The organism is Rhodococcus sp. AC861, from assembly GCF_979256035.1.
The window spans coordinates 171,033-253,618 of sequence record NZ_CEEDMW010000007.1 but is presented as its reverse complement, the minus strand read 5'-3'; the positions used below and the strand labels follow the sequence as shown (position 1 = coordinate 253,618).

Annotated in this window: 83 protein-coding genes, 1 tRNA gene and 1 riboswitch (1 of these 85 only partly in view); of the genes, 31 read left to right on the top strand and 53 right to left on the bottom strand. The window is 67.3% G+C overall.

From position 1 onward, the window contains the following. Positions 1 to 183 precede the first annotated feature (183 nt). Entirely contained in the window at positions 184 to 885 is a 702-nt protein-coding gene (locus AC0IX4_RS21465; RefSeq protein WP_471830987.1) for a pyridoxamine 5'-phosphate oxidase family protein, read from the bottom strand. Positions 886 to 977: 92 nt separating this feature from the next. On the opposite strand from AC0IX4_RS21465, the gene pdxR reads away from it, so the two are divergent. Further along, a complete protein-coding gene (gene pdxR, locus AC0IX4_RS21460) occupies positions 978 to 2,393 on the top strand; it encodes a MocR-like pyridoxine biosynthesis transcription factor PdxR (RefSeq protein ID WP_471830986.1) in 1,416 nt (471 codons plus the stop codon). 25 nt (positions 2,394 to 2,418) lie between these two features. Here pdxR and murA read toward each other — a convergent pair whose 3' ends face one another. After that, positions 2,419 to 3,672, bottom strand: coding sequence for a UDP-N-acetylglucosamine 1-carboxyvinyltransferase (gene murA, locus AC0IX4_RS21455; protein WP_042575501.1), 1,254 nt, complete (start codon positions 3,670 to 3,672; stop codon positions 2,419 to 2,421). Between the two features lie 65 nt (positions 3,673 to 3,737). Between murA and AC0IX4_RS21450 the strand changes: the two genes are divergently transcribed. Further along, complete coding sequence (locus AC0IX4_RS21450; RefSeq protein ID WP_042575502.1) at positions 3,738 to 4,322, top strand: cob(I)yrinic acid a,c-diamide adenosyltransferase; 585 nt, start codon at positions 3,738 to 3,740, stop codon at positions 4,320 to 4,322. Positions 4,323 to 4,331: 9 nt separating this feature from the next. On the opposite strand, the gene AC0IX4_RS21445 is transcribed toward AC0IX4_RS21450, so the two are convergent. From AC0IX4_RS21445 to argS, 20 genes are all read right to left on the bottom strand, one after another. After that, entirely contained in the window at positions 4,332 to 4,769 is a 438-nt protein-coding gene (locus AC0IX4_RS21445) for a DUF2550 domain-containing protein (RefSeq protein WP_235579553.1), read from the bottom strand. Between the two features lie 45 nt (positions 4,770 to 4,814). Continuing rightward, positions 4,815 to 5,183 (bottom strand): F0F1 ATP synthase subunit epsilon, encoded by a 369-nt coding sequence (locus AC0IX4_RS21440; protein ID WP_471830984.1) that lies wholly within the window; start codon positions 5,181 to 5,183, stop codon positions 4,815 to 4,817. Positions 5,184 to 5,189: 6 nt separating this feature from the next. Continuing rightward, on the bottom strand, positions 5,190 to 6,641 hold the full coding sequence (gene atpD / locus AC0IX4_RS21435; protein ID WP_042575505.1) for a F0F1 ATP synthase subunit beta: 1,452 nt from the start codon (positions 6,639 to 6,641) through the stop codon (positions 5,190 to 5,192). 2 nt (positions 6,642 to 6,643) lie between these two features. Then, a complete protein-coding gene (locus AC0IX4_RS21430) occupies positions 6,644 to 7,618 on the bottom strand; it encodes a F0F1 ATP synthase subunit gamma (RefSeq protein ID WP_042575506.1) in 975 nt (324 codons plus the stop codon). A 35-nt stretch (positions 7,619 to 7,653) separates the two neighbouring features. Continuing rightward, a complete protein-coding gene (gene atpA / locus AC0IX4_RS21425; RefSeq protein ID WP_042575507.1) occupies positions 7,654 to 9,297 on the bottom strand; it encodes a F0F1 ATP synthase subunit alpha in 1,644 nt (547 codons plus the stop codon). A 112-nt stretch (positions 9,298 to 9,409) separates the two neighbouring features. Next, entirely contained in the window at positions 9,410 to 10,240 is an 831-nt protein-coding gene (locus tag AC0IX4_RS21420) for a F0F1 ATP synthase subunit delta (RefSeq protein ID WP_197074790.1), read from the bottom strand. Then, positions 10,237 to 10,800 carry a F0F1 ATP synthase subunit B gene (locus tag AC0IX4_RS21415; protein ID WP_042575508.1) on the bottom strand — a complete coding sequence of 188 codons (564 nt, stop codon included), beginning with the start codon at positions 10,798 to 10,800 and terminating at the stop codon, positions 10,237 to 10,239. Before AC0IX4_RS21415 ends, AC0IX4_RS21420 begins: the two co-directional genes overlap by 4 nt. Positions 10,801 to 10,805: 5 nt before the next feature. After that, positions 10,806 to 11,048, bottom strand: a complete 243-nt coding sequence (locus tag AC0IX4_RS21410; protein ID WP_042575509.1) for an ATP synthase F0 subunit C — start codon at positions 11,046 to 11,048, stop codon at positions 10,806 to 10,808. Between the two features lie 71 nt (positions 11,049 to 11,119). Then, the gene (gene atpB, locus AC0IX4_RS21405; RefSeq protein WP_442970542.1) at positions 11,120 to 11,806 is read right to left on the bottom strand and encodes a F0F1 ATP synthase subunit A; all 687 of its coding nucleotides are present in this window, start codon (positions 11,804 to 11,806) and stop codon (positions 11,120 to 11,122) included. 515 nt (positions 11,807 to 12,321) lie between these two features. Beyond that, positions 12,322 to 12,774 carry a hypothetical protein gene (locus AC0IX4_RS21400; RefSeq protein ID WP_042575510.1) on the bottom strand — a complete coding sequence of 151 codons (453 nt, stop codon included), beginning with the start codon at positions 12,772 to 12,774 and terminating at the stop codon, positions 12,322 to 12,324. Positions 12,775 to 12,784: 10 nt separating this feature from the next. After that, a complete protein-coding gene (locus AC0IX4_RS21395) occupies positions 12,785 to 13,960 on the bottom strand; it encodes a glycosyltransferase family 4 protein (protein WP_042575618.1) in 1,176 nt (391 codons plus the stop codon). 32 nt (positions 13,961 to 13,992) lie between these two features. Then, positions 13,993 to 14,655, bottom strand: a complete 663-nt coding sequence (locus AC0IX4_RS21390; RefSeq protein ID WP_042575619.1) for an L-threonylcarbamoyladenylate synthase — start codon at positions 14,653 to 14,655, stop codon at positions 13,993 to 13,995. Positions 14,656 to 14,726: 71 nt separating this feature from the next. Next, positions 14,727 to 15,608 (bottom strand): peptide chain release factor N(5)-glutamine methyltransferase, encoded by an 882-nt coding sequence (gene prmC, locus AC0IX4_RS21385; protein ID WP_471830982.1) that lies wholly within the window; start codon positions 15,606 to 15,608, stop codon positions 14,727 to 14,729. A 22-nt stretch (positions 15,609 to 15,630) separates the two neighbouring features. Beyond that, positions 15,631 to 16,710 (bottom strand): peptide chain release factor 1, encoded by a 1,080-nt coding sequence (gene prfA / locus AC0IX4_RS21380; protein ID WP_042575511.1) that lies wholly within the window; start codon positions 16,708 to 16,710, stop codon positions 15,631 to 15,633. A gap of 105 nt (positions 16,711 to 16,815) precedes the next feature. Continuing rightward, positions 16,816 to 17,049 carry a 50S ribosomal protein L31 gene (gene rpmE / locus AC0IX4_RS21375; RefSeq protein ID WP_042575512.1) on the bottom strand — a complete coding sequence of 78 codons (234 nt, stop codon included), beginning with the start codon at positions 17,047 to 17,049 and terminating at the stop codon, positions 16,816 to 16,818. Positions 17,050 to 17,209: 160 nt separating this feature from the next. Continuing rightward, positions 17,210 to 19,429, bottom strand: a complete 2,220-nt coding sequence (gene rho, locus AC0IX4_RS21370) for a transcription termination factor Rho (protein ID WP_471830979.1) — start codon at positions 19,427 to 19,429, stop codon at positions 17,210 to 17,212. A gap of 291 nt (positions 19,430 to 19,720) precedes the next feature. Next, the gene (thrB, locus tag AC0IX4_RS21365) at positions 19,721 to 20,653 is read right to left on the bottom strand and encodes a homoserine kinase (protein WP_471830978.1); all 933 of its coding nucleotides are present in this window, start codon (positions 20,651 to 20,653) and stop codon (positions 19,721 to 19,723) included. A 61-nt stretch (positions 20,654 to 20,714) separates the two neighbouring features. Further along, positions 20,715 to 22,022, bottom strand: coding sequence for a homoserine dehydrogenase (locus AC0IX4_RS21360; RefSeq protein ID WP_082043178.1), 1,308 nt, complete (start codon positions 22,020 to 22,022; stop codon positions 20,715 to 20,717). Positions 22,023 to 22,081: 59 nt separating this feature from the next. Beyond that, positions 22,082 to 23,503, bottom strand: coding sequence for a diaminopimelate decarboxylase (lysA, locus tag AC0IX4_RS21355; RefSeq protein ID WP_471830977.1), 1,422 nt, complete (start codon positions 23,501 to 23,503; stop codon positions 22,082 to 22,084). Then, positions 23,500 to 25,152, bottom strand: a complete 1,653-nt coding sequence (gene argS / locus AC0IX4_RS21350) for an arginine--tRNA ligase (RefSeq protein ID WP_471830975.1) — start codon at positions 25,150 to 25,152, stop codon at positions 23,500 to 23,502. The genes lysA and argS overlap by 4 nt, the downstream gene beginning before the upstream one ends. A gap of 156 nt (positions 25,153 to 25,308) precedes the next feature. On the opposite strand from argS, the gene AC0IX4_RS21345 reads away from it, so the two are divergent. From AC0IX4_RS21345 to AC0IX4_RS21335, 3 genes are all read left to right on the top strand, one after another. After that, positions 25,309 to 26,199, top strand: a complete 891-nt coding sequence (locus tag AC0IX4_RS21345; RefSeq protein WP_471830973.1) for a DUF3105 domain-containing protein — start codon at positions 25,309 to 25,311, stop codon at positions 26,197 to 26,199. Further along, positions 26,196 to 26,888, top strand: a complete 693-nt coding sequence (locus AC0IX4_RS21340) for a DUF305 domain-containing protein (protein ID WP_056073078.1) — start codon at positions 26,196 to 26,198, stop codon at positions 26,886 to 26,888. The genes AC0IX4_RS21345 and AC0IX4_RS21340 overlap by 4 nt, the downstream gene beginning before the upstream one ends. Positions 26,889 to 26,946: 58 nt before the next feature. Continuing rightward, positions 26,947 to 27,022, top strand: a tRNA-Arg gene (locus tag AC0IX4_RS21335). On the opposite strand, the gene AC0IX4_RS21330 is transcribed toward AC0IX4_RS21335, so the two are convergent. Together AC0IX4_RS21330 and AC0IX4_RS21325 are read right to left on the bottom strand one after the other, a co-directional pair. Next, a complete protein-coding gene (locus AC0IX4_RS21330) occupies positions 27,023 to 27,658 on the bottom strand; it encodes an alpha/beta hydrolase family protein (RefSeq protein ID WP_471830971.1) in 636 nt (211 codons plus the stop codon). It abuts the tRNA gene before it with no gap. A 69-nt stretch (positions 27,659 to 27,727) separates the two neighbouring features. After that, the gene (locus tag AC0IX4_RS21325) at positions 27,728 to 28,537 is read right to left on the bottom strand and encodes a hypothetical protein (RefSeq protein ID WP_471830969.1); all 810 of its coding nucleotides are present in this window, start codon (positions 28,535 to 28,537) and stop codon (positions 27,728 to 27,730) included. Between the two features lie 198 nt (positions 28,538 to 28,735). Between AC0IX4_RS21325 and AC0IX4_RS21320 the strand changes: the two genes are divergently transcribed. Continuing rightward, the gene (locus AC0IX4_RS21320; protein ID WP_042575519.1) at positions 28,736 to 29,266 is read left to right on the top strand and encodes a MarR family winged helix-turn-helix transcriptional regulator; all 531 of its coding nucleotides are present in this window, start codon (positions 28,736 to 28,738) and stop codon (positions 29,264 to 29,266) included. 70 nt (positions 29,267 to 29,336) lie between these two features. On the opposite strand, the gene AC0IX4_RS21315 is transcribed toward AC0IX4_RS21320, so the two are convergent. From AC0IX4_RS21315 to AC0IX4_RS21285, 7 genes are all read right to left on the bottom strand, one after another. Continuing rightward, positions 29,337 to 30,122, bottom strand: a complete 786-nt coding sequence (locus AC0IX4_RS21315) for an enoyl-CoA hydratase (RefSeq protein ID WP_056073086.1) — start codon at positions 30,120 to 30,122, stop codon at positions 29,337 to 29,339. Then, a complete protein-coding gene (gene mmsB / locus AC0IX4_RS21310) occupies positions 30,119 to 31,015 on the bottom strand; it encodes a 3-hydroxyisobutyrate dehydrogenase (RefSeq protein ID WP_471830995.1) in 897 nt (298 codons plus the stop codon). The genes AC0IX4_RS21315 and mmsB overlap by 4 nt, the downstream gene beginning before the upstream one ends. Continuing rightward, on the bottom strand, positions 31,009 to 32,094 hold the full coding sequence (locus AC0IX4_RS21305; protein ID WP_471830967.1) for an enoyl-CoA hydratase/isomerase family protein: 1,086 nt from the start codon (positions 32,092 to 32,094) through the stop codon (positions 31,009 to 31,011). Before AC0IX4_RS21305 ends, mmsB begins: the two co-directional genes overlap by 7 nt. Beyond that, positions 32,091 to 33,230: an acyl-CoA dehydrogenase family protein gene (locus AC0IX4_RS21300; RefSeq protein WP_042575625.1), complete on the bottom strand. Its 1,140-nt coding sequence runs from the start codon at positions 33,228 to 33,230 to the stop codon at positions 32,091 to 32,093. Before AC0IX4_RS21300 ends, AC0IX4_RS21305 begins: the two co-directional genes overlap by 4 nt. Before the next feature lie 11 nt (positions 33,231 to 33,241). Continuing rightward, complete coding sequence (locus tag AC0IX4_RS21295) at positions 33,242 to 34,750, bottom strand: CoA-acylating methylmalonate-semialdehyde dehydrogenase (protein WP_471830966.1); 1,509 nt, start codon at positions 34,748 to 34,750, stop codon at positions 33,242 to 33,244. Between the two features lie 69 nt (positions 34,751 to 34,819). Next, a complete protein-coding gene (locus AC0IX4_RS21290; RefSeq protein WP_042575523.1) occupies positions 34,820 to 35,581 on the bottom strand; it encodes an SWIM zinc finger family protein in 762 nt (253 codons plus the stop codon). Continuing rightward, on the bottom strand, positions 35,582 to 38,428 hold the full coding sequence (locus tag AC0IX4_RS21285; RefSeq protein ID WP_042575524.1) for a DEAD/DEAH box helicase: 2,847 nt from the start codon (positions 38,426 to 38,428) through the stop codon (positions 35,582 to 35,584). A gap of 76 nt (positions 38,429 to 38,504) precedes the next feature. Between AC0IX4_RS21285 and AC0IX4_RS21280 the strand changes: the two genes are divergently transcribed. Both AC0IX4_RS21280 and AC0IX4_RS21275 read left to right on the top strand, forming a co-directional pair. Then, positions 38,505 to 39,227, top strand: a complete 723-nt coding sequence (locus AC0IX4_RS21280; protein ID WP_442970539.1) for an HNH endonuclease family protein — start codon at positions 38,505 to 38,507, stop codon at positions 39,225 to 39,227. Between the two features lie 18 nt (positions 39,228 to 39,245). Beyond that, positions 39,246 to 40,064, top strand: a complete 819-nt coding sequence (locus AC0IX4_RS21275) for a shikimate 5-dehydrogenase (RefSeq protein WP_042575525.1) — start codon at positions 39,246 to 39,248, stop codon at positions 40,062 to 40,064. A 3-nt stretch (positions 40,065 to 40,067) separates the two neighbouring features. Here the strand turns inward: AC0IX4_RS21275 and AC0IX4_RS21270 are convergent, their stop codons facing one another. From AC0IX4_RS21270 to AC0IX4_RS21255, 4 genes are read right to left on the bottom strand one after another with little or no spacing between them, the layout of a single operon-like run. Then, the gene (locus tag AC0IX4_RS21270) at positions 40,068 to 40,871 is read right to left on the bottom strand and encodes an SDR family NAD(P)-dependent oxidoreductase (RefSeq protein ID WP_042575526.1); all 804 of its coding nucleotides are present in this window, start codon (positions 40,869 to 40,871) and stop codon (positions 40,068 to 40,070) included. A 32-nt stretch (positions 40,872 to 40,903) separates the two neighbouring features. After that, positions 40,904 to 41,683 carry a glucosamine-6-phosphate deaminase gene (nagB, locus tag AC0IX4_RS21265; RefSeq protein ID WP_471830964.1) on the bottom strand — a complete coding sequence of 260 codons (780 nt, stop codon included), beginning with the start codon at positions 41,681 to 41,683 and terminating at the stop codon, positions 40,904 to 40,906. Then, a complete protein-coding gene (locus tag AC0IX4_RS21260; protein WP_471830963.1) occupies positions 41,664 to 42,836 on the bottom strand; it encodes an N-acetylglucosamine-6-phosphate deacetylase in 1,173 nt (390 codons plus the stop codon). Before AC0IX4_RS21260 ends, nagB begins: the two co-directional genes overlap by 20 nt. After that, positions 42,833 to 44,059, bottom strand: coding sequence for a PTS transporter subunit EIIC (locus AC0IX4_RS21255; protein ID WP_471830993.1), 1,227 nt, complete (start codon positions 44,057 to 44,059; stop codon positions 42,833 to 42,835). Before AC0IX4_RS21255 ends, AC0IX4_RS21260 begins: the two co-directional genes overlap by 4 nt. A 245-nt stretch (positions 44,060 to 44,304) precedes the next feature. Between AC0IX4_RS21255 and AC0IX4_RS21250 the strand changes: the two genes are divergently transcribed. Together AC0IX4_RS21250 and AC0IX4_RS21245 are read left to right on the top strand one after the other, a co-directional pair. After that, positions 44,305 to 44,535 carry a PTS sugar transporter subunit IIB gene (locus tag AC0IX4_RS21250; RefSeq protein ID WP_042575529.1) on the top strand — a complete coding sequence of 77 codons (231 nt, stop codon included), beginning with the start codon at positions 44,305 to 44,307 and terminating at the stop codon, positions 44,533 to 44,535. Beyond that, positions 44,532 to 44,990 (top strand): PTS sugar transporter subunit IIA, encoded by a 459-nt coding sequence (locus tag AC0IX4_RS21245; RefSeq protein WP_056073107.1) that lies wholly within the window; start codon positions 44,532 to 44,534, stop codon positions 44,988 to 44,990. The genes AC0IX4_RS21250 and AC0IX4_RS21245 overlap by 4 nt, the downstream gene beginning before the upstream one ends. A 23-nt stretch (positions 44,991 to 45,013) precedes the next feature. Here the strand turns inward: AC0IX4_RS21245 and AC0IX4_RS21240 are convergent, their stop codons facing one another. Then, positions 45,014 to 45,859 carry an SDR family NAD(P)-dependent oxidoreductase gene (locus AC0IX4_RS21240; protein WP_231568736.1) on the bottom strand — a complete coding sequence of 282 codons (846 nt, stop codon included), beginning with the start codon at positions 45,857 to 45,859 and terminating at the stop codon, positions 45,014 to 45,016. A gap of 55 nt (positions 45,860 to 45,914) precedes the next feature. Then, a complete protein-coding gene (locus AC0IX4_RS21235) occupies positions 45,915 to 46,658 on the bottom strand; it encodes a GntR family transcriptional regulator (RefSeq protein ID WP_042575629.1) in 744 nt (247 codons plus the stop codon). 137 nt (positions 46,659 to 46,795) lie between these two features. Between AC0IX4_RS21235 and AC0IX4_RS21230 the strand changes: the two genes are divergently transcribed. Together AC0IX4_RS21230 and AC0IX4_RS21225 are read left to right on the top strand one after the other, a co-directional pair. Then, positions 46,796 to 47,236 (top strand): acyl-CoA thioesterase, encoded by a 441-nt coding sequence (locus AC0IX4_RS21230; protein ID WP_471830961.1) that lies wholly within the window; start codon positions 46,796 to 46,798, stop codon positions 47,234 to 47,236. Beyond that, on the top strand, positions 47,233 to 48,459 hold the full coding sequence (locus AC0IX4_RS21225) for a benzoate/H(+) symporter BenE family transporter (RefSeq protein ID WP_056073113.1): 1,227 nt from the start codon (positions 47,233 to 47,235) through the stop codon (positions 48,457 to 48,459). The genes AC0IX4_RS21230 and AC0IX4_RS21225 overlap by 4 nt, the downstream gene beginning before the upstream one ends. Here AC0IX4_RS21225 and AC0IX4_RS21220 read toward each other — a convergent pair. The 4 genes from AC0IX4_RS21220 to AC0IX4_RS21205 form a co-directional block, all read right to left on the bottom strand. Beyond that, the gene (locus tag AC0IX4_RS21220; RefSeq protein WP_056074280.1) at positions 48,413 to 49,414 is read right to left on the bottom strand and encodes a phosphotransferase family protein; all 1,002 of its coding nucleotides are present in this window, start codon (positions 49,412 to 49,414) and stop codon (positions 48,413 to 48,415) included. The genes AC0IX4_RS21225 and AC0IX4_RS21220 overlap by 47 nt on opposite strands. Before the next feature lie 47 nt (positions 49,415 to 49,461). Next, complete coding sequence (locus AC0IX4_RS21215; RefSeq protein WP_027507258.1) at positions 49,462 to 50,679, bottom strand: acyl-CoA dehydrogenase family protein; 1,218 nt, start codon at positions 50,677 to 50,679, stop codon at positions 49,462 to 49,464. Between the two features lies 1 nt (position 50,680). Continuing rightward, positions 50,681 to 51,508 (bottom strand): SDR family oxidoreductase, encoded by an 828-nt coding sequence (locus AC0IX4_RS21210; RefSeq protein ID WP_056074281.1) that lies wholly within the window; start codon positions 51,506 to 51,508, stop codon positions 50,681 to 50,683. A gap of 71 nt (positions 51,509 to 51,579) precedes the next feature. Further along, a complete protein-coding gene (locus tag AC0IX4_RS21205; RefSeq protein ID WP_056073116.1) occupies positions 51,580 to 53,064 on the bottom strand; it encodes a cryptochrome/photolyase family protein in 1,485 nt (494 codons plus the stop codon). A gap of 260 nt (positions 53,065 to 53,324) precedes the next feature. On the opposite strand from AC0IX4_RS21205, the gene pdhA reads away from it, so the two are divergent. The 3 genes from pdhA to AC0IX4_RS21190 all read left to right on the top strand — a co-directional run bounded on the left by pdhA (position 53,325) and on the right by AC0IX4_RS21190 (position 56,149). Next, the gene (gene pdhA, locus AC0IX4_RS21200; protein ID WP_042575535.1) at positions 53,325 to 54,404 is read left to right on the top strand and encodes a pyruvate dehydrogenase (acetyl-transferring) E1 component subunit alpha; all 1,080 of its coding nucleotides are present in this window, start codon (positions 53,325 to 53,327) and stop codon (positions 54,402 to 54,404) included. Beyond that, positions 54,401 to 55,429 (top strand): alpha-ketoacid dehydrogenase subunit beta, encoded by a 1,029-nt coding sequence (locus AC0IX4_RS21195; RefSeq protein ID WP_082518371.1) that lies wholly within the window; start codon positions 54,401 to 54,403, stop codon positions 55,427 to 55,429. The genes pdhA and AC0IX4_RS21195 overlap by 4 nt, the downstream gene beginning before the upstream one ends. Before the next feature lie 69 nt (positions 55,430 to 55,498). After that, the gene (locus AC0IX4_RS21190) at positions 55,499 to 56,149 is read left to right on the top strand and encodes a hypothetical protein (protein WP_156388339.1); all 651 of its coding nucleotides are present in this window, start codon (positions 55,499 to 55,501) and stop codon (positions 56,147 to 56,149) included. 39 nt (positions 56,150 to 56,188) lie between these two features. Here the strand turns inward: AC0IX4_RS21190 and AC0IX4_RS21185 are convergent, their stop codons facing one another. From AC0IX4_RS21185 to AC0IX4_RS21175, 3 genes are read right to left on the bottom strand one after another with little or no spacing between them, the layout of a single operon-like run. Next, the gene (locus tag AC0IX4_RS21185; RefSeq protein ID WP_056073117.1) at positions 56,189 to 57,631 is read right to left on the bottom strand and encodes an NAD(P)(+) transhydrogenase (Re/Si-specific) subunit beta; all 1,443 of its coding nucleotides are present in this window, start codon (positions 57,629 to 57,631) and stop codon (positions 56,189 to 56,191) included. Beyond that, positions 57,631 to 57,957, bottom strand: coding sequence for an NAD(P) transhydrogenase subunit alpha part 2 (locus tag AC0IX4_RS21180; protein ID WP_042575538.1), 327 nt, complete (start codon positions 57,955 to 57,957; stop codon positions 57,631 to 57,633). The genes AC0IX4_RS21185 and AC0IX4_RS21180 overlap by 1 nt, the downstream gene beginning before the upstream one ends. After that, entirely contained in the window at positions 57,957 to 59,081 is a 1,125-nt protein-coding gene (locus AC0IX4_RS21175) for an NAD(P) transhydrogenase subunit alpha (protein WP_042575633.1), read from the bottom strand. Before AC0IX4_RS21175 ends, AC0IX4_RS21180 begins: the two co-directional genes overlap by 1 nt. 13 nt (positions 59,082 to 59,094) lie before the next feature. Between AC0IX4_RS21175 and AC0IX4_RS21170 the strand changes: the two genes are divergently transcribed. The 3 genes from AC0IX4_RS21170 (at position 59,095) to AC0IX4_RS21160 (ending at position 60,533) form a co-directional block, all read left to right on the top strand. Then, on the top strand, positions 59,095 to 59,226 hold the full coding sequence (locus AC0IX4_RS21170; RefSeq protein ID WP_268793336.1) for a hypothetical protein: 132 nt from the start codon (positions 59,095 to 59,097) through the stop codon (positions 59,224 to 59,226). Between the two features lie 93 nt (positions 59,227 to 59,319). Beyond that, positions 59,320 to 60,111 (top strand): SIR2 family NAD-dependent protein deacylase, encoded by a 792-nt coding sequence (locus AC0IX4_RS21165; protein WP_471830957.1) that lies wholly within the window; start codon positions 59,320 to 59,322, stop codon positions 60,109 to 60,111. Next, the gene (locus AC0IX4_RS21160) at positions 60,108 to 60,533 is read left to right on the top strand and encodes an HIT family protein (RefSeq protein WP_042575540.1); all 426 of its coding nucleotides are present in this window, start codon (positions 60,108 to 60,110) and stop codon (positions 60,531 to 60,533) included. Before AC0IX4_RS21165 ends, AC0IX4_RS21160 begins: the two co-directional genes overlap by 4 nt. A gap of 11 nt (positions 60,534 to 60,544) precedes the next feature. On the opposite strand, the gene AC0IX4_RS21155 is transcribed toward AC0IX4_RS21160, so the two are convergent. After that, on the bottom strand, positions 60,545 to 62,218 hold the full coding sequence (locus AC0IX4_RS21155; protein WP_471830956.1) for a dihydroxyacetone kinase family protein: 1,674 nt from the start codon (positions 62,216 to 62,218) through the stop codon (positions 60,545 to 60,547). A gap of 48 nt (positions 62,219 to 62,266) precedes the next feature. On the opposite strand from AC0IX4_RS21155, the gene AC0IX4_RS21150 reads away from it, so the two are divergent. After that, positions 62,267 to 62,902 (top strand): Type 1 glutamine amidotransferase-like domain-containing protein, encoded by a 636-nt coding sequence (locus AC0IX4_RS21150; protein ID WP_471830954.1) that lies wholly within the window; start codon positions 62,267 to 62,269, stop codon positions 62,900 to 62,902. On the opposite strand, the gene AC0IX4_RS21145 is transcribed toward AC0IX4_RS21150, so the two are convergent. Continuing rightward, the gene (locus tag AC0IX4_RS21145; protein ID WP_471830953.1) at positions 62,903 to 63,298 is read right to left on the bottom strand and encodes a hypothetical protein; all 396 of its coding nucleotides are present in this window, start codon (positions 63,296 to 63,298) and stop codon (positions 62,903 to 62,905) included. 354 nt (positions 63,299 to 63,652) lie between these two features. On the opposite strand from AC0IX4_RS21145, the gene AC0IX4_RS21140 reads away from it, so the two are divergent. Next, on the top strand, positions 63,653 to 64,948 hold the full coding sequence (locus AC0IX4_RS21140; RefSeq protein ID WP_471830991.1) for an FAD-binding oxidoreductase: 1,296 nt from the start codon (positions 63,653 to 63,655) through the stop codon (positions 64,946 to 64,948). Here the strand turns inward: AC0IX4_RS21140 and AC0IX4_RS21135 are convergent. The 5 genes from AC0IX4_RS21135 to AC0IX4_RS21115 form a co-directional block, all read right to left on the bottom strand. After that, positions 64,945 to 66,255, bottom strand: a complete 1,311-nt coding sequence (locus AC0IX4_RS21135; RefSeq protein WP_042575542.1) for an aspartate aminotransferase family protein — start codon at positions 66,253 to 66,255, stop codon at positions 64,945 to 64,947. The genes AC0IX4_RS21140 and AC0IX4_RS21135 overlap by 4 nt on opposite strands. 12 nt (positions 66,256 to 66,267) lie before the next feature. Next, on the bottom strand, positions 66,268 to 67,311 hold the full coding sequence (locus AC0IX4_RS21130; protein ID WP_471830951.1) for a TIGR03842 family LLM class F420-dependent oxidoreductase: 1,044 nt from the start codon (positions 67,309 to 67,311) through the stop codon (positions 66,268 to 66,270). A 3-nt stretch (positions 67,312 to 67,314) separates the two neighbouring features. After that, positions 67,315 to 68,733: a dihydropyrimidinase gene (hydA, locus tag AC0IX4_RS21125; RefSeq protein WP_042575544.1), complete on the bottom strand. Its 1,419-nt coding sequence runs from the start codon at positions 68,731 to 68,733 to the stop codon at positions 67,315 to 67,317. Then, positions 68,730 to 69,566, bottom strand: coding sequence for a nitrilase-related carbon-nitrogen hydrolase (locus AC0IX4_RS21120; RefSeq protein ID WP_042575637.1), 837 nt, complete (start codon positions 69,564 to 69,566; stop codon positions 68,730 to 68,732). Before AC0IX4_RS21120 ends, hydA begins: the two co-directional genes overlap by 4 nt. A 73-nt stretch (positions 69,567 to 69,639) precedes the next feature. Next, positions 69,640 to 70,614: an LppP/LprE family lipoprotein gene (locus AC0IX4_RS21115; protein ID WP_471830949.1), complete on the bottom strand. Its 975-nt coding sequence runs from the start codon at positions 70,612 to 70,614 to the stop codon at positions 69,640 to 69,642. 167 nt (positions 70,615 to 70,781) lie between these two features. On the opposite strand from AC0IX4_RS21115, the gene AC0IX4_RS21110 reads away from it, so the two are divergent. After that, entirely contained in the window at positions 70,782 to 71,081 is a 300-nt protein-coding gene (locus AC0IX4_RS21110; protein ID WP_042575545.1) for a DUF1540 domain-containing protein, read from the top strand. Between the two features lie 6 nt (positions 71,082 to 71,087). Here AC0IX4_RS21110 and AC0IX4_RS21105 read toward each other — a convergent pair whose 3' ends face one another. Continuing rightward, positions 71,088 to 72,635, bottom strand: a complete 1,548-nt coding sequence (locus AC0IX4_RS21105; protein WP_471830947.1) for a carboxylesterase/lipase family protein — start codon at positions 72,633 to 72,635, stop codon at positions 71,088 to 71,090. A gap of 24 nt (positions 72,636 to 72,659) precedes the next feature. Beyond that, positions 72,660 to 73,082 carry an SRPBCC family protein gene (locus tag AC0IX4_RS21100; protein WP_471830946.1) on the bottom strand — a complete coding sequence of 141 codons (423 nt, stop codon included), beginning with the start codon at positions 73,080 to 73,082 and terminating at the stop codon, positions 72,660 to 72,662. Positions 73,083 to 73,211: 129 nt separating this feature from the next. Between AC0IX4_RS21100 and AC0IX4_RS21095 the strand changes: the two genes are divergently transcribed. The 10 genes from AC0IX4_RS21095 to AC0IX4_RS21050 all read left to right on the top strand — a co-directional run. Beyond that, the gene (locus tag AC0IX4_RS21095; RefSeq protein ID WP_042575547.1) at positions 73,212 to 74,609 is read left to right on the top strand and encodes a sugar porter family MFS transporter; all 1,398 of its coding nucleotides are present in this window, start codon (positions 73,212 to 73,214) and stop codon (positions 74,607 to 74,609) included. A gap of 67 nt (positions 74,610 to 74,676) precedes the next feature. Beyond that, positions 74,677 to 74,772, top strand: a riboswitch (TPP riboswitch). Next, positions 74,766 to 75,506: a TenA family protein gene (locus AC0IX4_RS21090; protein ID WP_471830944.1), complete on the top strand. Its 741-nt coding sequence runs from the start codon at positions 74,766 to 74,768 to the stop codon at positions 75,504 to 75,506. It overlaps the preceding riboswitch by 7 nt. Next, entirely contained in the window at positions 75,503 to 76,513 is a 1,011-nt protein-coding gene (locus AC0IX4_RS21085; RefSeq protein ID WP_471830942.1) for an ABC transporter substrate-binding protein, read from the top strand. Before AC0IX4_RS21090 ends, AC0IX4_RS21085 begins: the two co-directional genes overlap by 4 nt. Positions 76,514 to 76,523: 10 nt before the next feature. After that, positions 76,524 to 77,297 (top strand): ABC transporter permease, encoded by a 774-nt coding sequence (locus tag AC0IX4_RS21080; protein ID WP_471830941.1) that lies wholly within the window; start codon positions 76,524 to 76,526, stop codon positions 77,295 to 77,297. Further along, a complete protein-coding gene (locus AC0IX4_RS21075; protein ID WP_471830940.1) occupies positions 77,294 to 78,049 on the top strand; it encodes an ABC transporter ATP-binding protein in 756 nt (251 codons plus the stop codon). Before AC0IX4_RS21080 ends, AC0IX4_RS21075 begins: the two co-directional genes overlap by 4 nt. 10 nt (positions 78,050 to 78,059) lie before the next feature. After that, on the top strand, positions 78,060 to 78,356 hold the full coding sequence (locus tag AC0IX4_RS21070; RefSeq protein ID WP_471830939.1) for a GNAT family N-acetyltransferase: 297 nt from the start codon (positions 78,060 to 78,062) through the stop codon (positions 78,354 to 78,356). A 41-nt stretch (positions 78,357 to 78,397) separates the two neighbouring features. Further along, on the top strand, positions 78,398 to 79,717 hold the full coding sequence (locus AC0IX4_RS21065) for a T3SS (YopN, CesT) and YbjN peptide-binding chaperone 1 (RefSeq protein ID WP_471830937.1): 1,320 nt from the start codon (positions 78,398 to 78,400) through the stop codon (positions 79,715 to 79,717). 22 nt (positions 79,718 to 79,739) lie between these two features. Continuing rightward, a complete protein-coding gene (locus AC0IX4_RS21060; protein ID WP_471830935.1) occupies positions 79,740 to 80,885 on the top strand; it encodes an alkaline phosphatase family protein in 1,146 nt (381 codons plus the stop codon). Between the two features lie 62 nt (positions 80,886 to 80,947). After that, entirely contained in the window at positions 80,948 to 82,168 is a 1,221-nt protein-coding gene (locus tag AC0IX4_RS21055; protein ID WP_471830933.1) for an LLM class flavin-dependent oxidoreductase, read from the top strand. Then, on the top strand, positions 82,165 to 82,586 hold the start of the coding sequence (locus AC0IX4_RS21050) for an SfnB family sulfur acquisition oxidoreductase (protein ID WP_471830930.1). It continues 781 nt past the right edge of the window; only the first 422 of its 1,203 coding nucleotides appear in the window; the start codon lies at positions 82,165 to 82,167; its stop codon lies off the right edge, out of view. Before AC0IX4_RS21055 ends, AC0IX4_RS21050 begins: the two co-directional genes overlap by 4 nt.

The window sequence follows — 82,586 nt, the reverse complement described above, 5'->3', positions numbered from 1 at the left end:
CCGTCCCACCTCGTTCGCCCAGCCCCTGAAGGCCTTCGGTCGGTGTCCGTGTCGCTCTGACTCGAAGAAAGTTACGCCAGCAGTCGACGTCATGCAAATCGGCAGGTCGGCTGAGCCCGGGACTGCGTTTCTGCAGGTGGCAGCACCCGAGCTCCACCAGGTCGACCAGCAGTGCCGCAGGAATCAAACTATGACGCCGCTCACAGCGCGCTCGGCGTCGGCCCCCGCTAAGTCCAGGTCGGCCGCCGGTACGGGCGCACCCAGGTGTTCCGAGATGGGGAGGACGCCTGCCCACACTCCCCCTGCCACCACGTCGACGTCGTCGTCGACGGGACCACCTGTCCGCGCCTTGACCGACGCCTCGTACAGCGGCACTGCCACCACACGGGTCGCCGCCAACTCCTTGCGCGTGTTCGCCCGGACCACCTCCGTGCGACCGGGGACCAGCTTGTTCACGATCAGGTCCAGTGCGACGGCGCGCTCCTCCTCGTCCTCGACCACCCTCGGCGTTCCCCGCACGACAGCACTTCGGTAGTTCATCGAGTGGTGGAACGCGGACCGGGCGAGGACGAGGCCGTCGAGCACGGTCACCGTCACGCATACCTCCCCCACCACATCCAGGGTCGTGGCCGCCACCGACCCGTGCAGATAGAGAGTCCCTTCTCGATCGGGGCCGTCGAGGTCGTAGGCGAATGCGGTGGGGACCACCAGTGGGGCGCCGTCCACGATCACCCCGAGATGGCACAGCCGCGCTGCCGTCAGAACGTCGACGAGCTCGGACCGATCGAGCTGCGCCCGAACCCTGTTGCGTCGCAGCGTCGTTCGCGCCGTCGGCGAGAGGGGTTCGGTGTCGATGGTGTCGGGCAGAGTCGCGTTCTCGGTCATGAGCATCAGTCTGTTCGACGATGTGGTCCCCCGTCACGGTCCACTTACGTACTATTTCTCTGAGCCACTTCACGGACGAGAGCAGGAGGCCCATGGCGCCGCAGGCACTACCCCTCAGCATCGACCGATCCTCGGCGCGGCCACTCCCCCTGCAGATCGCCGACGCCCTGCGGGACGCCATGTCGGGCGGCGTCCTTGCTCCCGGCTCCCGACTCCCCTCTACCCGCGCACTTGCATCCGACCTGGGGGTTTCCCGCGGCGTCGTCGATCAGGCCTTCGACCAGTTGGCCGCGGAGGGCTGGACCGAAGGACGTGCGGGCTCCGGGACGTTCGTCGGTTCCGATATACCGGCGCCGACAGCGCCGAGGACTGTCACGACCACGCCCTCGCCCGACACCGGCACGCCGCAGATTCCGTCCATTGCGCTGCGGCCCGGTATCCCCTGGACGCCCCCCTCGGCGACCGCGGCCTGGCGCCGAGCGTGGCGGACTGCCGGGGCGGACACCAGTCCGCACGCGTATCCGGATCCCGCCGGCCCCCTGGCACTGCGGCGCAGCGTCAGTTCTCTGCTCGCACGAGCGCGGGGCTTGACCGTCGAACCCGATCGGGTGGTGATCACGACCGGCGCAACTCATGGACTGACGCTGGCATTGGCCGCGGTCCGCGCCGACGTCTCTGCGGGCAACGGCTTGGAACCCGTTCTGGCGATGGAGGATCCGGGATATCGAACGGCGGCATCGGCAGCGATCGCAATGGGATGGACCCTGCACGACGTTCCCGTCGACGCCGGGGGCATGACAGTCGCCGCACTCGCCTCGGCGCCCCGCGACACACGAGCCGTCTACGTCACCCCCTCTCACCAATACCCCACGGGAGGGACGCTCGACGTAGGACGACGCGCCGCTCTCATCGACTTCGCCCGCCGACAAGACACCGTGGTCGTGGAGGACGACTACGACTCCGAATACCGATACGACGTCGCCCCACTACCCGCCCTGGCCCACCTGGATCCCGATCGCGTCGTCTACCTCGGCACCATCGCGAAGACCCTCGGTGCCGGCGTACGCCTGGGATGGATGGTCGTGCCGGCGGCTCTGGTCCGACCGGTTCTGGACCATCGCGTCGCTGTCGGGGACTTCCCGTCGACACCGCTCTGCACCGCTATGACGTCGCTTCTCGACGACGGCGAATGGGACCGGACAGTACGCGCGGCGCGGCGCCGATATCGCGAACGCGATGCGGCAGTGCGTGATTCGCTGTCCGAGTTCGGTGAGTTGCGAGGATTGGGGGCCGGTATGCACACCACCCTGATCCTGACCCCCGACCGCGCCGAGGCCGTTGCACGCGGCGCCGCGCGGCAGGGTGTGGACATCCCGACTGTTGCGCCGTCCGCTCGAACGAACGCGGGCGTGGGCGGGTTGGTGATCGGTTACGGCCGAGTCGACGAGGTAGAGCTACGCCGGGCACTCGCCGTTCTCTCCGACGAACTACGCCGGCACCGCGACTGACACAGGCCGTCGACCGGACGACGCGTCACTGCACTCGTTCGATATCTCCGCCGAGGCTCTGGAGCTGCTCGACGAATCGGGGATAGCCCCGATCGATGTGGTAGACGTCGTGCACCTCGGTCGTGCCGTCGGCCACGAGACCGGCCAGGACCAGTCCCGCTCCGGCGCGGATGTCGGACGACCAGACCGGGGCACTGGACAGGCGCGGCACTCCCCGCACCACGGCATGATGCCCGTCGGTCCGAGCGTCGGCACCCAGCCGGATCATCTCCTCGACGAAGCGGAAGCGTGCCTCGAAGACGTTCTCGGTGATCATCGACGTACCGTTCGCCACCGCGGCAAGCCCGATAGCCATCGGTTGAAGGTCGGTGGGAAAGCCCGGGAACGGCAGAGTTGCGAAGTTGACGGCGACGGGACGTTCGTCCTGGACCACCCGGAACCCGTCCGGCAGCAACGTGACGGTGGATCCCGCCGACTTCAACTTCTGCAGGACCAACGACAGGTGCTTGGGGTTGACTCCCGTGACGGTCACGTCGCCACAGGTCATCGCCGCCGCGATTCCCCAGGTCGCGGCAACGATACGGTCGCCTATGACACGATGTTCCGTGGGCTTCAGACTCGGGACGCCGATGATGGTGAGCGTGGGACTGCCCGCACCCTCGACGCGAGCACCCATCTTGTTCAGCATCGCGCACAGGTCGGCGATGTCCGGCTCCCGCGCGGCGTTGTCGATCACCGTCTCCCCGTCGGCGAGCACAGCAGCCATCAGGATGTTCTCGGTAGCCCCCACCGACGGAAATGCCAGCCGGATCGTCGCGCCGTGCAATTTCTCGGCTGTCGCGACGACACATCCGTGCTCGATCTCGCTGTGCGCACCGAGCAGGCGAAGTCCCGACTGGTGCATGTCCAGGGGACGCGAACCGATGGCGTCACCACCGGGCAGTGCGACGACCGCCTTCCGACAGCGTGCAACCAGCGGCCCGAGCACGCAGACGGACGCGCGGAACTGACGGACCGCGGCGAAATCCGCGTGGTACTTGGGCTCCGCCGGAGTGGTGATCCGCACAGTGTCCCCGTCGATCTCGACATCGCACCCGAGACCCCGCAACACCTCCGCCATCAACGGAACGTCCAGGATGTCCGGGCAGTTGGTGAGTGTCGTCGTTCCCTCGGCCAGCAACGCCGCGGCCATCAGCTTGAGCACGCTGTTCTTAGCCCCGCCGACGGACACATCGCCGGAAAGACGACTGCCGCCGGTCACCAGGAAACGTTCACTCACGGGGACAAGACTAGAGGCACGGCCGGTCGACGAGTGCATCGGCCGACTGCCGGTACGGTTGCCTGATGGCTGTTCACCTGACGTCGATCTATACCCGGACGGGCGATGACGGGACCACGGGTCTCAGCGACTTCTCCCGAGTGTCGAAGAACGACCCGCGGGTCATCGCCTATGCGGAATGCGACGAGGCCAACGCGGCCATCGGCATGGTTCTCTCCCTGGGATCGCCGCCCGTCGAGGTCGCGGACGTGCTGCGGTCGATCCAGAACGATCTCTTCGACGCCGGCGCCGACCTGTCGACCCCGATTCAGGAGAATCCGCAGTATCCCCCGCTGCGGATCACCGCCGAGTACGTGACGCGGCTCGAGGAGTGGTGCGACGACTTCAACGGACGGCTCACACCGCTGACGTCGTTCGTTCTTCCCGGCGGTACTGCCGCGTCGGCACTGATGCACAACGCACGCACCATCACTCGTCGGGCGGAGCGAGCGGCATGGGCGGCTGTCGACGCACACCCGGACACCACGGGAACCCTGCCCGCCACGTATCTGAACAGGTTGTCCGATCTGCTGTTCATCCTCGGGCGCATCACGAATCCCGATGGGGACGTGTTGTGGAAGCCCGGGGCCAACAGACCGACCGAAGAGTGACGCGACCGATCAGGACGTGCCGGTGCCTCCGGGGAACTGGCGCTGCGAACGGCCGGACGGCCGCGATTCCAGCCAGGACGTGAATGCCGTGAACGCGCCGCGTTCGAACGCGATCTCGTAACGCCGCTCGCCGGCTTCGAGAGATACGACGGCGATCTCGTCGCTCATGATGTCGAGCTCGGATCGCTCCGGACGACGACGATCGCCCAACACCAAGGTCTGGCGGGGCATCCGGCGATCGGGTCCCGGTCGCAGACTCGACAATTTGTAGAACAGCAGCACGTCGTCCCCGTATCGGACGATGCCGTGCCGCCACCCGCTGCCCTCGGACGCCGGAATCGACCGCAGAATCACAGCGGTACCACCTCGCCGCAGAATGACGAGACGGTACAGAAAAGCCGCGGCGAGCCCTCCGAGCAGCACGACCAGAACGACAAGCACTGTCATCCAGGACGCCATCTCTTCGGAACCCGCCGCGGCTGTCTGTGGAACCTAGGCCCGCTCGACCGCGCGGACACGTCCGCGAGCGATCGCGAGCGCCTCCTCGTCGTCGGAACCCTCGGACAACAATGACCGTGCTGCCTCGACATCGATGTCCTCGGCGAACTCCGCCGACTCCGCGAGGATCGTGACGGTCTTACCCGTCACCGACAGGAATCCACCGTGCACAGCCGCCACACGACGCTCACCGTCGGTCGTGGTGATGGCGACGGTGCCGCCCTCGATCAGCTGACCGAGAACCGGCTCGTGACCGGCCATGATGCCGATCTCGCCCTCGGTGGTCTGCGCGCTGACCAGCGTGGCCGTTCCCGACCACAACCGCTCTTCGACGGCCACCAGTTCGACATCCATCTCAGCCATTGCCGACTACTTTCCGGAGATCTTCTTGGCTGCGGCCTCGACGTCGTCGAGTCCACCGCAGCTGTTGAAGGCCTGCTCGGGAAGGTGGTCGTATTCGCCCTTGGTGACCTTGTCGAATGCCTCGATGGTGTCCGAGAGCGAGACGACGGAACCCTCTTCACCGGTGAACTTCTCGGCGACGATGAAGTTCTGGCCGAGGAACTTCTCCAGACGACGGGCACGGGACACCGTGACCTTGTCCTCTTCGGAGAGCTCGTCCATACCGAGGATGGCGATGATGTCCTGCAGTTCCTTGTACTTCTGCAGGATGCGCTTGACCTCGTTGGCGACGCGGAAGTGCTCGTCACCGACGATCGACGCCTCCAGGATGCGCGAGGTGGACGTCAGCGGATCGACAGCCGGGTAGATACCCTTCTGCGAAATCGGACGCGACAGCTCGGTGGTGGCATCGAGGTGGGCGAAGGTCGTCGCCGGAGCGGGGTCGGTGTAGTCGTCGGCGGGCACGTAGATGGCCTGCAGAGACGTGATGGAACGACCACGCGTCGAGGTGATGCGCTCCTGGAGCTCACCCATCTCGTCGGCGAGTGTGGGCTGGTAGCCCACGGCGGACGGCATACGACCGAGAAGCGTCGAGACCTCGGAGCCGGCCTGCGTGAACCGGAAGATGTTGTCGATGAAGAGCAACACGTCCTGGTTCTGCACATCGCGGAAGTACTCGGCCATGGTGAGGGCCGAGAGCGCGACGCGCATACGCGTGCCGGGCGGCTCGTCCATCTGACCGAACACCAGGGCGGTGTCCTGCAGAACGCCCATCTCCTCCATCTCGAGGTGGAGGTCGGTGCCCTCACGGGTGCGCTCACCGACGCCGGCGAACACCGACGTGCCGGAGAACTCACGAGCGATACGGGTGATCATCTCCTGGATGAGCACGGTCTTGCCGACGCCTGCGCCGCCGAACAGACCGATCTTTCCGCCCTTGACGTACGGGGTGAGGAGGTCGATGACCTTGATGCCGGTCTCGAGGATCTCGGTCTTGCCCTCGAGCTGGTCGAAGGCTGGGGGCTTGCGGTGGATGCCCCACTGCTCGCCGTCGCGGCCGAGGCCGGGGCTGTCGAGGCAGTCACCGAGGGCGTTGAACACGTGGCCCTTGACGACGTCTCCGACAGGAACGGAGATCGGCTTGCCGGAGTCGCGCACGGGGGTACCGCGCACCAGTCCGTCGGTGGGCTGCATCGACACGGTGCGCACCAGGTTGTCGCCGAGGTGCTGCGCGACCTCGAGCGTCAGCGTCTTGGCGACGGCCTTCAGCTCGATCTCGGCGTGCAACGCATTGAACAGTGCGGGGATGGACCCGCGCGGGAATTCGATGTCGACGACGGGACCGATGACGCGCACGACGCGCCCGTTCTCGGACGACTTGGCGCCGGAACCCGTGCTATCGGTTACTGCTGCGGTCATGTTCAGTCTCTTCCTGAGCTCGCGGCAAGCGCGTCGACGCCGCCGACGATCTCGCTGATTTCCTGGGTGATCTGAGCCTGGCGTGCCTGGTTGGCCTGGCGTGACAGGGCATTGACCAGATCGTTGGCATTGTCCGTCGCGGCCTTCATCGCCGTACGACGGGCAGCCGATTCGGATGCAGCCGCGTCGAGCAGTGCGGCGTAGATGCGGGTGCTGATGTACTTCGGCAGCAACGCGGACAGGAGAGTGTCCGCCTCCGGCTCGAAGTCGTACTGCGCCGTGACCTCGGTGGAGGACTTGGAGTCGCTGAGCATGTCTGCACCCAGTTCGATCTCCTCGTCGTTGAAGTCGATCTCCAACGGAGCCATCCGTCGGACGGTGGGCTTGAGCGACAGCATCGACACGAACGTGGTGTAGACGATGTGCAACTCGTCGACGCCCTCGACGGTGCCTTCACCGTTGGGAGCCTCGATCTCGTCGCCCGAGCCGGCCATGAACAACTGCACGAGGTGCTTCGCGGCCTTGGCGGCATCGCCGTAGGTCGGCTGCTGCGAGAACCCGGTCCACGCACCCTTGACGTCGCGGTCGCGGAATGTGTAATACGTCAAGCCCTTACGGCCCAGGACGTAGATGACCGGTTCCTTGCCCTCGGACTTGAGCAGCTGCTGGAGCTCCTCCGCCTCGCGCAGGATGTTCGAGTTGTATCCACCGCACTGACCCGAGTCACTGGTGACGACGAGTACCGCGGCACGCTTCGGCTCCGACCGCTCGGTGAGCAGCGGATGGTCGAGCGAACCCGACGCACTGGCCAGGGCGGAGAGCACCTTCGTGATCTCGGTGGCGTACGGCTTGGACGCCGCGACACGTGCCTGCGCCTTGGTGATGCGCGACGTGGCGATCAGTTCCTGCGCCTTGGTGATCTTCTTGATCGAGTTCGTCGATCTGATCCGGGAGCGCAACTCACGAATGCTGGGCATCTGTCACCTCACTCCCTGCTCGAAGGTAACCCGCATCACTTGCTGACAGTCTTGCGGTTGACGGTGACCTTCTCCTGGTCGACCTCGCCCTTGTCCAATGCCTCGGCCTCGGCCTCGTTGACGATGCGCTCGCCCGACGAGGTGAGGAAGCCCTGCTTGAACTCGTCCGTCGCCTTGGTCACGGCGTCGGCAGCCTCGTCCTTGAGCACCTTGCCGCCGGAGATGGCGTCGAAGGCGCTCGAGGCGTTGCGGTGCAGATCCTCGAGGAGCTCGCGGTTGAAGCGGCGAACGTCCTCGACGGGGACGGTGTCGTAGTAGCCGGCGTCGACGAGGTAGATCGAGACGATCTGGTCCTCGACGGAGACGGGGCTGTACTGGTCCTGCTTGAGCAGCTCGACCCAGCGCGCACCGCGCTCGAGCTGAGCCTTGGACGCAGCGTCGAGGTCGGATGCGAAGGCGGAGAACGCCTCCAGCTCACGGAACTGAGCCATTTCCAGACGCAGCGAACCGGCGACCTTCTTCAGACCCTTGGTCTGCGCCGCGCCACCGACGCGGGACACCGAGGTGCCGACGTTGATCGCGGGACGGACACCCTTGTTGAACAGGTCCGACTCGAGGAAGACCTGGCCGTCGGTGATGGAGATGACGTTGGTCGGGATGAAGGCCGAGATGTCGTTGGCCTTGGTCTCGATGAGCGGCAGACCGGTCATCGAACCGCCACCGAGCTCGTCGGACAGCTTCGCGCAACGCTCCAGCAGGCGGGAGTGCAGGTAGAACACGTCACCCGGGTATGCCTCGCGGCCCGGCGGGCGACGCAGCAGCAGGGAGATGGTGCGGTAGGCCTCGGCCTGCTTCGTCAGATCGTCGAACACGATCAGAACGTGCTTGCCCTGGTACATCCAGTGCTGGCCGAGGGCCGAACCGGTGTACGGGGCGAGCCACTTGAAGCCGGCGGAGTCGGATGCGGGAGCCGCGACGATGGTCGTGTACTCCATGGCGCCGTGCTCGTCCAGGGCGGACTTGACGCCCGCGATGGTGGAACCCTTCTGGCCGATGGCGACGTAGATGCAGCGCACCTGCTTGTCGGCGTCGCCGGACTCCCAGTTGGCCTTCTGGTTGATGATGGCGTCGACGCAGACGGCGGTCTTGCCCGTCTTGCGGTCGCCGATGATCAGCTGACGCTGGCCACGACCGATCGCGGTGAGGGCGTCGATGGCGGTGATGCCGGTGGCGAGGGGCTCCTCGACGGGCTGACGCTCGAGGACCGATGCTGCCTGGAGCTCGAGGACACGCTGCTCGTTGGACTCGATGTCACCGAGGCCGTCGATGGGCTTGCCCAGCGGATCGATGACGCGACCGAGGAAGTTGTCACCGACGGGGACCGAGAGGACCTCGCCCGTGCGCTTGACTTCCTGGCCTTCTTCGATGTCCTGGTAATCACCGAGGATGACGGCGCCGATCTCGCGATCGTCCAGGTTCAGGGCCACGCCGAGAATGCCGCCGGGGAACTCCAGCAGCTCGTTCGACATAGCCGACGGAAGACCCGTGACGTGAGCGATGCCATCGCTCGTGTCGGACACCAGACCGACCTCTTCACGAGAGGACTCCGGTGCGTAGTTCGCCGTGTAGCTCTCGATTGCGCTACGGATCTCGTCGGAGGAGATCGTCAACTCCGCCATGTTTTCCTGCTCTCACTGTTCTGGTTGTTCCGTGTCCGGGCCGGATGAGCGGCCGCGTCGCGGAACGTGGGTGGGACGTGCGTACCGAACTAGGTGGTGCGGTGTTCTCTGATCACCTGAGCGATTTTCTCAAGGATGCGAGACGGCCCGCACCGCTGCCGTCGATGACTTCGTCGCCGACACGGACGACCAATCCGCTCAGGAGTTCCGGATCGACCTCGACGTGGACGGTCACGGACTTGCCGTAGATACCTTCCAGCGTGGACGTGAGCCGGGCGACCTGGTCGGCGCTCAACTCGGTGCTGCTGCGGACGTGAGCGACCTCTTTGTCACGGCGGGTAGCCGCGAGCGCGGACAGTTCGCCGAACACCGTCGCCGGTGCCACACCGCGCAACCGGCCGACCGCCTGGACGGCGAGCGCCTCGGTGATCGCGGTGACCTTGCCGTAGAGCAACGTCGACAGGAGTGAGCCCGACGCCTCGGCCGGCTTGGAGCGATCCGACAGCGCCTGCTCGAGAGCAGGATCGCCGGCGATGATGCGGCCGAGCCGGAACAGCTCGTCCTCCACGGTGCCCACCTGGTCCTGATCCTGCGCGGCACGCAGGAGGGATTCACGGCCCAGGAGTACGAGCGAGTCGGTGAGGTCACGTGCCGACGACCAGTTCTGAGCGACTGCTGCCTGGAGGGCAGCGGTAGCGGCCGAGCCGATCTTGCCGTCGAACAACTTCCCCGCCAGCGCACGTCGTGCGTCGGGTGCCGCCGACGCGTCGGCCAGCGCTGCGCGCAACGGACGCTGTCCGTCGAGCACTGTCACGACACCGAACAGATCGGAGCCGGCGCCCGCCGCGGCGGACGTCGGATCCGAGGCCGAATCGAGCTCGGACGCGAGGACCGTCCGGGCCTCGGCGAGAGCTTCACGACTCGCTGCGTACATGGTGCTCACTTCCCGCTTGCGGAATCTGCGCCGACAGAATCGAGTTCGTCGAGGAACCGATCGATCGTCCCGGCGCGCTTGACGTCGTCGGACAGCTGCTCGCCGATGACCTTCTCGGCCAGTTCGACAGCCGTACGGCCGAGGTCGGAGCGCAGTTCGGTGACGATCTGCTGACGCTGAGCCGCGAGCTGCTGGTGGCCGGAAGCCACGATGCGGTCGCTCTCGGCCTGTGCACTGGTCTTCATTTCCGCGAGGATCTGCTGGCCCTGCGTGCGTGCGTCTTCACGGATCTTCGCGGCTTCCTGGCGTGCATCGGCCAGCTGGGCGCGGTACTGCTCGAGCGCCTCCTTGGCTTCTGCCTGCGCCTCTTCTGCGCGCTTGATCCCGCCTTCGATCTTCTCCGACCGCTCCGAGAGCACCGTCTGGAAACGTGGGAGCACGTACTTCCAGAAGAAGAACCCGATGACGGCGATGCAGACCGCAGACCAGACGATGTCGTAGATCTCGGGGATCAGAGGATTGATGTCCTCTTCCCCCTCTGTCGCTGCGAGGACTGCGAATGTCGACATGGCGATCAGAAAATGAAGCCGGCGACGAGGCCGATCAGCGCGAGGGCCTCGGTGAACGCGATACCGAGGAACATGTTGGTACGGATCTGGCCGCTGAGCTCGGGCTGACGGGCGATGCCCTCGATGGCCTTACCGACCACGATGCCCACGCCGATGCCGGGGCCGATCGCTGCGAGGCCGTAACCGATGGCTCCGTAGCCTCCGCCGGTGATTTCCTGTGCTTCCTGCGCGAGGTAGCTGAGGCTCATTGTGTTTCGTTCCCTTTCTGTTGCCCACGACCGGACGGCAGCGGGTCAGGTTCTGTCGAGTGGTAGGTGGGTCAGTGAGAGTCGGCGTGCAGAGCGAGGTCGATGTAGACCGCGGTCAGCAGTGCGAAGACGTAGGCCTGCAGGAAGATGACCAGCAGCTCGAACAGCGTGAAGCCGAACCCTGCGACCAACGAGAACAGTCCGAAGACCTTCATGCCGGTCGCCGCTTCGAAGAAGAAGAACTGCGTCGCGCTGAAGAACAGCACCAGCATGATGTGGCCGGCGAGCATGTTGGCCATGAGTCGCACCGTCAAGGTGAACGGGCGAAGAATGAAGGTCGAGATGAACTCGATCGGAATCAGCAGCAGGTGGAGCGCGATCGGGACGTTGGGGACCACGATGCTGCTCTTCACGTACTTGAAGAAGCCGTACTTCTTGATGCCGACGTAGTTGAAGACCACGTACGCCAGCGCCGCGAGCACGATGGGCATACCCACTCGTGCGTTCGAGGAGATGTTGATGAAGGGAATGACGCCCGAGAAGTTGAGGAAGAGCACCGCGAAGAAGATGGTCGCGATGACGGGCAGGAATCGCTTGCCCTGTTCCTTGCCCAGCACCTCGTCGGCGATCTGATCCTTGACGAAGCCCAGGGCCATCTCACCGACGTTCTGGATGCCGCGAGGCACGATCTTCGGGCTGCGCATCGCGAGGCTGAAGAAGGCGAGAAGCACGACCGTCATCAGGATGCGGACCAACATCAACCGATCGAGTTCGAACGGGGTGCCCTCGAACAGGACGGCCGGTGGGAAAAAGTCGGTCAATGACGGCGGATGGAACTCCGCGGCCAGGTTGGTGACGCTCAGCGGTCTCTCCCGTGTTCGGCCGCAGGCGAAGGACACCCACGGTTCGATCGGACATATGGCGGTCGGGCACGATCGGGCTCGGACGAACTAGCAAGTCGACTCGGGTCGGCTCGAGTAGTCGTCAGCCGCGAAGGGCCATGATGGCCCCGCGTCTGTCGGGTGTCGGCGACTTCGTCGACTCGGTGACGTAACGCCGTCCGGGCGCTCCATCGTCGTGTCCACACTCTCACATGGGCTGCACAACAGGAAACGGCTCCGGTGACGTCGATCACCTGCAAGAACCGTCCCGCACGCAACAATTGTGTCCGTTACGCCCGGTAAGCCCTTGCTCGAAGTGGAACTTTATCAACACAATGCCGTGCGCTGCGTCGGGGGTGGTTCCGACGGAGACTCTACTACAAAAGGTCGTACTACTCGACGTCCGAGTCGGGGTCTCCCGCGGGCGAATCGACGTACGGAACACGCTGACGGAAGATGCCGTACATCTCCGCGCCGAGCACGATCACCAGGGCCGCGAGCACCACGATGCCCAGCGTCGGCCGGTTGTAGAAGTCCATTCCCCGGAGCAGTCCGAGCACGATGACGGCGATCAGCATCTTGACGATCCAACCGCCGAGAAGCACCGCGCCCACAGCGGTGGGCTGCAATTTCGCCGACAGCAGTACCGACACCGCGGTCGCCAGGATGAACAGACCGCCCACGGCGGAACCGAGTAGCGCGCCCCACAGACCCTCCAGGCCTGCAGCCAGGACGGCGACGACCGACGCGACGACGGCGAGCGCGATCAACGCGATCACCCCGTAGCGGACGGCGGCGCGCAACGGTGCGGTCGAGGACGGAATCGGCGAGGGCGAGAAAGTCACGGCGTGAAGGCTACCGGCGCCGCGGGTCGCGGATGGACGGCACGGCCGTGACGACCAAGGCGAAGACCAGCCCTCCGGCCAGCAGGAGAACCACGATGCGCCGGTCGATCAACGACGCGCCGACCGCTCCGAAGGCCAGCACCCCGACCCACAAGTAGATGAGCAGGACGACTCGACGGTGCGAGTGGCCGATCTGCAGCAGACGGTGGTGCAGGTGCATCTTGTCCGGGCTGAAGGGGCTGCGACCTGCGCGTGTGCGTCGGACGATGGCCAGGAGGAGGTCGAGGATCGGGATGAACGTGATGGCGCCGACCAGGAGCAACGGCGTCAGCAGACCGAGAAGATCGCGCGTTCCGTACGCGCTGAGACTGATCCGGCCCGACGCGCTGGTCGCGACGGTGGCCAGCATGAGTCCGATGACCATGGAACCCGAATCGCCCATGAAGATCCGTGCCGGCTGGAAGTTGTGTGGCAGAAATCCCAGGCAGGCACCGGCCAGTGCGGCGGCGATCATGGCCGGTGGGTACGCGCTCACGTCGCCGCCCTGCTCGTGCAGAAGACCGACGGAGAAGATGCAGATGGCCACGGCGGCGATCAGACCGACACCCGCGGCAAGGCCGTCGAGGCCGTCGATGAAGTTCATCGCGTTGATCATCACCACGGCGATGAGCACCGTGACCAGACCTGCCTGGAGTTGGTCGAGGATCAGCGTCGACCCCTCGCCCCATGGCAGGTAGAGCAGGTACCAACTGACACCCATCAACACCAGCACACCCGCTGCGGTGACCTGGCCGGCGAACTTGGTCAGCGCGTCCAGTCCCCACCGATCGTCGACGATGCCGACGGCGACGATGATCGCGCCGGAGACCAGTGCCGCCTGCACGTCGGTGGTGAACTCGAAACCACGCGTCAGCGCCGGCAGCTTCTGCGCGAAGAGCAGCGCGACCAGCAGACCGAGGTAGATGCCGATTCCACCGAGCCGCGGCGTCGGCGTCACGTGGACATCGCGTTCGCGTGGGATGGCGACGGCACCGAACTTCAGCGCGACGATGCGGACCGCGCCGGTGACAAGGAACGTGACGACGGCCGCCGTCAGCATCACCAGCAGCAGCTCACGGATGGGAACGCCGGCACCGCCGTCCGACTGCGCCAGCAGCGCACTCGTGTGCGCGGGCGCCGCCGTCAGCACGGACGGACCGCGGTCGACGCCGTCATGCGTCAGGCGCTTCCGGCGACGAGCGACTCCGCGGGAACGCCGAGAACCTCGGCGATCTCGGAGGTCGACACGGCGCCGACCCGGAGGATGCGAGGAGTGTCCCCGGTGAGGTCGACGATGGTCGACGCGAGAGCGTGTTCGGCGGGGCCACCGTCGAGGTAGACCGCTGCCGATCCGCCCAACTGCGCCTGAGCGTCCGCTGCCGTGACCGCGGGGGGTCGACCGGAGATGTTCGCGCTCGACACTGCGAGGGGGCCGACGGTGCGCAGCAACTCCAGCGCGACCGGATGCAGGGGCATGCGCAACATGACGGTTCCGCGGGCGTCACCGAGGTCCCATGCCAGCGACGGCGCCTGATGCACGACGAGGCTCAATGCCCCGGGCCAGAACGCGCGGATGAGGTCGCGCGCGGCCTGCCGCACGCCCAGGACCAGCCCGTCGATGGTGTGCCACGACCCGACCAGAACCGGAACGGGCATGTCCCGACCTCGTCCCTTCGCCCGGAGCAGGTCGGTGACAGCACTGCTGTCGAAAGCGTCCGCAGCGAGGCCGTAGACGGTGTCGGTCGGCATCACGACCAGTCGGCCGGACGACAACGCGCGGTGCGCGGCATCGAGACCTGCCGCGCGAGAGGCGGAATCGGAGCAGTCGTAGACGGTGGACACCCGGCCCATCTTGCCACTGAGCCTCTCCGACCACGGCGGGCCGGTGAGCGGTGTCGAAACGTTCCGGTCGGTCAGGTTGCCCGGCGACGTCGACGAGCGACGACGAAGCGAGGACGATCCGCCAGATCACGGTGCTGCGAGACGTCGCCGAAGACCGCGCGGCGCTCCATGAGATCGACGACCCGATCGCCGTGCGAGTCGTCGTGCTCGATGCCCACTCCCCCGTCGATCGAGAGCCATCGGGCGATGTTCGCGATCATCGGCTCGATGACCGAGAGGCCGTCGGCTCCTCCGAACAGGGCGATGTGGGGATCGTGGTCGACGACCTCCGGATCCAGGGTCGCCCCGTCCGGTATGTAGGGCGGATTGGCGACGATCAGATCGACGGTGCCGTCGAGTTCCGTCAGCAGGGTCCGGTCCGTCACGTCGCCGTGGTGCAACGTGATCGGTGTGTCCCCGTCGGAGGCACGGAGATCGGCATTGCGCCGGGCCCATGCCAAGGCGTGCGGATCCTTCTCGACGGCGTGGACGACGGCGTCGGGGCGGGCATGCGCGATCGCCAGCGCCAACGCCCCGCTCCCCGTGCACAGATCCATCACGACCGGCGGGTGCCGTCCGGCGGACTCGAGGAAGGCCAGCGCCCATGCGAGAAGCAGCTCCGTCTCCGGCCGCGGCACGAACACGCCGGGACCGACCTCGACGTCGATCTCACCGAGCGGAGAGGTACCGATGATGTGCTGCAACGGGATTCGCTTCGCCCGTTGCGCGACGGTGGCGCGATAGGCCTCCGCGATCTCCGGCTCGACCAACGGCGTCAGACCGAGTCGACCGCGAGGAACCGACAGGAGATGGGACGCGAGAAGTTCCGCGTCCACTCGTGGACTGGGGACACCTGCCTCGGTCAGCACACGGGTTGCCTCGAGAATGGCCAGACGTAACGGAACGCGACTCACGTCCGTCAGCATCGCACCCGGGTCACTCGGCCTGGAGACGCGCCTGCCTGTCCGCGGCCGCGAGCGCGTCCAGCAGAGCGTCCATATCGCCGTCCAGTACCGCGTCGAGGTTGTGCGACTTGAACCCGATGCGATGGTCCGTGATGCGGTTCTCGGGGAAGTTGTAGGTCCGGATGCGCTCGGAACGGTCCACCGTACGGACCTGACTCGCACGCCCGGCCGCGGCTTCCTTGTCCGCCGCTTCCTCTGCAGCGGCCTGCAGCCGTGACGCGAGCACCTGCATCGCGCGTGCCTTGTTCTGCAGCTGCGAACGCTCGTTCTGGCAGGTGACGACGATGCCCGTCGGCAGATGGGTGATGCGGACGGCCGAGTCCGTCGTGTTGACGCCCTGGCCACCCTTGCCCGAGGACCGGTAGACGTCGATGCGCAGATCCGTCTCGTCGATCTGGACGGCCTCGACCTCGTCCTGCTCGGGGTAGATCAGGACACCCGCCGCAGACGTATGCACGCGGCCCTGCGACTCGGTGACGGGAACGCGCTGCACGCGGTGGACACCGCCCTCGAACTTGAATCGCGACCACACCCCGTCGGCGGTGTCGGTGCGGGCCTTGATCGACAACGTCGCTTCCTTGTAGCCGCCCAGATCGGAGATGTTCGCGTCGAGGATCTCCACGCGCCACCCGTGTCGCTCGGCGTAGCGCACGTACATGCGCGCGAGGTCCGCGGCGAACAGCGCGGACTCTTCGCCGCCCTCCCCGGACTTGACCTCGAGCACGACGTCGTCGGCGTCATGGGGGTCGCGGGGAGCCAACAGATCGGTGAGCGCAGTGTCCAGCTGCAGCACGGTCGCCTCGAGGGCGGGGATCTCGGCGGCGAAACTCGCGTCGTCGGCGGCCAACTCACGCGCGGCCTCGAGATCGTCCCTGGCGGCGGCGAGTTTGGCGTGCACGCTCATGATCGGGGCGAGTTGCGCGAACCGCTTACCGGCGCGGCGGGCGGCAGCGGGGTCGTCGTGCAGGGAGGGGTCGGACAGGTCGCGCTCGAGTCCGGCGTGCTCCGCCAGGATGTCGTCGATCGCGGACGGTGTCGCGGAGGCGGCCACGGTGTTCTCCCTGTCGAACCCTGAATGAAGACTGTGCAAGAAATGGTGCGGAAACGACCGACGCCCGCTCCGAGAAGAATCTCGGAACGGGCGTCGGCGTGAGAGCTAGCTGTCTGCGTCAGCCTTCTTGCCGGCGCGCTTGCCGTAGCGAGCCTCGAAGCGTGCAACGCGGCCGCCCGTGTCGAGGATCTTCTGCTTGCCCGTGTAGAACGGGTGGCACTGCGAGCAGACCTCGACGTTGATGCGATCCGCCGAGTTGGTGCTGTGCGTCTCGAAAGTATGTCCGCAGCCACAGACGACGGTTGTCGCCGTGTACTCGGGGTGGATTCCTGCCTTCATGGGTGTCCCTTTCATGGTCGCCGGGTCGCCTCGACTGTCGAGTGCGTGAACCGGAACCGGACTCGGCCGTTCAGTATGCCAGAGCCACTCTCTGCCCTGGTAATCGTCTCAACGTCGGTGAGGAGGCTGCGTATTCCTCACCGACGTCGAGTGCTGTCCGTCAGTCGTTCGACGAACCGGGAGCGGTCTTCGAGACTTCCATCAGGAATTCGAGATTGTTCTTGCTCTTCTTGAGCCGGTCGACCAGAAGGTCGATCGCCTGGTGCGAATCCAGACCCGACAGCACGCGACGCAGCTTGTGCACCACGGCGGCCTCGTCGGGCGCCAGCAGCAACTCGTCGTGACGTGTGCTCGACGGGTTGATGTCGACGGCCGGGAACACGCGACGCTCGGCGATCTTGCGATCGAGCTTGAGCTCCGCGTTACCGGTGCCCTTGAACTCCTCGAAGATGACCGTGTCGCCGGTGGAGCCGGTCTCGACCATGGCGGTCGCGATGATCGTGAGCGATCCGCCGTGCTCGATGTTGCGGGCTGCACCCAGGAAACGCTTCGGCGGGTAGAGCGCGGTCGAGTCGACACCACCGGACAGGATGCGGCCCGATGCCGGCGAGCTGTTGTTGTATGCGCGACCCAGACGGGTGATCGAGTCCAGCAGCACGACGACATCGCGGCCGTCCTCGACCAGTCGCTTCGCCCGCTCGATGGCGAGCTCCGCCACCGAGGTGTGATCGCCCGGCGGGCGGTCGAACGTCGAGGCGATGACTTCGCCCTTGACGCTGCGCTGCATGTCCGTGACTTCCTCGGGACGCTCGTCCACGAGGATGACCATCAGGTAGCACTCCGGGTTGTTGATCGCGATCGCGTTGGCGATGCTCTGCAACACGCTGGTCTTACCGGCCTTGGGCGGGCTCACGATCAACGCGCGCTGGCCCTTGCCGATGGGCATGACCAGGTCGATGATGCGCGTGGTCAGGATGTTCTGTTCCGTCTCGAGGCGCAGTCGCTGGTTCGGGTAGAGCGGTGTCAGCTTGTTGAACTCGGCGCGCTTACGCGTGCCGTCCGGCGCCGCACCGTTGACCGTGTCCAGCCGCACCAGCGGATTGAACTTCTGACGCGCACCGTTCTGCTCACCCTCGCGAGCGACCCGCACCGCACCGGTCAGCGCGTCACCGCGACGCAAACCGTTGCGACGCACCATGTTCATCGACACGTACACGTCGTTCGGTCCCGCGAGGTATCCCGAGGTCCGGACGAAGGCGTAGTTGTCCAGGACGTCGAGAATTCCGGCGACGGGCTGCAACACGTCGTCGTCACGAAGTTCGGGCTCGCGCTCGCGGTCGCGCTGGTTGCCGCCGCCGTCGGGGGCACCGTCACGATCGCGTCCACGGCGACGCTCACGGAAGCGACGACCTCTGCGGCCGCGGCCCTCGCCGTCCTCGTCTCCCCGATTGTCGTCACGAGGTCCGTTGTCGCGCGGACCCTGGTTGCGGTCACCCTGGTTGCGATCGCGGTCGTTGCGATCGTTGCCCTGGTTGCGATCACCCTGGTTCCGGTCGTTGCGATCGTTGCCCTGGTTCCGGTCGTTGCGATCGTTGCCCTGGTTCCGGTCGCCCTGATTGCGGTCGTTCTGGTTGCGATCGCCCTGGTTGTTCTGGTTGCGGTCACCCTGGTTGTTCTGGTTACGACCCTGACGCTCGCGACGGGGACGCTCACCGTTCTGACGGTCACCCTGGGCACCGTCGTTCTGGCCGTTGTCGGCCTGGTTGCGATCACCCTGGTTGCGATCACCCTGGTTGCGATCACCCTGGTCACGATCGGCCTGCTGGCGGTCGTTCCGGTTGTCCGTCTCCGACGGCGCGTCGGCGACGGGAGCGGTAGCCGGCGCGTCGGAGGCGGCGGGTGCCGAGGCACCGTTCTCGGACGTGTCGGACGTCGACTCGGCGGCACCCGCGCGGCGGGTCGCTCCTCGGCGGCTACGCGTGCGGCGCGGCCCCTCGGAGTCGTCGGTGCCCTGGCGCGAATCCGTCGACTCGGGCGACGAGGTCGGTGTCGACTCGACGGGCGCCTTCTCGGCGGGCGGGGCGGACTCGACGGCAGGTGTGCCGGAGTCGGTTCGTTCGGGGGCGGCAGATCGGCTCACCCGCGGCGCGCGCGACGGCGCCTCGGTGGCGGCAGCCGAGGCAGGGACCTGCTTCGACTGGATTGCGGCGACCAGGTCGCCCTTGCGCATACCGGAGACTCCCTTGATCCCGAGTTCGGAGGCGAGGCCCCTGAGTTCGGTCAACACCATCCCGGACAGTCCGGCGCCGCGACGCGCGGACGTGCGCGAACGGGTCTCGGATTGCGGTGCAGGCGCAGTAGTCAAATCCGTATCGGTCACGGAGGTCCTTTCCTTCCCTCGCGCGCCAGGTGCGCAGATCGAGGGTTCGTCCCGCAGTTCGACTCGCATGTCGAACTCGGATGCCGCGTACGTTCGCGTCGCACAGAAGAGCGAAGGCTGATCCAGGATGTGACATCACTGGTGACCGTGACACCGATCCGAGAGGAGTGCGGCGCCGTCGGAGCAGGAGGCCGGAAAGAAATGCCCTGGAGAAATCGGCGCTGACTGCGCACGATGTACGGACGCGAACCACAATAGCCGTGATCACGGGTACGGGCAAGAATCCGCGTGTCAGCGCGTCGCGACCCCGTCGGCGATGTCGAGTTCCATCACGGTCATGCCGTCGTCCTCCGCGCGGGAGACGAGGTCCCGGCCGATCGACGACGTTCCGAGCACCAGGACCGTCGGGCCGGCTCCGGACACCGTGGCGGCGTGGCCCTGTGCGCGCAGTGTCTCCATCCATCGCGTCGTCAGCGGCAGTGCCGAGGCGCGGTAGGGCTGATGGAGTCGATCCTCCGTCGAGAGCATCAGCAGATCCGGCCGGGACGTCAACGCGATCACCGCGAGCGCGGACCTACTGGCATTGAAGGCGGCATCGCGGTGCGGCACCAGGTCCGGCAGCAACCCACGAGTCTGTGCGGTGGACGACCGTTCGGTCGGGATGAACACGGTCGCACCGATGTCGGGGTGCACGGACAGCCGTTCGGCCGAATACGAGCGGGGGCCTTCCGGCGGACCGGATTCGTGACTCCACGACACGACGGCCCCGCCGAGGACACTGGCCGACGCGTTGTCGGGGTGCCCCTCGAACTCCGACGCGAGTTGCACCATCTGAGCCGGGGACAGTGCCAGCGAGGGATCGACGGACGCTGCGAGGCAGTTGACCGCGGCCAGCCCTCCGACGACGGCCGAGGCGGACGAGCCGAGGCCCCGTGAATGCGGAATCCGGTTGTGGCAGCGTACTTTCAAGCCGTCGGCCCACACTCCTGCGGACTCGAGACCGCGCTCGATGGCCCGCACGACCAGGTGGGACGGACCCCAGGGAACCTCGCGCGCGCCCTCACCGTCGACCTCGATGTCCAGCCCGGATTCTGCGACGGTGACCGTGACGTCGTCGTGCAGACCCAGCGCCAGCCCCAGAGTGTCGAAACCCGGGCCGAGATTCGCACTCGACGCGGGTACCCGGGCATGGGCGACCGTTCCGGTGGCCAACGTCCTCGTCACGGTGTGCGGCCCGTTCACTACGCCGGCTCGGGGAGCGCGGCGCGTCCGCCGATTCGCCGGGTCATTCGGACGTGCCCTCCAGGCGCAGGACACTGGTCACGGACGTCACGATCTCGAGCTCGGTCAAGGCGGCGACCGTCGCGGCCAGCGCCGATTCCTTCGCGCGGTGTGTCACGACGACGAGACGTGCGTGCTCGCTCGCGCCCTCCTGACGCACCGTGGAGATACTGACGTCGTTCTTCGCGAACTCTGCTGCGACGGCGGAGAGAACGCCCGCCCGATCGGCTACCTGCATGTTCACGTGGTACCGAGTGGGCGTGTCCCCCATCGGTGCGACGGGCAGCTTCGCGTAGGTGGATTCTCCGGGTCCGCGGCCGCCGTAGAACTTGTTGCGCGCCGCCATCACCAGGTCGCCCATCACGGCCGACGCCGTCGGTGCTCCGCCTGCGCCCTGACCGTAGAACATCAGTCGCCCGGCAGCTTCGGCCTCGACCACCACGGCGTTGAACGCGCCGGACACCGAGGCGAGCGGATGCGACAGCGGCACCAGGGACGGGTAGACGCGGACGGAGATGCGGTCGTTGCCCTCGTCGTCGGTCACTCTCTCGCACAGGGCGAGCAGCTTCACGGTGCAGTCGAAGGCACGAGCCGTCGCGATGTCGGATGCGGTGATCGAGGAGATGCCCTCGCGGTACACGTCGGCCGACGTGACGCGGGTGTGGAACGCCAGCGAGGCCAGGATCGCTGCCTTGGCCGCGGCGTCGTAGCCCTCGACGTCGGCGGTGGGATCGGCCTCGGCGTAGCCCAGGCGGCCGGCTTCGGCGAGGGTGTCGGCGTAGTCCGCACCCGTCTCGTCCATCGCCGACAGGATGAAGTTCGTCGTGCCGTTGACGATGCCGACGACGCGGTTCACGCGGTCCCCCGCCAGCGACTGCATCAGCGGGCGCACCACCGGAATGGCCCCGGCCACAGCAGCTTCGAAGTACAGATCGGCGCGGTGCTTCTCCGCCGCATCGGCGAGCTCACCGGTGTACTCGGCGAGTAGCGCCTTGTTCGCCGTGACGACGGACTTCCCCGCGTTGAGCGCGGCGAGGATGAGTTCGCGTGCCGGTTCGATGCCGCCGAGCACCTCGACGACCAGGTCGACGTCGTCGCGGGCGACCAGTGCGTCGACGTCCGTCGTCAACAGCTCGGGATCGATGCCGCGATCCTTGTCGAGGTCACGGACCGCCACGCCGCGGAGAATCAGCGGGGCACCGACGCGGGCGGTGAGGTCGGTGGCGTGCTCGAGCAGAATCCGCACGACCTCGCTGCCGACGTTTCCCATGCCGAGTACGGCGACGCCGATGGGCTTGTCGACGGGGCTCACGAACGCCGCGGCCCCCGTGGCCTGTGTCGAATCCGTGGACTGTGTCGCTTCTGGTGCGGTCACCGGTCTACCTCCAAGCTGAGCAGGTCGTCGAACGTTTCGCGGCGGAGCACGAGGCGTGCTTCGCCATCCCGCACGGCGACGACGGCCGGACGAGGCAAGAGGTTGTACCGCGAGGACATCGAGTAGCAGTACGCGCCGGTGGCACCGACAGCGAACAGGTCGCCGGGACCGAGGTCCTCGGGCTGCCACGTGTCGCGGATGACGATATCGCCGCTCTCGCAGTGCTTTCCGACGATTCGAGCCAGAACTGGGGAGGCTTCGGACGTACGCGAGGCAAGCAGTCCGACGTACTCGGCCTGGTACAGCGAGGTACGGATGTTGTCGCTCATACCGCCGTCGACGCTGATGTAGCGACGGGTGCGGTTCGAGTCGACCGTGACGTCCTTGACGGTGCCGACCTCGTACAGCGTGACCGTTCCGGGGCCGGCGATGGCGCGGCCGGGCTCGACAGCCAGTGTCGGAGTGGCGATACCGGCAGCAGCGGATTCGGTCTCGACGATGTGGGTGAGCTTCGCGGCGAGCTGATCCACCGGCGGCGGATTGTCCCCCGGCACGTAGTGGATTCCCATGCCGCCACCGAGGTCGACCACCGTGATCTGCGACGTCTTCTCAGGTCCGAACTCCGCCTTGATGTCTCGGAGGAGACCGATCACGCGATGCGCCGCCAGCTCGAAACCGTCGACCTCGAAGATCTGGGAACCGATGTGCGAGTGCAGTCCGACCAGTCGCAGATTGTCCGTCTCGAACACCCGTGCCACGGCGCGCAGTGCACTGCCGTCGGAGAGCGAGAAGCCGAACTTCTGGTCCTCGTGAGCGGTGGCGATGAACTCGTGCGTGTGCGCCTCGACGCCGACGGTGATGCGGATCAACACGTCCTGCACGGTGCCTGCGGCGCCCGCGATCTCGTCGAGCCGGTCGATCTCGATCATGGAGTCGAGCACCACGTGCTCAACCCCGGCGCGAACTCCGGCGTCGAGCTCGGCACGGGACTTGTTGTTGCCGTGCATGGCAATTCGATCGGCCGGGAAACCTGCGTTCAGAGCGATCGCGAGCTCACCACCGGAACACACGTCGAGCGAGAGACCCTCGTCGGCGACCCACCGGGCGATCTCCCCGCACAGGAACGCTTTCGACGCGTAGTGCACGCGCTCGGGCGCACCGAAGGCCTCGGCCATCTCGCGGCACCGCGACCGGAAGTCGTCCTCGTCGATGACGAACAACGGGGTGCCGTACGTCTCGGCCAGCTCCGTCACCGACACTCCCGCGAGCGTCACCACACCGTCGTCACCACGAACAGCATTGCGAGGGAACACCTTCGGATGCAGGTCGGTCATACCGGCTGCGTTCGCGGGACGTTCGGGAGTTCCGGATCCGGTGGCCGGCTCCGCGTGACGCGGGCCGGCGGGATGCGCGCTCACATCTTCTCCGGTGCGCTGACGCCGAGCATCGCGAGGCCGTTGGCCAGGACCTGGCGGGTGGCGTCGCCGACGGCGAGGCGGGCGGTGTGGACGGGCATCGGTTCCTCGTCTCCTCGGGGCAGGACACGGCATGCGCCGTAGAAGCGGTGGTACGCGCCCGCCAGTTCCTCGGCGTACCGCGCGATGCGGTGCGGTTCCCGCAGAGCTGCGGCGCTGGCGACGACGCGGGGGAACTCGCCGATGGTGCGGATGAGATCACCTTCGGCGGCATGGGTCAGCAGCGAGAAGTCCGGGTTCTCGGCGGAGACACCGAGTTCCTCGGCGCCGCGTGCGAGAGAACACAACCGGGCGTGCGCGTACTGCACGTAGTAGACCGGGTTGTCGTTGCTCCTGCTCGCCCACAGGGCGAGGTCGATGTCGATGGACGAATCCACCGACGAGCGGACCATGACGTACCGCGCGGCGTCGATACCGATGGCGTCGATGAGATCGTCGAGCGTGATCACCGTGCCGGCGCGCTTGCTCATCTTGACGGCGACACCGTCGCGCACGAGGTTGACCATCTGACCGATGAGAACCTCGACCGTGGCCGGGTCGTCGCCGAAGGCGGCAGCGGCGGCCTTCAGTCGACCGATGTAGCCGTGGTGGTCGGCGCCGAGCATGTAGATGCAGAGGTCGAACCCGCGCGAACGCTTGTCCTGGAAGTACGCGATGTCACCGGCGATGTACGCCGCGTTCCCGTCGCTCTTGACGACGACGCGGTCCTTGTCGTCCCCGTACTCGGTACTGCGGAGCCACCAGGCTCCGTCCTTCTCGTACAGATTGCCGGAACTCTCGAGCGTCTCCACGGCGCGGTCGACGGCACCGGACTCGAAGAGCGAGTTCTCGTGGAAGTACACGTCGAAATCGGTACCGAAGTCGTGCAGATCCGACTTGATCTTGGTGAACATCGCGTCGACACCGATGGCGCGGAACGCTTCCTGCCGCTCGTCGTCGGGCAGATCCATGACGTCCGGACGCTGCGCGAGGACGGTTGCAGCGATCTCGGCGATGTACTCCCCCGCGTACCCGTCCTCCGGCGCGGGCTGTCCCGACGCGGAGGCGACGAGAGAGCGTGCGAACCGGTCGATCTGCGCGCCGTGATCGTTGAAGTAGTACTCCCGCGTGACGGCTGCGCCGCGCGAGGTGAGGATGCGGCCGAGCGCATCGCCGACGGCCGCCCACCGGGTACCGCCCAGGTGCACGGGACCGGTGGGGTTGGCCGAGACGAACTCGAGGTTGATCGAGGTGCCCGTGAGCTCGTCGGACCAGCCGTAGTGCACACCTTCGCGCTGGACGCGCTCGACGATGGCGCCCTGCGCGGACTTCGCGAGTCGGATGTTGAGGAAGCCGGGGCCCGCGACGTCGACCTCGTCGACCGCGTCGGCAGCAGCGAGGGCCTCGGCGAGCCAGCCGGCCAGATCGCGGGGGCTCACACCGGCTTTCTTGGCCACCTGCATCGCCACGTTGCTGGCGTAGTCACCGTGTTCCGGGTTGCGCGGACGGTCGAGCGTGACGGTCTCGGGCAGCACGGCAGGATCGAGTCCGTGCTCGGTGAGCACGGTCGCCGCGGTAGCACGCAGCAGTTCGGCGAGATCGGCGGGAGTCACGGGGCCTTATCCTATGGTCTCGCCACACCGCGGCCCGACCGCGGTCACCACTGGTCGTCCGCGGTGCGCATCAGCACACGCTCAGACTCGCTCCGTACAGTGGTGCTGCCTCGAGTACGTGGCCACTCATTCCTCGATCGAAAGAGCGCTCCGACCATGCCAAGCGGTTCCGACAAGAAATCTGGGAAGTCAGCCAAGGCCATCAAGGCTGCCAGCAAGACCGGCACCCGGAACAAGGGTGGCGTTCCCTCCAGTGTGGGGTCGGGCAAGCGTCGTCAGATTCCGTGGCTCACGATCGCGGCGACCGTCGTGGTCGTCGCGCTGATCGGCGCCCTGGCCTGGAACCTGGTGCCCAAGTACCAGGACCGCGCCGAGGCGCAGAAGTTCGCGCCGACGGAGCAGAACCAGGATCCCTCGACCGGCATCGACGGCGTCGTCAAGCAGGACTACCCCGCTGCTCTGCACGTCACGGGTGCGCAGCGCGTCGCGTACGACCAGTCACCGCCCTTCGGTGGACCGCACGACCAGGTCTGGGCCAATTGCATGGGCACCGTGTACCCGGACGGGCTGCGCACCGAGAACGCCGTGCACTCGCTCGAGCACGGCGCCGTGTGGATCGCCTACAACCCGGACGAGCTCAGCGAGGATCAGATCGCGACGCTGTCGGCGAAGGTCGAGAACCAGCAGTACATGCTGATGTCCGCGTACCCCGGCCTCGACTCCCCCATCTCCCTGCAGTCGTGGGGCCACCAGCTGAAGCTCGACAGTGTCGACGACCCGCGCATCGACCAGTTCATCGCAGCCCTGCGCCTGAACCGGTACGCGTACCCCGAGGTCGGCGCAAGCTGCTCGACGACGCCCGAGACGTTCGATCCCGACAACCCGCCGCCCTTCGACCCGTCGGCTCCCGGCGCGGACGCAGTCCCGATGAGCGGTGAGGGCATCGCGCCCGACACGTCCGAGATCACCGGCACGGATCAGCTGCCCAGCGGCCTGCAGCTGCCCAGTGACGTGCAGCTGCCCAGCGGGACGGTCCCCACACCGTGACCACGACGGCGACGCAGGACGCACCACCCGGGCAGCGGAGCCAGCGCTCCGCCCTCCTGGTACTCGGGGCGGTCGCGCTCCTGGTGGTGGGATTCGCCATCGGCTTCCTCGCGCAGACACCCCTTCGTGACGACGCCGCGCCGAACCCGGGTGCGGACTCCGTCGACGTCGGCTTCTCGCAGGACATGACCGTGCACCACAACCAGGCCATCGAGATGGCCACCCTCGCGCTCAGCGGGGCATCCGACCCCCTGGTGAAGAACCTGGCGTACGATATCCTGACCACGCAGCAGAACCAGGCCGGGCAGATGCAGGGATGGCTGGCGCTCTGGGACGCCGCTCCGCTTCCGACCGGTGGCTACATGGGCTGGATGACGGACGACGGCGGGCACTCGATGTCCGGCATGGGCGGATCGTCGATGACCGGGCCGGTGCAGACGATGCCGGGAATGGCCTCCACTCAGGACATGACGGACCTCCGCGCCGCGTCGGGACCTGCGCTCGACGTCCTGTTCCTGCAGTTGATGCTTCGTCATCACCAGGGCGGGCTGACGATGATGCAGTACGGCGAGGTCCATGCCGAGACACCCGCCGTGCGGAACCTGGCTCGGACGATGGTGAACACCCAGACGTCCGAGGCGCAGTTGATGACGCAGATGCTCACGGAGAAGGGCGCTGCGCCGCTCTGACTCGAGCATGCGCTACTCTTGGGTCCGCCCGAACGGCACGCCGGAATTCTTCCGGTGCGCCCCCGTAGCTCAGGGGATAGAGCGTCCGCCTCCGGAGCGGAAGGCCGCAGGTTCGAATCCTGCCGGGGGCACCATCACTCGCGATCCGCGAGCATCTGCATCACCGCATCCGCCGCACGGCGGGCCGTCGGCTTCCTGGTCGGAGCCAGATCGTGTCCGGCCTCCTCGATCGTCACGACGGTAACGGGTGCGCCGATGAGCGCAGTGTGCTCCGCCATTTCCTCGCCGGTCGCGAAGGTGTCCCGCGAGCCGTGCACCACGACCGTCGGCACCCGAATGTCCGGGAAGTGCTCCGTGCGCAGAGTCTCCGGCTTCTTCGGTGGATGCAGCGGATAGGACAGCGCCAGAAGCCCGTCGGCGATCCGAGGTTCCTCGGCGACGAGCATCGAGGCCTGCCGTCCCCCGTACGAGTGCCCTCCCACGATCATCGGGACATCGGATCGCATCGCGGTCACCGCGGCAGCGATTCCGGCGCGGTCGGCCGCCGCGCCCGCCCGGTTCGGAGGCCCCTTGGGCCGGGCCTGCCGGAACGGGAGATCGATGCGGGCGACTCGAATGCCCCGCTCGGCCAACTCGGTGGCCACGTGCACGAGAATCGCTGCGTGACAATTGCTTCCGGCCCCGTGCGCCAGCACTGCCGTCGCGACGACAGGCCCCACCGGATCGTGGATCACCCCGGAGATGCCGTCCGCCGTCCAGTCGCGAGTCATCCACGGGACGGTAATGCAGAACGGGCACCGACCGCAGTGGTCGATGCCCGTCCGCTCGCGCGTCGGATGTCAGGGAACCTGCGTCAGCCCCACGGTGGGGAAGAAGGCGCAGGTCTTGCCGTCGTGGGACACCTGCCCGAAGACCGCGGAGAGCACGGTGCCGGAACCCGTCGCGACGGGCGCGAGGCGCACGCCGGCGTTGGGGAACTTGGAGAGGTTGTTGTTCAGCAGGTCACGGCCGATGGTCTTGAACGGTTCGCCGAGCGGCTCGATGATCTCGGAGAGGATCACGTCGGTGAGCCCGCCCATGTCCGCGAAACCGCCCTTCAGGGAGTTCACGTTGAACCACGCCACCTGCATGCCGGACTTGTCGGCGCCGTCGTTGACGATGCCGCCCGGTGCGGGGACGAAGGCGTACAGCGTCTCGCCGGGATCGGCGATCGTGGTGTCGATGCCGGGAAGGGACGGGATGCTGACACCCGGAACCTTCGGGGTGTACGGCCCGGGAGCCGCGCCGGCCACAGCGGGAACGATGCCCAGCGGTGCGCCCGGCAGCGCCGAGCAGTTGATGGCCGCCGTCGGGTAGAAGAACGGGGTCAGGCCGAATCCGCTGAGAAGACCGTTCGCGGCGTTCAGCAGGGCCAGGGGGTCGGTACCGGCCGGTTCGGCGACATCGACGCTGTGCGCAGCTCCGGCGACGGCCCTGGCGGCAGCGAGCGCGGCATCACCCGGAGCGGCGGAGCCTTCGAGCGTGGACAGGGCCTGCTGCAGCGGATCCGCTGCCGGGACGACAGGTTCAGCGGATGCAACGGCCGGGAACACGAGGGCTCCGGCACAGGCGATGGCCATGACGGCGATCGACCGACGTGATGAACGCATGGGGTACTCCTCGAACTGGGGGGCAGATGCGGGGTTGGGGGAACCGCCTGGTCCGATTCGACCACGAGAATCGTCAGGTCACGGTCGTCGAGACTGCATTGATACCAAAGTGTCGCATGATGCTGATGTGACGGACGTGGTTCGACGGCACCCGCACGCTGTCGGCGCTCGAGGCCCCCGACGTGGGAAGATCACGTCATGTCGTCAGCACCCAAGCTCCCGCTGGACCCGATCGCGGAGGCTCACCGTCAGTGGCTCCGACACGGATGGGCGGACGCAGCGGACGGGATGGCTGCGGTCACCTCGATCATGCGGGTGCAGCAGATCATGATGGCGCGCGTCGAGGAAGTGCTCAAGCCCACCGGTCTCACCTTCGCGCGCTACGAACTGCTGACGCTCCTCACGTTCACCAAGACGGGCGCGTTGCCGATGGCGAAAGCCAGTGCCCGCCTGCAGGTTCACCCCACCTCGGTGACCAATGCCGTGGACCGACTCGAAAAGGCAGGCTTGGTCCGGCGCGTGCCTCACCCCACCGACCGTCGCACCACGCTGGTCGAGATCACCGACACCGGAAGAACTCTCGCGGTGGCCGCCACCGAGGACCTCAACGACCGTGTGTTCGGACTGCCCGGTGCGGACGGCGCGGACCTGGACAAGCTCGTCTCCATCCTCGCCGGGATCCGGCGGCGGGCAGGCGACTTCGACGACGAGGGCGCATCCGGCTGGTGACGCACAACGATCCGGTGCGGAAACCGTCGCTGAGCGAGGGATTCTGCACCGGATCGTCGGCTGATGACACTCAGCGGTGCCGGAACTCCGGTTGACGCTTCTCGGTGAACGCGGTCATGCCTTCGGTCTGATCCTCCGTGGCGAACGTGGAGTGGAACAGGCGGCGCTCGAACCGCACTCCCTCCGCCAGGGTCGATTCGAAGGCACGGTTCACCGCTTCCTTCGCCATCATCGCGATGGGAAGCGACTTCGCCGCGATGGTCTCGGCCGTGGCCAGAGCATCGTCGAGCAGGTCGGCGGCCGGCACGATGCGCGACACCAGCCCGGCACGTTCGGCTTCCTCGGCTCCCATCTTGCGACCGGTCAGGCACATCTCCATGGCCTTCGCCTTGCCCACGGCCCGCGTCAGGCGTTGCGATCCACCGATTCCCGGGATGACACCGAGCGCGATCTCCGGCTGACCGAACTGCGCAGTGTCGGCGGCGATCAGGATGTCGCACATCATGGCCAGTTCACATCCACCGCCCAGGGCGTACCCGGCGACGGCCGCGATGGTGGGTGTGCGGACCGCTGCGAAGTCGTCCCACTGCGCGAAGAAGTCCGTCGTGTACACCTCCATGTACGTCTTGGACTGCATCTCCTTGATGTCGGCTCCGGCCGCGAAGGCCTTCTCCGATCCCGTCAGCACGATGGCCCCGATACCGGTGTCGTGATCGAATGCCGTCGCGGCAGCCACCACCTCGGTCATCAGCCGAGAGTTCAACGCGTTCAGCGCTTTCGGGCGGTTCAGCGTGATGATGCCGACGCGCCCCTGCGTGCGGACCTCGATGGTCTCGTAGCCGGGTGTCCCGCTCATGCCGTGCCTCCGGACCGCTCGCGGATCTCCTGCACGATGCCCGAGAAGTCCTTGTCACCGTGCTCGGCGGCATAGTCGTCGTACATCTTCGCCGCAAGCATCCCCAACTCCGCCTCGACACCGTTCGCGCGCACGGCATCCGAGACCAGCCCGAGATCCTTGCGCATGAGAGCGGCGGCGAACCCCGGCGTGTAGTCGTTGTTCGCGGGACTCGTGGGGACGGGTCCCGGTACCGGGCAGTTGGTGGTCAGCGCCCAGCACTGCCCGGACGCGGTGGAGGCGACATCGAAGAGCGCCTGATTGGTCAGGCCCAACTTCTCGCCGAGGACGAACGCCTCGCTCACCGCGATCATCGACACACCGAGGATCATGTTGTTGCACAACTTGGCGGCTTGGCCGTTACCGCTCTGTCCACAGTGCACGATCTTGCGACCCATGATCTCGAGCAGGGCGTTCGCGTCGGCGACGTCGGTGTCCTCGCCCCCGACCATGAAGGTCAGGGTTCCGGCCGTGGCGCCGCCGACACCGCCGGAGACCGGAGCGTCCACGGCCCGGTGTCCGCCCGCACGGGCAGCGTCCGCCGCCGACCGGGCGTCCGCGACGTCGATGGTCGAGGAGTCGATGAACAACGTGCCGACCTGCGCGGCCGGAACGACCTCCGCGTAGCAGTCGAGCACATGCTTGCCGCTGGGAAGCATCGTGACGACCACCGCGGCGCCTTGGACGGCGTCCACAGCAGACGACGCGACGGTGATGCCGTTGGCGCGAGCCTGCTCCAACGACGCCGGGACGAGGTCGAACCCGCGGACGTCGTGCCCGGCGGCCGCGAGATTGGCGGCCATGGGCCCGCCCATGTGACCGAGTCCGAGGAATGCGATGACCGAGCTCACGATGATGGTCCTTTCGATGCGAGACCCAACTCGGTGTCACCGAGGGGTGCGAAGAAGCGGTCGACGTCAGCCGGGGACACGTCCTGCAGGCGGGTCGGTGACCACGTCGGCTGCCGGTCCTTGTCCACCACCTGCGCCCTGATGCCCTCGACGAGGTCCGGGCTGTCGAGGCACGCGATGGACACGCGGTACTCGTCGTCGAGAACCTCGTCGAGCGACGACGCGGCAGCAGCCCGGCGCAGCGAGCGCAGGGTGACGGCGACGGAGGTGGGCGACTTCGACTCGATCGCGTCGGCCGCCGCCACCGCGTCGTCGTGACCCAGCGCGCGAAGACGCTCCACGATCGCCGACGCGTCCTCCCCCGAGTAGGCCTCGTCGATCCAGGAGCGTTGCCCGATCAGCGCGGACTCCGGGGCCGGAGAGGCGAGTGAGAGAGCCGTGTCGACGGTGCCCGTGTGGAGCGCCTCGATGAAATCGGCGAGAGACTCCGTCGGGATGTACGTGTCGGCGAAACCGGCGGCGATGGCGTCACCGGCCGTCATGCGCGCCGTGGTCAGAGCCAGGTGTGTGCCGATCTCTCCCGGAGTACGGGCGAGCAGATACGTCCCACCGACGTCGGGCACGAAGCCGATGCCGACTTCGGGCATCGCGATCTTCGACTTCTCGGTGACGATGCGCTCGGATGCGTGTGCCGAGATCCCGACACCGCCTCCCATGACGGCACCGTCCATGATGGCCACGATCGGCTTGGTGTACCGGCTGATGCGGGAGTTCATGATGTATTCGTCCCGCCAGAACCGTGCGGTGGCGGAGCCCGTCGGCCAGTTCTCCCCCGCCTTCGCCTTCGCGTCGTCGTGGATGGCGACGATGTCGCCGCCGGCGCACAGACCGCGCTCACCGTTTCCCGTGATGAGAACGGCGCGGACCTTCGCGTCCTTCTCCCACTCGACGAGTGCCGCATCGATACTGCGCACCATCTCGTGAGTGAGAGCGTTGATGGCGCGGGGACGGTTCAGCGTGACCGTGGCGATACCTCGGTCGACGGTGAGGAGAACGTCGGACTCGGATGCGGTGTCGCTCACGCGGCACCCACCACCGATCGAGCGATGACGATACGCATGACCTCGTTGGTTCCTTCCAGGATCTGATGAACTCGGAGATCGCGGACGATCTTCTCCAGACCGTACTCACTGAGATAGCCGTATCCACCGAGCAATTGGAGCGCGTCGTTGGCGACGGTGAACCCGACGTCGGTGGTGAACTTCTTCGCCATGGCGCACAGCTGCACCTTGTCGGGAGCATCGGCGTCGAGCGCACTGGCCGCACGCAGCAGGAGAACACGTGCGGCTTCGAGGTCCGTGCGCATGTCGGCGAGCCTGAACTGCAACGCCTGTGCGTCGAGAAGCCTCGATCCGAATGCTCGCCGATCGGCGAGGTAGCGGACCGCGATGTCGAACGCGGCCGTCGCGCCGCCCAGCGAGCAGGCCGCGATGTTGATGCGGCCGCCGTTGAGCCCGTTCATCGCGATGCGGAACCCGTTGCCCTCGCCGCCGAGCAGATTCTCGGCCGGCACCGTGACGTCCTCCAGGATCACCTGGCGGGTGGGCTGCGCGTTCCAGCCCATCTTGGCCTCGTTGGCGCCGAACGACAGTCCCGGCGTGTCCTTCTCGACGACGAACGCCGAGATCCCGGAGGGGCCCGCGCCACCGGTTCGCGCCATGACGACGTAGACGCCGGACTCGCCGGCACCGGAGATGAACTGCTTGACGCCGTTCAGGACATAGGTGTCGCCGTCGCGCACCGCCTTGGTGGACAGGGCGGCGGCATCCGACCCGGCACCGGGCTCGGTCAGGCAGTAACTGCCCAGCGTGTCCATCGTGCACAGGGCCGGAAGCCACTGTCGCCGTTGATCGTCGGAGCCGTACGTGTCGATCATCCAGGCGACCATGTTGTGGATCGACAGGTACGCGGCGATCGACGGATCACCGGCGGCGAGTTTCTCGAAGATCCGCACGGCGTCGACCCGGCGCAGACCGGAGCCGCCGACGTCCTCGGCGATGTAGATCCCGCCCATGCCCAGTGCCGCCGCCTTGCGCAGGACGTCCACCGGGAAGTGCTTGGTCCGGTCCCACTCGACAGCGTTCGGAGCGAGGAACTCCGCGGCGAAATCGGCTGCCGTCTCGCTGATCGCGCGCTCGTCCTCGTCGAGCGCGAAGATGTCCGCCACCGTCAGTCCATCGTCGGGATGACGAAGTGGTTCTGCGCCACAGCTTCCTTGCGGCCGCTGGGCCACCGCTGGGTGACCGTCTTGGTCTTGGTGTAGAACCGCACCGAATCCGGACCGTGCTGGTTGAGGTCGCCGAATCCGGACCGCTTCCAGCCGCCGAAGGTGTGGTACGCGATCGGCACCGGGATGGGAACGTTGACGCCGACCATGCCGACGTTGACCCGCGCGGTGAAGTCGCGCGCCGTGTCACCGTCACGGGTGAAGATCGCCACGCCGTTGCCGTACTCGTGAGCCGACGGCAGGCGCAGAGCCTCCTCGTAGTCGTCGGCACGCACGATCTGCAGCACCGGCCCGAAGATCTCCTCCTTGTAGATGCGCATGTCCGTCGTCACCTTGTCGAACAGCGTTGCGCCGGTGAAGAACCCGTTCTCGTGCCCCGCGAGAGAGAAGCCGCGGCCGTCGACCACCAGGTCCGCACCCTCGTCGACACCGATCTGCACGTAGTCCGTGACGCGCTGGACGGCCTCGGCCGTGATGAGCGGTCCGAAGTCGCTGCCCGCGTCGTCGCTGCGTCCGACGCTGAGCTTCTCGACGCGCTCGACCAGCTTGGCGCGCAGGGCTTCGGCTGTCTCCTCGCCGACGGGTACGGCGACGGAGATGGCCATGCAGCGCTCTCCGGCGCTGCCGTAGCCGGCACCGATCAGCGCGTCGGCGACCTCGTCGAGATCGGCGTCGGGCATGACGATCGCGTGGTTCTTGGCGCCACCGAAGCACTGTGCCCGCTTGCCGTGCGCGGCGGCGGTCTCGTAGATGTACTGCGCGATCGGGGTGGAGCCGACGAAGCCCACGGCGCTGATGCGGGGGTCGGTCAGGATCGCGTCGACTGCTTCCTTGTCGCCGTTGACGACGTTGAAGATGCCGGGAGGGCCACCTGCCTCGAGGAACAGCTCGGCCAGGCGCAGCGGCACGGAGGGGTCCCGCTCGGACGGCTTGAGGATGAACGCGTTGCCGCAGGCGATGGCGGGCGCGGCCTTCCACAGCGGGATCATCGCGGGGAAGTTGAACGGGGTGATGCCGGAGACGACGCCGAGAGGTTGGCGCATCGAGTACACGTCGATACCCGTTCCGGCACTGGCCGTGAACTCACCCTTGAGCAGGTGCGGGATGCCGGTGGCGAACTCGACGACTTCGAGTCCGCGCTGAATGTCGCCCTTGGCGTCGGCGACGGTCTTGCCGTGCTCGGAGGAGAGCAGCTGGGCGAGCGGCTCCATGTTCTCGTTGATGAGCGCGAGGAAACGCATCAGGACGCGAGCGCGCTTCTGCGGGTTCTGCAGCGCCCACTCGACCTGCGCCTCTTCGGCATTCGCCACGGCTGCCTGGACCTCCGCCGTACTGGCGAGGGGGACGCGGGCCTGCACGTCGCCGGTGTTGGGGTCGAACACGTCGGAGAATCGGCCGGACTCCCCCGACACGTGCTTGCCACCGATGTAATGAGTGAGTTCTCGGGTCACGGATCCACCTTCGTCGTTGAGTCAGGTAATCCTATAGTCGGACGTCCATGTATGTCCAGAGTCGATGCGCTACGTTCCGCCCATCCGTCGGTAGAGAGCATCCAACTCGTTCATGCCCGAGCGGACAGCCCTCTCCTCCACATCGGCCGTGCGGAGCGCAATGCGTAGCAATGACGCCTCGAGGTCGTCCGAGGCAGGGACGAACGCCGGCTCGGGCAGCGCCGGGAGCACCGTGCGATCACCGAAGTGGTCGTCCGGGTCGACCGTCTGCTCGGCCTCCTCGACCACACCGATCAGCGCGTCGAGGTCGATACCGCGCAGCGTCAACAGCCTCGTCGGGTCCTCGTCGATCTTCTCCGCGGCGAGATAGGTCAGCGCAGCAGCGTGTTTGCACGGCCACCCGCTGTCGGGGCACGAACAGTCGAAATCCAGCTGGGACGCACTCGACAACAGAAGTCGCGGGCCCAGCGCGCGCGGAACGGACCCCGACGCCAACTCCGTCAGCATCCCCGGCGACTCCTGCACCGCCGACACCAGCTCGTCCAGATCGAACGGGTCGAGAACGGCGATCGTGACCGACGCCGAGAACGGCTCGACCTGGCTGCCCTGCACGTCGCCGTCGATACGACCTGCACGCATCTGCATCGAGATGACCTGCCCGCCGCGGGCATACGTCCGTCCACGAGCGAGGCGTCCGGCGTCGGCGATGGACTCGATGGTGTCGACGAACTGCTTGCCCCACCACGTCCGACCGAAGGCACCGCGCGTGGTCTTCGCCGAGATGCCGTCGCTGATGCGCCGACGGGGACCGAACTGATCGAACTGCGCCATCTAGTCGCCCACCGCATCCTCGGACAGTGTCAGCAGGTCCCTCAGCTCACCCGTCGACAATTCCGTGATCCAACTCTCGCCGGAGCCGACAGCGAGATCGGCCAAGTCCTTCTTCGTGGTCAGCATCGCGTCGATCCGTTCCTCGACCGTGCCGACGCACAACAACTTCCGCACCTGGACGTCCTTGCGCTGACCGATACGGAACGCGCGATCCGTCGCCTGGTTCTCCACGGCGGGATTCCACCACCGATCCAGGTGCACGACGTGGTTGGCCGCGGTCAGGTTCAGTCCCGTCCCGCCCGCCTTGAGGGAGAGCAGCATGATCGGCGGGCCGTCGGCAGTCTGGAATTGCTCGACCATCGCGTCGCGACGTCCCTTGCTCACCCCGCCGTGCAGGAACGGCACCGGGACACCGAACCGTCGCTCGAGGTAGGGGGCGACCATCGACCCGAACGCCGTGAACTGGGTGAAGAGCAAAGCCTTCTCGCCGTCGCCCAGCACCGAGTCGAGGATGTCGTCGACCAACGCGAGCTTGCCCGACCGGTGCTTGCCTCGACGCAGGATCGTCGACCCGTCGTCCAGGAAGTGCGCCGGGTGGTTGCACACCTGCTTGAGCCGCGTCAGCGCACCCAGCACCGCACCCTTGCGCGCCATGCCCTCGGTCTCGGAGATCTGACGCATCATCTCGTCGACCACCGCCTGGTACAGACCGGCCTGCTCGGAGGTCAGATTCGATCGCACCGTCATCTCGAACTTGTCGGGAAGATCGGCTATCACGGTCTTGTCGGTCTTGACGCGGCGCAGCACGAACGGTGATGTGAGCGAACGCAATCGAGCGACCGCGCCCTCGTCCTTCTCGCGCTCGATCGGAACGGCGAACCGCGCGCGGAAGGTCGAGACGCTACCGAGGATGCCGGGATTGCAGAAGTCGAAGATCGAGCGGAGTTCGTCCAGCCGGTTCTCCACCGGCGTGCCGGTCAGGGCGATGCGGTGCGCTGCGGGAACGGCCCGTGCAGCGCGCGCCTGGGCCGTGTTGCTGTTCTTGATGTGCTGCGCTTCGTCGAGCACCATCCTGCGCCAGGTCTGGGCGGACAGTTCCGCGACGTCCCGCGCCAGCAACGCATACGTCGTCACCACCAGATCGTGACGGCGCACGGCGGCGGCGAACTCCTCGCCCGACGCGCGGTCGGGCCCGTGATGGACGTACACCCGCAGGCCGGGAACGAACTTCGCCGCCTCCCGTTGCCAGTTGCCGACCACCGACATCGGAGCGACGAGAAGCGTGGGGCTCCCGTCTGCGTCCGTACGCCCGACGCGTTCGTGCGCGAGCAGGACGAGCAGCTGCAACGTCTTGCCCAGTCCCATGTCGTCGGCCAACACGGCGCCCAGTCCGGCGGAGCTCATGAAAGCCAGCCATTCGACCCCACGCTGCTGATAGGGCCGCAACGTGGCGTCGACGGACGCGGGCACCTCCACCGGCTCCGGCCGCCTGTCCGGGTCGAGGAGCTTCTCGGCCCAGCCGGTGGCGACGATCTCCTCGACGGGCAGGGGCGGTGGCACCTCGGCCGAGAGCTGACCGAGAACTGCTGCCAGCGGTAACGACCGATCCCGGTTCTGCTTCTTCACGTACTCGATGGCACGACCGAGTACGGCACCGTCGGCCTGGACCCACTTGCCGCGCAACCGGACCAGATCACCCTTGGAGGACGACAGGCGTGCCATCTCCTCCGGGGTCAGCACCATGTCCCCGATCGCGAGTTGCCAGTCGTACGCGACGATCTCGTCGAGGCCGACGGCCCGATTCTCCGCCGTGGGAGACGGCGGTGTGTCGACCTTCAGACGCAACGACGCGTCGAGGGCGCTCCACGCCCGCGGCAACAGCACCCCCACCGAGGCCGCGCGCAGCTTCTCGACGCCGTGCAGGACGAAGTCGGTGACAGCCTCGGTCGGGAGCAGCATGTCGAGCGAGCCGGGATCGGTGTCCATTCCGCGGAGCGGCTCGTAGGCTGCCATCGCCTCGCCGAGCTTGGCCACCGCGACCCGGAACGACTCCGCGTCGCGGATCCCGCCCTCCACCGCACCCGAACCGCGGTGCAGCACCACGTGTCTCGGAGCTTCACCCTCCGCGCGGAGGAGGACCTCGAGGGGCCACAGCGGGTTCTCCTCCCCGTCGTCCTCCGGCTCCGTCAGGCGGAGGAGGAGATCGGGTTCGTCGCTGCGGAGACTGGCACGCCATTGTTCCAGTGCTGCCTCGGATCTGGCCGATCCGTCCTCGTACGGCTCCTCCTCCACCAGTGACACCAACAGGGGGTGCTCGACGTCGGGGCGTCCGATGACCCGCCGCACGACAGGGTCGGTGATCTCGGTGAGGATGTCGTCGAGGACCGCGCGCGCCCCGCCCTCCGCCGACTGCACCGGGGGCATCGCGGCCGCCAGTTCGGCGCGCCACGCACGTTGCGGCTCACCGCCGACGAGCGTCCACCGCGTCCACCACTGCGAGTCCTCACGCGTCTGCCTCGGCACGACGCGCCCGGCCCGGACCCACCGCTCCACTCCCGCCGCGAGTACTGCGAGATAGCGGAGATCACCGGAGATGCCGCGGTGGTCGGTGGGCACCCTCAACAACGCCTCCGCGGCGTCGACCGGGGCCAGCGCCACGGCCGGCATCGACACGACGGTGTGACCGCCGGGCGAGGGCAGCGTGACGTTCGCCCGGTGCCGCATCCGCCGGGAGACGATCTTCGCGAGGTACGGGGGAAGCTCGCCCGCCTCGTCCGACCCGCCGGCAGCCACGTCGTCTTCCCACAGCATGAGACCCGAACCGGGTGTCCAGAGGCCGTGCAGCATGGCCCCATCCAATCATCGAGCGGCCTGTGCACGGAGGTGCCGTTCGTGTCGGACCCACCCGGCATACTCGGTTCCCGTGACCACTTCCACGACCGGGCCGATCCGTCGCTACGGATTCGCTCTCGCCGCCGTGGTCGTTCTGGTTCTGACCGCCGGATGCTCGACACTGCTGGGCGCACCGATCCCCGCGCCGGGGAGTCCGCCGACATCGCAGATCGAGTCGCTCCTCGCGCAGACGGCGGTGGTCGATTCCCGGCCGGACGTCCCCGGCTACGAACGCAGCTGCAAGCAGGGCGACGGCTGCGTCTTCGGCCCGGCGTGGACGGACGACTACGACGGCCCCGGTGGTCACGACGGGTGCGGAACCCGCGACAACGTGCTGCAGATCGCCCTCACCGATATCCAGTTCCGTCCTGGCACGAACGACTGCGTCGTGGTCGCAGGGTCGTTGAACGACCCGTTCACCGGCTCGGTGCTCCCTTTCACCAAGCAGGACGCCGGCGCGGTGCAGATCGACCACACCTACCCGTTGGCCGCCGCCTGGGACATGGGCGCGTGGCAGTGGCCGATCGAGCAGCGCATCCGCTTCGCCAACGACATCACCTACAACCTCATGGCGGTGTCGGGGCCGGAGAACCAGTCCAAGAGCGACAAGACTCCGTCGGAGTGGATGCCGCCCAACGGCGCCTACCACTGCTTCTACGCGGGCCGCTTCCTCACCGTCGCGGTGCGATACGGCCTGCCGATCACCACGGCGGACAGGGACGTGTTGGCGACGGTCTCGGAATCCTGTTCCTAGATCCGTAAGCTTCCGTTCATGTCGCGCGTGTTCACCAAAGACACCCAACTCTGCATGTCGTTGTCCGGGCGGCCCAGCAACATCGGGACCCGTTTCCACAACTACCTGTACGACGAGCTCGACCTGAACTTCGTCTACAAGGCCTTCACCACCACCGACCTCCCGGCGGCCGTCGCGGGCATCCGCGCGCTCGGCATCCGCGGGTGCGGTGTGTCCATGCCGTTCAAGGAAGCCTGCATCGAGCACATCGACGTGATGCACGATTCCGCGTCCGCCATCGACTCGGTCAACACCATCGTCAACGAGGACGGTGTCCTGCACGCGTACAACACCGACTACCAGGCCGTCGTCGACCTCGTGGCCCGCTCGACGTTCGACACGTCCTGGTCGGTGGCCGTCACCGGCAGCGGCGGCATGGCCAAGGCCGTCGTCGCGGCACTGCGCGACTCGGGATACACCGACGGCACCGTCGTCGCCCGCAACGAGACGACGGGTCCGGCGCTCGCGGACAGCTATGGCTATCGATGGGCCAGGTCAGCCGACGAGGTCGAGGCCGACCTGCTGGTGAACGTCACTCCCGTCGGAATGTCCGGCGGACCCGACGCGGACTCCCTCCCGTTCTCGACGGAGCAGATCGCGTCGGCACGCGGGGTGATGGACGTCGTCGCGGTGCCGAGCGAGACTCCGTTGATCGTCGCGGCGCGAGCAGCAGGAAAACCCGTCGTCACCGGGGCGGAAGTGGTTGCCCTCCAGGCTGCCGCTCAGTTCACGCTCTACACGGGCGTGACACTGCGCAGCGAGCAGATCCAGCGCGCGTCCGAATTCTCCCGCCGCTGACCCTCACTTCGAGAACATGCGGGCGGTCACTTCCAGCGCTGCCCAGCGAGGAAGCAACCGCACGCCGGCGGACTGCAATTTGTTGCTCACACCCGACACCACGGACGCCGGAGGACGCTTCGATTCGAGAGCCGCGAACGTGGTGTCGATGACCTGGGTCGCCGTCTGCATGGCACCGAAGGCCGCGTCGTCCCCGCCGACAACCTCGAAGAACTCCGTCTCCGTCGGACCGGGCGAGACGGCCATGACCGTGACGCCGGTACCACGCGTCTCCACGGCCAGCGCTTCGGTGAAGCTCAGGACGAACGCCTTGGTCGCGGCGTAGACCGCCATCCCGGGGAGCGGCTGGTACGCGGCGGTGCTCGCCAGAGTCAGCAGCACACCGGACCCGTGCTGGAGCATCTCGGGCAGGAACGCCCGCGAGAGATCGACGACTGCACCGACATTGACCGCGATCTCGTTGCTCAGCGTCACCGGATCCTCGTCGACGAACGGCTGGTGTGTGCCGAAGCCCGCGTTGTTGATCAACGAGTGCACCGTGATGCCCTGATGGCTGAGCGACGCCTTCAGGGCAGACCCTGCACCGGGAACCGCCAGATCGGCAGCTACCGGCGTCGCGGTGATCGCATGCCGTGTCGACAGTTCCGACGCCAGCTTCTCCAGTCGGTCCAACCGCCGGGCGACGAGAACCAGATCGCACCCGTAGGTGGCGAAGCGGCGAGCGAACTCGACACCCAGCCCCGAGCTGGCGCCGGTGATCAGAACTGTGCTTCCGCGGAGACGTTCACGCAGGGTATCGACGGTCATGCGCTCACTCTAGGAGGCGGCGCCCACTCCGATCAGAAGTGCTGCCATGTGGGCTTCTCCGACAATGCGTACCGGTAGTAGTCACCGAGCCTGAGCTCGGACGCCGCGCCCTCGTCCACGACGACCGTGACGTGGGCGTGCATCTGTACCACCGAAGCCGGACAGAACGCGGCCAGCGGACCTTCCACCGCATCGGCGAGCGCGGACGCCTTACCCTCGCCCAACGCGATCAGTACCAGGTGGCGGGCCTGGAGGATCGTGCCCAGACCCTGCGTCATCACGTGATGCGGTACCTCGGCCGGCGACGAGAAGAACCGTGCGTTGTCCTGTCGGGTCTGCTCGGTGAGCGTCTTGACGCGCGTGCGCGAGACCAGGGACGAGCCCGGCTCGTTGAATCCGATGTGCCCGTCGGTCCCGATGCCCAACAGCTGGACATCGACACCCCCCGCCGCTGCGATGGCGGCGTCGTACCGTGCGGCCTCGGCGGCGATGTCCGACGCTTCGCCGTCCGGACCGTCGATCGACTCCGGGTCGATGTCGACCTCGGCGACGAACTCGTCCCGGATCACCGACCGGTAGGACTGCGGATGCTCCGCCGGCAGACCGACGTACTCGTCGAGGAGGAACGCGCGGCACTGCGCGAACGACAACCCCTCCTCGCGGCATCGCCGTCCCAGTTCGCGATAGGTGCCCAACGGCGTGGACCCCGTGGCGAGACCCAGAACCGCGGGACCGCCGCGTACCCGTCGGTCGAGAATGTCCGCCACGGTCCGGTGCACCGCATCCGCGTCGTCACGGATGACGATCTCCATTCGGCTCGCCTCCTTCGAGATGACCTGCTCGGTAGATATCGGTGGGGATCAGGTGACCGTCGGTGACCACCACGTCGGCACGCCACCCGGCGGCGAGCCGTCCGACGCTGTCTCCGAGCCCCAGGAACGCTGCGGGTGTCGTCGATCCCATTCTCACCGCGGACACCAGGTCGACACCCGACTCCGCCACGGCGCGGCGAACGATGTCCAGCACGGTCGACGTCCCGCCGGCGATCGCGCCGCCCTCGGACAACCTCGCGACCCCGCCGACCACCGTCACGTCCAGTGCCCCCAAGCGATACGCACCGTCGTCCATGCCCGCGGCCGCCATCGCGTCGGACACGAAGACGACGGCGTCCGGACCGACGAGGTCGACCACCATCGACACGGTGTCCGCGTCGAGATGCACTCCGTCACCGATCAACTCGACGACCATCTCCCCGCGCGCCGCCGCGGCCAGGCACGCGGCGACCGGGCCGGGCGCACGATGGTGAAGGGGCGGCATGCCGTTGAACAAGTGCGTCGCGCTGACCGGTGCGCCGAACGACGAGATCGTCGACCGCACGGTGGCCGCATCCGCCTCGGTGTGACCGACGCCGAGGCGCACGTCCGCCCGCTCCATCGCTCGGGCGAGAGCCGACATGTTCGGTGTCTCCGGCGCCACGGTCATCGACCGCACCGCTCCCCCGCCCGCGTCCACCACCGCGTCGAACAGATCGGGGTCGCCGGGAACGATCGACGCGGGATCCTGTGCACCACAGCGGCTCACAGCAAGGAACGGTCCCTCGAGGTGGATTCCCGCGATCTCGCCCCGGCGCCACACCTGCGCCAGCATCGAGGCTTGGCGCACCAACACCTCGGCGGGCGCGGACACCAGGGACGCGAGCATCGTCGTGGTTCCGCTGCGACGATGGTGCGCAACCGCCGCGCCGACGGTAGCGCCGGTCGCGTCGGGAAAGCTCGCTCCGCCGCCGCCGTGGCAGTGGAGGTCGACCATGCCCGGCAGGATCGTCGACTCCGACCGCGGCACGGACAGATCGGGCCGCGCCGCGGCGTCGCCCACCCAGGAGATGCGCTCGCCGTCCAGTTCCACGATGCCGTCGTCGAGGACGGCATCGACCGTCACGACCCGGCCGCGCAGATGCCGGATCACGCGGTGTCGGTACCGGTCGGCGCGTCGGGGGTGCCGTCGGCGACGGGCTTGGCGGTGCCGGTGGTGGCCGTGGCGGTGTCGTCCAGGGTGACGTCGTCCTCCCGGCCGGGTGTGCGCAGGTTCCACTTCTTGATGACGAAGCTGAAGAGGACGTAGTAGATGACCGCGTAGACGAGGCCGATCGGGATCAGAAGCCATGCCTTGGTGGCGATTCCGTAGTTGAGCAGGTAGTCGATACCGCCGGCGGAGAAGAAGAAGCCGTCATGGATACCGAGGGCGTTGGTCAGCGCCATCGACGTTCCCGTGAGCACCGCGTGCACGATGTACAGCGGCCAGGCGACGAACATGAACGAGTACTCGAGCGGCTCGGTGATGCCGGTGACGAACGCGGTGAGACCGGTGGAGAGCATGATGCCGCCGACGAGCTTCTTCTGCGACGGCTTGGCGTTGCGGTAGATCGCGAACGCCGCGGCAGGGAGCGCGAACATCATGATGGGGAAGAAGCCGGTCATGAAGACTCCGGCGCTGGGATCCCCGGCGAAGAAGCGGTTCAGGTCGCCTCGGACGATCTGGCCGCTCGCGTCGGTGTAGTCGCCCACCAGGAACCAGACGACCGAGTTCAGGATGTGGTGCAGACCGGTGGGGATGAGCATCCGGTTGGCGAATCCGTAGATACCGCTGCCGACCACCGAATGGTCGGCGACTGTGTTGCCCACCCAGTTCAGCGCGCTGTAGAACAGCGGGTAGATGAACGACATGATTACGGCGACAACGAGACCCGTGACGGCGGTGAGAATGGGAACGAGGCGCCGACCGCTGAAGAATCCGAGGTAGTCGGGCAGCTTCTGACGGTAGAAGCGTTGCCACAACATGGCGGACAGCAGACCGATGACGATGCCGGCGAGCACGCCGTAGTCGATGACGGCGGGGTCGCCGTTCGCGTCCACCTCACCGTCGAGCACGACCGGGGACATGGCCGTGAACACGCCGTCCACCACCATGTATCCGACGACTGCGGCCAGGGCCGTGGAGCCGTCCGCCTTCTTCGCCCAGCCGATCGCGATGCCGACTGCGAAGATGAGGGGCAACCAGGTGAAGACCGCCTGGCCGGCCGCCGAGATCACGGAGGCCGTGGTCTCGAGTGGTGCGAAGCGACCGAGGAGGTCGGGCTGACCGATTCGGAGCAGGATGCCGGCTGCGGGAAGCACTGCGATGGGCAGCATGAGGCTGCGACCGAAGCGCTGCAGCCCTGCGAGGGCGCGGGAATCCTTCTGCGGGGGAGTTGCTGTCGGTGATTCGGAGGCAGTCTTGCCGGCCATGGCAACCTTCTTCTCGTCGAATGTTGTGGACCGGTTCCGTCACGGGTACTGTCCGGTCATAACCAGTTGTAGTTTGACCAGGTGGAAGCCTGATGTCAAACGCTGAATGTGAGCACGCCCACCCGAACATCTCACCGAAGGAGCACTGCATGTCCAAGGCGGAGGCCATCGTCGCCGGGCTCGGAGGAGCCGGCAACATCGTGGAGATCGAAGCGTGCATCACCAGACTCCGCACCGAGGTCAAGGACGGGTCGTTGGTGAACGAGGCGGCTCTCAAAGCCGCGGGCGCCCATGGCGTGTTCCACAAGGGCACGGCCGTGCAGGTGATCGTCGGACCCGAGGCCGACAACCTCGCCGAGGACATCGACGACATCCTGTGACCGAGACTGCCGTGGGCAGCCCGCTCGCGGGCACCGTCATCTCACTCGCCGACGTACCGGATCCGGTGTTCTCGTCCCAGATGGTCGGGGCCGGCGTCGCCGTCAGACCCGCTCCGGCGACCGGGATGATCGACGTCCACTCCCCCGTGTCCGGCCGCATACTCAAACTGCACCCGCACGCGTTCGTGGTCATGACAGCGGACAAGCGCGGCGTCCTGGTGCACGTCGGTATCGACACCGTCAAGATGAAGGGCGTCGGATTCGAACTGGTTGCGGCAGAGAAGGACACCGTGACTGCCGGCGACGTCGTGGTGCGTTACGACCCGGCGGCGGTCGCCGCCGCCGGCTACGACGACGTGTGCCCCGTCGTGCTGATGGACTCGCCGGCGGACTCGATCGTCACGTCGTCCGTCGGCGAGTCGGTCGCGGTGGGCGACACGCTGTACGCCCTCTGAACGGCGCTCAGGCGCTCAGGCACTCAGGCGAGGCCGACCAGCTTTTCGGACTCCGTCCACAGGCCGTCGACGATTCCCGGCTTGTCGATCTGCCCGTTGACGCGGCCGCGAGCGCTGTTGCGGCTGTAGTAGATTCCCGAGATCTCGGCGTCGGGACGGTCGGCGGCCAGCGCCACCAATGGCTCGGCACCGGACTCGGCGCTGATGGACACCGCGTACTTGAGCGGAGTGCGGTAGATGAGCCGGAACAGCACATTGTCGTGGCCGAAGTTGCTGCGCACAGCGCCGGGATGCACGGCGACAGAGGTGATGTTCCGATCGGCCCAGCGCGCCGTGGCGCCGTAGGTGAAGCCGATGTTCATCAGTTTGCTGGTGCAGTACGCGCGGAACTCGGCGGGCGACGACGCGTCGAACGCGATGTCCCGCAAGTCGATCCGACCGCCGAGGTTCCCCACGGACGACGTGTTGACGATGCGGCTGCCCGCGCTCCCGCCCAGACGGTCGAGGAGCAGGTGGGTGAGCAGGAACGGCGACAGGTGATTGATCTGGACGTTCGGTTCGTGGCCCTCGGCGGTGCGATTCTTCGGATCGAACGTTCCGCCCGCGTTGTTCAGCAGGACGTCGATGTGGTCGACGGAGTTCGAGATCTCCTCCGCGACCCGCCGCACGTCGTCGAACGAGGCGAAGTCGGCGACGAACGACCGGCCGCCGATCTCGGACGCTGCAGCGGCAGTCTTCTCCGGTGACCGCCCCACGATCAGCACGTCGGCGCCACGCCCGGCCAGCGTCCTCGCGGCGATCTTGCCGATTCCGTCGCTCGCTCCCGTCACGACGATGGTGCGGCCTGTCAACGACTTGGAACTGGGCACGGGGGACCTTCCGGTCTGCAGAGGGTGAGCGGTCCCCCCGAGTCTACGAGGGCTGTCAGCGACGCTGCGGCCGCCGACCGCCCTGGACCTCCATCGTGAGTTGATATCTGTCGCAGCGGTACCAGCTCTCGGTGTGCTCGACCGGACGCTCGCCGCCGAAGGAGACACGGTCGAAGTACAGCACCGGCGCGCCGCGCTTCGTGCCGAGGAGCGTGGCCGTGTCGTTGTCGGCAGCCATGGCGCTGACCGTCTGTTCGGCCCGGTCGATCGTGACGTCGTAGTGCGAGGACATGGCGTCGTAGATCGACCTGCTGAGATCGAGGTCGACGAGCCCGGGCAGCACGGTCGGGTCGAACCAGCCGTCGTCGACGCTGACCGGTTCGCCGTCCGCCAGCCGGAGTCGCTTGATGTGGTACGCCTTGCCACCGTCGGACAGGTTGAGCGCCCGCGCCGTCGCGGCGGACGGGTCCTCGAGGCGAGCGAACAGAACGACGGTCGTCGGTTCGAGACCCTGGGCGCGCATCTCCTCGGAGAACGACGCCAGATGGAGGCGGGACTGGACCGGGCGGCTGGCGACGAACGTCCCTTTGCCGCGTACCCGGACGACGTGGCCTTCGTTGACCAGCTGACCGATGGCCTCGCGCACGGTGATCCGGCTGACGCCGTAGTCCTCCATCAGGCGCCGCTCGCTGGGCATCAGGTCGCCGGGCTGGAGTTCCTTGGTGCACCGGTGCAGCAGGATCGTGCGGAGCTGCTCGTGCTTGGGCACGGCACTGTCGCGAAGGTGGACGGGCATCACCACGGCGTGTACTCCCGGATTGTCTGCGCGAGCGGTACGGACTGGTCCCGTCCAACTTACCTGGATGGCAACGCCTCGCGCGCCTTTTGCGCACCCTGGGATACGCGAAAGGCACGCGGGGATGGAATCCTCACCCCATGAGCGAGAGCGCCGTTCCGACTGCAGCAGACTGTCCCGTCCTGTGGCCCGTGGCCACCCGCTGGGAGGACAACGACCACTACGGGCACGTCAACAACGTCACCTACTACTCGTACTTCGACACCGCGGTGAACGGGTGGCTCATGAAGAGCACCGGCCTCGACATCCGCGCCCTTCCGGCGATCGGTGTGGTGGCCGAAACGTCCTGCACGTTTCTCAGCCAACTGAGCTTTCCCGACGACCTGCAGGTGGGTATCGCCGTCGAGCGGCTCGGGAACACCTCGATCGTGTACGCGCTGAGCATCTTCCGTGTCGACGACGACGGTCTCACTCCGGCGGCCGTGGGGCGGTTCGTACACGTGTACGTCGACGCGGTGACCCGGCGCCCGGTACCGGTCCCTGCCGAGATCCGCACGGTCGTCGAGGCGCTCGGGCGGTGACCGAGCCGGGGCGGGTGTCCCTCGCGCTGCCGATCGGCGCGGGGGTGGTCACCGCGCTCGTCGGATTCACCAGCTCGTTCGCGGTGGTCCTCACCGGCCTCCGATCCGTGGGTGCCAGCGAGGCGCAGGCCGCCTCCGGGCTCTTCGCCATGTCTCTGGTGATGGCGCTGGGAATCACCGGTCTCGCACTGCGCTACCGCATTCCGATCACCCTCGCGTGGTCGACACCCGGGGCCGCTCTGCTGGCGGGCACGGGAGCGGTTGTGGGCGGGTGGCCCGCCGCCGTCGGGGCATTCGTCACCGTCGGCCTCGCCATCGTGCTGACCGGCGTGTGGTCCGGCCTCGGACGCGTCATCGCGTCCATTCCCGTCCCGCTGGCGCAGGCGATGCTGGCCGGCGTCATCCTGCCGCTGTGCATCGAGCCCGTGCGCGCCCTGGCGGACAACCCCGCAGCGGTTGCGCCCGTCGTGCTCACGTGGATCGTCTTCCTGCGCCTGTCACCGCGGTGGGCGGTCCCGGCGGCGTTCGCCGTAGCTGCTGTCGTCATCGGGATCTCGTTGATCACGAACGGCAGCGCGGTGGACGCCCGATCGTTGCTGCCGAGCCTCGACCTCGTCGCACCCACCTGGACGTGGCAGGCGCTCGTCGGCATCGCTCTGCCGCTCTACATCGTGACGATGGCGTCGCAGAACATCCCGGGCACGGCTGTCATGGCCTCGTTCGGGTACACCGTGCCGTGGCGAGCGGCGATGACCGTCACCGGCGTCGGTACGGCCGTCACGGCGCCGGCCGGTGTGCACGCCGTGAACCTCGCGGCGATCAGTGCCGCCTTGGCGGCCGCGCCCGACGCCCACCCGGACAAGGATCGTCGATGGATCGCTGCGGTGTCCGCCGGCGCGTCCTACCTCGTCCTGGCGGTCGCGTCCGCAGCACTGGCCACGCTCGTCGCCTTGGCCCCGGCCGGCATCGTCGAAACCGTTGCCGGACTGGCCTTGCTGGCCACACTGGCGGCGTCGCTCGCAGCGGCACTCGGCGACGAGGCCGAACGCCTCCCTGCTGCCATCACCTTCGTGGTGGCGGCATCGGGCGTCGGCATCGCCGGGATCGGATCGGCCTTCTGGGCCCTCGTTCTCGGACTCGTCGTCCGCATCGGTCTGTCACGCACGCCGGTAAGTATCAGAGGATCCCGGCCGACTCCGCCGTCGACACCGCCCGCGCGATGATGCCGTCGACCAGGTCCGTGGTCGGCGAGCCGTCACGTGCCCGGTTGCGCTCGTCCTCGATGGCTCGACGCATGACGCCCTCGGCGATGATCGACAGTTTCCACAGCGCCAACGTGTGCCAGTACCCCACGGACGACACGTCGCGCCCCGTGGTCCGTGCGTAGATCTCCACCAGATCGTCGCGCGACGGGAACCCGGGGAGAGTCGAGGACATGAACAGACCCGCCGCGCCGTCGTCCGACTGCGACCAATAGGCCAGCAACGCACCGACATCCGCCAGAGGATCACCGAGCGTGCACAGCTCCCAGTCGACCACCGCGACGATCGCGTCGTCCACGTTGCTCTCACCGACTCCGCTGGTGATGATGTTGCTCAGATGGAAGTCGCCGTGCACCAGCGAGACCTCGGTCTGCTCCGGAGCCGAATTCGCGAGCGCGGTGGCCAGGCGTTCGATGTCCGGGACGTCCCGCGTCTTCGACTGCGCCCACTGCGACGACCATCGCTTCAATTGCCGTGCAGCGTAGGGCTTGTGACTCGCCAGATCGGTGAGGCCGGTGCTGTCGAGATCGACCGCGTGGATCTTGCCGAGCGTGGCGGGCATGGCCTCACCGATCGTCCGACGACGTGCCTGCGACAGCGTCTCCGCGACGGTCGGGCTGTCGATCACCAGCCCGTCCACATGGCTCATCAGGACCAGGGGAGCATCGGTGACCGCCGGATCGTCGGTCAGCGCGATCGTCGTCGGCACCGGAACGGCAGTCTGCTGCAAGGCCGACAGGATGCGGTACTCGCGAGCGACGTCGTGCGCCGACGCCAGCAGCGTGCCCAGCGGCGGACGCCGCAGCACCCACCGACCACCGGCGGCATCGCCGACGGCGAACGTCAGGTTGGACTGCCCGTTGCCGATGCGCTCGAAGGTCAGTGGCCCCGAGACCCCGATGTCGAGGCTCTCCATCCACGCCGTGACCGCGCCGTCGTCGAGGCCCGGTGTCGTTCCCGTCGTCACTTGTCGATCTTCCGGTAGGGCGCGAGCTCGGTGCGTGCGATGGTCCGCTTGTGCACCTCGTCCGGACCGTCGGCGAGACGCAGCGTCCGCAGGTGGGCGTACATGCTGGCGAGCGGGAAGTCGTCGGAGACACCGCCGCCGCCGTGCACCTGGATGGCGCGGTCGACGATCTTCAGGGCCATCGCGGGCGCCGCGACCTTGATGGCCGCGATCTCCACGCGTGCTTCCTTGTTGCTGAACTCGTCCATCATCCAGGCGGCCTTGAGCGTGAGGAGGCGGGCCATCTCGATGTCGATGCGGGCTTCGGCGATCCAGTCCTGGATGTTGGCCTGCGCCGCGATCGGCTTGCCGAACGCCACGCGGGACGACGCACGGTCACACATGAGTTCCAGTGCGCGCTCTGCCATTCCGATCGCACGCATGCAGTGGTGGATACGGCCGGGGCCCAGTCGCGCCTGGCCGATCATGAAGCCGGCACCCGGTCCGGCGAGCACGTCCTTGCCGGGGACGCGAACGTTCTCGAACAGGACCTCGGCGTGACCCTCGCGGTCCTGGTATCCGAACACCGGCAGGCCGCGCAGGACGGTGACGCCGGGCGCGTCGATCGGCACGACCATCATCGACTGCTGCTCGTACGTCGACGCCTCGGGCGCCGTCTTGCCCATGACGATCAGAACCTTGCAGTTCTGGTGCAAAGCGTTGGAAGTCCACCACTTCCGACCGTTCAGGATCCAGTCCTCGCCGTCGGCCACCATGGACATCGCGATGTTCGTCGCGTCGGAGCTGGCGACATCGGGCTCCGTCATGGCGAAGGCCGAGCGAATGGTGCCCTCGAGCAACGGGGCGAGCCACTTCTCCTTGTGCTCGTCCGTACCGAAGCGGGTGAACACCTCCATGTTGCCGGTGTCGGGTGCGGCGCAGTTACAGGCCTCGGGCGCGATCGCGGGGCTACGGCCCATGATCTCCGCGAGCGGCGCGTACTCGGCGTTGGTCAGACCGGGGCCGTAGGCGGGATCCGGGTGGAAGAGGTTCCACAGGCCGCGAGACTTCGCGTCGGCCTTGAGTTCCTCGAGGATCGGCGGCTGGAAGTGCGGATCACCGGACTCCAGGATCTGCTGGGCGTAGACCGCCTCCGCCGGATAGACCTTCTCGTCCATGAACGCCAGCAGGCGCTGCTGGTAGTCCTTACACCGGTCCGAGTACGCGAAATCCATGTCAGCGATCCTGTCCTGGCCGTGCGGCCGTCTCGAGTGAGGTCCGGTACCGACGCATCCCGGCGATCCACCGGTCGTAGTCGGCACTCTTGTGCGAGTAGAACGTGAGCACCTCGGGGTGCGGGAGAACGAGGAACTTCTCGGTCTCCATCGCCTCGAGGACGATGCGAGCGACGTCCTCCGGTTCGAGGACGGTGCCGGCGCCGGTCACGGCGGACGCCGCCACCGAGGCACCCTCGGCGTCACTGTCGAAGCCCGAGTTCAGGAGTGCCGTGTTGACGCCCATCGGGCACAGGCAGCTCACCGCGATGCCTTTGTCGCCGTAGGTGACCGACAGCCATTCGGCGAAGCCGACGGCCGCGTGCTTGGACACCGAGTAGGTGGCCGATCCGATCTGGGTGAGCAGCCCCGCCGCGGACGCGGTGGACAGGAAGTAGCCGTGCGTTCCGCGCTCGATCCACCGCGGGATCACCACGCGCGCAGCGCGCACATGGGCGAGCACGTTGACCGACAACGCGGTGTCCCAGGCGGCGTCGGTGCTGTCGAGCCCCATCCCTGCCGTCGTCCCGGCATTGGCGATGTAGATGTCGAGGGGCCCGAACGCCTCCTCGACCCGCTCGATCATCAGGGCGATCACCGCGTCGTCGGCGACATCGCCGCCGACGGCGATGCACCGCTCGCCCAGTCGCGCGGCGACCGCATCGGCGGCCGCGGCATCGAGATCGGCGACCAGGACCGAGTTCCCGGCCTCGACCAGAGCAGTGGCGAGGGCGGCACCGATCCCGGCGCCACCTCCCGTGACGATGGCGACCTTGTCTGTGACCCGCATCATTCAGATAGTAGGCATGCGGGGTCGGCGGCGGGCCCGCAGGGTCCACGAACTCGAGGTCGACCTCGAGTTCAGAAGTGGGTCCGTGTGCGTTCCTGTTCCACGATCTCGTCGATGTCGCCGAGCCGGTCCATCGAACTGACCGCACGACGCGTGCGCATGTTCTTCGCCAACCGCTCGCGGTGCTTGTGCGTGAAGGCCCAGTACCCCGCCGTGAACGGGCACGCGTCCTCGCCGACCCGCTTCTTCGGGTCGAACGCGCAGCCCTTGCAGTGGTCGGTCATCCGGTCGATGTACGCGCCGCCGGACGTGTACGGCTTGGTCGCGATCACTCCCCCGTCGGCGTGCTGACTCATGCCGAAGACGTTGACCGGCATCACCCACTCGTACCCGTCGACGAAGTGCTCGGTGAACCACCGGGTGAGCGCCCGCGGGTCGTACCCACGTTGCAGCGCATGGTTTCCCAGGATCATCAGGCGTGGGATGTGGTGCACCCACCCGCGATCGTGCACGCCGGCGAGGGCGTCGGACAGACACGCCGCGGTGACCTCCTCCGCATCCAGGGTCTGGAACCATCCGGGCAGCGGAGTGTCGGCATCGAGGGCGTTGGTGCGCATGTAGTCCTCGCCCAGATGCCAGTAGAGGTGCCACACGTACTCGCGCCACCCCAGGATCTGGCGTACGAACCCCTCGACGCTCGCCAGCGGTGCCGTGCCGTCCCGGTATGCCTGCTCGGCGGCGCGCGCCGCGTCCAGCGGGTGCAGCACACCGAGGTTGAACGGCACCGACAGCAAAGAGTGCGACATGGTCCAGTCCGCGGCCATCACGGCGTCCTCGTAGGGACCGAACGTGGCGAGACGGGTGGCCACGAAGGTCTCCAGCGCCGACGCCGCCTCGGCTGCGGTGACGGCGAAGAGACGCGGTCCGTCCTCGCCGGACCAGTCGACGTCCATGGCGTCGAGATCCTTACGCACGCCGGCGTCGATGTCGTCCTCCTCGGGCCACCACGGTTCGGGAACACCGAGTGTCGTCCGCTTCTTCGGCGGCTTCTCCCTGTTCTCCGCATCGAGGTTCCAGGTGCCGCTCACCGGATTCTCGCCGTCCATCAGGATGTCGAACCGGCGACGCTGCTCTCGGTAGAAGTTCTCCATGAGGAACGACTTCTTGCCGCCCGCCCAGTCGGCGAAGTCCGCACGGGACAGGGCGAACGTGGGGGTCGGCACGATCTCCTCGACCAGGCCCTCGTCGGCCAGTCGACGAACGAAGGCCTCCGCTCGCCGCGACGTCGGTTCGTGGACGACGACCGGGCGCCCGACGCGGGCGAGGCCCTCGCGATAGGTGTCGGCACGGATGTACGTCGCTCGATCGCCCAGCTCCTCGGCGAGGTGCCGCATGCCGCTGAGCAACAGATGGGCCTTCTGACGATGACCCCGTCGACGTCCCAACGCGCGCGCGGACTCGATGATGACGACGTCACGGTCCACCATCTCCTCGGACGAGTGGACGTGGGGGCCGAGCTGATCGGCGAACACCCAGAGCGGAGCCGGAGAGGACATGCTCTGCTGTTCCCCGTCCTCCGCGAGGCCAACCGGCCGGGAACCGCTACGCGTGACCGTCCGACACCGTCACCCGACGCCCATCCTGCTCGTTCTGTGCGTGTCGGTGGGGCAACCACCGAGCGAGTTGCTCACTCTCGCAGGTATCACTTGCGCAATGCGGTCAGGCGAGCATGCTGTGAGGTGAGCCACACACGGCTCGTCCACACTGTGCGCCCTCCTCTCACGACGAGGTCCGCGCACCGGCGGAGAGGAAGACCATGACCCGATCGGACACATCACCGCGGGGCGATCGCATCGCGCATCCCGTGCAACTCGTCCAGCCCGACGGCCGACGAGTGCACGACCCCGAGCACTGGCGACTCGTCGCCGACGTCGACGCCGCACACATGCTCGACATGTACCGGGACATGGTGGTGGCGCGCCGCATCGACACCGAGGCGACCGCGCTGCAGCGTCAGGGCGAACTGGGACTGTGGGCACCGCTGCTGGGTCAGGAAGCAGCCCAGGTGGGCTCCGCCCACGCCGTCACCGCCGACGACTACATCTTCACGAGCTACCGCGAGCACGCGGTGGCGTACTGCCGAGGCGTGCCGGTGGAGAAGCTCACCGCACTGTGGCGCGGCACCGCGCACTCCGGCTGGGATCCCGACGAGTACAACATCACCAACCCGGCGATCATCGTCGGCGCGCAGGGGTTGCACGCCACCGGCTACGCCATGGCAGCGCGGCTCGACGGTGCCGAGATCGCCACTGTCGCCTACTTCGGCGACGGCGCTACCAGCGAAGGCGACATCTCGGAGGCGCTGTCGTTCTCGGTGTCGTTCGGAGCCGGAGTCGTGTTCTTCTGCCAGAACAACCACTGGGCCATCAGCGAGCCTGTCGCGCTCCAGAGCCCGCTCCCGCTCGCGTCCCGTGCCGCCGGCTTCGGCATGCCCGCCCTGCGTGTCGACGGCAACGACGCCCTCGCCGTCCTCGCGGTGACGCGCGCCGCCGCGCACCGAGCCCGCACCGGCGGTGGCCCCACCTTCATCGAGGCGATGACCTACCGCATGGGCCCGCACACCACGTCCGACGATCCGACGCGGTACCGCGCCGACGCCGAGCGCGACGTGTGGGCGGCGCGCGATCCGTTGGACCGCCTCGACAGACTGCTCACCCGCGAGGGCGCGCTGACACCGTCTGTGCGCGAGGACATCGCCGCGACCGCGGACGACGTCGCCGCCCGGCTGCGCTCCGCCACGATCTCCGCCGTCGATCCGGAGTCGTCCACCCTGCTCGACCACGTCTACGCCGAACCACACGCTGTGGTGGACCGCCAGAAGGAGACACTGCGATGACCACCGGAACCCTCTCCCGCGCCGGCGCGACCACCGCGTCGTCGGATCTCCACGTCAAGGGCACCCTCGGTGGTGCGATCAACGCAGGCCTGCGTGCATGCCTCGAGGCCGACGACAAGGTCGTGCTGATGGGCCTCGACATCGGCAAGCTCGGCGGTGTGTTCCGCGTGACCGACAGACTGCAGAAAGACTTCGGCGACCAGCGCGTACTCGACATGCCTCTCGCCGAGTCCGGCATGGTGGGCACCGCGTTCGGCATGGCGCTGCGTGGCTACCGCCCCGTCGTGGAGATCCAGTTCGACGGGTTCGTCTACCCCGCCTTCGACCAGATCGTGTCCCAGGTGGCCAAGATCCGGTATCGCACTGCCGGACTCGTCGGCGCTCCGATGGTCATCCGCATTCCCTTCGGCGGCGGCATCGGAGCGGTGGAACATCACTCCGAGTCGCCCGAGGCGTACTTCGCCCATACGGCCGGCTTGCGGGTGGTCAGCCCGAGCACGCCTCACGACGCCTACTGGATGATCCAGCAGGCCGTGCACTCGGAGGATCCGGTCGTGTTCCTCGAGCCCAAGCGCCGGTACTGGGACAAGGGCGAGTGGGCGACCGATGCGCCCGATCTGCCTCTGAGCGCCGCTCGCGTGTGCCGCACCGGCACCGACGCGACGGTGGTGGCCTACGGATCGATGGTGCAGACGGCCCTCAAGGCCGCCGACGTCGCCGCGCAGGAGGGCCACAGCCTCGAGGTGATCGACCTCCGGTCGTTGTCGCCGCTGGACACCGACACGGTGTGCGCGTCGGTGCGTCGGACGGGTCGCCTGGTGGTCGTGCAGGAGGACACCGGATACCTGGGTGTCGCCGCCGAGATCGCCGCGCAGGTGTCGCAGGAATGCTTCTACTCCCTCGAGGCACCTGTCCAACGGGTCACCGGCTTCCACGTTCCGTACCCACCGGCGCGCCTCGAGCGACATCACCTTCCGGACGTCGATCGGATCCTCACGGGAGTCGACACGGTTCTCGCAGGCTGACGCGCCGCACCGGAATCACTGCGCCGGGTCACAGGAATCTGCCAGCCTCGTGCGCCATCATGGGGAGCCGTGAGTACCGATACGCAACAGATCGTCCTGGCGGTTCGACGCGTGACCCCGCGGTGGTGGGCACTGGCGGGAGCCTGCCTGGCCGCTCTCGTGATCCTGTACGCAGTGGTGCCGTTCGTCGGTGTTCGGTACACGCCGGCGTCGGCAAAGCTCGAAGCGCTCTACGGGCCGTCGAGCACTCTCCTGGACGTCATCGACGTCACCACCGTGCTGGTGCTGCTCGCGGCGTTGGCGGTGGTCGCAGTCGTGCGGAAACTGCCGTACGGCATCGGTGCCGTCCTCACCCTGTCCCTCGGCGCCACGCTCACCGCGGCCGCCGGACGGACGTGGCTGGTCGATCACATCCCGACGTCGGCACTTCCCGACGGCCGACTCGTGGCGGCCGCAGCGGTGATCGCCTCCGCCGCACTGGTGGTACCGGGCGCTGTGCGACCCGCCGTACTCGGCCTCGGCGCCGCACTCGTCGCCGCGGTGGCCCTGGCCGCGTTCGTCACCGCGGGGTCGACCGTCATCGGAATCGTGGGGTCGCTCATGGTGGTCGGCCTGTGGTGGGGCGTGGCCGGGGTTGTCATGGCGCATTCACCGCTCGCCGCCGCCCGTGAGCGGAAGAACCCTCTCGATACAGCAGCCCTGATGCTCCGACGCGACTGAGCGACGTCGGAACACCAGGGCGGTGTGGGCGGGTAGCCGTCAGAGGGCTTTGAGTTCCTCGATAACGGCGTTGACCGACTTCTTGGCATCCCCGAAGAGCATCGACGTGCGATCCGCCGTGAAGAGCGGATTGTCGATACCGGCGTACCCGGAGCTCATCGACCGCTTGAGCACGATCACCGACCGCGACTCGTCCACGTTCAGGATCGGCATCCCGTGGATCGGCGAACTCGGATCGTTGCGCGCCGCCGGGTTGGTGACATCGTTCGCGCCGATGACGAGGGTGACATCGGTGCGGGAGAACTCCCCGTTGATGTCGTCCATCTCCTTCATCGCCTCGTACTCCACATCGGCCTCGGCGAGCAACACGTTCATGTGACCCGGCATGCGCCCGGCCACCGGATGGATCGCGTACTTCACCTCGACACCCTTGCTCTCGAGGATCGACGCCATGTCCTTGACCGCGTGCTGAGCCTGCGCGACCGCGAGACCGTAGCCGGGGACCACGATGACCTGCGAGGCGTACGCCATCTGGATCGCCGCATCCGCCGCCGAGGTGGACTTCACCGTGCCGCCGGCATCGTCGGGGCCACCCACCGCGGCGCCGCCGCCTCCACCGAACGACCCGAACACGATCGCCGGGATCGACCGGTTCATCGCCGTCGCCATCAGGTTGGTCAGGATGGTGCCGGACGCGCCGACGATCATGCCCGCCACGATCATCGCCGTGTTGTTCAGCGCCAACCCCGCCGCAGCAGCCGACAGACCCGTCAACGCATTGAGCAGCGAGATCACCACCGGCATGTCCGCGCCGCCGATCGGGAACACCACGAACAAGCCCATCAGGGCAGCCGCGACGAGCACCAGCACGATCCACCACTGCGAGGTGCCCTCGCCCGGGGTGGCGCGCAGACCGATGTAGACCGACACCGCGACCGCCAAGAGCAGCAGCACGATGTTGGTGAGCTGGAAGATGCGCGCGTTCTTCACGAACGCCTTCTCCACCTTCTTGTTCAGCAGCTCCTGCAGCTTCAGGAACGCCACCAGCGAACCCCAGAACGACACCGACCCGATGACCGCCGCGAACAGCGACCCGATGACGATGTGCACCGTCGGCTCTTCACCGTGCTTGAACGCCGAGAAACCGTCGGTCTCGATGAACTCCGACCACGCGATCAACGCGACCGTGCCGCCGCCCACGCCGTTGAACAACGCCACCAGCTGCGGCATCGCCGTCATCTTCGTGCGCTTGGCCGGCGGGACACCCAGCAGGACACCGATCGCCAGACCCGCGGCGATGAGAATCCAGTTGATCGCCGCGGTGTCGCGGACCTCGATCAGAGTCGCCACCACAGCGATGCCCATACCGACAGCGGCGATCCAGTTGCCGCGCACCGCCGTCTTCGGACCGGTCAGACCCATCAGGCCGTAGATGAACATGGCGAACGCGACGATGTAGAGAATGTTGACGAGATTGTTCATCAGGAATCAGCACCCTTCTCCACAGCAGCGGGCGCCTTCTTGCCCTTGAACATGCCGAGCATGCGGTCGGTCACCAGGAACCCACCGACGACGTTGAGCGTGCCGAAGATCAGCGCGACGAACGCGATGATCCGCACGCCCCACGGCGCATCCTCGGGCAGCCGGCCCAGCACGATGAGGGCGCCGAGCACGACGATGCCGTGGATGGCGTTGGTGCCCGACATCAGCGGCGTGTGCAGCGTGTTCGGGACCTTCGAGATGACGGCGAAACCGACGAAGCCGGCCAACACCAGGATCGCGATGTTCGCGAGCAGGGACGTGTACATCAGGCATCCGCCTTCACGGTCGTATCGGCCGTGCGCGTCACGCACGACTTCGCGAGGACCTCGTCGGAGAAGTCGGGCGCGAACGCACCGTTCTCGTCGAGCATCAACTCGATCAGCGCCGAGATGTTCTTGGAGTAGAGCTCACTCGCGTGCTCGGGCATCGTCGCCGGCAGATTCAGCGGCGAGGCGATGATGACGTCGTTCTTCACCACCGTGCGACCCGGCTCGGTCAGCTCGCAGTTGCCACCGGTCTCCCCCGCGAGGTCGACGACGACACTGCCCGGCTTCATCCCGGCAGCCGCCGCGGCGGTGACCAGCTTCGGCGCCGGACGCCCCGGCACCAGGGCGGTGGTGATGACGACGTCGAACGTCGAGATCGCCTTCTCCAGCGCCGCCTGCTGCTGCGCACGCTCGTCCTCGGTGAGCTCACGGGCATACCCGCCCTCACCGGCAGCGTCGATCCCCAGATCCAGCCACTGCGCACCGACCGAGCGCACCTGATCCGCCACCTCGGGACGCACGTCGTACCCGGTGGCGCGGCCACCGAGACGCTTCGCCGTCGCCAACGCCTGCAACCCCGCCACACCCACACCGAGCACCAGCACCGTCGCCGGCTTCACCGTGCCCGCCGCGGTGGTCAGCATCGGGAAGAACCGCGTCGACTCCGACGCCGCGAGCAACACAGCCTTGTAGCCGGCGACGTTGGCCTGCGAGGACAACGCATCCATCACCTGTGCACGGGAGATACGCGGAATCGCTTCCACCGCAAACGCCTGCACGCCCGCAGCCGTCAACTCGGGAATGATCGTGTCCGCATTGCGCGGCGCGAGGAAGCCGACGAGCGTCGATCCGCGACGCAGCTTGCGCACCTCCGCAGACGACGGCGGCGCCACCTTCGCCACGATGTCCGCGCTGTACGGGTCACCGATGCTCGCGCCCGCATCGACGTACAGCTGATCGGGGATGAGCGCGCCGAGCCCGGCACCTGCTTCCACCACCACGCGTACGCCCTTGGCCGTGAGTGCGGAGACGACCTTCGGAACGAGCGCCACCCGGCGCTCCCCCTCGTTCGTCTCGCGCACGACGCCCACGAGCGGCCCTGCTTCTCGAGAATTTTCCACCAGCGATGCACTTCCTGTGAATGCGGCACGTCCGGGTACGCAGGACGGTGCCGTCGAGCTGTTCGATGCCGAGTTCGACCACGTCGTGACGCTGTTCGCTCCCACGAAGGATCCTGATGTCGGCCGGGTGGGCCTCACCGCAAGGTAACGCACGACACAGACATCGGATGCGTCGCGGTCGAATGTGAGTCCGAGGTCATAACGGACTGCCCCTGTCGGTGCGACTTGGCACACTCGGACCATGACCACCGAATCATCCGCGTCGTCCGTACCCACCGCGGTACTGGACGCCGTCCGCGATGCCACCACCATCACCGTTCTGACGGGTGCGGGTATGTCCGCGCAGTCCGGCGTGCCGACGTTCCGCGACGCGCAGACGGGGTTGTGGGCGCGCTACGACCCGGAGGAACTCGCCAGTCCGGACGCGTTCACCAGGGATCCCGATCTGGTGTGGGCCTGGTACCGCCGGCGCGCGCAGCTGGTCGCTGCGGCGGAGCCGAATGCGGGCCACCGCGCCCTGGCACGGTGGCAGCGCGACGCACCGCCCGGAACCCGCGTGGACATCGCGACGCAGAACGTCGACGACCTGCACGAGAGGGCGGGTTCCACCGTGCTCGCTCACGTTCACGGAACCCTTGCCGCCGTGCGGTGTTCGATCTGCGAGGCGCCGTATCTCGATCCTCTCGACGACGTCGCCGACGGCGAGGAGCGCATACCGCCGCCGTCCTGCGCCGTCTGCGGGAGTCCGGTGCGTCCGGGCGTCGTGTGGTTCGGTGAGCCACTGCCCGAGGCGGAGTGGGCTGCGGTGGCGGCGTCCGTGGAGGCCGCGGAGGTGGTGCTTGTCGTCGGCACCTCGGGCGTGGTCTACCCGTTCGCTGGCCTGCCGGCTCAGGCCCGCAGTGCGGGCGCCGTCGTCGTCGAGGTCAATCCGGAGGAGACGGCGGTGTCGGACATGGCCCATCACGTGTGGCGCGCGAGTGCCGCCGACTCGTTGCCGGCGCTGGTCGCTGCCGTCACGGAGACGACGCGATGACCGACTGCGTGTTCTGCGACATCGTCGCCGGGCTTTCTCCGGCCGCTCGGGTGTACGAGGACGACGCAGTCGTGGCGTTCCTCGACATCAGGCCTCTCGCCCGCGGCCACACACTGGTGGTTCCCCGTATCCATTCGTCCGGCCTCGCCGATCTCGACGCACCGTCCGCCGACGCCGTGTTCTCCGCCGGACGACGGATCGCGGGGGCCCTGCGCCGGTCGTCGATCGGCGCGGACGGCGTCAACCTCCTGGTCAACGACGGCCGGGCAGCGATGCAGACGGTGTTCCACCATCACATGCACGTGGTGCCGCGGTGGAACGGCGACAAGCTCAGATTCGCCGCCCAACTACTCACCCGACGGCCGCACGAACTCGACGAGGTCGCTCGGGTGGTGCGCGAGGCGTTGGCGCACGAGAACTAGGCGCTCTGCCGTCACTGCTCGAAGCAGGATGCGCCGTCCTCGAACAACCACGCGACGACGAGTGCACCCGGGTCCGTGACACCGCGAGCTGCGTCACCGATGTAGCTGGCGCGTCCGCGGCGTCCCACCAGGTCGGCTGTCGACTCCGCTCCCTCACGTGCAGCATCGGCCGCGAGACGCAGGGCCTCCGCCGGACTGCGCCCGCGAGCCGAGTCCAACGCACGGGCAGCCGGCTCGATGGCGTCGATCATCGTCTTGTCACCGGGCGCTGCGCCGCCGAGATCGACGATGGCGCGCATTCCGTCGCGAGCAGCGTCGGCGAGGGCGTCGGTCGTGACACCCGCGGTGGACAGAGCAACGTCGAACTGGTGGAACCACACACCGAACAGCGCGCCCGACGTGCCGCCGGCACTTCCCAGGAAGCCGTCGGCGATGCGTCGGAAGACCGCTGACGGCGAATCCGTGTCGCTGATCGCGACCTCGTCGAGAGCGGCACGCATGTTGGCCCCGAAGTCGCCGTCGCCGGCTCTGCGGTCGAGTTCGGTGAGCTCGTCGATCCGGTCGAGTACCCGCCCGGTGAACGCCGACGCCCACGCGGTGACGTGGGCCTCCGGAGGCGTGTCGTCCGAGTAGTCCAGGGCGGCGACGTCCTCGGCTGCATCCGGCATGCCCGCGAAGTCACCGGCGGGCGAGTTGGGCCACCCCGGGGCGGCGGTCGGTGCGTCCCACAGCTCCAGCATCTCCTCGGTGCACACGACGACGGTGATGGATGCTCCCGCCATGTCGTAGGCGGTGACGAACGTCCCCACCAGTGCACGTCGGACGCGTATCCCCTTGCTCTGCAGGTAGTCCGCCGCATCGCCGAACAACACGTCGAGTTCGAGCGGGTGTGTGGCGCCGAGCCCGTTGACGATCACGATGACCTCCGCGCCGTCCGCGACTCCGAGAGAGTCCAGGACGGGATCGATCAGGGTCGCCGCCAGTTCGCTCGCCGACGGCGTGGACACGCGGCCCGTCCCACGCTCTCCGTGGATACCGACGCCGATCTCGACCTCGTCGTCGCCGAGCTCGAAGGACGGACCATCCGCACCCGGCACGGTGCAGGCCCGGAAAGCCGCCGCCATGCTCCGCGAGTTCTCGGCGACGGTACGGCCCCATCTCGCCACCTCCGCGAGCGTGTCACCGCGCGCCGCGGCGGCACCGCAGACCTTCTCGACGGCGATGGTCGCCGCCGTGCCTCGTCGACCGGGACCGTCGTCGGATTCGGTCGCGACGTCGTCGGCCACGATCACCGTCTCGACATCGATGCCGTCGTCGGCGGCGAAGTCCGCCGCGATGGAGAAGTTCACGACGTCACCGGTGTAGTTCTTGACGATGTGGAGAACTCCACCACCCGCATTCACGGCCGCCGTCGCAGCACGGATCTGTAGAGCGTTGGGCGAGGTGAAGATCAGCCCCGGGCAGGCGCCGGCCAGCATTCCCTCTCCGACGAATCCGGCATGCAAGGGTTCGTGTCCGGAACCGCCCCCGGAGATCAACGCCACCTGACCGTGCGGGGTCGGTGTATGCCGTACGAAGAAACCGGGATTCGGCACCCACCTCAGATCCGCGGCGCGTGCCGCTGCGGCGCGGGCGGCGTCCGCGACGAAGCTTCGCGGGGAATCCATGATCTTCTTCGTGGTCATGTTTTCCACACTAGGGCCGCTGGTACAGCAGGGGTACCGTCTCGAAAGATGCGACTGTTCCTCGCCTCGTACCGCTTCGGTGCCCACCGCGACCGGTTCCTGTCCCTCACCGACGGACCCGGGCGCATCGCCGTGATCGCCAATGCCGCGGATTCCTGGCCGGCTGCTGCGCGAGCGTCGGCGGTGACCAGTGAGTTCACACTGCTACGGTCGGCCGGGTTCCTCCCGGTCGAGGTCGACCTCCGGGAGCTCGAGCCCAGCACGTGCGGAGAGGTTCTCGAAGCCTTCCCGGCAGTGTGGGTTCGGGGAGGGAACACGTTCGTCCTGCGTCGGCGGATGGCGTCGTCCGGCGCCGACGAGGCGCTGGTTCGACTTCTCGAGCGGGACGCCCTCGCGTACGGCGGCTACAGCGCGGGCGCGTGTGTGATGGGCCCGACCCTGCGTGGTGTCGAGTACGCGGATCCTCCGGAGGAGGTTCGGCCGACCACGGGCGAGGACGTGCTGTGGGACGGCCTCGGTGTCATCGAGGAGATCCTGGTTCCGCACTGGGAGTCGGATGCGCTCGACCCCGACGGCGCAGCCGGGGCCATGGCCGCGGCATGTCGGGCGGCGGGTCGGACAGTCCGCACTCTCACCGACGATCAGGTCTACATCACGGACGGCGACATCACCGAGGTGGTGTGATCACCCGCTGTGGGCGATCGGCATGGAGGAAAGGCCGGCGGCCGGTCCGGAAAACTGGAAAGGCGCCAGACGGTCCATCGACGCCCACGCGAGGCGACAGCGTCGAACAGTCATCTCGTCGGCGTCGCGAAGCAGCGCATCGAGGAGCAGCGACGGGTTCTCCGTCCACGCGCGGGCGACGGCGTCCATCTCCGGATCGGTGAAGAGACCGGATCGTCGGAGGGCGGCGATCCATTCGACGACCTCCCCGCGGTGGAGCGATTCGAGAGTGTCGTAGTCGACTCCGCCGGCGACGAAATCGTAGGAGAACAGCGCCGCCGCGCAGTCGAACGGTGTGTTCTTCGTGACCGACTTCGACGTCGTCGATGCAGGCTTCGAGCTGTGTGACAGTGCCATGAGTGCCTCCTTCTCGCCCCCTCGGTGCCGGCCGAACTGTCGATCACCGTTCTGCGGACGCTAATCCTCCGAAGTCCCCTTGTGACCACCCATCGGGGCACGATCTGATAACAGAGTGGCTCATGTGACTGATGGGAATAGCGTCGGAACGGTCTCGTCCCGGCATCACCGCCGTGGATCCAGTTCTGCACCAACAACTTCGATTGATCCCGGACTGCTCGTCGACGACGTCGGAGTAGCGTCGATCGAAGGTGCACCGACGCACGGCCGGAAGAGGTGGAGACCATCGACGATCTCGTGAGTTCCCTGGTGGACGCGGTGGGAGCGTCCGCCGTCGTCACGGACCCCGACATCATGGCCGGATATCGCCAGGACTGGGCGCGCGACCCCGATGCCGGGACGCCTCTGGCGGTCGTGCGCGCCACCAGCACCGCCGACGTCCGCGCCGTCATGCTGTGGGCGACCGAGCACTCGGTTCCCGTCGTCCCTCGCGGCGCGGGGTCGGGCCTGTCCGGAGGTGCGACGGCGGTCGACGGCGGCATCGTGCTGAGCACCGAGGCGATGCGCGACATCACCGTCGACGCGGTCACCCGCACGGCGGTCGTCCAGCCGGGGTTGCTGAACGCCGAAGTCAAGGCTGCCGCCGCCGAGCACGGCCTGTGGTACCCGCCCGACCCCTCGTCGTTCGAGATGTGTTCGATCGGCGGCAACGCCGCCACGAACGCCGGCGGCCTCTGCTGTGTGAAGTACGGCGTGACCACCGACTACATCCTCGGACTCGAAGTGGTGCTGGCCGACGGCACCGTCGTGAACCTGGGGGGCCCGAGGCTCAAGGACTCCGCGGGGCTGTCGTTGACCAAACTGTTCGTCGGCAGCGAGGGCGTCCTGGGAGTCATCACCGAGGTCACACTGCGGCTCATCCCCGCTCAACCACCCGCCAGCACCGTCGTCGCCACGTTCACGGAGCTGTCCGACGCCACCGATGCCATCCTGACCATCACGCGATCGCTGCGTCCGGCGATGCTCGAGTTCATGGACTCCACCGCGATCAACGCCGTCGAGGACGCGATGAAGATGGGTCTGGACCGCTCGGCCGCCGCCATGCTCATCGCGCGGTCGGACTCCCCCGGCGCCCACCGCACCGAGGAAACCGAAGTCATGGCCGACGCGTGCAGAGCGGCCGGGGCGGACGAAGTGTTCGTCACCTACGATCCCGACGAGGGCGAAGCCTTCGCTGCCGCACGACGTTTCGCCATTCCCGCCGTGGAGCGCACCGGGTCGCTGCTCCTCGAGGACGTCGGGGTACCGCTTCCGGCGCTCGCGGACCTCGTCGAAGGAATCGCGAAGATCTCCGACGCGCGAGAGGTCGTGGTCGCCGTGATCGCGCACGCCGGCGACGGGAACACGCACCCTCTCATCGTCTTCGATCCGAACGATGCGGACATGGAGGCACGCGCCCATCTCGCATTCGGCGAGATCATGACTCTCGCGATCTCGTTGGGCGGCACCATCACCGGCGAGCACGGTGTGGGCAGGCTGAAGAAGGCATGGTTGCCCGCCCAGGTGGGCGAGGACGTCATGGACCTGACCCGCAGGATCAAGCACGCGCTCGACCCGGCGGGGATCCTGAACCCGGGGGCCGTCCTCTAGCCGCCCACGTACGCGTCGGCGACGTCGAGCACGTCGTCGAGGATGTCCAACCCGCGGCGGATGTCCTCCTCCGTGGTGATGAGCGGTGGGGCGATCTGCAGGCGGTTGCCGGCAGCGAAAGGCCACAGTCCGCGAGATTTGGCTGCCGCGACGACGTCGGCCATGGGGGCCGCGTCGGCGCCGGACGCATTGAACGGGATCAGCGGCTCGCGGGTGGACGGGTTCTTCACCAGTTCGACGGCCCAGAAGTAGCCCATCCCGCGTACCTCGCCGACGCTGGGGTGCTTCTCCCCCAGCTTCGTCAGTCCCGGACCGAGCACGTTCTCACCGACGGCGCGGACGTGCCCCAGGATGTCGTCACGCTCGAATACCTCGATCGACGCGATACCCGCGGCGCACGCCAGCACGTGTCCGCTGTAGGTCAAGCCTCCCGGGTAGGGCAGATGGTCGTAGCGCTGAGCGATCTCCTCGGAGATGATCACGCCGCCCAGCGGCACGTATCCCGAGTTGACGCCTTTGGCGAACGTGATCAGATCGGGTTCGACGCCCCACGCCTGGCATGCGAACCAGTGCCCGGTGCGGCCGAAGCCCACCATGACCTCGTCCGCGATGTAGACGATGCCGTAGCGGGTGCACAGCTCGCGCACCCCTGCGAGGTAGCCGGGCGGCGGGACGAGTACCCCGTTGGTTCCGACCACGGATTCCAGGATCAGTCCGGCGATGTTCTGTGCGCCTTCGAGCTGGATGACCATCTCGAGGTGGGCCAGAGCCGACGCGGTCTCCTCCTCGGGACTCGCCGAATTCCACGGTGAGCGATAGGCGTACGGACCGAAGAAGCGGACGACGTCGACGTTCGTCGGCTCGGTTCCCCACCGGCGCGGCTCCCCCGTCAGGCCGATCGCGACACCGGTGCCGCCGTGATACGACCGGTACGCGGCCAACATCTTGGTCCGCCCGGTGTGCTGACGCGCGAACCGCACGGCGTGCTCGACGGCCTCCGCACCACCCGTCGTGAAGAAGACCCGGTTCAGATCCCCCGGAGCGCGCTCGGCGATGAGCCGCGCGAGTTCGCTGCGCTTGTCGTTGGCGACGGTCGGCGAGATCGTGGTCAACACCTGCGCCTGGGCGACGATCGCGGCCACGACGTCCGGGTGCTGGTGCCCGATGTTGACGTTGACCAGCTGCGAGGAGAAGTCCAGGTATCGCGTGCCCTTGTCGTCCCAGAAGTACGACCCCGACGCACCCGCGATCGTGATCGGATTCAACTCCGCCTGAGCGGACCACGAGTAGAAGACATGGTCGGTCATGTACTACCTCCGTTATCGAGCGACTCCGGATTCCGTCGCCACCACTGACGTCATCATGGCAGGCAGCACCGACTCGCCGTAGGCATCCAGCGTCGCGGTCTTCGCATCGTGTTGGAGGTAGACCGCGAACTGGTCCACACCGAGCGACTCGAGCTGCCGTAGGCGTTCGACATGCTGCTCGGGCGAGCCCAGGATGCAGAAGCGGTCGACGATCTCGTCGGGCACGAAGTTCGCATGCGTGTTCCCGGCGCGGCCGTGCTGGTTGTAGTCGTACCCGTGACGGCCGGCGATGTAGTCAGTCAGTGCCGCAGGCACTCCCGACGTCGCCCCGTACCGCGTCACGATGTCGGCCACGTGGTTTCCCACCATGCCGCCGAACCACCGGCACTGCTCGCGGGCGTGAGCTGCCGCGTCGACGGACCCGTCCGTGACGTAGGCAGGGGCGGCCACGCAGATGGTCACGGCATCGGGGTCGCGCCCCGCCCTCTCGGCGGCGTCGCGCACGGTGGCCACCGTCCATTCGACGATGTCGGGGTCGGCGAGCTGGAGAATGAACCCGTCGGCGACCTGTCCCGTCAGTTCCAGTGCGCGAGGGCCGTATCCGGCGACCCACACCTCCAGTTCGGACTGCGCTGCCCACGGGAATCGGACGGTGGTGTCGCCGACGTGGGCGGACCGGCCGTTGCCCAGTTCGCGGATGATCTCCACCGACTCGGCGAGCCGCGCGATGGTGGTGGGCTTCCCACCCAGAGTGCGCACCGCGGAGTCACCTCGGCCGATCCCGCACACGGTGCGGTTGCCGTACATCTCGTTGAGCGTGGCGAACGTCGACGCCGTCACCGTGACGTCACGCGTCGACGGGTTGGTCACCATCGGTCCGACGATCACCTTGCGGGTACTCGCGAGGATCTGACTGTGGATGACGTAGGGCTCCTGCCACAGCAGGTGCGAATCGAAGGTCCACACGTGGGAGAAGCCGTGCGTCTCGGCGATGCGAGCGAGTTCGACTACCCGCGAACTGGGCGGTGTGCATTGCAGAACTACCCCGAAGTCCATCCCTCACACCAGGTTCTGCGAGAGATCGCGGCGTACGAACCGACCATGACCGGCGCGGCCCAGGTACTCGCCGCGGTCGACGACGACGGTTCCGCGGGAGATCACCGTGTCGACATGCCCGTCCACGGTCATGCCCTCGTAGGCGGAATAGTCCATTCTCATGTGGTGTGTCTCGACTCCGATGGTGGTGCGGCCGTTCGGGTCGTAGACCACCAGATCCGCGTCGGCACCCGGCGACACGATGCCCTTGCGTGGATACATCCCGAACATGCGTGCCGGCGTCGTGCAGCACACCTCGACCCACTTCTCGAGCGTGATCTTCCCCGACACCACACCCTGGTACATCAGGTCCATCCGATGCTCGACCGACCCGATTCCGTTGGGGATCCTGGAGAAGTCGCCGATACCCATCTCCTTCTGATCCTTCATGCAGAAGGGACAGTGATCGGTGCCGACCGTCGAGACGTCCCCTGTGCGGAGGTACCGCCACAGCTCGTCCTGGTGCCCTTCGGCACGGGACCGGAGCGGTGTCGAGCACACCCACTTCGCGCCCTCGAAGCCCGGCGCACCGAGTTGCTCCTCGAGCGAGAGGTACAGATACTGCGGACACGTCTCGGCGAAGACGTTCTGCCCCTTGCCTCGTGCCGTCGCGATCTGCTCGAGCGCCTGTTTCGCCGACACGTGCACGACGTACAGCGGTGCTCCCGTCACGTCGGCCAGCATGATCGCGCGATGCGTCGCTTCTTCCTCGAGCTGCCACGGCCGGGACGTGCCGTGGAAGTATGGCGCCGTGTCACCGCGTGCGATCGACTGCTCGACCAGGACGTCGATGGCGATGCCGTTCTCCGCGTGCATCATCAGCAGCGCGCCGGTCTCGGCGGCAGTCTGCATCGCCCGCAGGATCTTCCCGTCGTCCGAGTAGAAGACGCCGGGATAGGCCATGAAAAGTTTGAAGCTGGTGACTCCTTCGGAGACCAACTCGCTCATCGCCTTCAACGAGTCGCTGTCGACGTCTCCGATGATCTGGTGGAATCCGTAATCGATGGCGCACGAACCGGCGGCCTTCTCGTGCCACGTAGCGAGGGTGTCCTGGACACGCATCCCGGGGTTCTGGATGGCGAAGTCGACGATGGTGGTGGTTCCGCCCCACGCGGCAGCGCGCGTCCCCGTCTCGAACGAGTCGGAGGCGAAGGTGCCTCCGAACGGCATCTCCATGTGGGTGTGGCCGTCGACCCCTCCGGGGATGACGTACTTCCCGGTCGCGTCGACGACGACGTCGCTCGACGATGCGAGGTCCGCGCCCAGAAGCGTCGAACCCGGTTGCAGCACAGCGACGATCGTCTCACCGTCGATCAGGACGTCCAGAGGCTGCGAACCCGTCGGCGAGACGACGATGCCCCCATGGACGAAGGTCGTCGTCACGGTGTCACCAGGGGACCGTAGGCATCGGGTCTGCGATCGCGGTAGAAAGCCCACCGATCGCGGACGGTCTTGATGAGCGACAGGTCCAGATCGCGGACGATCAACTCGGCCGCACTGTCCGAGGCGACCTCTCCGACGAACTTTCCCTCGGGATCGACGAAGTAACTGGTGCCGTAGAAGTCGTTGTCGCCCAACTCCTCGACTCCCACTCGGTTGATCGCGCCGATGTAGTACTCGTTGGCCACGGCCGACGCCGGTTGCTCGAGCTTCCACAGGTAGTTCGACAGCCCTCGCGAGGTGGCGGACGGATTGAACACGATCTCTGCTCCGGCCAGTCCGAGTGCGCGCCATCCCTCAGGAAAATGGCGGTCGTAACAGATGTAGACCCCCACCTTGCCGACGGCGGTGTCGAACACGGGCCAGCCCAGATTGCCCGGGCGGAAGTAGAACTTCTCCCAGAAGCCGTTCAGATTCGGAATGTGGTGCTTGCGGTACTTGCCCAGGTACGTGCCGTCCGCATCGACCACCGCCGCCGTGTTGTACAGGACGCCGGGCTGCTCCTGCTCGTACACCGGCAGCACCATGACCATGCCGAGTTCCTTCGCCAGGGCCTGGAAGCGCTCGACCGTGGGCCCGGGAACGGACTCGGCGTAGTCGTAGAACGACGCGTCCTGCACCTGGCAGAAGTAAGGACCATAGAAGAGTTCTTGGAAACAGAGAACTTTCGCACCCTGCTCGGCTGCCTGGCGGGCGTAGACCTCGTGGGCCTGGATCATCGATTCCTTGTCGCCGGTCCAGGTGGTCTGGACCAGGGCAGCGCGCACGATCGTCATGAATGGCACCTCCGCATCGGCATTCTTTCGGAGATCCTGCACCCGATCCGCCGGGTAGTCCACCGGTGGGACCTCAGCCGTTCGTCACCTCGGGAGGCAGGGAGTCGAGCATGTCCACCGACGAGCCGTTCCAGCGATAACGGACCAGCGCCGGTCCGCCGGACACCTCCGCGGTCGCTTCGCCGTCCCTGAGCCATCGGTACGACACCGTGACCGTGTCGTCGAGCTGCGCGTACGGGTCGATGTCGGTGAACGCATAAGGACGGGCGGTCGCCGTTCCCAGATACGCGCCGTCGTGGAAGAACAAGACCGTCGTGGGGCTCGAACCGGTAGCACCGTCGGGCTCGGCCATTGCCCAGACAAGCGTGTCGCAGGGATCGCCCTTCCGGTACAGGCTCCAGGCGCTACCGGAGAACGTCGGCAACGAGGCGATCGCGGAGCCGATCACGTCGTCGTCCAGGCACGGATCCGCAGGGGTCTGCCTGTTGCCGTCGACGACCTCCTGCGGCAGGTCGTCGAGCATGACTACCGACGATCCGTTCCACGTGTAGCGGACGAGTCCGGGTCCGCCGGACTGCTCCGCGGTGGACTCTCCCTCCCGGAGCCACCCGTACGACACGGTGACGGTGTCGTCGGTCTGCGAGTCGACGTCGGTGAACGAGTACGGCAACGCGGTGGCGGTACCGAGATAGGTGTCGTCGTGGAAGAACAAGACGGTCCATGGACTCGACCCCGTGCCCCCGTCGAGCGCCGCGAGCGCCCACGACAGCGTCGCGCAGGGATCGCCCTGGCGGACGAGTCGCCACCCGCTACCGAAGAACTGTGGCAGCGACTCGATGCCCGCCGCCACGACGGAATCCTCCACACACGCGGTCGACGGTTCCGGCGCGGCCGTCGACGCGGGTTCCGTACCCGGTGCCGGAGCCACCGCCGTCGAGGTCGTGGTGGCGGGCGGAGGAGGTGGCGCCGCGGAACCCTGTCCGGAGTCGGAGCACCCGCTCGCGAACAGCGCGGTGACGGCCAGGGTCGCGAGGAGTGTTCGTCTCATGATCGGTCCATCCGAACGAACATACCGATCGTTACGTCACCGGCGGATTCGTCACCGTTCCGTTACCCGAGTGAATAGGAAACATCATTGTTGCAGAAAGGGTGACCATATCTAGGTCAGCCTGACCTTGCTGGTGGGAACGCTTTTTCAGTATTACCGTCATTGCCATGACTTCCCTCGAAATGCCCCGCGTCAGTGATTGCAGTGTCAGCGCCTGTTCGTACAACCACGACGGATGCCACGCCTTCGCCATCAATGTCGGAGGCTCGAACGGAACGGCCGATTGCGGCACGTTCATTCCGTTGAGCACCAAGGGCGGTCTAGAGACCGTCTCCACCCAGGTCGGTGCGTGCCAGCGCGTCGACTGCTCGTTCAACGACAACCTCGAGTGCAGCGCGGCAGCGGTCCGCATCGGCGCCGGCGAGTCGTCGGACACCGCGAACTGCCTCACCTACAGCAAGGCCTGATCGACCTCAGCTGAAGCCGAGGACCTTCTCGCCCCAGATCTCGCGCAGTTCTGCATCGGGGTCCTCCACCAGGGTGTCCCTCGCGTCGATCACCAGGGTGCGACGTCGTTCGTCGTAGGGCGCCCAGTGCTTCGAGCCGTCCAGTGCAGCAGGTACCCCGTGCCACGCGAACGCCACCCAGCGTCGCTGAATCCGCCGGGATACCTGCTGCGCGGCCTTGCGCCCTCCGAGCCAGAACGTGGGATCGCGGTCGAAGGTGCCGAAGTTGCCGAAGACGTATGGCAACTCGGTGGCATGACCCGCACCGATCCGGGCCGCGCGCAGTACCGGAGTGGCGTGGTCGAACCGGTAGACGAATGTCGGTGACGTGCGGCAGTGCGCCTCGGCGATCCACAGGCTCGGCATGCGGAAACCCGCGTCTCGCGACAACGCCAGTGCCCCCGCACTCTTCGGGAGATCCGGGTACGCCGCCAGGATCTCGGCGATCCGGGCGGGCGAGAGGTCCGGATGGTCCACCGCGATCGCCTCGAACATGGTGCTGACGGTGTCGGACGTGACCGGCATCAGCGGCGACTTCATCATCCGGAACACCGACGCCTCGTCGTGGTTCGATCCGATGATCAACGGAATGTCGTGCGCGTACCCCTTCTGGAATGCCGCGACCGGGTAGCGAGGCACCACGTCACCGTCGACGACCGGCGCGAAACCCAGTGTGCCCGGAACTTTCTCGGGCACCTCGTACACCAGCTTCTCGGCAGCGTCGACCAGTCGATGGACCGGCATGGCCCGCAACTCCCCCGCCCTCTCCGGCGTCAGGTCCACCAGTTCGAGGAAGCGCTCCGCGGCGACGCGTGCTCGCTCGGGTCCGTAGACCGACGTGGCCGGGGCACTCTGCGCGATGGCCTTGTGGAAGAGGCCCTTCGCTGCGGGAGATGTCATGAGCGTCGTCACCGACGCGCCACCCGACGACTCCCCGAACACCGTGACGTTCGAGGAGTCCCCACCGAATGCGTCGATGTTCTCGCGCACCCACGTCAACGCGAAGATCTGGTCGCGCAGACCGATATTGGTCTCGAAGATGTCGTCGTCGGTGCCGAACGACGACAGATCCAGCCACCCCAGTGCCCCGACGCGGTAGTTCACGGTCACCACGACGACTTCACCGAGGTGAGAGAGGTTGCGGCCGTTGTAGATCCGCTGCGCCGAGGAACCCAGGACGTAGGCCCCGCCGTGGAGCCACACCATGACCGGGCGGCGCACCCCGTCGGGCGTGGGAGCCCAGACGTTGAGCGTCAGGCAGTCCTCGTCGATGGGGATGGACGGATCCATCGGCACCGGACCGTCGCGCCCCTGGGGCGCCATCGCCCCGAAACTCGATCCGTCGAGAATCCCGGTCCACGGCTCGGGCGGTCGCGGCGCGCGGAACCGGAGCGGGCCAACAGGCGGAGCCGCGTAGGGAATGCCCTTCCAACTGACGACGTCACCGCGGCCGTGACCACGCACGTCACCGCCCCTCGTCGTGATCACGAGGCTGGTCCGGGCTGCGTCAGGCACGTCGCCGACGCTACCCGTCGCGACCTACGCCGAGACGAGTCGGCCGAGGGCGAAGAGAGCCGCCGGCGAGTATGCGAGAACGATCGGCGCCAGACCGTCCACGACCAGCCAGGTCTGCGAGCCGGTCCGAGCCTCGTCGACGCCGTGCTCCAGGGTCAGTCCGGCGCTCCGGGCGCCTATCCATGCCCGCCAGGACCAGACCCGAGCGGCCTCGTCCACGGACAGGACCTCGAACGACACCCGAATCCCCAGCGGTCCACGCACGGTGCCCGTCGTCCCTGCCGCGAGACGAGGAGCAGACGCGTCGACACCGAGGATCTGCGGCGCCCACGTCGGCCACAGCGAGATGTCCATGTACCGCTCCCACGCGACGGCCACCGACGCGTCACCACGCCGCCGCAGAGTCTTCTTCATGCGCACGGAATTCACCACGGGACCCGGGGTCAAACCGACGACGGTCGAACGCCCGGGTTCAGTTCCGCTGCGCAATGGCCGGGCGTAGTGTCCGAAACTGACTTCATTATCTTCGCCATCGACCGTCAGTGGCCGGTGGCCGACATGTAGGCGGCGACAAGGATGACCACTCAGGCGTCAGCCAATCACACGGCAAAAGTCATCGGCGTGACCATCGCGGCGGCGGTCGGCGGCTTTCTCTTCGGTTTCGACAGTTCCGTCATCAACGGCGCCGTGGACTCGATCCAGGGCAAGTTCGCTCTCGGCGAGTTCCTCACCGGTTTCACCGTTGCCATCGCACTTCTCGGATGCGCCGCGGGCGCCTGGTTCGCCGGCGGCCTGGCCGACAGGTGGGGCCGCAAGAAGGTGATGCTGCTGGGCTCGGCCCTCTTCATCATCTCCTCGGTCGGATCGGGTCTGGCGTTCAGCGTCCCCGACCTCATGCTGTGGCGCGTTCTCGGCGGACTCGGCATCGGCATCGCGTCGGTGATCGCTCCGGCGTACATCGCGGAGATCTCCCCGGCACGCATGCGAGGCAGCCTCGCATCGCTCCAGCAGCTGGCGATCACCATCGGTATCTTCGCGGCTCTGCTGTCCGACGCCGTGTTGGCGGACCGCGCCGACGGAGCGTCGAACGATCTGTGGCTGGGCCTCGAGGCATGGCGGTGGATGTTCATCGTCGGTGTCATCCCCGCCGTCGTGTACGGCGTTCTCGCCCTGCTCATTCCGGAATCTCCCCGGTACCTCGTCGGAAAGCATCTGGACGAGGAAGCTGCCGAGATCCTCGCCAACATCACCGGTGAGAAGCACCCGAACGAACGTATCCACGAGATCCGTCTGACCCTGCGCAAGGAGCAGAAGTCCTCGTTCGCCGACATCCGCGGGCCGCGGTTCGGTCTTCAGCCGCTGGTCTGGGTCGGCATCATCATGGCGGTGCTGCAGCAGTTCGTCGGCATCAACGCGATCTTCTACTACTCCACCACGCTGTGGAAGTCGGTCGGCTTCAGCGAGAGCCAGTCGTTCACGACCTCCGTCATCACGTCGATCATCAACGTGGCCATGACGTTCGTCGCCATCCTCTTCGTCGATCGGGTCGGTCGACGGAACCTGTTGATGGCCGGTTCCATCGGTATGTTCGTCGGCCTGCTCATGGCTGCCGTCGCGTTCTCCCAGCAGATCGGAAGCGGCGACGACGTCTCGCTTCCCGACCCCTGGGGCGTGGTCGCCCTGATCGGTGCGAACCTGTTCGTCATCTTCTTCGCGTCGACCTGGGGCCCGATCATGTGGGTCCTGCTCGGCGAGATGTTCCCGAACCGGATGCGCGCCATGGCACTCGGTATCGGTACGGCCGCCAACTGGGTGGCCAACTTCGTGATCTCCCTGACCTTCCCGTCCCTGACCGAGATGGTGGGACTGTCCATCGTCTACGGCGGGTTCGCGGCTTTCGCCGCCGTCTCGTTCTTCTTCGTCAAGGCGAAGATCCCGGAGACGAAGGGCATGGAGCTCGAAGACATGAAGTAGTCCCTCCCGCTCACCACTACCGGCCTCCCTTTGCTCATCCGAGGGGAGGCCGGTGTTATGGTCGGCGAGTTCTGACACGGGGTGCTTCGCGTAGCGAGGCTGAGATGACACCCGAGAACCTGATGCAGGTAATTCTGACGAAGGGATGTCACGGCCATGACGCCGTACGACCATGCGGTCGACGCTGCCTCCACCGCGGATGCAGCCGACCACGCACGCTTCACCGACCACCTCTGGGACCGCACCGCCGGGCTCCGCGCCCGCATCGACGACCTGGAGTTCCTGACCCGACTCGGTGACGGCACGCTGCCGGTTGCCTCGTTCCGGACGTACATCGAGCAGGACGGCCTGTACCTCGAGGGGTACGCCAAGGCGTTGGCCATCCTGTCTTCCCGCGCGGTGGACCCCGAGGCGGGCGCTTTCTGGGCGACGTCCGCGGCGACCGCGGCGGTCGTCGAGAAGTCGCTGCACACCAGCCTTCTTGCCGACGACGCCCTGGGCGGCGCCTCGGACGTTCCCGTCGAGCACAGTCAGGCCTGCCTGGGATACGTCTCGTTCCTGACGGCCACCGCCGCGACGGACACGTACGCCGTCGGCGCGGCGGCCGCGCTGCCGTGCTTCTGGCTCTACGCCGAGGTGGGCCGCGGACTGGCGGCATCGGCGCGCGCCGTACTCGATGCCGATCCCGGTCATCCCTACGCCCGGTGGGTGACTACCTACGACGCCGAGGACTTCCAGACGTCCGCCGCCCGCGCCCGCGAACTCGTCGACGAGGCAGCAGCGGTAGCCGGGGATGCGGAACGACAGCGGATGACCACGGCGTTCACGATCGCGATGCGCTACGAACTGCTGTTCTGGGACACGGCCCTGAACACGACACCCTGGCCCGCCGCGTGAGGCGCCTCGCGGCTCTCGTCTCCGCCGTCGTCGCCGCCGGGTCGCTCACCGCGTGCGCGTCCTCGGGCGCGTCGGATGCGAACACCATTCGCTTCGCGCTCGACTGGACCCCCAATACCAACCACACGGGCCTGTTCGTCGCCGAGCAGGAGGGGTACTTCGCCGACGCGGGCCTGAACGTGGAGATCCTGCCGTACAACTCGACGTCGCCGGACACGCTGATCGACTCGGGCAACGCAGAATTCGGGATCAGCTTCCAGAGCTCCGCGACGTACGCTCGCGCCGCCGGGGCGAAGGTCACCTCCATCATGGCGCCGTTGCAGCACTGGGCCACCGGGATCGGAGTCCGCGCCGACCGGCCCGACATCGGCAGCCCGCGGGACCTGGACGGTCGGACCTACGCCGGATTCGGCGACGCCGGCGAGAGCGCCTCGCTCGAGCAGGTCATCCGGAACGACGGTGGCACCGGAAAATTCGAGACGGTCGTGCTCGGAACGTCTGCCTACGAGGCCGTCTACTCCGGCACCGCCGACTTCACCGTGTCCTACTTCGCGTGGGAGGGTCTCGAAGCAGAACACGCCGGCACCCCCATGAAGTACTTCGACTACACCGACTACGGATTCCCCGACTCCTACGCCATCGTCGTCGACGGCGGTGACGACTGGATGGCCGAGCACCCCGACGAGGCACGGAAGTTCGTGCAGGCCCTGCAGAAGGGCTACCAGAAAGCTGCCGACGATCCCGATGCCGGCGCACGCGATCTGATCGCGGCGAATCCGGGAGCGTTCACCGACGAGGACCTGGTGTACGAGAGCCAGAAGATGTTGGCGGACAAGTACATGCTCGACGAGAACGGGCGCGTCGGAACCCAGACGCTCGAGCGCTGGACGGGTTACTCCAAGTTCCTCTACGACGCCGGAGTCCTGGCAGGCCCGGACGGGTCGCCCGTGACCAGCGAACCGGACTGGTCGACGTATTTCACGAACGAGTATCTCGATCAGGGCTGACCGAGCGGCCATGACGTCCGAGCGATTTCGGCGGTTCGGTCCTGCGCTGCTGCTCGCGGGCGGACTCGTCGCGTTCTGGCAGGTGTACGTCGTCGTGAGCGGCATCTCCCCGCGGGTCCTGCCGTCACCGTCACGCGTAGTGTCGCAAGGCTGGGCGAACCGCGACATCATCGCCGGTCATGCCGCGTCGACGATCCAGGTCACGCTTCTGGGTTTCGCCGTGTCGCTGGCGGTGTCCTGGGTCATCGCGACGGCCGTCGACTTCTCTCCCTGGCTGCGGCGTGCGCTCGTGCCGCTCCTGGTCGTCTCGCAGACCCTTCCCGTCATCGCCATCGCACCGCTGATGATCATCTGGTTCGGATTCGGGATAGCGCCCAAGCTCCTCGTCATCGCGCTGGTGACGTTCTTCCCGATGACTCTGGGTCTGATCGAAGGGTTCGCCTCGGCGGACAAGGAATCCGATGCGCTGCTGCGCAGCATGGGCGCCTCCCGTCGCCAACAGTTCCGCTACGTCCGCGTACCGTCCGCACTGCCCCGGTTCTTCACGGCTCTGCGTATCGGCATCACGTACGCCGTGGTCGGTGCGGTGTTCTCCGAATACGTCGGAGCCACATCGGGTCTGGGGATCTACATGGCACAGCAGAAGAACTCCTTCCGGACCGACCTGGTACTCGCCGCGGTTCTGGTGACGGCGGTCTGCAGCATCGTCCTGTTCCTGCTGACCTACGTCGCGGAGCGCCTCGTCGCTCCGTGGGCCCTGACGGCGAAGGCGGTCGATCGATGACGACACCGGTGGTCGATCTGCGCTCGGTGATCAAGTCCTACCCGGGCACTCCGGTACTCGACGGGATCGACCTGGCGGTGGAGGAAGGACAGTTCGTCTCCGTCATCGGTCCCAGCGGCTGCGGCAAGAGCACACTGTTCGCACTGTTGGCCGGACTCGAACCAGCCGACAGCGGAACGGTTCTCACACCGCGGTGCGCCTACATGCCACAGAAGGACCTGCTGTTCCCGTGGCGGTCGATCCTGGGCAACACGACACTCGGCCTCGAAGTCCAGGGTGTCTCCCGTTCGGACGCCGAGGCTCGCGCGCGAGCCCTGTTCCCGGTGTTCGGTCTCGACGGCGTCGAGGATTCCTCTCCTGCAGCACTGTCCGGCGGCATGCGCCAACGCGCAGCCCTCCTGCGCACGGTCGTGCAGGATCGCGACGTCCTCCTGCTGGACGAGCCGTTCGGCGCACTCGACTCCCTGACCCGGACCTCGATGCAGGACTGGCTGCAGGAGGTGTGGCAGCAGTACCGGTGGACGGTCCTGATGATCACCCACGACATCCGCGAAGCCGTTCTGCTGTCCGATCGCGTCGTCGTGCTCTCCCCTCGGCCCGCCCGGGTGGTCGCCGACCTGACCATCGACCTCCCCCGGCCACGTCCGGTCGAGACGACGACCACGCCGGAATTCGCGGCCTACGAGCGCCGGCTGCTGGAGGCGCTGCACCTCGGTCGATCGAGCGACACACGCCGCCGCGGGACGCGGTAACTTCGATGTCATGGCTTCGGACAAGGACACCCCGCGCGTCGAGCATCATCCCGAGCGACAGCGCTTCGAGATTCTGATCGGCGACGAGGTCGCCGGATTCGCCGAGTACCGCCAGAACTCACCGACCGTCCGGGACTTCGACCACACGGTCACGGACCCGAAGTTCCGTGGTCGGGGGCTCGCCGCGATCCTGGTCGGACATGCCCTGGACGACACGCGTGCCGCCGGGTCGACGGTCGTCGCGTCGTGCTCGTACGTGCATCACTTCATCGAGACGCACGAGCAGTACGCGGACCTCGTCACCTAGTCCGCGCAAACGTGTCGGTGGGGCGGGTTAGCGTCGGCGACATGGACAGAGTGGACAGTGTGGACGCGACGACCGGCGCTGCGTGGGCAGATTTCCGCGCGATGCTCGCCGATCATCTCGACGCGATGCCGGCGGATGACTCGTTGATCGTGTCGTGCCCGCCCACGGCAGCGGAGCCGGTGTCACCGTGCATCCAGTTCTACGGCTGGGACGACGACACCCTGCGGTGCGAGGTGCTGTCCGACGAGTTCCTGGCTCCCCGTCGCGCCTGGACCGAGGCCGGTCGTGATCTGTTGATCGGCGCCGGTTTCGTCGAGCCTGCGCGGGCGGGGACCGACAGTCCGGACGCGGCGGACGAGGACGTGCCGGTCAACTGGTTCCTCGACCGGTCGCGTCGGTATGCGGACCTGTTCGCGGACGTCGCGGTCCGCATTCTTCACGAGGTGTGGGGTGTGCCGCACCCCGCGTTCGTGCACGTCGGCGGGGATTCTGCGGGCCCGTTGCTCGCCCTGCCCGAGGTGCCGGCCCCTGCCCGCCCGTTCGACACCTTCCGCGCGGTCCGCACCGCGGACGCATCCGAGCGTCGGGTCCTGGTGGAGCAGACACTCCGCCACCTGTTGGGCTTCGTCCCCGAACCCGACGAGGACGGCGACTACCCGTTCCGGCTGGGCCCGGCCTGGCTCTACCTGTGCCTGTCCCCGGGAGCACCGTTCGTGCAGATCCTCGCCCCTCTGGCAGCGGGCGTGACGGATGCGGCGCGGGCTCACGTCGTCGTCAACGACGCCAACCGCCGGTGGCCGCACATCAAGGTGCTTCTGGACGAGGACCGTGTGCTGGCCACGATCGACGTCTCGGTCGTCCCGTTCGTTCCTCAGCAGGTCGTGGACATGTTGGCCGTCATGGAGAAATTCATGGTCGACGCGGCCGGTGATCTGGTGGCCGGTCTGGGCGCCCGGCCGTACCTGGACGCCTTCGGTGAGCCGACGGAACGCGACACCGCCGTCGTACCGGAGGGGTTGCGCGCCATCGTCGAATCGGTGTGGGAGTCGGGGCCGGACCTTTCCTGCGAGGCGGTACTCGAGATGTGCGGGCACGACAGGGCGATCGTCGTGCAGTATCTCGACATCGCTCGTGGACGGGAATCGGCGGCTCTGGAGCGGACTCTGGACGACGAGGATCCCCGCACGGCCGCGTCTGCCGGGCTCGATGCCCGGGTCTGGCGCACCGCGTCCGCCCTTCTCACCGCCGCTCATCGCCGGCTGGCTGCGGACCTCCACGACCCGTCTCGGTCGACGGGGTCGCAATTGGACCTGTTCGGGACGGACATGGCCGGCGGCACCGGTGACAGTCTGTTCGACTGAGCGCACCCGATAGCCTTCGACTGTGGTGGTTCTCCCGCGTTACGGCGTCGACAGCCTGTCCGAACTCCTCCCGTCCGTGCTGGGAGCGCTCGGTGTCCCGAAGGCACGGGACACGATCGGCCTGGACCTCTCCGGCGCGCAGCGGGTGTGTGTCCTGCTCGTCGACGGACTCGGTGCGCATCAGCTGTCCGGGCACGCCGCGGCGGCGCCCGTTCTGTCGTCGCTCCCGGCACGGTCGATGACCGCGACGTTTCCGTCCACGACGTCGACCAGCCTGGCGTCGCTGGGCACCGGCCGCGCACCGGGCGAGCACGGACTGGTCGGATATCTGACGGCCGTCCCCGGTTTCGACCGCCCGATGAACCCGTTGCACTGGCGCTTGCACGGACAGGGGCCGAAGGTCGACCTGGTGTCCGCCTTGCCACCCGAGGACTTCCAGCCACACCCCACGGTCTTCGAACGCGCCGCGGAGGACGGGATCGCAGTCACGCGTGTCGCCCCGTCGTATCAGCGTGAATCCGGTCTGACGCGCGCAGTTCTGCGAGGTGGTGACTTCGCGTCCTCGGTATCGGCAGGCGACCTCGTCGCGCAGACCTCGCACGCACTTCGCCGCGGCACCCGCTCGCTCGTGTACTCCTACTGGTCGGAACTCGATCTCACCGGTCACGTACGTGGTCCGGATTCCGCAGCGTGGAGGTTCGAGCTGTCCCAGGCCGATTCGATCGTCGCCGGCATTCTCGGCGAGCTGCCTCCCGAGTCAGCCCTTATCGTCACCGCGGATCACGGCATGGTCCAGGTCGGCTCCACGGTCGATGTGGACGCGTCGCCGACGCTGTCCGCGGACGTCCGGATGATCGCCGGTGAACCGCGGGCTCGCCACGTGTTCGCCACCCCCGGAGCGGCCGATGCCGTGCGCGACGCGTGGCGCGAGACCCTCGGGCCCGAGTACCTCGTCGTCGAGCGCGACGACGCCGTCGCCCGCGGATGGTTCGGGCCCACGGTGGGGCCGGACGTGTCGTCGTGCATCGGCGACGTCGTCGCCCTCGCGCTCGGCGACGGCGCCCTCGTGCGCCGCGGCGCCGAGCCCAACCAGTCGGCTCTGCTCGGTCATCACGGATCGTTGACCGACGTGGAGATGGCGATTCCGCTCCTCGTCGCACGGAGCTGACGTTCCGATCGCTGCGATTCCAACCCTGGTCGACGGCGGGACACCGTCCTAGCCTGGCGCGAGTGACTACCGACAAGATCGACCCGACCGACACCATCGACGGGGCGTCTCCCCTGGCGCTGCACTGGTTCCTTCCGACCTACGGCGACAGTCGCTCGATCGTCGGAGGTGGGCACGGAACCCGTGTCGGTACCGCGGGTGGTGACCGCCGCGCCAGCATCGGGTACCTGTCGTCCATCGGACGGGCCGCCGAGGAGTTCGGCTTCACCGGTGCTCTCACCCCCGCCGGCGCCTGGTGCGAAGACGCGTGGCTGACGACGGCCATGCTGGCACGGGAGACCGAGAAGCTCGCCTTCCTGATCGCGTTCCGGCCCGGTCTGATCAGTCCCACTCTCGCCGCGCAGATGTCCGCGACGTTCAGCAACCATGCACCGGGCCGGCTGCTGCTCAACGTCGTCACCGGCGGGGAGGCCCACGAACAACGCCAGTACGGCGACCATCTGTCCAAGGACGAACGCTACGAGCGCACCGACGAGTTCCTCTCGATCGTGCGCGGCCTGTGGCGCGGGGAGTCGGTCACGCACGCGGGCAAACACATCCAGGTGGAGGACGCATCCCTGCCGTTCCTGCCCGATCCCACTCCCCCGCTGTACTTCGGCGGGTCGTCGCCCGCGGCGGGGCCGGTGGCGGCCGACCATTCCGACGTCTACCTCACGTGGGGTGAGCCGACGGCGGCCGTCGCGACGAAGATCGACTGGATCCGCGGCCTCGCCGCCGAGCGTGGACGGACCGTGAGGTTCGGCATCCGGTTGCACGTCATCACGCGGGACACATCCGAGGAGGCATGGCGCCAGGCAGGTGCTCTGGTCGAGGCGCTGGGTGAGGACGCGGTGGCCACGGCCCAGTCCAATCTCGCGCGCAGTGAATCGGTGGGTCAACGGGCGATGCTCGCCCTGCACGAGGAGAGTCGTCGGTCCGGATCGTGGAAGGACCCGCGGGCCCTCGAGATAGCCCCGAACCTGTGGGCGGGTGTCGGCCTGGTCCGCGGCGGAGCCGGCACCGCGTTGGTCGGGAGCCACACCGAGGTCGCCGACCGCATCGCCGAGTACGCCGCCATCGGCATCGACGAGTTCGTCTTCTCCGGATACCCGCACCTCGAGGAGCTGTACTGGTTCGGCGAAGGAGTCGTCCCGCAGCTTCGACGTCGCGGCCTCTTCACCGCCGGCCAGGCCGCCCGCGCGGCGGGTCACACGCCGTTCCTGCCTGCCTCGAGTCCCCGGTGACCGTGCCACCGCTTCTCGACGACGCCGCCGCACTCGCCGTGGCGACCGCACTGGGCGCCAAGATCGCGCCGTCCGCCGACGAGCGTGACAGGGATCGCCGCCTTCCCGGGCCGGAGCTCGACCTGCTGTCCGCGTCGGGGCTGCTGGGCATCACCGTTCCCCGCGAGTTCGGTGGCGCACCCGTGTCGGTGCGGACGCTGGCGTCGGTGTTCATGGCGCTGGCCCGAGGTGATGCCAGCATCGCGCAGATCCCGCAGAGCCACATGACCTTCCTCGAGGCGCTGAGACTGCAGGGATCGGAGGATCAGCAGCGGAGGTTCTTCGCGGAAGCTCTGGCGGGCAGACGATTCGCCAACGCGCAGAGCGAACGAGGGACACCGTCGATCGCGATCGACTGGACCACCTTCGAGCCTGCGCC

Bases quoted from the DNA above. Each gene is read 5' to 3' on its own strand.
- AC0IX4_RS21415 (WP_042575508.1), bottom strand. From the start codon at position 10,800: ATGTCGACATTCGCAGTCCTCGCAGCGACAGAGGGGGAAGAGGACATC.
- nagB (WP_471830964.1), bottom strand. From the start codon at position 41,683: ATGGAGATCGTCATCCGTGACGACGCGGATGCGGTGCACCGGACCGTG.
- AC0IX4_RS21330 (WP_471830971.1), bottom strand. From the start codon at position 27,658: ATGACTCGCGACTGGACGGCGGACGGCATCTCCGGGGTGATCCACGAT.
- AC0IX4_RS21220 (WP_056074280.1), bottom strand. From the start codon at position 49,414: ATGGAGAGCCTCGACATCGGGGTCTCGGGGCCACTGACCTTCGAGCGC.
- AC0IX4_RS21160 (WP_042575540.1), top strand. From the start codon at position 60,108: ATGACCGACTGCGTGTTCTGCGACATCGTCGCCGGGCTTTCTCCGGCC.
- AC0IX4_RS21135 (WP_042575542.1), bottom strand. From the start codon at position 66,255: ATGACCGACCATGTCTTCTACTCGTGGTCCGCTCAGGCGGAGTTGAAT.
- pdxR (WP_471830986.1), top strand. From the start codon at position 978: ATGGCGCCGCAGGCACTACCCCTCAGCATCGACCGATCCTCGGCGCGG.
- AC0IX4_RS21130 (WP_471830951.1), bottom strand. From the start codon at position 67,311: ATGGACTTCGGGGTAGTTCTGCAATGCACACCGCCCAGTTCGCGGGTA.
- AC0IX4_RS21095 (WP_042575547.1), top strand. From the start codon at position 73,212: ATGACCACTCAGGCGTCAGCCAATCACACGGCAAAAGTCATCGGCGTG.
- AC0IX4_RS21215 (WP_027507258.1), bottom strand. From the start codon at position 50,679: ATGGATTTCGCGTACTCGGACCGGTGTAAGGACTACCAGCAGCGCCTG.
- AC0IX4_RS21185 (WP_056073117.1), bottom strand. From the start codon at position 57,631: ATGAACAATCTCGTCAACATTCTCTACATCGTCGCGTTCGCCATGTTC.
- AC0IX4_RS21090 (WP_471830944.1), top strand. From the start codon at position 74,766: ATGACGCCGTACGACCATGCGGTCGACGCTGCCTCCACCGCGGATGCA.
- AC0IX4_RS21150 (WP_471830954.1), top strand. From the start codon at position 62,267: ATGCGACTGTTCCTCGCCTCGTACCGCTTCGGTGCCCACCGCGACCGG.
- AC0IX4_RS21450 (WP_042575502.1), top strand. From the start codon at position 3,738: ATGGCTGTTCACCTGACGTCGATCTATACCCGGACGGGCGATGACGGG.
- AC0IX4_RS21440 (WP_471830984.1), bottom strand. From the start codon at position 5,183: ATGGCTGAGATGGATGTCGAACTGGTGGCCGTCGAAGAGCGGTTGTGG.
- AC0IX4_RS21205 (WP_056073116.1), bottom strand. From the start codon at position 53,064: ATGTCCTCTCCGGCTCCGCTCTGGGTGTTCGCCGATCAGCTCGGCCCC.
- AC0IX4_RS21320 (WP_042575519.1), top strand. From the start codon at position 28,736: ATGTCGTCAGCACCCAAGCTCCCGCTGGACCCGATCGCGGAGGCTCAC.
- AC0IX4_RS21115 (WP_471830949.1), bottom strand. From the start codon at position 70,614: ATGAGACGAACACTCCTCGCGACCCTGGCCGTCACCGCGCTGTTCGCG.
- AC0IX4_RS21430 (WP_042575506.1), bottom strand. From the start codon at position 7,618: ATGCCCAGCATTCGTGAGTTGCGCTCCCGGATCAGATCGACGAACTCG.
- AC0IX4_RS21315 (WP_056073086.1), bottom strand. From the start codon at position 30,122: ATGAGCGGGACACCCGGCTACGAGACCATCGAGGTCCGCACGCAGGGG.
- AC0IX4_RS21270 (WP_042575526.1), bottom strand. From the start codon at position 40,871: ATGACCGTCGATACCCTGCGTGAACGTCTCCGCGGAAGCACAGTTCTG.
- pdhA (WP_042575535.1), top strand. From the start codon at position 53,325: ATGACCCGATCGGACACATCACCGCGGGGCGATCGCATCGCGCATCCC.
- AC0IX4_RS21080 (WP_471830941.1), top strand. From the start codon at position 76,524: ATGACGTCCGAGCGATTTCGGCGGTTCGGTCCTGCGCTGCTGCTCGCG.
- AC0IX4_RS21075 (WP_471830940.1), top strand. From the start codon at position 77,294: ATGACGACACCGGTGGTCGATCTGCGCTCGGTGATCAAGTCCTACCCG.
- AC0IX4_RS21285 (WP_042575524.1), bottom strand. From the start codon at position 38,428: ATGCTGCACGGCCTCTGGACACCCGGTTCGGGTCTCATGCTGTGGGAA.
- AC0IX4_RS21210 (WP_056074281.1), bottom strand. From the start codon at position 51,508: ATGCGGGTCACAGACAAGGTCGCCATCGTCACGGGAGGTGGCGCCGGG.
- AC0IX4_RS21065 (WP_471830937.1), top strand. From the start codon at position 78,398: ATGGACAGAGTGGACAGTGTGGACGCGACGACCGGCGCTGCGTGGGCA.
- AC0IX4_RS21180 (WP_042575538.1), bottom strand. From the start codon at position 57,957: ATGTACACGTCCCTGCTCGCGAACATCGCGATCCTGGTGTTGGCCGGC.
- AC0IX4_RS21255 (WP_471830993.1), bottom strand. From the start codon at position 44,059: ATGCTGCCCATCGCAGTGCTTCCCGCAGCCGGCATCCTGCTCCGAATC.
- AC0IX4_RS21140 (WP_471830991.1), top strand. From the start codon at position 63,653: ATGGCCGGATATCGCCAGGACTGGGCGCGCGACCCCGATGCCGGGACG.
- AC0IX4_RS21195 (WP_082518371.1), top strand. From the start codon at position 54,401: ATGACCACCGGAACCCTCTCCCGCGCCGGCGCGACCACCGCGTCGTCG.
- AC0IX4_RS21250 (WP_042575529.1), top strand. From the start codon at position 44,305: ATGTCCAAGGCGGAGGCCATCGTCGCCGGGCTCGGAGGAGCCGGCAAC.
- AC0IX4_RS21230 (WP_471830961.1), top strand. From the start codon at position 46,796: ATGAGCGAGAGCGCCGTTCCGACTGCAGCAGACTGTCCCGTCCTGTGG.
- atpA (WP_042575507.1), bottom strand. From the start codon at position 9,297: ATGGCGGAGTTGACGATCTCCTCCGACGAGATCCGTAGCGCAATCGAG.
- rpmE (WP_042575512.1), bottom strand. From the start codon at position 17,049: ATGAAGGCAGGAATCCACCCCGAGTACACGGCGACAACCGTCGTCTGT.
- AC0IX4_RS21155 (WP_471830956.1), bottom strand. From the start codon at position 62,218: ATGACCACGAAGAAGATCATGGATTCCCCGCGAAGCTTCGTCGCGGAC.
- AC0IX4_RS21275 (WP_042575525.1), top strand. From the start codon at position 39,246: ATGTCGCGCGTGTTCACCAAAGACACCCAACTCTGCATGTCGTTGTCC.
- atpD (WP_042575505.1), bottom strand. From the start codon at position 6,641: ATGACCGCAGCAGTAACCGATAGCACGGGTTCCGGCGCCAAGTCGTCC.
- AC0IX4_RS21165 (WP_471830957.1), top strand. From the start codon at position 59,320: ATGACCACCGAATCATCCGCGTCGTCCGTACCCACCGCGGTACTGGAC.
- AC0IX4_RS21290 (WP_042575523.1), bottom strand. From the start codon at position 35,581: ATGGCGCAGTTCGATCAGTTCGGTCCCCGTCGGCGCATCAGCGACGGC.
- AC0IX4_RS21110 (WP_042575545.1), top strand. From the start codon at position 70,782: ATGACTTCCCTCGAAATGCCCCGCGTCAGTGATTGCAGTGTCAGCGCC.
- AC0IX4_RS21070 (WP_471830939.1), top strand. From the start codon at position 78,060: ATGGCTTCGGACAAGGACACCCCGCGCGTCGAGCATCATCCCGAGCGA.
- AC0IX4_RS21345 (WP_471830973.1), top strand. From the start codon at position 25,309: ATGCCAAGCGGTTCCGACAAGAAATCTGGGAAGTCAGCCAAGGCCATC.
- atpB (WP_442970542.1), bottom strand. From the start codon at position 11,806: ATGTTGGTCCGCATCCTGATGACGGTCGTGCTTCTCGCCTTCTTCAGC.
- AC0IX4_RS21145 (WP_471830953.1), bottom strand. From the start codon at position 63,298: ATGGCACTGTCACACAGCTCGAAGCCTGCATCGACGACGTCGAAGTCG.
- AC0IX4_RS21445 (WP_235579553.1), bottom strand. From the start codon at position 4,769: ATGACAGTGCTTGTCGTTCTGGTCGTGCTGCTCGGAGGGCTCGCCGCG.
- AC0IX4_RS21465 (WP_471830987.1), bottom strand. From the start codon at position 885: ATGACCGAGAACGCGACTCTGCCCGACACCATCGACACCGAACCCCTC.
- AC0IX4_RS21325 (WP_471830969.1), bottom strand. From the start codon at position 28,537: ATGCGTTCATCACGTCGGTCGATCGCCGTCATGGCCATCGCCTGTGCC.
- AC0IX4_RS21410 (WP_042575509.1), bottom strand. From the start codon at position 11,048: ATGAGCCTCAGCTACCTCGCGCAGGAAGCACAGGAAATCACCGGCGGA.
- AC0IX4_RS21120 (WP_042575637.1), bottom strand. From the start codon at position 69,566: ATGACGATCGTGCGCGCTGCCCTGGTCCAGACCACCTGGACCGGCGAC.